Origin of the sequence: Phenylobacterium soli (assembly GCF_003254475.1) — a bacterium.
GTDB lineage: Bacteria > Pseudomonadota > Alphaproteobacteria > Caulobacterales > Caulobacteraceae > Phenylobacterium > Phenylobacterium soli.
The window spans coordinates 1920164-2034405 of sequence record NZ_QFYQ01000001.1 but is presented as its reverse complement, the minus strand read 5'-3'; the positions used below and the strand labels follow the sequence as shown (position 1 = coordinate 2034405).

The window sequence follows — 114242 nt, the reverse complement described above, 5'->3', positions numbered from 1 at the left end:
TCTTGGAGCCGAGCGGACCCATGCAGAACGGCACCACGTACATGGTGCGGCCCTTCATGCAGCCGGCGAAGAGGTTCTTCAGGTCGGCCCGCATCTCGCTCGGGTCGAGCCAGTTGTTGGTGGGGCCGGCGTCTTCCTGCTTCTCGGAGCAGATGAAGGTGCGGCTTTCGACGCGGGCGACGTCGCGGGGGTCGGAGGCGGCGTAGAAGGAGTTCGGGCGCTTTTCGACGTTCAGACGTTTCAGGGTGCCCGCCTGGACCAGCTGTTCGGTCAGGGCGTCCCACTCGGCGTCGGAGCCATCGCACCAATGGACCCGGTCCGGCTGGGTCAGCTCGGCGATCTCGCGAACCCATTGGACGAGTTTCGCGTGTTTCGTCGGCGCAGGCTCAAGCCCCGGAATCGCGCGGTCGGTCATACTGAAATAGCTCCTGGCCCCGGCCGCCCGTATCCCCCGAGGGCGGCCAATTTTGAACGAGTTATTAATTGCAGATCGAGCGGCTGCATACCCGCACCCAGCGGCATCCCCCGCAAGGCAGAGGCCAAAACGCACGATTACGCCTTTGGATCAGCGACTTCCCATCACTTGAAGGCGATTTGGCGTCCCGTTTCTGGACTGTTTGACGCTCGTCACGAAGACCTGGGCCTACCGATTCGCGACAGATGTCTCGATACGGCGCAACACCGGCTCCCAGTCGCCCGCCATCCGCTGGCGGAACAGGCGGGCGGTCGGATACCACGGGCTGTCGTCGCGGCCGCGCAGCCAGCGCCAGTCTGTGTCGCGGGCCGGCAGCAGGATCCAGACGGCCTTGCCAAGCGAGCCGGCCAGGTGCGCCACCGAGGTGTCGACGCAGATGACGAGGTCGAGGCCGGCGACGATGCGGGCGGTGTCCTCGAAGTCGCGCGCCCCGGTCGTCTCGGGCGAAAGGTCACGGCTCAACCGGGCGAGCCGGGCCGCATGGCGCGCCGGCAGCGAGCGGTTGGCGTCGTTGCGGTGAGCGGACGAGCCGCGGGCGACCACGCCGATCCCGCCCCCGGAACCGACTTCCAGCCCCTCGAAACGCGCCGGCGGAGGCAGGCTTTCCAGGGTCGCGGCCGCGCGGAACGGCAGGCTCCCGGCCAGGGTCCAGTAGTCGGCGCGCACCGCCTCCGGGTCGGGATCGGCCCCGACCACCGACACCCCGAGCCGCGCCATCAACCGGTGAAGCTCCGGCGGACAGAAGAAGACGATCTCGGCGCCGGCCGACTTCAGCGGCGCGAACCAGCGGGCCAGCATGATCGCATCGCCAAACCCCTGCTCGTGGAACACCAGCAGACGTCGTCCGGCCAGCGGCTCGCCATGCCATTCGGGAAAGTCGAGATCCGGCTGCGGGACCTTCAGCGCCGGGATCGCCCGGCGCGCCTCCCATAGCGGCCAGCCCTCCGCATAGCGGCCGTCGGCCAGCAGCAGTTCGGCCAGGGCGTAGCGGGTTCCAGGATTGTCCGCGGCGGCCAGGGCTTCGCGAAAGGCGGTCTCCGCTTCCTTGAACCGGCCCATGGCGCCGAGCACCAGGCCAAGGTTGTGGCTCGCCTCGTAGGGCTTGGAGCGCAGCAGCCCGCGATAGCCCTTCTCGGCCCGTGAAAGATCGCCGCGCTGGTGGGCCTCGTAGGCCTGGGCGAAGAGGGATTCGATCGACACGGCGCGAGCGTAGCATGGCCTCCGGGCCGCGCCGCTTGGCGTCGCCGGGCGAATTGGGGCACACGGAGGGCGTGGCCGCGCCCCCGCCCGCACCGAATTCCCCGGACGCCGACGAGGATCCCCTCGTCCAGGCCTACCTGGCGCTGCGGCCCAACCTCATCCGCTTCTTCGCCGCTCGCGCAGGCTCGCAGGCCGCCGCGGAAGACCTGATCCAGGAGCTCTACGTCAAGCTCGCCACCCGGGCGGAGGCGATCGAGGCGGAGAACCCCCAGGCCCTGCTCTACCGCATCGCCCTCAACCTGATGCGCGACCGCGCCCGGGGCGAAGCCCGCGCCGCCGCCCGGGACGCCGAATGGCGCGGCGCCACCCGCACGGCCGTGGCCGGCGAGGACATCTCCGAAGAGGCGCCCGCCGACGAGGCCGCGGCCTCGCGCCAGCGCCTGCGCCAGCTCATCGACGCCGTCGCGGCCCTGCCGCCCCAGATGCAGAAGGCCTTCACCCTGCACAAGCTGGAAGGCCTCAGCCACGCCCAGACCGCCCAGGCCATGGGCCTCTCGGTCAAGTCGGTGGAGAAGCACATCAGCGCCGCCCTCAAACACCTGGCCGCGAAACTTTCCAGATGACCCATTTCCGGTTGAATATGACTGGGGGGCGAGGCCGCGCGGCGGCGTCTTCAGCAATGACGGGCGCGCCGCCGAGCGCGCGTTGGAACCCCTGATGGCGCGCGAGACGCTATACGAAGAAGCGGCCGACTGGCTCGTCCGGCTTCAGAGCGAGGACCTCGACGAGGCCGACCTCCTGGCGTTCGACGCCTGGCTGGCCACAGCGCCGGCCAACGCCGCCGCCTATGACGCGGCGCTGCGCGTCTCCAACGAATACGGCTCCAACGCCCAGGCCGTGCGCAAGGCCCTGGGCGAGCGCCGCGTCCGCCCTGCCCGGCTCCAACAACGCGGCCGCTTCTACGCCGCCGCCGGCGCGGTCGCCGCCGCGGTGGCCGTGGCCGTCGTGGTGGTCCCAGCCATGACCCCGCCGCCCGCGCCGGCCATCTACGCCACCAAGGTCGGCGAGCACCGCACCGTCACCCTGGCCGATGGCTCGCGGATCGATCTCAACGCCCGCACCCGGCTGACCGTCACCCTCGCCCGCGGCGAGCGCCAGGTGGTGATGGACGAGGGCCAAGCGGTGTTCGACGTCGCCCACGATGCGCGCCGCCCGTTCCTGATCGCCGCCGGCGACCGCACCGTCCGGGTGGTCGGCACCCAGTTCGATGTGCGCCGCCGCGACGGCCGCCTCTCCGTCACGGTCACCCGCGGCCTCGTGGAGGTGGCGCCCAATGAGCATGGCGCAGGACAGGCCTTCCGCCTGCATCCGGGTCAGCGCCTTGAGCATGTGGAAGGCGCGCAACAGGCGCAGGTGAGCGCCGCCGCGCCCGATCAGGCGCTGGGCTGGCGCGCCGGCCGCATGGTCTACCGCGACCAGCCGCTGTCGGCCGTCGTCGCCGACCTGAACGCCCAGTTCGCCGTCCCCATTCGGGTGAGCGACGCCGGTCTCGCCGCCACGCCGATCTCAGGCGTGCTGATCTTCGACAACGAGGATGCGGTTGTTCATCGCTTGGCCTTGCTGGTTTCTGCGCACGCGGTACGTTCCGACGGGGGCGTCACCTTGCAGCGCAATGGGACGCCGGGACGCTAATGAAGGTTCACGGCGATCTTCGGACGGGGGCTGCATCTCGGCGGGATGCTCGGCGGCCTGGCGCTCAGCCTGGCCGCGACGGGCGTTGACGCCGCCGAGGCGCGCTACCGCCTCTCGATTCCCCAGAAGCCCTACGCCGACGCCCTGATCGATCTGGGCGTCCAAGCCAACGTCTCGGTGATCGGCACCTCGGCCTGCGGCTCCGGCGGCATGACGGGGCTCGTCGGCATCCTCACCCTCGACGAGGCGCTGGGCCGGCTGCTGGAGGGCGCGCCCTGCGCCTACCGCATCCTCGATCCGCGGACGGTGCGGATCGGTCCGCCGCCGCCGCCGAAGCCCACCGAGCCGCCGCCGCGGCCGCCGACCCTCGTGACCGAGCTCCTCGTCACCGCCACCAAGCGCCCGGCGAGCAGCGCCACCCTGCCGGCTGCGGTCAGCGTCGTCTCGCGCGAGCAGGTCGAGATGACCGGCGCAGCCGATGTCCTGACCCTGACCGGCCAGGTCGCCGGCGTGCTCACCACCAATCTGGGCCCCGGCCGGGACAAGCTGATCCTGCGCGGCCTTTCGGACGGCGCCTTCACGGGCCGCGCCCGCTCGACGGTGGGCACCTACCTCGACGATGCGCCTATCAACTACAACGCCCCCGATCCCGATCTGCAGCTCGTCGACCTCGAGCGCATCGAGGTGATCCGCGGCCCCCAGGGTGCGCTCTATGGCTCCGGCTCGATTTCCGGTGTGTTCCGCATCGTCCCGCGCAAGCCGGACATGAGCGGCTTCGCCTTCGGCGCCGCCGGCCAGGCGGCCTACACCGAGGGCGGCTCCGACAGCTACGAGATCGAAGGCTACGGCAACATCCCGCTCGTCCAGGACCACGCGGCGCTGCGGGTCGTCGGCTACCGGGACCAGCAGGGCGGCTACATCGACAACCGGGCGCTGCGCCTCTCGAACGTCGACCGGACGACGCGCGAGGGCGGCCGCATCGCCCTGCGCCTTCAACCCTCCGACGACTGGCAGCTCGACCTCTCCGGCACCGCCCAGCGGCTGCGGCTAGCCGACACCCAGTACACCACGCCGGACGCTGGCCCGACCGGGCGGGCGACGCGGGTCCGGGAGGGCCACAAGAACGACTTCGCGGTCGGCGCGGCGACCCTTCGGGGCGAACTCGGCTGGGCCACCTTCAGGTCATCGGTCTCCTACATCGAGCACACCTTCTCGAGCCAGTACGACGCCTCGCAGATCCTCGGCGACTTCCTGCGCGCGGATCCCTCCGACATCGGCGTCTACCTCGAACGCACCGGCATCAACATGGTCTCGCAGGACACCGTCCTGCGCTCCTCGCGGGTGGGTCCCGTCACCTGGCTCGTGGGCGTCTACAGCATGGTCTCCATCGAGAAGAGCCCCTCCTCGATCGACGTCCAATCGAACCGGGGGACGCTTCAGCGGGTCTACACCGAGAAGCGGCGCGACCGGCTGAACGAGGGCGCCGTCTATGGAGAGATCACCTACGCCTTCGCTCCGGGCTGGCAGCTCGCCGCCGGCGGGCGGTTGTTCAACACCGATGTGCACACCGAATCCGGCCTGGTGGCCAAGATGCCCGGGGTGTCGCGCAGCCTGCGCAACAAGCGCCACTTCGACGGCTTCCTGCCGAAGGTGTCTCTCCAGCGGGAAATCTCCTCCGGCGTCGTCTACGGCCTGTTCTCGGAGGGTTACCGGCCCGGCGGGTTCAACACCGGCGGCTTCAACTATCCCTTCCTGATCGCCAGCCGCGCCTATTTCGATCCCGACCGGCTGCGCAACTACGAGCTCGGCTTCAAGACCCGCCTCTTCGACCGTCGCCTGTCGCTGAGGAGCGCGGCCTTCTTCGACCGCTGGACCAAGATCCAGACCGACCAGTACCGGCCCTCGGGCCTCGCCTACACGGCCAATGTCGGCAACGCGGACATCAAGGGCCTGGAGACCGAACTGGCCTACGAGTTCGACTTCGGTCTCTCGCTGCAGGCCAACGCCATCTTCGCCTCCTCGCGCGTGCGACAGACCAACCCGGACTTCGCCCAGGCCCTGATCAGCGGCCTGCCCAGCGCGCCGCGGTTCTCGGGCGGGGTCCTGGCCGTCTATCAGCACCCGCTGCCGCACGATCTGAGCCTGAGGCTGGTCGGCGAGACCAACTACATCGGCCGCTCGCAGCTCTCCTTCGACGCCCGCCAGGAGGCCGACATGGGGCAGTACACCAACACCCGGTTCTCGGCCGAGGTGGCGGGCAAGTCGTGGAACGCGACGGTGTTCATCAGCAACCCGTTCGACGTGGCTGGAGACACCTTCGCCTACGGCAATCCGTTCACCTTCGGCACCAAGCGCCAGTCGACGCCGCAGCGTCCGCGGACCATCGGCGTGCGGCTGGCCGCGAATTACTAACGAAAACTGAAAGCTGGACTGGGGGGCGGCCCGCACGGGCGTCGTCTAATGGGTACGGACGAGTTGTCCGCCACGGGAGGACGGTTCGTGGGGGTCAGGATTTCGGCGCTGGTCTGCGTGCAGAACCAGGACGCCGAGCTCGCGGAATGCCTGCGCGGGCTCACATTTTGCGATGAGATCGTGGTGGTCGCCGACCGCTGCGTCGATCGTTCGCTGGAGATCGCGCGCCGGGCCGGCGCGGAGGTGATCACCGGCATCTTCCCGCTCGAGAACCAACGCAAACTGGCGGGCCTGGCGGCCTGCACCGGCGACTGGGTGCTGGAGATCGAAGCCGACGAGCGCATCGATTCCGCCCTCGCCTGGGAGATCCGCGCGACGCTGAAGATGGGCGCCCGCGGCGACTATTTCGAAATTCCGATCCACAACTACCTGGGCGACGGCGCCGTCCGCCAGGGCTGGATCGGCGGCCTCGGCGAGATGAGCGCGGTGCGCCTCTATCGTCCGGGCGCCAAGCAATGGCAGGCCCGCCGAAAGGATGCGGGCCAGGTGGTCTCCGGCCGCTCGGCCGGAGCGCTGAAGGGCGCCATCCGCCGCATGCGGGGCCGCGACGTGGGCGATCTGGTCGAGAGCTTCAACCGCTCCACCGCGCTGCGCGCCGAGGACCTTGCCGACGCCTGTGATCCGGGCCGGCTCGCGCCTGCGGTGGTGGGGGGCTTGGGCGCCTTCTGCAAGAGCTACCTGGTCCGCGCAGGCTGGCGGGAGGGCGGGATCGGACTTCTCCTCGCCCTCCTGGCCGCCGTCTATCCCGTGGCCTCTCACCTCAAGGCGCGCGAGACCCTGAGCGCCCGCCTCCGGGCCATGGCCAAGCCGCAGCCCGCCTACCCTCGCGAAGTGGTGGGCCTCGGCGCCCGCTGAGCCCCCGCCAAGAGCCGCTTTCGGTCGACTTCCAGCCCGTGCGAAGCTAGGAGCCGAACGCGCGCCTGACGCGCACGGCGAGGTTGGGGGATTTTCGGCGTGACCATTCTGGTGACCGGATCGGCGGGCTTCATCGGCTTCCATACGGCCCGGCGCCTGCTGGCGCGGGGCGAGAGCGTGGTCGGGCTCGACAACCTCAACGCCTACTACGATCCGCGGCTGAAAGAGGCCCGCCTGGCGCTGCTGGAGCAGGAGCCCGGCTATCGCCACGCCCGGCTCGACCTCGCCGACCGCGAGAGCGTCGCGCGGCTGTTCGAGGAGGTCAGGCCCACGGGCGTCGTCAATCTCGCCGCCCAGGCCGGGGTCCGCTACAGCCTGGAGAACCCCCACGCCTACGCCGACGCCAATCTCGTCGGGTTCCTGAACATCCTGGAGGGTTGCCGGGCGGTGCAGACCGGGCACCTGGTGTTCGCCTCGACCAGCTCGGCCTACGGCGCCAACGGCAAGCTGCCGTTCAACGTCCACGACAGCGCCACCCACCCGATCACTCTCTACGCGGCAACCAAGATCGCCAACGAGGGCATGGCCCATGCCTACGCCCACCTGTTCGGCTTCCCCTGCACGGGCCTGCGGTTCTTCACCGTCTACGGACCGTGGGGCCGGCCGGACATGTCGCCCATCAAGTTCCTGTCGGCGATCCTCGAGGGCCGGCCGATCGACGTCTACGGCCAGGGCCAGATGCAGCGCGACTTCACCTATGTGGACGACATCGTCGACGGGGTGATCGCCGCCCTCGACCGGCCGCCGGCCGCCGATCCCCACTGGGATGCGGTCCACCCCGATCCGGCCACCAGCGGCGTCGCGCCCTGGCGGGTCTTCAACCTCGGCGCGGGGCGGCCCGTCGACCTGATGCGCTACATCCAGGTCTTCGAGGAGAAGCTCGGGGTAAAGGCCAAGCTGAACATGATGCCCATGCAGCCGGGCGACGTGACCAGCACCGAGGCCGATGTCGCGGCCACCGCTCAGGCGCTCGGCTACGCCCCGAAGGTGAGCATCGAGGAAGGGGTCAGCCGCTTCGTCGACTGGTATCTCGAGTTCTACGGCCGCTGAGGCCGTTGAAGCAGGCCGCGGGCGAAGCCATAGTGGGCGCCATGCGAGAACCGACCAAGGCGGCACAGGGAATGGCCGAGCTCGGCCACAGGGCCGAGCCTCGCAGCAACCCGCTTGTGCAGCAGGCGCCAGGCCCCGAGGCGCCCGATGTCAAGACGCGGGCCGGCTCGCAGCGGGGCATGGCCCTGGCGCTGATCGGCGGGGGCGTGTTCTGGGCCGCGGTCGCCGCCGCCGTCTACGCCCTCACCCGCTAGGACAGGCTGACCACTCCGGGCCCCGGCGGGCTGGCGTAGATCGCCTCCACCAGTGCGTGGCGCCGCTCCAGCGTGGCGCGCTGGTTCACATAGCCCTTGTCGGTGATCTCGCCCGCGTCGATGGACGGCGGCTCGGTCATGACCACGAACCGGCCGATCCGCCGCGAGGAACCGCCCGCGGTGGCGTTGAACGCTTCGAGCCGCTCGTTGAGGAGCGCGGTGAGCTTGCCGATCGGATCGTCGCCCAGGCTCGCGAGCGCAGCCGGCGCTGGCCAGATCAGGGCGCCGGCGAACGGCTTGTCCTGGCCCGTGACGACGATGTCGAGGACATAGGGGCTGCAGGCGGCCACCAGGTCCGGCCGCAGGGTGCCCACCGACACCCAGGTGCCGGTATCGAGCTTGAAGTCCTCGGTGACCCGGCCGTCGAAGACCAGGCCCTGGGTGGGGTCGTCGGGATCCATGAACCGGCAGGCGTCGCCGAGCTTGTAGAAGCCCTCCTCGTCGAAGGCCGCGGCGGTCTTCTCGGGGTCGTTGTGATAGCCGCGCGTGACCGTCGGGCCCTTCACCCGCACCTCGAGCTTGGAGCCGTTGGGCACCAGCTTGAGGGTGATCCCCGGCAGCGGCAGGCCGATCAGGCCGGCGCGCTCCGTCGCCCAGTGGACGACCGTGATCCCTTGGGTCTCGGTGGCGCCGTACATGGTGATCAACGGGATGCGCTGGCCGGTCTCGGCGATGGCGAGCGCCTGCATACGCTCATAGACGTCGTTGGACAGGGTGGCGCCGCCGTAGCCCATGTAGCGCAGGTTCTTGAAGAACGAGCGCCGCAGCTCCGGATCGCGCTCCATCGCCTCGGCGAGCATGCCGAAGGCGATCGGCGCCGAGCCGAACACCATCGGCGAGACGTCGTAGAGGTTCTTGATCGTCGTCTCGAACATGCCGGGCAGCGGCTTGCCTTCGTCGAGGTAGAGCGTGCCCCCGCCCCACAGCGAGCCGTTGAAGCTGATGTTGCCGGCCGAGATGTGGCTCCAGGGCATCCACTCCAGGGACTGCGGGACTACATCGGGATCCGGATCCTCGGCGCGCAGGCCTTCCTGGCCGGCGATGACGCCGGCGAACATGCCGTGCGTCTGCGGCACGCCCTTGGGCATGCCGGTCGAGCCGGAGGTGAACAGGTACTTCGCCGTGGTCTGGTGGCCGACCTTGTCCATGGCCGCCTGGACCGCCGCCGTCGGCGTCGTCGAGGTCAGCTCGGAGAGCGGGATCGTCCCGGCGCCGCCGTCGACCGTGACGAACTCCAGCGCCGGATCGATCGCCTTCAGGGTCTCGAAGGCGCGGGCGAACATCTGGGAGTTCTGGGCGAAGACCACCTTAGGCCGGACGGTGGCGAAGCAGTGCTTGAGCTTGGCGTGGTCCGAGGAAATCAGCGAATAGGCCGGGCTGATCGGGGCGATCGGCACGCCGGCGGTGTAGCAGCCCAGCATCATCAGGGCGTGCTCGACGGAGTTGGCGGAGAGGACCATCACCGCATCCTCGCCGGTCGAACCACGATCGAGGAGCCACTGGGCGATGCCGTCGGCGGCGCGCTTGGCCTCGCCGTAGGTGACGCCCTGCCAGGGCCCGTGGTTCGGGGCGCGCTGCAGGATGTAGGGCCGGTCGGGATGGGCGGCCGCCTTCTCGGTCAACAGGTGGCCGATGGAACGCGGGCTCTCGCCGGGCGGATGGTTGGACCGCACGATGACCACGCCGTCGGGGCGTCGCTCGACGCTGACGTCGGGCGCCTTCTGCGGCAGGGGCTTGAACGCCGGTTGGGTCCTGGTGGACGCCAGATCGTCGGCCGGACTCATGGCCGAACCTCCCTTGTCTAGTTCTTCGGCCCAACCCTGACGAAGACGGCGCGCGCGGGCAACGGCGCCGCCACGTCAAGGATGGCCTCCCGACAAAGAGGCGCCGCCCGGCGAACGCGAGGGTCCGCGAGGCGGCGTGAGGTTGGACGGGCGGGGAGGCTCGCCCATCAAGGGAGTTCGGATCAGAACTGCTTCGTCACCGAGATCCCGTAGGTGCGCGGTTCGGTCAGGAAGATGTTGGTGAACAGGCCCGAGGTGTCGTCCGTCTGGTACTGGTCGGTGACGACGGTCTTGTCCTCGAGGTTCTTCACGAACAGCTGGACGTTCCAGCCGAGCTGCGGGTTGTCGACGACGAACGACAGGTTGGTGTTGGTGTAGGAGTCCAGCCGATCGTTCACCGCGTTAAAGATCCGCGCGAACGACTTGTCTTGATAGTAGAAATCGGCGCGCGGCGTGGCCGTCCAGCCGCCCGGCAACTCCCAGGTGTACTGGGCGCCGACCGAGGCGGTCCAATGCGGCGAATTGGGCAGTTCGTTGCCGCCGATCTTGGCCGGGATGCCGGGCAGCGGGTTCACCGTGACCACCGCCGACAGCGGCGTGCCGGTGGCGAAGGCGCCCTGACAGACCCCGATGTCGGCGCGGCCCGGCACGCCGGTCATGGCGATGGCGGGAATGGCGCCGGCGTTGATCAGGGTTTGCAGGGCCGCGACCTGGGCGGTCGGCGCGATGCAGTTGGAGAAGGTCGAGCCGTTCTTGATGGTGACGTAGTTCGGATCGCTCTGCGTCAGGTTCATCAGGTCGAGGGTCGAGGAGTCGTCCAGCCGCGTGTGCAGATAGCCCAGGTTGGCGTTGAAGCGCAGGTTTTGGACCGGCTCCCAGATGCCCTCCAGCTCCGCGCCCCAGATCTTGGCGTTGACGTTCACGTTGACCGAGGTCCGCTGGATGATCTCCGAGACCTGGTAGCCCTTGTAATTGTAGTGGAAGAGCGTGCCGTTCAGGATCAGACGCCCGCCCATGAGGGTGTTCTTCGCCCCCAGTTCGAAGGCGTCGATGAACTCCGGCTCGTAGTTGTCCGGGAACAGGTGCTGGCCCGCCGACTGCGGCGGGTTGAAGCCGCCGCCTTTGTAGCCCCGCGCGTAGGACAGATAGACCAGCGACTTGTCGGTGAACGACAGGGTCGGCGTCCACTCAAGGTTCAATCGGCCCGTCGGCTCGCGGAAGGTCACCTGCTGGATCGGCAGGGCGAGGAGGCCGACGCCCGGGGTGAACAGCGCCGGCTGGAAGGGCTGCGCCGTTTTCTTGTCGATGGTCCAGCGCAGGCCGGCGGTGAGCTTCAGGTCATCGGTGAGCTTGAAGTAGGCCTCGCCGAAGGCCGCGTAGGACGCGATCTGATAGCGGGTGCGGTTGTCGTAGTAGTTGTGGCCTGAGCCGTCCGGGATCGGGTTCGGGTCGACGTATTCGCAGATGTTGGAGGTCAGGGACCCGGTCAGCGGGCAGCTCGGCGTCGCGGCATTGAAGAAGGCCTCGGACACCGCTGTCAGGGTGTTGCTGGTCACATAGTAGTCGCTGACCGCGTGGAAGCGCAGGTAGCTGGCGCCCAGGCTGAAGTCGAAGCGGCCGCCGAACGAGGACTGCAGGCGCACTTCCAGGGTGTTCTGGTGCCCGACGCCATCGGTAAAGTCGATCGTCCGGAACTGGTTGATCCGGCCCACCTGCGGGTCGTTGAAGAACCCGCCCGGCGAGAGCGGCGTGACGTTGAAGTTCTGGGTCGGCGTCGTGCGGTTATAGTCGGCCTCGCTGAAGCCGTCGTTCTTTGCGTAGCTGCCGGTCACCGTCAGGTCGAGGGCGTCGGTCAGCTTGTAGTCGAAGGTGACGATGCCGATGTCCGACTCGGCGCGGTACATCGGGTCGAAGCCGGACTCGATGTTGCGCAGGTTCGGATCCGACAGCTTGCCGGCGTAGGCGTCGCCGGTGATCAGGCCGGTGAGGATGCCGAGGCCGCCGCCGAGGGTGGCGGCGCTGTTCACCGCCTGCAGCGCGTTGGGCGAGCTGAGGTCGCCGGGCAGGCAGCCCTGGGTCAGGTAGAGCTGGGTCGAGCGGCCCGGAAGGTTGGTCGGCACGCCGCCGACGCTGGTCCGGCCCGGGTCCTTGATGCAGAGCTGCTTGCCGACGCGGCTGCGGTTGTCGTCTTCCTTGAAGTGCTCCCACATCAGGTCGACGGTGAACTTGTCGGAGGGCTTCATCCGCACGCTGAGGCGCGAGGACCAGAGGTCGCGGCCGTCGATGTCGTTGCCGGTGACGAGGTTGTGGCCGTAGCCGTCGCGCTTCAGGTAGGACCCGGCGGCGCGCACCTGAAACCAGTCGGCCAGGGGCACATTGATGTAGCCGTTCGCCTTCCGGGAATTGTAGTTGCCGAGCTCGCCGGTGATGCGGGCGCTGAAGGTGTCGGTCGGCTTGGCGGTGATGATGTTGACCAGGCCGCCGGTGGTGTTGCGGCCGAACTGGGTGCCCTGCGGGCCGCGCAGCACTTCCACCCGCTCCACATCGTAGAAATCGGCGTCGGCGAGGTTGTTGGCGGTCAGCGGCACGTTGTTCTCGTGCACGCCGATGGCCGCGTCGGCGCTGGTGGCCACCAGCTTGGTGCCGATGCCGCGGATCTGGAAGTTGTAGCCGCCGAAGTTGGCCCGCGAGAAGGTCACGTTGGGCACGGCGAGCAGCAGGTCGCGGCCGCCTTCGATGCGCTGCTGTTTGAGGTTCTCGTCAGAGAAGGCCGAGACCGCGATCGGCACGCTCTGGATGCTCTCCTCGCGCCGTTGGGCGGTGACGACCAGCTCCTGGATGGCGTTGGCCGAGGCGGCCTGGGCCGCGGGCCTCTGCTGGGCCATGGCGGGCGCCGCAGCGGCGATGGCCGCGGCGGAAGCTCCAAGCGCCAGGGCGCAACGAAGCGACGTGGAACGCTGCATATCCCTTTTCCTCCCCACCGGCTCGTCGATGCGGCCGGATCCTTGTTTGCGGGTCGTCGGACGCGTCCGCGGGAGGAGGTCCCAGCTACGCGCCGAGCGGGCCCAGGGAGGAAGTATGTTGTGAGGCTTCCAAGCGAGCCTACTCGGGTTTACGTAGCGTCCACTTGAGCGCCCGGCTCCGCTTGGCCGCTAAGCGGATGACGGCGTTCTTTGAAATCTGCGTCGCCCGGTTGCGCGCAGAGTGCTCGGATATGGCTGCGGTTGCGGCGCGGCTCAGCGCGGCGGCTTGCGACCGACCCGCGCATAGGCCTGACGCGGGATGTCGCCGAGCATCAGGTTGCCCGCCGCGCCCATGCCCCGCATCAGGGGCCGGACCGCCGCGCCGGCCAAAGGCCGGTCGGGCAGCTCGAGCTCCGACTTCGCCCAGGACGGCAGGAGGTCGATGGCGGCCTGCGCAGCCATCGGCTGGATAACCCGGCCGAGCAGTCCGAGGGGCGAGTTCGTCGACACGATCTGCAGGAATTCGCCGATGATCGGATGCGGCCGCAGGTTCGGCCGCATGGCCTCGATGCAGGCCTCGACCTCGGCCACCGAAGCGGGCGGGTTGACGGCGCCGAACGCCTCGCCGAGGCGCGCGCCTTCGGCGTAGTAGCGATCCTGGTCGGCCCGGCTGAGCCCGGGCTCCACATGGCGGGCATAGGCGTTCAGGAAGCCATAGCCCGCGGTCAGGTGCACCCAGGTCATGAGCTCAGGGTCGAGCGCGGTGTAGGCCTGGCCCTCCGGCGTCACCCCCGACACCCGCTGGTGCATGCGCGTGACCATCGCCACCCGCGCCTCGGCGGCCTTGGTGGGGCCGTAGGTGGTGATCATCGTCGCCTCGCCGGTCCGCTGCATGCGGCTGAGCGGATCGGTGCGGAAGATCGAATGCTCCCAGACGCCGGTGCGCACGCGCGGCTCGGCGAGTTCCAGGATCACCGCCGCAATGCCGCCGACCGCCAGGGCGATCGGATTGGCGTGGACCCGCCAGGCCATCGAATCCGGGCCGTAGAAGCCGAGGTCGCCCTTGGGCTCGAGATAGTTCACCCGGCCGCCGCTCATCGGCTGGGCAAGGCGACGGGCGGTGCGCGGGGCGGAGACGTCGAGAGTGCTCATGATCCCAGTCTAGACCTGAGGAATATTCGGAAAACTCGGCTTTCCGCCCGCGAGGAGGGCCATAAAGGAACGCCGTCCGTGGGCTCGGGTCCCACGGACGGCGCCAGGTTCCGGTGCGGGGAGGACGCCCGGGGTTTTAGAACTTCACCGTCAGAGAGGCGCCGTAGGTCCTCGGCTGGCCAGGGAAGCGGACCACGACGTTCGCGTTCGAGGAAACGGCGGTCCAATAGTACTTGTCGCCCAGGTTGCGGCCCCACAGCTGGAGCTCCCAACGGTCGTTCTGGGCGTGGATGCCGACGCTGGCGTTCACCAGGCTGTAGGACGGCAGCACGTAGAGCGGCCCGCCGTTCGGGTCGGCGTAGGACTTGCTCTGCCAGCGGTCGTTGATCGCCGCCTGCAGGCCCAGGCCGTTCCCCAGGTCGTGGCTCCAGATCGCCGTCAGGGCGTACTGGTACTTCGGGCTGTAGAGGAACGGATTGCCGTCGTAGCTCTGCGGCTGGCCGGCGGCGTTGATGCCGGTGTAGCCCACAACCTCGGTGTGCAGCACGGTGCCCGACGCGATCAGGGTCAGCTCCGAGACGCGCGCGGTGATGTCGCCGTCGACGCCGTAGGCCTTCGACTTCGGAACGTTCGAGAGCCTGGACAGCGCCGTGTAGATCGGATCGGCGAAGTAGGTCGAGAGCTGCTTGTCCTTGTAGTCGTAGTAGAAGGCGCTCAGGTTCGCCTGGGCCCGGCGCTCGAACAGGGCCGATTTCACGCCCACTTCATAGGCGGTCAGCAGCTCCTGGTGGACCGGGGCGTCCTGGGTCGAGATGTTCGCCGCGTTGATCGGCGTGGCGCCGGCCTTGGCCCCGCGGGAGATCGAGCCGTAGACCAGGGTGCCATCGACCGGCGTCCAGTTCAGGGCCACCCGCCAGGCGACGTTGTTCTCGTCGAGCTTGGAGACCACCGGACCGAAGGTCTTGGTGGCCGGGTCGAAGGTCACGCAGGAGCCCTGGGTGATCGGCGACACCAAGCCATAGGCGCCGAAGAATAGCGCCCGGTTCACGACGTTCACGTTCGGCAGCATGTCGCCGTTGAAGTCGCGCGAGCAGCCGTTGAAGTCCTGCTTGTCCTGGGTGTAGCGGATGCCGGTCGTCAGCTTCACCGCGTCGGTGAGCTTGTAGTCGGCGTTGGCGAAGATGCTCCACGTCGTCGTCCGCAGGCGGCCGATGTCCTCGTAGGTGCGGAACGCCTGGGCCATCTGGGCGGCGGTGTAGCCGCCGGTGTTGAACGGCGAGGCCAGCAGGGTCGAGCCGTAGTAGCGGATCAGACCCACGTTGGCGTTCTGGCCCAGCATGGTGCGGTTCATGTCGAGGATGCGGTCACGCGCGACATAGGCGCCGACCAGCCAGTTGGCCTTGTCGGTCTCGCCCTCGACGTGCAGCTCCTCGGCCACCGACTCGATCTTGCCGACCGCGTGCTGGACGAGCACCTCGTAGGGCGCGCCGCTCCAGTCGAAGAGCGCGTCGCGCTTCAGCTTGTTGTAGCTGGTGAGCGAGACGATCCGCGTGTGGTCGCCGAGATCATAGGCGGCGCGCAGCTTGCCGCCCCAGAAGTCGTCGTTCTCCTGCAGCGGGCCCGACAGGCCGAGGCCCGCGCCCTGGTCCGCCGCACGGGCGGTCGGCGATTCCCAGTCCGCCTGGTGAGCGTTGGTCGGCACGTGGGTGGCGATGTAGTTCACGAGCCCCGGCGCGTTGAACGGGCTCGCCGCCGTGGCCGGGGTGAAGCCCACGCCCTGCGCGGCCAGGGTGTCGGAGGTATTGTTCCAGTAGTTCACCGAGGCGTCGATCGACAGCTTGTCGGTGGGCTGGGCGGCCAGCGCGCCGCGCACGCCGTAGCGATGCAGCTCGCCCTGGCGCTCGCCGCGGGTGTTGGAGACCTGCCAGCCCTTGTCGCTGTCCTCGGTGCGGAACGACAGGCGTCCCTGCACGCGATCGCCGAGCGGGCCGCTCACGTAGCCCTCGAAGTTGTGGGTCTGGTAATTGCCGAGCTCGGCGGTGGCCGAGGCCTGGAAGTCCTTGGTCGGCTTCTTGGTCACGAAGTCGATCAGGCCGGCGGTGGTGTTGCGGCCGTACAGCGTGCCCTGCGGCCCCTTCAGCACTTCCACCCGCTCGAGGTCGAACATCGGGCCGGTGTTCATGAAGGGATAGGCGTAGGCGACTTCGTCGACGTAGGTGCCGACCGTCGAGGTGGCCGACAGGTTGATCGTGTTGAAGCCGATGCCGCGCAGCGTATAGGTCGGCACGCCCTGATAGCTCTGCGACACGGTGAAGCTCGGCGCGAGTGTCGACAGGTCGCGGGTGTCGGTCACGTGCAGTTGCTGGAGCGTGTCGCCGCGCACGGCCTGGATGGACATGCCGACGCTGTTGATCGACTCCTCGCGACGCTGCGCGGTGACGATCAGCTCCTCCAGGGCGGCCGGCGCGGCCTGCGGGGCCGATGCCTTGGTCTGGGCGAGCGCCGGGACCGCCGCCAGCAGGGTCGCCGCCGAGGCCCCCATCGCCAGCGCGATGCGGTTTGAGAACTTGGACTGCATTTCTTATCCCTCCCGCCCGGCTGCATAGGCCGGGGTCGTTCATTGCGAAGCGGCCGGACTCCGGGGCTTCAGGAAGGCGGGAGTATTCTCAGCGTCGGCGAGGCCGGCCTACTCGGTTTCGCTGCCGGAATTTGAGCGCCGAGAACGCAAAAATCCGCGACAACATACTGTCTTTTCGATGAAATTTACGGCCGTCTCAAAAAGCGGCGGACGACGCCCCAAAATCACCGAACAGGGCTCGGATATTGCGACGCTACGGCGCCCTTCAGGGCGCCCGCACGCCGCCCATCTCGTCCGGCGTGGCGTCACGGCCGACGCCCATGCGGAACGTCAGGCGGGCCAGTTCGCGGATCAGCAGGACCCGCTCCTGCTCGGTCGTTTCGCGGAAGGCGATCTCCAGCATCGCGCTGAAAAGCATCTGCGAGATCAGCCAGGCGTCGGCCCGGGGTTCGGGCAGGCTGATCCGGTCGCCCGCGCCCTGGGTGATGCTCTGGCACAGGTGGTCGAGCGTGGCGCGGGCCTCGCGATAGACCGGCAAGCGCAGGACGAAGGGCGTCTCCGTCATCAGCACCTTGAACACGTTCTCGGGCGCACTGAGGGCGGCGATTCCGGCCCGCAGCAGGTGCTCCACCCCCTCGAAGTCGCTCATGCCGGCGGCTTCTTCCACCGCATGCCTCATGCGCTGCACGAGGCGGCGGCAGGAGCTGGCGGTCAGGGCCGCGACGATGGACTCGCGATTGGGGAAGTACTCGTAGAGGGTGCCGATGCTGACGCCGGCGCGCTCGGAGATGCTGTTGGTGGTGAGCGCCTCGTAGGGGCTGCTGGCCAGAAGCTGGGCGCAGGCGTCGACGATCGCCTCGAAGGTCGCCTGGGAGCGCGCCTGCCGCGGCAGCTTGCGCGGCTCCAGGAGGGTGAGCGACGGCTCGATGCGGGCCGCTCCGCGGGCGCCCGCGCGCCCATAGCCGCGGCGGCCCTCGCCGCCGGCGACCGTGCGGGGTTGGCCTACGCCCATTGCTCCCGCTCCGCGCCCGTGGTGGCGGCGGGGGTCGCGGCCGGGAACTGCCGCGCCAGCCGGTCGGACGCCTGCTTCAGGCTCTCGATGGCTTGGTCGACCTCCTGCTTCTGGCTCTCCAGCGCCTCGATGCGACGGCGGAACACGCGCAGCGCCTCGGCGCTCTGCGCCGCCTCGCCCTCCTCGTCGTAGAGGTCGAGGATGTCGCGGATCTCCGCCAGCGACAGGCCGACGCGGCGGCCGCGCATGATCAGGGTGAGCCGGGCGCGGTCCTTGTAGGTGTAGATCCGTGCGGTGTCGCGGCGCGCCGGGAACAGCAGGCCCTGCTCCTCATAGAAGCGCAGGGCGCGGGTCGTGGTGCCGAACTCGCGGCAGAGCTGACCGATGGTGTAGCTGCCGAAGGGGGCGTGACGGATCTTATAGGCCATCGATGCGTCTCCAGTTCAGAGGCCGAGAACCAGCCGGGCCATGATGTCGCGCTGGATCTCGTTCGAGCCGCCGTAGATCGAGGCGGCCCGGTCGTTGAGGTATCGCGCCATGGCCGTGACGCCGGACTGCGGTCCGATCGGCGCGACGTTGGAGCCGGGCGCGCGGGCCGCCGGCTGATCGACGCCGGCGTAGAGGCCGGTCGCCTCCACCGCGAGCTCGTCGATGCGTTGCATGGCCTCGGTGCCCTGGGTCTTCAGCATCGAGGAGGCGGGCCCCGGCTTCTGGCCGGACGCGAGCGCGCTCAGCACGCGCCGCTCGGAGATGTCGATCGCCTGCACGGCGATCTCGGCCTCCGCCATGCGGCGGCGATAGTGACGGTCTTCGATCCCTTCCTCGGCGACCGCCTTGCGCAGCCGCTCCAGCGACACCTGCAGGCCGGGCGCCGAGCCACCGCCCCGCTCGAACTCCAGCAGGTACTTGGCGACCGTCCAGCCCTCGTTCTCGGCGCCGAGGCGGTTGGCCTTGGGCACGCGGACGTCGTCGAAGAAGACCTGGTTCACCTCATGCTCGCCGGCCAGGGTGATGATCGGCTTCACCGAGATCCCCGGCGACTTCATGTCGAGCAGCAGGAAGGTGATGCCCGCCTGCGGCTTGCCGTCGAAGCGGGTGCGCACCAGACAGAACATGCGGTTGGCGTGCTGGGCGTGGGTCGTCCAGATTTTCGATCCCGAGAGCACATAGTCGTCGCCGTCGGAGACCGCGCGCAGTTGCAGCGCCGCCAGGTCCGAGCCAGCGCCCGGCTCCGAATAGCCCTGGCACCAGTAGTCCTCGCCGGAGAGGATGCGCGGCAGGTAGTGGGCCTTCTGCTCCGGCGTGCCGAAGCCGATCAGGCAGGGGCCGATCATCCGCAGGCCCATGGGCGCAAGACCCGGCGCGCCGGCGCGGGTGCACTCGGCGGCGAAGATCGCCCGCTGGATCTCGCTCCAGCCCGTGCCGCCGTATTCCTTCGGCCAGGAGGGGGCCACCCAGCCCTTGGCGTGCAGGATCCGCTGCCAGGGCAGGCTGAACTCGGGATCGCAGAACACGCTGGTCATGCGCCGGCCCGCCTCGCGCAGCTCAGGCGTCAGGGCCTCGTCCAGGAAGGCCCGCACTTCGTCGCGGAACGCGAGATCCTCAGGTGACAGGTCGAGATTCATCGCGCGCCCACCCGCGCATGGGAAATGTCTGACCGGCGCGCCGTGGCCCTGGCCATTTCGTACTCCTCCCCCCTGCGGCTCTGTGGCCACACGCACATCACGCAGGGATACCCGCGTAGCCTCATCAGCTTGCGGACGGGCCGGGCGAGGAACAAGCTATCGGAAGTGATAGGGACGCCGCTGTCGATGACCCCAGGTGAGGTCACATCCGAGTTGATGCAGGACGTCGTCCGGCTTGCCGAGCGCGTGGCCGAGGTGGGCCGCGAGATCGGCCTGCCCTACATCGGCACGAGCCCCGACATCGGCAGCCCCGCCCCCATGTTCGGCCCGGACGGGCGGCCGTTCAACGGCGACCTGTTCCGCTGGCTCGACCCGGATCTGCGCTACTGGGAAGATCGCGGCTTCGCCCTGCGTTCGGCCTTCGTCTACGCCACCCGCTCCTGCGCCGAGCCCTTCTACTTCAAGCACGGCAAGCTGGCCTCCTGGCGGGTCAACCCGACCCTGGACGCCATCAACGCCACCTACCCGATCGACCCGATGGGCGTCGGGACCGCGATCGTCGCCCCGGCCTACCTGCCGGCCGGCGTGATCGGAGCGGTGGTCTGGGCCTCGCCCGACGAGGATGTGCCCGTGGACCGCGTGTTCGCGGAACGGGCGGTGGAGCTGCACGCCCTCACCCTCAAGCTGATGGGCGCCTATGCCGACGCGCGGCTGGGCGCCGGCCCCGCCGAGGCTCCCGTGCGCCTGACCCGGCGCGAGATCCAGTGCCTGCGCTGGGCCGCCGCCGGCAAGACCGACCACGAGGTCGCCGACATCGTCGGCATCTCCATGCCCACGGTGCGCTTCCACATCACCAACGCCTCGCGCAAGCTGCACGTGGTCGGCCGCTCACAGGCGATCCATCGCGCCGCCACTCTCGGCTACATCGGCGCCACGCCCCCCGCCGCACGGGTCTCAGCCTAAATCGCGGCAGGGCTCAAATCGACGCCTGCGCGTTAGACCGTCCGAAGGTCTGGCGCCGCCGCGCCGGCCTGCAAGGGTGAGGCGGAGTCGAGGGCCCGGTGACCTACTGCGTCGGCGTGCTGGTGAAGGATGGTCTGGCCATGCTGGCCGACACGCGCACCAACGCGGGCGTCGACAATGTCTCAACCTATCGCAAGCTCCGCATCTTCGGGAACGACGGCCGGCGGCTGATTGCCGTGGCGTCGGCCGGCAGCCTCTCCACAACCCAGACCGCGATGGAGCGCGCGCGGCTGGGGATCACGGCGCCCGACACCAAGCAGGTCGAGATGCTCGAGGAGGCGACCTCGATCCATCGCGCCGCCTATCTGCTGGGTCAGGCGATCCGCTTCACCCGGGACGAGATGGAGGGGTTGAAGCAGGAGGAGGTCAATATCGACGCCACCCTCCTGGTCGGCGGCAGCGTGGGCGGCGAGCCGACCCGGCTGTTCCTGGTCTACGGCGCCGGCAACTTCATCGAGTGCTGTTCCGACACGCCCTACCTGCAGATCGGCGAGACCAAGTACGGCAGGCCGATCCTGGATCGCGCCCTGACCTACGACACCGAACTGGACGAGGCGGTGAAGATCGCCCTGATCTCCTTCTCATCCACCATGCGCTCGGACCTGGCCGTCGGCCTACCCATCGACGTGGTCACCATGCGAAGCGGCGCCTGCACGGCCGAACTGGTGCACCGGATCGACGACCAGGACGAATACTATCGCGACCTCGACGAGCGCTGGTCCGAGGCGCTGCGGGCGGCGCAGGCTTCGATCCCCAGGCCGCCCTATCGCTGAGCGGCGTCGTCCGGCGCCGGCCCTTCGGGCTTGAAGCCCACCGGCAGGAAACCGTGCAGGAAGCTCTCCACCGCCACGGTGACCGGGCCCGAGATGTCCCGCTTGCCTGCCTCCATCTCCAGGACGCGCTTCTCGCCCTGCTTGTCGCCGCCGGCCAGGCGGAGCGCCCGCGCCATGTCGAGGGGCGTCCAGCCCAGGGCGTCACGCGCCTGTTTGAACTGCGGGCCGTTCCTGATCACCAATGCGCTCCACGTGCGGAAACCGGTTCGGCGGGCGAATAGCCCACCCGACGAGGGGCGGAAAGGCTTCCGGCGTCGCAGGACCGAGATGCTGCTTCATCGTTAGGCCGATCACCGCCACCAGCTTGAGCGCTTTGACGCAAATTTAGTCGGCTCCGGCCGCCGCGCTGCGATCTGCCACTTTTGAGCAAATCGTATGTCGCCGCGCGTGTTGTCCTCACCCCTGAAAACTAGACGCGCCCGCACTTCGGCGGCGGGCGCGCGCCTTGGGAGGGCTCTTGGGAAGCAAGCCGGCGCGAGGGGCGCCCGGCGGCATTTCGGGGTGAGACAAGGGAAATGAGCGAGACGCTCAACGAGAGGCCCAATCTGGGGGATACGCTCGGCGGAGAAGCAGCGGACGATCTTCTGAGCCGCGGGTTTTCGAGACGGCAACTTGGCCGCATCGCCGCGGTGTTCGGGTCCGGCCTGGCGGTTGCGAGCGCCGGACGGGCCGCCTGGGCCTCGGCCGGCGTGCCGGACCCGGCCCCCACCGCCAAGGTGCGCATCGGCGCCAACGAATGCTGGACCGGGCCGCTCGCGCCCGGCGCCGCCGCGGCCGCAGCCATGATCCCGTTCGGCAACCGTTACGCCCCGCACGACGAACGCGGCGACTTCATCAAGGCGGTGATGAGCGTTGAGAAGGTGCCCTACGATCACGTGGCGCCCTGGCCCGGATCGAGCGACCCGCTGTCGCGTTCGGTGGTGACCTTCTGCTCCCCGACCCGCGGGCTGGTGACCGCCGATCCCACCTTCGAGCTCGCCGGCCGCACCGCCGAGTGGCTGAAGGTTCCGGTCAAGCGCGTGCCGCTGAAGGCCGACTTCAGCCACGACGTGAAGGCCATGCTGGCGGCCGATCCCAACGCCGGCCTCTATTACATCTGCACGCCCAACAACCCGACGGGCACGATCACGCCGCTGGCCGACATCGAGTGGCTGGTCGCCAACAAGCCGGCCGGTTCGATCGTGCTGATCGACGAGGCCTACACCCACTTCGCGGGCGTGCCGACCGCCTCCTATCTCGCCGCGGCGGACAAGGACGTCATCGTCATGCGGACCTTCTCGAAGATCTTCGGGATGGCCGGCATGCGCATGGGCTACATCATGGCCAGGCCCGACATCATCGGGAAGATGATGCGCTACGACGGCGGCATGCAGTCGGGCGCCCTGCCCCTGCCCTCCCTCGCCTGCGCCACCGCCAGCCTGACCGCGCTCGACCTCATCGCCGCGCGGCGCAGCGAGATGCAGGAGGCCCGCGGCCTGGCGCTCGAGCACCTCAGGAAGCGCGGCCTGAAGGCGGTTCCGACCGAGGCCAACATGTTCATGGTCGATTGGAAGACCGTGCCGGCCGCCAAGATGCAGCAGGCCTTCCGCACCCAGAGCGTGGAGATCGGCCGCTCCTGGCCGATCTGGCCGACCATCTCCCGCATCACGGTCGGCTCGGCCGAGGAGATGAAGGCGTTCTGCGAGGCCCTCGACAAGGTCTGGACCTAGCGCCGTCCCGGGCGCGGACACCCCGTCCGCGCCCAGCCTCCCGCCGGCGGCTGCCATCCGGCCCGCCGCATCCAGACCCATGACTTCGATGAATGGTGCTTTCGTAATGAGTGGACTTAACCCGATCACGATCGGCCTGCTCGTCGTGATCCTCGCCGCCTCCGCCATCATGAGCGGCCTATCCGGCTTCGGCTTCTCCGCCATCGGCGCGCTCTGCCTCACCCTGCTGCCGCCGCAGCTCGGCGTGCCGCTGCTGATGACCCTCTCCGCCGCCAACCAGGTCATGTCGCTGCGCCAGCTCAAGGCGGACATGAAGCCGATCAGCCAGTGGTGGCCCGAGGGCCCCGCGCCCTACCTGCTCGGCGGCCTGGTCGGCGTTCCGGTCGGCCTCGCCATCCTGCGCTCGCTGCCGACCACCAACCTGATGCTGGTGTTCGGCGGTTTCCTGGTGCTCTACGCCGCCTATTCCCTGCGCCGGCCCGACGCCGAGCCGGTCACGGTGAAGGGCAACTGGCTCGCCTCCTCGCTGGTCGGCATGAGCGGTGGCGTGATCGGCGGCTTCACCGCCTTCCCCGGCGCGCCGGTGGTCGTGTGGAGCGGCCTGCGCCGCCTGCCCAAGCAGGAATCACGGGCCATCGTGCAGCCCTACATCTTCGCCCTGCAGGTGCTGTCCATCGTTCTGCTGGCGCTCCAGCACCCCCAGACCTTCGACAAGAAGTACTGGCTGCTGGTGGCGATCACCGTCCCGGTGGTCCTGCCCTGCACCCTGTTCGGCGTGCGACTCTATCGCTCGCTGTCAGACGTCAACTTCCGGCGCGTGACCTTCATGCTGCTGGGGATCTCCGGCCTCGGCCTGCTGATCAAGGCGGCCGGTGCGATCGGGGCGGCGCACCACCTGTAGGTGAAGAGCGGGCGTCGTATTCGGCGCCCAATGCCCTGTTTTCGATCACGCTCATTCAGTTGATGGTCAATCACCGAATTTTTCAGCTCAGACAAACAATCACGTTGATCGACAACTTTCGACACCCGAACCTTCCATTATAGACCAGCGGGCTACCAGGCACCGCCGGCATACTTAGGCGAGGATGCCTCCAAGAAGGGAACAAAAATCATGACCTGAACAGAAAGACGAAGGGGATAATCGATGGGGGCCTTTTCCAGGCGAGCTCTTCTCGCAGGCATCTCGGGCGCAGCCCTGCTGACCGCAGCCACCGAGGTTCATGCGCAATCCACACCGGCGGCGACTGCGGCGGCCAGCGCCGACGCCGCCCAGGTCGAGGCGGTGATCGTCACCGGCACCCGACTGACCGGCCTGCGCGCGGTGGACAGCCCCGCGCCCGTCCAGGTCCTCGAATCCTCGGCGCTCCAGCGGGTCGGACAGTCCGACCTGATCCAGGCCATCGCCCAGAACATCCCGTCCTTCAACGCCCAGGCGTTCGGCGGCGACACGGCCAATCTGACCCTCTCGGCCCGCCTGCGCGGCCTCAGCCCCAACCACACCCTCGTCCTGATCAACGGCAAGCGTCGGCACGGCACGGCCAACCTCGCCGTCCTCGGCGGGCCCTACCAGGGCGGCGCCTCGGCCGACCTCAACTTCATCCCGCTCTCCGCCGTCGATCACGTCGAAGTCCTGCAGGATGGCGCGGCGGCCCAGTACGGCACCGACGCCATCGCCGGCGTCGTCAACATCATCCTCAAGGACAAGGGCGCGGGCGGCAGCGTCGTGGCCTCTGGAGGCAAGTTCTTCGACGGCGGCGGCGAGACGGCCGACATCTCGGCCAACGTCGGCTTCGCCCCGACCGACAAGGCCTACGTCAACCTGACCTTCGAGAGCCGCTGGCACAGCCACACCTTCCGGGGCGACACCGATCCGCGGACCATCAACACGCCCTACAACACCGCCTCGTCCTCGCGCCTGTCGCGCTACCCGCAGATCACCGGCGCCGAGGACTATCCCTACCTGAACCGCATCGCCGGCGATGCCGAGTACCGGCTGAACATCGGCTCGTTCAACGCCGGCTACCAGCTCGACGAGACGACCGAGATCTACGCCTTCGGCACCTACGGCCAGAAGTTCGCCGCGGCCTATGAGAACTACCGCGTGCCCAACCTGATCGTCGGCAAGGACGGCTCGATCCCCCGCCCGCTCGGCTTCAGCCCGGAGGAATCGATCACCGAAACCGACTACGCCGTCACCGGTGGGATCAAGGGCGAGACCTCCGGCTGGACCTGGGACCTGTCGACGACCTACGGCAAGGACAACGACGCGGTGAACGTCCTCAACTCGCTGAACCGGTCGCTTTACATCGACACCTCGACCGCCACGACGCCGGGCTTCTCGCCGTCCAACTTCCACGCCGGCGACTTCATCGACAGCCAATGGACAACGACCTTCGATGCGGCCCACGATTTCGACGTCGGCCAGTACAAGCCGCTGACGCTCGCCCTCGGCGCCGAGTACCGGCGCGACACCTACGAGATCAAGCCGGGCGACGCCGCCTCCCGCTACAAGGAAGGCTCGCAGTCCTACCCCGGCTTCGCCCTCACCGACGCCGGGAAGCACAGCCGCACCAACTGGGCGATCTACGCCGACGCGGCCCTGCAGCCGATCGAGCCCCTGAAGCTCGATGCGGCGGTGCGCTACGAGCACTTCAGCGACTTCGGCGAGACCACCGTCGCCAAGGGCACCGCCCGCTACGACTTCAGCCCGGCCCTCGCGCTCCGCGGCACGGCCTCCACCGGCTTCCGGGCGCCGACGCTCGCCGAAGAGTACTACTCGGCCACCAACGTCTCGCCGACCTCGGCATTCGTGCAGCTGCCGCCGAACTCCCCGGCCGCCAGGCTCGTGGGCGTCGACGGCCTCAAGGCCGAGAAGTCGACGAACTTCAGCGTCGGCTTCGTCGCCCACCCGTTCTCGGGCCTGACCGCAACCCTGGACGCCTACCAGATCAACGTGAAGGACCGCATCGTCGGCTCCGGCTCGCTGTTCGGTTCGGGCGGCGGGACGAACATCCCGGCCGTGCTGGCGGCCATCCTGGCCAATGGCAACGTCCTCGACCCGACGGTCACCATGACGGGCATCAACATCTTCACCAACGGCCTCGACACCCGCACCCGCGGGGCCGAGCTGGTGGTGACCTATCCGATGGCCCTGCGCGACTTCGGCGAGGTCCAGTGGTCGGCGACGGCCAACTACAACGAGACCAAGGTCACCAAGATCAAGGCCCCGCCCGCCCAGCTGGCCGGCGCCTCGCTGTTCGACAAGAACGCCATCTCGAACATCGAGGACACCTCGCCCAAGTACCGCCTGGTGCTCGGCGGCCTGTGGAGCCTCGGCAAGTTCTCGGTGAACCTGAAGGAGTCGCTCTACGGCCCGGCCTCGAACTGGTCGAGCCGCAACGGCGCCACCTGGTACAAGACCGAGATCAAGGCCGCGGTCATCACCGACCTCGAGGTCGCCTACAAGGTGACCGGCGCGATCAAGATCACCGTCGGCGCCAACAACCTGTTCAACCGATATCCCGACCGCGTGAACGGCCTGCTGCGTGACGAGTACCTGCGGAACAACTCCAACGGCTACGTCACCATGTACCCGAGCTTCTCGCCGTTCGGGATCAACGGCGGCTACTACTACTCGAAGATCAGCCTGGACTTCTGACCGCGGGGGGCGAACCGGGGATCGCGCGGCGACGCGGTCCCCGGAACTGTCCGTCATTTTACCATCATCTCGGCGCAGCAAGATCGCGCCCGCGCCGAACAGTCCCGGAGTAACCATCCCTTGACCCGACATCGCGGCCTCGAGCTGTTGTCAGAATCCGTCGTGACGGAGGCCATTGCGCGCATACCCTTCGACCACTTCGTGATCTGGGACGGCAGCCGCTGCGCCGCCCAGGCTGGCTCCCTGCGCTCCCGCGCGCTCGGCCTGGTGGAGGAGCCCTGGACGCCGATCCAGCTTCGCACTCTCGTCCAGCGCGCGGCGCGCCTCTGCGAGGGCGCGGGTCTCGACCCGGACACGGTGCGCGAGGCGGTGCGGATGCACCAATCGGCGCGGGCGGCGGCCTATTACCTCGTCCGCAAGACGCTGGCCGGCGAATACCTGGCGGTCACCGACATCCCCTGGCCGGTGGGCGCCCGCGGCCCGATCCGCGCGGGCTCTGCCATCATGGATCGGCAGGGGCGCATCATGGTCGAGACACGCCCAGCGACACACCTCGAGGCCCGGTCTCTCGCCCGCGCCTGAACCGCCCGGGGCGCCTCGCTTCAGGGTTGCGCCGGCCTTCCCCGAGGACAACCCTGGGATTCCGGCGCGGCCCGGGCGGCGCAAGCCACTGTTTACCTTGGAAAAACTTCTCGCGTTCACCATTGTGACAATGGAGCGACGCCGATTCGGCTTCGTTCGGGAGGCACAAGATGGGCGCGGCCAGTCCGCAATCCGCCCAGGCGCGGCGCACCGCCGCGGTCCTGGTCGCCGCGAGCGCCCTGGCCGCCTGCGCCACCGGCCCGTCGACCGGGGCCGCGCCGCCTGACGCCCTCTTCAAGGCGCAGGTCGGCGACATCGCCGGTGGCGTGGCGCCCGGACCGCACGCCTACTGGTACGTGCCAAAGACGCCGGTCAGCTACGTGAAGATCGGAGTCGCCGTCTGGCAGCCTGCCGCCCGTCCGCGGGGCCTGCGCGCCTGGATCGCTCGGCATTTCGCACACCGCACGGCGGCGGGGGGCGAGCTGCGGGCCGTCGCGGCCGCCAGCCTCGGCCTGCCGGTGCCGTCCCGTGTCGAGGTCACCAATCTCACCACCGGCGCCGTGATCACAGTTCGCGTCGACGACAAGGCGCCGATGCGCGACGGCGTGATCCGCCTGTCGCAGGACGCCGCCCAGGGGCTCGGCGCCGCGCCGGGCAAGCCGCTGCTCGTGCGGGTGCGCTACATCGCGCCGGTCATGGCCTACGGCGGGCGCGCGCCGCTGCGCCAGGCCATGCGCGGCCCGCTCACGCCGACCGCGCCGCCCCCCGTCATGGCCGCGGCCCGTCCCACGGTTCCGCCGCCCACGATCGTGCGGATAGCCAACGCCCATCCCGTCCCAGCGGCGAGCGTCCTGCCGCGTGACGGCGCGCTCGCCCTGCGGCCTGCTCAGGAGGTTCCGCGCCTGCAGACGGGTTCGATCGTCGTTCAGGCTGGCGCCTTCGCCAGCCTCGCCAACGCGCGGCGCGCCGTGGACCTCCTGAAGGCCGCAGGCGCGGCCACGATCGCACCTCTGCGACGCGGGGCGGTCGTGCTCTACAGGGTCGTGCTGCCCGCCTCCGGCGGCGCCGCCAACGCGGAGCGGCTGCGTCGCCAGGTGGCCGAGATCGGGTTCAAGGACGCCCGCCTGACGAGTTCGCTCTGACGAGTTTCCGTTGACGCCGCTAGTCGGCGTGGACCTCGCGCTCCATGGGCGTCCCGGCCGCCGGTTTCAGCAGCAGGATCAGGGGCGCAAGCAGCACGACGCTGAGGGCAATCCAGCTGAACACGTTGTCGTAGCTGACCATCATCCCCTGGCGGGTGATCTCCCCGTTCAGGACCTGCAGGCCCGACGCGGTGTTCGGGTCCATGAATTTCGGCAGCACGGACGGCAGCACGGGATCGCCGATCGTGACGCGTTCGGCCAGCCGCTGGTGGGCCATGGCCCCGTCGCGGATCAGCATCGCCTGCACCACCGAGATCCCGGCGCTGGACCCCAGACTTCGGGCCATGGTGGCGACGATGGTGCCCTCGGTCCGGTGCCTGGGATCGAGCGTCGCGTAGCCCAGGGTGTTGAGCGGGGCGAACATCAGGCCCGTGCCCATGCCCTGGATGAAGCCGGCGATCATGATCGGCTCGGCGGTCATCGAGAGGTCGAACTGGGCCATGTCCCAGGCCGCCCAGATGTTGAGGAGAACGCCGACGAACAGCACCAGCCGGGCGCCGAACTTCTGCACCAGCCAGGGGATGGCCAGGAACGAGATCAGCGAGCCGACGCCGCGGGTCACGCTGGCGACGCCGCTCTGCATGGCCGAATAGCCGAGCAGGTTCTGCATGAACGAAGGCAACAGCGCCGAGGTCGAGAACAGCAGGGCGCCGACGAAGAAGCCGAAGACGGTGCTGGCGACGAAGTTGCTGTCCTTGGCGAGGTCGCGGTGGAAGAACGGATGCTCCGAGGTCGCGGTCTGGATGACGAACACCCATAGGCCGATGGCCGCGATGATCGCCTCGATCCAGATTTCCTTGGACTGGAACCAGTCCTGGCTGGGGCCCCGGTCGAGCAGGATCTGGAAGCCCAGCACGAACATGACGATGGAGCCGAAGCCCAGGAAGTCGAAGGGCCGCTCCCGCCCGCCCTCGTCGTGCGCCATGAAGGTGTAGATGCCGAGGAAGGCGAGGATGCCGATCGGCAGGTTGATGTAGAAGACCCAGCGCCAGGTGAGGTTCTCGGTGATCCAGCCGCCGAGCGTCGGGCCGATGATCGGCCCGAGGATGACCGCCGCGCTCCAGATGCTCATGACCCGGGGGATCATCCGCTGCGGGTAGATATTGAGCATGGTCGCCTGGGACAGCGGCATCAGCGACGCGCCGGCGATGCCCTGCAGCAGGCGGTAGATCACGATCTCCGGCAGGGACGTGGCGATGCCGCACAGCATCGAGGCGGCGGTGAATCCGCCGACCGAGATCAGCAGCATCCGCTTCAGGCCGATCTTCTGCGACAGCCAGCCGGACAGCGGCGTCATGATCGCCGTGGCGATGATGTAGGAGGTCAGGACCCAGGTTATCTGATCCTGGGCCGCCGAGACGCTGCCCTGGATGTGCGGCAGGGCCACGTTGGCGATGGTCGAATCCAGCGTGTTCATCAGCGTGGCCAGCATCAGGGCCCCGGTGATGGGAATCCGGTTGTCGATATCCTGCTGCGCAGCCAAGCCTGTCGTCCGCCCCTTGCGCCTCCGGCCTTCGTGGAGCCTGCGCTAGTCGCAGACCACGCCCGAGCGGGCGTCCGTGTAGGCTCCCTTGGCATAAGCGATCTCGCCGTTGACGAGAACCGTGTCGATGCCGCAGGCGTCGCGAACGTAGCGCATGCCCTCGCCGGGCATGTCGAACTCGGGCCGCTCCTCGCCGCGAGCGATGCTCGCCGGATCGAAGATCACGATGTCGGCCGCCTGGCCCGGCGCGAGGCGCCCGCGGCCCTTCAGGCCCCAGATGTCGGCCGTTTCGGAGGTGATCTTGCGGACCGCCTCCTCGAGGGTCAGGAAGCCGCCCTTGCGGACGAACTCGGAGAACAGGTAGCCGGTGTCGCCATAGGTGGCGAAGGACGAGATGTGGGCGCCGCCGTCGCTGGCGCCGATGTGCACCAGCGGGTGAGCCAGCATCGGCCCGATCTCGGCGGTGTCCTCGTGCCCCTGGCTGGCGGAGAGGAAGGCCACGTCCAGGCCGTTCTCCAGCGAGATCTTGATCAGCGCCTCGGCCGGACGCTCGCCGCGCTCCTTGGCGATCTCCGAGAGCGTGCGGCCGACGTAGGCCGCCGGCGCGGCGTCGCCGCCGCGCACGACGAGGCCGCCCATCATCCGCTCGCCGCCGTCGGGGCCGAGGTCCTCGACCATCTTGCGGGCGGTCTCCGGATCGCCCAGGGCGGCGAGCCGCTCGGCCACCGGCTGGCGCAGGATCCGCACCCAGCGCGGCAGGCGGGCGAAGAACAGGCTGGGCCGCAGCAGCGAGAAGGAGATGTCGATCGGCCGCGTCTGCATCTGCGGCCAGACGCGCGCGCCGCGGGCGAACTGCTCCTCGACCCGCGCCAGCTGGCGGCGCACGTTCTGCGGCGTGCTCCTGTTGTGGAACACGGGCGAGAAGGTGGTCGGGATGTTGTGCTTCAGCGACAGCTCGGCGAGCTGGTCGATGCGCGCGATGGTGATGTCGACGTCGTAGAACTCCGGCACGCATTGCAGCATGCGGCCGTACTCGCCGAGCACGGAGGCCAGGGCGTCGAGCTCCTCGAACTGGGCGAAGCGGCTCGGCACCGGGCGGCCGTTGGGGTCGATGTCGACGAAGCTGGTCGAGAGGCCCACGGTGCCCGCCTCCAGGCACTGACGCAGGAGGTCCTGCATCTGGCGGATCTCGTCGGCCGTCGCGGCGCGTTCCTGGGCGGCGGGGCCCAGCACCCACAGTCGGATGACGCTGTGGCCGACGAGCGGGGCGACATTGATCGACAGGTGCTTGGCGATGGCGTCACGATAGCCCGCGAAGTCCTCCCAGCTCCACTCGAAGGCCTGGGTGAAGGCCTCCGGCGGCATCTCCTCGATGACCTGGAACATGCCCACCAGCCGCTCGCGGTCCTTGGCCTTCAGCGGGGCCAGCGAGAGCGAGCAGTTGCCCGGGACGACGCAGGTGACGCCGTGCTCGAGCGCCGGCCTGGCCGCCCCGTCCCACAGGAGCTGCACGTCGAAGTGGGTGTGCGGGTCGATGAACCCCGGCGCGACCACCCGGCCGCCCGCGTCGATCTCGGCCCGCGCCGCACCGGTCACGGCGCCCACGGCGGCCACCGCCCCGTCCTTCACCGCCACGTCGCCCCGGTAACCGGGCGCGCCGGTGCCGTCGACCACGAGCCCGTTCCTGATGATCACGTCGTACACGGTCAGTCCTTCCCCACGATGGCCCGCCAGGACTTGCCGGCGAGATCTTCGACCTTCTCGGCCCCGCTAGTCTGCATCAGCTTGAGGCCCGTTTCCTCATCCAGGGTGACCGCGCCCTCGGCCCCGTTGGGGTAGCGAAGGCGCACCACCAGCTCTGCGGAGCCGTCATGGCCGGCGGCGATCTCCGCCCCCACGATGACCGGCTCCCCGCTCACGCCTGCGGCGGCTCGACGAACACCACGTCGGAGCCCAGCAGCAGGCCCGCCGGCTTGCGCATGGCGAAGATGTGCAGGTTCCAGCTGCGGATCTTGTCGCAGGCCTCTTCGAGCCCTTCGTCCGGCAGGGCGCGAGCGGCCAGCTCCTCCAGGGTCTCGTCCGGACCGGGCGTCGTGAACCGGCGTTGCTTCGAAAGCGTCATCGGCGCCTCCCACGGTGATTTCGGCGAAAATGTTTGCGGGCGACCCCACGTCAGTCCAGCCCCATCTGCGGGTCAGACGGCGCTTCCGGGACCCAGGACGCGCACCGACGTCGCAAGTCTCTCCAGAATCGGTGATCGTCCGCGCCTGTTCGTGCGCTAAGGCGCTAAGAAAGGGCGATCTTCATGAAGCGCATCCTCGTGACCGGCGGCGCCGGCTTCATCGGCTCGCATCTGTGCGAACGCCTGCTCGACCAGGGGCACGAGGTGCTGTGCGTCGACAATTTCTACACCGGCACACGGCGCAACGTCGGGCGGCTGCTGGACAACCCCAACTTCGAGCTGATGCGTCACGACGTGACCTTCCCGCTCTTCGTGGAGGTCGACGAGATCTACAACCTCGCCTGCCCGGCCTCGCCGATCCACTACCAGTACGACCCGGTGCAGACGACGAAGACGTCGGTGCACGGCGCGATCAACATGCTGGGCCTGGCCAAGCGCCGGCGCGCCAAGATCTTCCAGGCCTCGACGAGCGAGGTCTATGGCGACCCCACGGTCCACCCGCAGGTCGAAGAGTACTGGGGCAACGTCAACCCGATCGGCTTCCGATCCTGCTACGACGAAGGCAAACGCTGCGCCGAGACCCTGTTCTTCGACTACCACCGCCAGCACAAGCTGCGGATCAAGGTGGCGCGGATCTTCAACACCTACGGCCCGCGGATGCACCCCAACGACGGCCGCGTCGTCTCCAACTTCGTGGTCCAGGCGCTCAAGGGTGAGCCCATCACCCTCTACGGCGACGGCGAACAGACCCGCTCGTTCTGCTACGTGGACGACCTCGTCGAGGGCTTCCTGCGCCTGATGGCCACCGGCGACGACGTCACCGGGCCGATCAACCTCGGCAACCCGGGCGAGTTCACTATCAAGCAGCTGGCCGAGACGGTGATCGAGCTGACCGGCTCGAAATCGAAGATCGAATACCGCCCTCTGCCGCAGGACGATCCGCGCCAGCGCAAGCCGGACATCAGCAAGGCCAAGACGATCCTCGACTGGCAGCCGACCATCCAGCTGCAGGAGGGCGTCGGCCGGACGATCGCCTATTTCGACGAGCTGCTCGCCAGCGGCGAGGCCTAGGCGGAGACCGCGGTCACGATCCGCTCTATCAGCCAGAAGGCCGCCAGTCCGCCGATCGCATAGGCGGGGCCCGTGCGGGCCAGGATCGGCCGCCCCAGCCATTGCCGCCAGGGTGTGCGCGATGCGATCCAGATCAGCGCCAGGACCGCGCCGATGAAGATCAACTGGCCGATCTCGACGCCGACGTTGAACAGGAACAGCGCCTGCGGTGCAGCCTTGGGCGGCAGGCCGATCTGGGCCAGGGCTCCGGCGAACGCCATGCCGTGCAGCAGGCCGAAGACGAAGGCGATCAGCCAGGGCCGGCGGCGCGCCAGGCTGTCCTCGGCGCGGCCGGGGATCAGCTCGCTGGCCACGAAGACGATGGAAAGCGCCACCAGCGCCTCGATCACCGCGCTCGGAAAGGCGATGTAGCCGAGCGCCGCCAGCGCCAGGGTGAGACTGTGGGCGAGGGTGAAGGCCGTGATGGTCTTCACCAGGCGCCAGGACGGCCCGATGAGCAGCAGCAGGCCCAGCACGAACAGCAGGTGGTCGAAGCCGGTCAGGATGTGCTCGACGCCCAGCCGCAGGTAGGCCGGGACGGCCAGGCCCGAGGGCCTGGCGAGCGACAGCTTCATGCTCGGCTCCGACGGCCGCAGCACCGCGTCCACCTGCCGTCCGTCAGACGTCGTGATGCGGACGAGCACGTCCGTGACCGTCTCCGACAGGCCTTCGACGCTGGCGGTCTGGCCATCGAGCGGCGGAGCGGTGGTGACGCGCCAGCTCTTCTCGACGAAGCCCGATGCGGCGGTCTGGCTGGTCGGCGGCCCTTCGAGGGCGCCGCCGGACAGGTGCGGCCTCAGATGGATGACCATCTCGCCCATGGCCGGCTGCTTCCAGGTGACCTCGTAGGCGTGCGGGCCGGTTTCGACGATCTGGAGCAGCGCGGGGCGCACCTCGTGCGCCTGGGCCGCGGCAGCCAGCCCGAGCCAGGCGAGGATGGCGAGCAGCAGCCTCACTGGGCCTCGCCCGCCACGACCACCCGGTAGCGCTTGCGAAGAGACTTGAGGAATGCGGCGTTGTTGGCGGCGCGCCGCTCGGCGATCCAGGCGTCGCGGACGTCGCTCCGGACCGCGTCGAACGCCGCGACATCGGCGCCCTGCCGCCCCTCCACCCGCACCAGATGCACCCCGTACGGCGAGGTGATCGGCCCGATCCAGGTTCCAAGAGGCGCGGCCTGGATCGTCCTGGCGAACTCCGCGCCATAGTCGCGGGTCAGGTCGGCCGGACTGACGTCGGCGTAGCTGAGCGGCAGGAGGAACGGATCACCGGCCGGCGAGCCGCCCCGGCGCAGTTCGGCCAGGGCCTCGGCCGCGGCGGCTTGGGCCTGGGGACCCCGGTCTGCGCTGAAGACCACCTGGCGCATCGCGATGTGAGCCGGGGTCGCATACTGGTTCCTGTGTTGGGCGTAGTAGTCGCGCAGCTGGGCCTCGGCAGGCTCCGGGATCGCGCCGACGTCCTCGCTGGCGAAGGCCATCTTCTGGGCGAGGCGCCGGCGGACGATCATGTCCTCGCGATCGAGCCCCAGCCGCTGCGCCTCGCGCGCCAGCAGTTCTTCGTCCACGCGGTCCTGGAGGATGGCCGCGAGCTCGGTCTTGGTCGGTGGCCGGCCGCTCTGCATCTGCCAGTAGCCGACCAGCTGGTTGAGTTCCTGTTCGCTGATGCGCACCGTCGGCCGCCCGCCCGCCCGCACCGCCGTCAGGAGCAGGAACAGCACGGCGCCGATCAGCAGGAAGTGGACCAGCGGCTCGCGCGCGGCCCGCCGCACGGGGCGGATCAGCGGCGCGGTCCAGCCGCCCTTGGTTTGCGTCTCGGCGATGCTCGCCACGTCAGGCCTTCGGCTCGTACCAGATGGGCGAAGACCAGGCCCGCTCCATGATCGTCGTCGGCAGGGTCGGGTTTGGCGGCGTGCCGTTGCGCAGCGCGTCCCAGGTCGACCAGCGGCAGGACGGGTTCTCGAGCACCCGCACATAGTAGAAGGCGCGCTGCTTCGGATCGAAGGTCGGATCCGTCCACACCGTGCGCAGCTCCACGTCGCCCTTGAAGCGGGTCGGCTCGCAGGTCTTCAGGTCGACGCTGGCGCCGTTGCTGGGGCAGCGGCCGGTCGCCGGGTCCACGCTCAGATGATCTGAGCAGGCGACGTCGAACACCCGCTCCTTGGCGACGCCGTTCTCGATCCAGCCCTTCACCACCTGCGCCCGTTGCAGGAAGCCGCTGTTCGGGTCGCGCACGCCCCAGACCAGGAACCTGGGCGCGCGTCCCTTGGCGGGCAGCAGGTCGCCGCCCATGGGCACCCCGTGGGCATAGGCCTGGGTCACCAGGTCGGGGCGCTTGGCGAGATCGGCTGGGAAGTCGTAGCCGGCGAAGAAGCGGACGCGGATGCGCGGTCCGGAGGTGGCGAAGGTCTCCTTGCGGCGCAGGGCGGCGTAGATCGCCTCCCGCGTGTTCTCCTCGGCCCAGACGCCGGCCAGGCCAGACGCGCCCCAGTCCTGGAAGCGGATGGCGGTGTTCGGGTCGATGCCGTCCCAGCTCTTCGCCCCGCCCGGCGGGATCGACATGCGCTGCTCCGGCGTGAAGTCGACGCGGCCGACCTTGGAGAAGAAGTTCTTCTCCTCCGCCGAGCCCGGCGCGGCGTTGTGGGTGTCGGTCGAGCCGATGAAGCCGAACTTGAACGGGTTGAAGCCCTGCCGGTCCTGGAAGACGAGGCCGTCCTTCAGCGCCTGGCGGACATAGCCGCCCCGGAAGTGTTTCACCTTCATGTCGACGCCGATGTAGCGCTCCATGATCTCGAAGTTGGCCCACTCGTCGTTGGGCGACAGCGAGGGATGGGTCTCGGAGGTGCCCTTGATCTGGCTGATCTCGGCCAGAGGCTCGTTGCGGGTGCGGAGCTCGGCGTAGGTCCGGTCGATCGGCTTGCCGTTCAGGCGCATCGTGTCGAACATCAGCCCGTCGGAGCCGTTCGAATTGTGCGGGATCGCCAGGGCCTCGACGCCCTTTCCGCGCCAGGCGTCCATGGTCCGCCACAGGTTCTCGGGGTCGTTGGACTGCAGGGCGGTGTAGGGCGCGCCCGGCACCTTGGCGGTGCGGAAGATCACGTTGCGGTGGAGGTTCCGGCCGTCCGGCGCAGAGGTGTATTCGTAGCCCACGAAGGTGGTGAAGCGGCCGGGCTCGTAGTTGCGCGCCGCCGCCGTCTGCAGCTCGTTCCAGGCGCGGGAGACGATCCGCGGATCGCTGAACTCCTTGGGCAGAGTCCCCGCGCCGTAGCCGAACACCATCCGGTTGAAGGCGACCTGCATCTGCTTCGGATCGGACGAGAACAGGCCCTGGACGATCGGCAGCTTGGAGATGGGGCTCGCCGGATCGTTCGCCTCCTCCATCGCCCCGATGTACTCGGAGTGGTCGGTGACGGCGACGAAGTCGAGCGGTCCGCCCGCCAGGCGCACCTGGGCGCCCGAGGCGTGGCCGATCGGCTCGCCCTTAGCGAAACGGTAGGCGTCATCGGGCGTGGCCCGGACGTTGAAGATGTAGGCGTCGAACGACAGCTTGGTGTGGACGTGCAGGTCGCCGAAATAGGCGTTCCGCTCCGGGTTCCAGCTCGCCAGATGCTCGGTCGGCAGGGGTGCCGAAGGCTTCGCCGGCTTGGCGACGGGCGGCGCGTCGGTCCCGCGCAAGGTCGCCTTGGGCAGGTCGCTGGCCGCCAGGGCGATGCCGCCCGCGGTGACGGCGACCACCGCCCCGGTCACGATCCAGCGGCGCTTGCGGCCGTCCAGTTGCTGGCCCATCCGGCCCCTCCCGTCCTGCCCGCCGGCCGTGCGGCTGGCGAGACGTTCCTGATCCCCGCACCGGATTGGGGAGGTCGGACCGGGACAAAGCAAGCCGCAGGCTCGCCACGGGGCCGCATATCGGTATAGCTTTCGGCTATGGAGCTTCGCCATCTGGAACAGGTTCTGGCGATCTGCCGCGCCGGCGGATTCAGCGGCGCCGCGCGCGCCCTGCAGGTATCGCAGCCCACCCTGTCCAAGAGCATCGCCCGTCTCGAGGCCAAGCTTTCTGTGAAGCTGTTCGACCGTTCCGGCGGCGCCGCCAAGCCGACCGCCTACGGCCGTTTCATCGCCGAGCGGGCGGAGAGCCTGCTCAACAGTGTCGCCGTGCTAACGCGCGACCTCGAGCATCTGGTTCAGGGCGAGGCCGGACGCCTGCGTATCGGGGTCGGGCCCGTGCCCCGGCTGGTGCTGCTGCCGCAGATCGTGCGGTGCATGGCCGAGCGCTTCCCGCATCTCAACCTCGAGACGGAGCAGGAGATGGCCGCGGCCCTGCTGCGCGGCGTCGAGGAAGGCCGCTACGACGTGGTCTTCCTCACCTTCGAGGCGGCCGAACCCTACGGCGACCTGATCCGGGTGAAGGTGGCCGAGTCCGAGCACATCGCCGTGGCCCGGCCGGGCCATCCGGTGCTCGCGGAGGAGACTCCGCTCGGCCCCCGCCAACTCCTCAGCCATCCGATGGCGGTCTCGCGCCTGGTGCCGAGCTTCCGCCGCTGGGCCGGCGAGCTGAGCGAGGCCGAACAGGCCCACCTGCAGGCCTTCGTCTCCGACGACTTCAATCTCATCAAGCAGCGGGTCATGGACTCCGACCTGCTGACCATGGGGCCGCGCCTGGTGTTCGAGCCCGAGATCGGCCAGGGCCGCCTCATACCGCTGCCGCTCACCTGGCACACCCGCTACGAGTGCTGGATGCTGACGACCGCCGAGCGCTGGCGCCTGCCGGTGGTGAAGGCCGCCGCCGAGGCCGCCAAGCTGAAGGACTAGGCGGCCCGGGCCGCCAGACCCTGCTGGCGCATGCGCCAGACCATCTGGTCGAAGCGGTCCTGGCCGAAGAACGGCTCGCCGCCGAACACCATCATCGGCACGCCCCAATGGCCGGCGGCGCGCTGTTCGAGCTGGTTCTCCTCGACGACGGCGGCGTAGCGGTCCGGATCGGCGTCCACCGCCTCAGCCATCTCAGCGAAGTCGAGGCCGGCGCGCCCGGCGGCGCGGGCGAGGTGGTCGCCCTCGTGCCAGTTCTCCACCTCGCCGCTCCAGATGGTGTGGCTCGCCTCCTTCAGGAACGCCAGGCCCCGCCCGCGTTCGACGGCGGCGACGCCCAGGTGCGTCAGGCGATGGATGTGCGGCTGGGGCACGCGATAGCTGCCATTGGCCTGCTGCACGGGATCGGGCCGTGGCCAGCGGAACGGCAGGCCGAGGAACGCCGCCTCCCGGAACACGTCCTTCATGAAGTAGCTGACCCACAAGGGGTCGCGCGTCTCGAAGAATTCCGGCGTCCGCACGGCCAGCGGATAGACCGGCTTCACATTGCAGACCACGTCGTACTCGGCCTCGAGCGCGATCAGTCTCGGCACGACCATGTAGGAATAAGGCGAGCGGAAGGACCAATAGAGGTCATAGCTCAAGGACATAGTCGGACACCCTCCCCTGCCGCGACGTCTTCCCGCGGGCCACCGTCACCATAAGATGAGCTGACGCCGTAAGAAATCGGGGAGGACATCATGCGTCGCCGGACATTGCTGAAGGCTATGGGCGCGCTCGGCGCGGCTGTCGGACTGGCCTTCGCGCCCGCCGCCCAGGCCCAGTTCGCCGCGGCCGCGCCCCAGGCGCCCGACGGCCTTCGCGTCACCTTCTGCGGCACCTCGGGGCCTCTGCCCGTGCGCGACCGGGCCAAGGCCTGCGTGGCGATCCAGGCGGGGGACAGCCTTTATCTGGTCGATGTCGGACCGGAGGCCACCGAGAACCTGATGATGTGGCGCCTGCCGCTCAACCAGGCCAAGGCGCTCTTCCTGACCCACCTGCATTCCGACCACATCGGCGAGGTGGGCGAGTTCAACCTGCAGAGCTGGGTGGCCGGGCGGCCGGCGCCCCTGCTGCTGGTCGGACCAGCCGGCACGGAGAAGGTGGCCCAGGGCTTCAACCTCGCCTATGCGACCGACCACGGCTTCCGGAAGGCGCATCACGAGCACGGCGCCTTCAAGTTCGACCTCAAGTCCGGCGAGCTTCAGCCGAAGGTCATCCAGATGCCGAAGCCCTCCGCCTCCGGCCTGGCGACGGCCGTGGCCTACAAGGACGGCGACCTCACCGTGACGGCGATCAAGGTGGCGCACGAGCCTGTCGAGCCGGCCTTCGCCTACCGGTTCGACTACAAGGGCCGATCGGTCGTGGTCAGCGGCGACACCCGCAAGTGGCCGCCGCTCGCCGAGGCCGCCAAAGGCGCGGACGTGCTGATCCACGAGGCCCAGAACGCCGACATGACGCGCCAGCTGGCGCAGGGCCTGAAGGCGCTCGGCAATCCGCGGATGAGTTCGCTGATGACCGACACCCTCACCTACCACACCACCCCGGTGGAGGCGGCGGACATCGCCCGGTCTGCGGGGGTGAAGCGCCTGGTGCTGTATCACCTGACCCAGGCCGGCCTGCCCATGTACAACCCCGAGGCCTTCACCCGCGGCATGGACGCCGGCGGCGCGCTCGACTGGCGTCTGGCCAAGGACGGCATGACCATCGATCTGCCCGCCGGCGGCGACGAGATTCGCTTCGGACAGGACTGAGCGCGGGGCCCTCAACGTAAAGACGGCGGGGAGGTCGCCCTCCCCGCCGCTTCTGACGTCTTTACCTGGCGGGCGAGGCCCGCGCCGGAGACGTTTCTTATTTGAACAGCCCCAACAGGATGCTGGTCGACTGGTTGGCGATCGACAGGGCCTGCACGCCGAGCTGTTGCTTGGTCTGCAGGGCCTGCAGGCTCGCGCTTTCCTGAGCCAGGTTGGCGTCGACCAGGTTGCCCACGCCCGTGGTCAAGCTGTCCTGCAGCTTGCCGACCAGGGTCAGCTGGTTGTCCATGGCCTTGGAGTCCACACCGAAGCCCGAGAGGGTCTGGGTGACGGTCTTCATGGCCGTGTCCACCATCGCCAGGTCGGAGCCGGCGTCGGCCGCGCCGGTCGCGCCCGTCCACGCCGCGGCGGTCATGGTGACCCCGTCGGCCGTGAAATAGGTCTGACCCGCGACGACGGCGCCAGCCGTGGTCGTGGTGGCCTTCGCGGTCGAGAACAGCGCATTGAAGCTGATGTCCGCGTGAGCCGAGTTGACGGTGATCTTGCCGTCGGTGCTGCCGAGCGCCTGGACCTGGCCCGTGCCGCCGTCAATCAGGTTGACCCCGTTGAACGTGGCCGAGGCGATGGTGTTGGCGTACGACTGGCCCAGCTTGGCGAACTCCGACGCATACTGAGCGCGCGACGGGTCGTCGATGGTGGCGTCCGAGGCCGCCAGGGCCTTGGAACGCATCTGGGTCAGAAGATCGGTCAGCTGGGCGCCGGCCTGCAGAGTCGTGTCGACCACGGACTTGCCGTTGTTCAGCGAGTTCACCACCGCGTCGAGCGAATTGGCTTGCGCCTTTTCGGTCTGCGCGATGGCCCAGATGGCGCCGTTGTCTTTCGCCGAAGCGATCTTCAGGCCGGTGTTGATCCGGTTCTGAGTGGTCGCCAGGGACATCTGGGTGGACGACAGGTTCTGCAGCGCGATCATCGCCGCAGTGTTGGTGTTGATCGAATTCATCGTCATTTTGCACTGGTCCTTATTTCAAGGCGCCGACGTCATTCTGACGCCGCGGGCGTCATGCCCGTGGGGACGCGGAGCAAGGGCCAGGCCAATCGCGACTGGTTGTTTTCACTCGGGAAAACGAACCATCTGCGCGGGCAGGGCCTTCCCCTGCAACCGTCAGTAGGCAAGCGCTGCAGCGCTGCGCCCGGCAAAAACTTCAGCGCCGGAACGGCTCAGGATCTGGGTGTCGCGCTCAGGACGACCCGGCCGCCGCGCGGGAGGCCGCGGCATCCGCCTCGTCGGCCGGATGCAGAGCGGCGATCGCCGCGTAAAGCTTCTCCACCTCGATCGGCTTCGCGATCAGGCCGTCCATGCCGGCCCGGCGATATTCGGCCATCTGGTGGCTCATGGCGTTGGCGGTCAGGGCCAGGATCGGGGTGCGCGAGCGCCCCTCGGTCGCCTCGCGTCCGCGGATCACGGCCGCCGCCGTCGGCCCGTCCATCTCCGGCATCTGGACGTCCATGAGGATCAGGTCCCAGCGCGCACCGGCCCAGGCCTCGACCGCGGCCCGCCCGTTGCCGACCATCACCGGCTCGACGCCGATCTGGTTGAGCAGCGTCTTCAGCACGAGCTGGTTCATCTGGTTGTCCTCGGCGACGAGGATGCGCAGCGAGGACTCCCCCGCGGCCGGCGCCGGCGCCACCAGCGGCGGCGGCTCGGCGGCCTGCGCGTCGCCCACCCGCGGCAGGTCAAGCACCACCTCGAAGGCCGCCCCGCGGCCCGGCCGCGACTTCACCCCGATCGAGCCGCCCATCATCTCCGCGAGGTCGCGGCAGATCGCCAGGCCAAGGCCCGTGCCGCCGAACCGGCGGGTGGTCGAGGCGTCGGCCTGCTCGAACTTCTGGAACAGGTTGGCGGCCTTCTCCGGCGCGATGCCGATGCCCGTGTCGACGACCCGCAGGGTCAGCAACCCGGCCCGATTGCGGCCGACCTTCACGCGCACGCCGCCGCGCTCGGTGAATTTCAGGGCGTTGGAGATCAGATTGTGCAGGATCTGGCGAACCCGCAGCGGATCTCCGCGATAGACGCCCCGCGCGACCGTCGTCACCCGCAGGTCGAACTCCAGGTCCTTGCTGGCGGCGAGCGCCGCGAAGGTGTCGTGCGCGCCGCGCGCCACCTGGTCGATGTCGAACTCGGTCTCCTCGAGCTCCAGCTTGCCCGCCTCGATCTTGGACAGGTCAAGCAGGTCGTTGAGGATCGCCAGCAGGCTCTCGCCGGATTGGCGGATCACCTCGAGCCGCTCGCGCTGGTGGGACGACAGCTCCTCCATCCCCATGGCCTGGGCCATGCCGAGGACGCCGTTCAGCGGCGTGCGGATCTCGTGGCTCATGGCGGCCAGGAAGGCGCTTTTGGCCTGGTTGGCGGCCTGGGCCTCTGTGGCGGCCAGCGCCAAGGCGGCCTCGGCGTCGCGCCGCTCGGAGACGTCGCGCACGAGGGCGGTGAAGATGGTGCCCTCGGCCGTCGCCAGCCGTGAAAGCCCCACTTCCAGGGGGATCACCCGTCCGTCGCGGGTCAGGCCGAGGACCTCGCTGCGGGCGTTCATCCGCCGGCTCTGCACCGCGCCCTTGGCGAAGCGCTCCACATGTCGACGGTGCCCCGCGCGATGGCGCACCGGGATCAGCCGTTCGAGGGGACGCCCCAGGATCTCGCGCGGCTCATAGCCGAAGATTCCCTCCGCGCCCTTGCTGAACAGCAGCACCCGCAGGCTCTCGTCGGCGACGATCACCCCTTCCGAGGAGATGTTCAGGATGCTGGACAGGATGTCCTGGATCCGCTCGACGAGACCCGCCTTCACGATCTGCGAGCGGCGCTGCAAGGCGCGCGACGCTCTGCGCTGGCGCGCAGCCCGCAGTTTCGGGCCGCTCCTCACCTGAGGCTGGTGCGACGCGCTCACTCCGAAATTCCCCCCGCTCGTGCGCAGCACGCGCGACTGCGGCGCGAACGCCGCCGTCCCAACTCAAGGCGTGACCTGATTTGCAGGCCCCGTGACCCGAACTTCCGGTTGCAGAACGCCGCTTCGCCACGCCCGCCACGCCACCTTGCGGGGCGCGCGATCCCCCTCAGGGGGAAGCAAATTGCGCCTGCGGGGCGAGGCCGCGGAGAGACGCGGCGGATTGTCGCAGATCATGCGCAGTCGGGCAGAGCCGATCGGCGGTCCTCGCCGTAGCTCACCGAGCACTCGCGATCGAGACACTCGGCGGCCAGCGGACAGGCCGAGGGCGATCCGCGCGAGACGCGCGGCGCGGTCTGCTGCACGTCCTTGACCACGCTGAGCAGGCCGAGCGCCGAGGCCGGCGTGAGGACCTCGGGCCGGAAACCGTCCTGCAGCGCCGGCTCGACGCCGAACATCTCCCGGTCGACCGGGAAGAGGCCGCAGCAGAAGGTCCAGTCCGGGAACTGCCGCGACACCACCGCGCGGCTCTCGACCACCTGAAGCGCGCCGTGCCGCGGATCGGCCGAGATGGCGCCGTAGACCTGCTGGACCGCGTGCTTCTCGCCCTCGAGGACCTGCAGGAAGCGGCCCTGGCAGGCGAACAGCACGCCGGTCACGCCCAGGCTCTCGTTCCGCCGGCGGGAGGACTGCAGGATATCCTCGAGCAGGTCCCTCATCCGCACCGACGCTTCCGGGCGAACGGCGGAGTGGTAGATGAGGCGATGCAGCTGGCCCGAGGCGCTGCGCGGCGCGGCGGCGCCGCTGCGGATCGGGATGGCCGGGGCCGCGACGGGCTCCAGCAGCCGGACGCCGACCCCCTCGCCGCTCTCGAATTGTATCCCCATCAGCTGGAAGGCCTCGCTGATCGCATTCAGCGTCCGGCTGTTGGCGTCCACCGGACCGCGGATGCGTTCCAGCCGCTTGATGGTCTCCAGGCTCAGGCCGCTGCGCCGGGCCAGTTCAGCCTGTTCGAGGCGACCGAGAGCCCGAGCCGCGCGTATCTGTTCGCCCGTCAGTGTCAGCGACCTGAACACCATACGACCTCCAGCATATTAAAATACACCTCACGGGTAACTTTGCGGCAGAGACACATACCAAGGTTACTAATATAGACCGACCGACTCTATTCACACCCTCAAAATCGAATCTAATTATTCACTATCCGACATTGGGTGGCTAGTTCTCCCATCGAGCGAACTTAACCAATAATTTTCGCCTCTATGCTCAACTTTACTCGGCTAGAAGTCGAGCGGTTCAAGGGCGCCCACTATCGGTAGAGCGCCTTCCGCTCCGGTTGCGATGGGGGCTTGAGTGGCAGTGGGTGCGGTAGAAGTTGCGGCGGCGGCGCCGACGATCCGCGTGATGGTGGTCGACGATTCCGCGGTGGTTCGGGGCCTGGTTTCGCGTCAGTTGGCCACGGACAGCGCCATCGAAGTCGTCTGCACCGCATCCAACGGCGAGATCGCGCTCCGCGAGATGGAGCGCCACGAGGTCGACATCGTGGTGCTCGACATCGAGATGCCGGTCATGGACGGCCTGACCGCCCTGACCCGCATCCTCAAGAGCCATCCGCACGTAGAGGTCATCATGGCCTCGACGCTCACCCGCCGGAATGCGGAGGTGAGCCTCAAGGCCCTGCAGCTCGGCGCCTCTGACTATGTGGCCAAGCCCGAAACCGGGCTCGCCGGCGCCGCGGAGTTCCAGCGCGAGCTTGTCTCCAAGATCAAGGCGCTCGGCGCGCGCAAGCCGGTCCGCGCCGCGCCGGCTCCGGCCGCGGCGCCCGCCCCGCGCAACCCGCTGGCCGCGTCGTGGCCGCGACCGCCGGCCACGCCCGCCAGCCGGCGCGTGAAGCCGCAGGTCCTGGCGATCGGCGCCTCCACCGGCGGCCCGCCCGCCCTCATCGGCCTCTTCGAAGCGCTGCGTGGCGCGGTCCCGCAGCCGATCCTGCTGACCCAGCACATGCCGGCCACCTTCACCGCCCTTCTCGCCGAACAGCTGTCGCGGGCCGGCGAGCGGCCCTGCGCCGAAGCCAAGGACGGCGAGAGCATAGAACCCGGGCGATGTTACGTGGCGCCCGGAGGCTGGCACATGACCGTCGGCCGCGCCGGCCCGACGCCGGTGATCCGCCTCAATCAGGATCCGCCGGAGAACTTCTGCCGCCCGGCGGTCGACCCCATGCTGCGCAGCATCGCGCGCGTGTACGGCCCGGCGGCCATCGCCGTGATCCTCACCGGCATGGGCGCCGACGGCGCCAAGGGCTGCGAGGCGATCTCGGCCGCCGGCGGCCATTTCATCGCCCAGGACGAAGCCACCAGCGTGGTCTGGGGCATGCCCGGCGCGGCCGCAGCCACCGGCCTCGCCGACGCGATCCTGCCGATCGGCGAGGTCGCCCCCTGGATCCGTCGCCAAGTCGAGGTGGGCGCATGACCGGACCTGATTTCGACTACTTCTGCCAGCTCATCCGGAACCGCTCGGGCCTCGTCCTGACGCCCGAGAAGGCCTACCTCGTCAGCAGCCGCCTGACGCCCGTGGCCCGCGCCGAAGGCCTGAGCGGCGTGCCCGAGCTGCTGGCCAAGCTGCGCGCCAATCCGGTGGACAGCCTGGTGACACGCTGCGTCGAGGCCATGGCCACGCACGAGTCGTTCTTCTTCCGCGACGGCGGCCCCTTCGAGCAGCTGGCGAACCAAGTGCTTCCCGAGCTGATCGAGGCGCGCAAGTCGGTGAAATCGCTGCGCATCCTCTGCGCGGCCTGCTCCAGCGGGCAGGAGCCCTATTCGATCGCCATGCTGCTCCAGGAGATGTCGGCGCGGATGCCCGGCTGGCGCCTGGAGATCCTGGCCACCGACATGTCGGAGGCGATCCTGCGCAAGGCGCGCAGCGGCCTCTACAGCGACTTCGAGGTGCGCCGCGGCCTGACCGAGGAGCGGCTGAAACGCTGGTTCACGCCGGAGGGCGCCTGCTGGCGCGTCTCCCCGACGCTTCAGCAGATCGTCACCTTCCGCTCGCACAACCTGTTGCACGGCTCGGCGGGGCTCGGCGGCTTCGACATCATCTTCTGCCGCAACGTCCTGATCTACTTCGACGTCGACCAGAAGCGGCGGGTGTTGGGCGAGTTGCGCCGCGTGCTCACCGACGACGGCTACCTCTTCCTCGGCAGCGCCGAGACGGTGATCGGGGTGAGCAACGCCTTCGAGCTCTCCCCCGGCGCACGCGGGCTCTATCGCCCGAGCGGCGCCCAGCCGCTCAGCCGCACGGCCTGACCTCCGACACGACGAAAGCCCCGCGGGTCATTCCCGCGGAGCCATCGGGCGCCAGACAGAAAAACGCCCCGCGGATCGCTCCGCGGGGCGTTCGGCTTGTCGGCCGGCAGGGTCCGGCCGCTAAGCCTTAAGCCTTGATCATCGCCTCGATCTCGGCGGCCAGCGCCTCGAGTTGGACGGCCTTGTCGCTGAGCGAATTGGTCGCGCCCAGCATGTCGGCCGCAGCCTGGGAGTTCTGACCCGCCGCGTCGGTGACGCCGGTGATGTTGGAGGACACCTCGCGGGTGCCGGAGGCGGCCTCCTGCACGTTGCGGGTGATCTCTTGCGTCGCAGCGCCCTGCTCCTCCACCGCGCTGGCGATGGCGGCCGAAGCCTCGTTCGCCTGCTCGATGGTGCGCCGGATGCTCTCGATCGCGCCGACCGCCGCCTGGGACGCCTTCTGGATCGATCCGATCTGCTCGGCGATCTGCTTGGTCGCCTTGGCCGTCTGATCGGCGAGGTTCTTCACCTCCGAGGCGACCACCGCGAAGCCCTTGCCGGCCTCACCGGCGCGGGCGGATTCGATGGTCGCGTTCAGCGCCAGAAGCTTGGTCTGCGAGGCGATCTCCTGGATCAGGCCGACCACCTCGCCGACCCGCTCAGCCGAGTCCGCCAGGCCGCGCATGGTGCCGTCGGTGGCCATGGCCTCCTCGACAGCCTGGCGCGAGATGCTGGAGGACTGCTCGACCTGGCGCGTGATCTCCTGGATCGAAGCCGACAGCTCTTCGGCGGCGGAGGCCACCGTCTGGACGTTGGAAGAGGCCTCTTCCGAGGCCGCGGCGACCGCGGCGGCCTGGTTGCTCGTCTCCTCGGCGGAGGCGGCCATGGTGTTGGCCATCCCGCGCATGTCCTCGGCCGATCCGGCGACGTCCTTGCTGAAGTCGTTCACCCGGTCGATGAAGCGTAGCTGGTCGGTGACCACCGTCCAGGTGAGCATGGCGGCGTTGTAGCGGTTCTGGCCATCGCGCAGCGCCTGGACCCGCAGATCGAGAGCCTCGTCGCCGAGCTTGATGATCGCCCGGTGCGGCAGGTTGTTCGGATCCGCCAGCAGCCGGCGCTGGTGGGCCGGGTTCTTGTGGAATACGTCGATGCACTGGCCGAGCAGCTTGTCGGCCGGCACCGGCAAGAGGTGCTGCAGGCCGCGCAGGGTCTCGATCGTGCGCTTGTTGAGATAGTTGATGGTCAGGTCGTTGGGATCGCAGACCATGACGTTGAACGGCGCGGCGTCGACCACGCGGCTCAAGGTCTCGTTCTCCTGCTCGCGCTTCACCTGCTCGGTGATGTCGGTGGCGTACTTCACCACCTTCACCGGCTTGCCGCTGGGATCGAGGATCGGGTTGTAGCTGGCCTGGATCCAGATCTCCTTGCCGCCCTTGCCGACCCGCAGATAGCGCCCGGCGTCGTATTCGCCGCGGCCGAGCTTGTCCCAGAAGGCCCGATACTCGGGGCTCGCCCGGTATTCGGGCTCGACGAACATCGAGTGATGTTTCCCGCGCACTTCCTCGAGCGAGTATCCGAGGGTGTTGAGGAAGTTGGCGTTGGCCTCGATGATCGTGCCGTCGAGGTGGAACTGGATGACCGCCTGGGCCTTGCTGATCGCATCGAGCTGGCCCGCCGCATCGGCCGCCGCCATCTTCTGGGCGGTGATGTCGGAGGCGTACTTCACGACCTTGTACGGCCGGCCCGATCTGTCGAAGATCGGGTTGTAGCTGGCCTGGATCCAGATCTCCTTGCCGCCCTTGCCGATGCGCTTGTACTCGCCGGCGTCGTACTCGCCGCGGCTCAGCCGATCCCAGAACGCCCGGTATTCAGGGCTCGAGCGCTCCGCGGGGTCGACGAACATCGAGTGATGCTGACCGCGGATCTCGTCCAGCGAGTAGCCGAGCGCCCTCAGGAAGTTGTCATTGGCGTCGAGGATGACGCCGTCGGTGCCGAATTCGATCACCGCCTGCGAGCGGCGGATCGCGTCGACCTGCCCCTTGTAATCCTCGAGCTGCGCCGCCAGTTCGTCCGGCGCTTCGGTCTCTTGCTTGCGAACGGCCGCGGATCCCTGTGCCATCCCGCTCCCCTGTGGTTCTCGGTTCAAGACGTCGTCACGCGCGGACTCGGCCAGCGCGCCGACTTCGGCGATGTCGCTCTCGGCGCAACCCAGCTCCCGCAGGGTGTCCGCCAGATGCTTCACGACGATGTCGAAGTGAATGTCGTTGAGCCCCTGCGCCGCATACTTGCGGTGGCTCATCCTCAGGCTGTCGCCCGTGTAGTTGTTCGGCCCGCCCATCAGCATGGTCAGGAAGGCCTTCTGGCTCCGCGCCTGGCGCTTCATGTCGACGCCGTCGAAGAAGGCGTTGATCCGCGGGTCGGCGAGGACCTTCCGGTAGAACAGCTCGACCGCCGCATCCACCGCGGCCTCGCCGCCAAGACGTTCGAATAGACTGGCGCCGGTATCCTGACTCAGCGCCACCGAAGATTTACCGCCCATATACGCCCCCCGAGCGCTGCCCAGACCTATACCTCTTGAGAATTCGAATCGTTTTCGTCACGACGGTAACACCCGCTCCGATTCGTGTATTTCGTTACTTGGGAACACTTCATTTATACTTATGTGTTCTTAATTTGCGCCTCAGGCGTATTCTACACGCCTCGATCGCACCTATTCCACAGCCGGTCGCAACCCCGCTCCGTGCTCTCATCGGTTGAGCACGTCGGCCCGCGCCGACTCCGCGAGAGCGCCGGCCTCGGCGATGTCGGCGTCCGCGGCGCCAAGCTCCTTCAGGGTCGCCGCCAGATGCTCGACCACGGCGTCGAAGTGGCCGTCGTTCAGCCCCTTCAGCCGCTGGTGGCCGGAGCGCAGGTTGGCGCCGGTGTAGCTGTTCGGACCGCCCATCAGCATGGTCAGGAACGCCCGCTGGCTACGCGCCTGGCGCTTCATGTCGACGCCCTGGAAGAAGCTGTTGATGCGCTCGTCGGCCAGGACCTTGCGGTAGAAGAGCTCCACGGCCGCCTCCACCGCCGCCGCGCCGCCGAGCCGCTCGAACAGGCTCTGAGCGACCGGCGCCTCGGCCGCAGCGGCCGGAGCCGCGGCGGTCGGCGACGGCCGCATGGCGGTCGACGGATCGAGGTGCAGCACCTCCTCCACCTTCAGGACGAGCAGAAGCTCGCCTTCGAGGCGGTAGAGCCCGCTGCACAGGCGTCGCCACTCCGGTGAGAGGGTGACCGGCGGCGGCTCGTGCAGGTTGGCCTGCAGCCAGAGCACGTCGCCTACATCGTCCACCAGCAGGGCGTAGAGCTCGCCGTTGCGCTCGACGATCACCGACATGGTGCTCTCGTCCGCGCCGCGCGGCTCGATGCCGAGGCGGCGGCGCATGTCGATGGCGGTGACGATGCGGCCGCGCAGGTTCAGCGAGCCCGCCACCTCGGGCGGGCCGAGCGGCACCCGGTTGATGGCGGTCGGTGCGATGACGTCCTGGACGCTCAGCACAGGCACCCCGAAGGCCTGCTTGCCGATCCGCACTGAGACCAGACCCTCGGCCGCACCGACCGAGGCCATGGCTGGATCCATCGCGACCGTCATGCCGCCCCCCGCATATCGTCCAGAGCGCCCGACACCGCGTCGAGCAGGGTGGTCTTGTCGACGCCGGCCTCACCGGCCGACTGCATCGCCAGCGACAGCAGCGGCGTGCCGTGCCAGCGCGTCGCCTTGCCGAGGGCCTCGGCGAACGCCTTCACCTGCGGCGCGCCGGGGCGCGTGTCGGCCATGATCAGGTGGAACTGCTGCCCGGAGTCGTAGAGGTTCAGGGCAGCGTCGGCGTCGACCGCGACCGTCACCTCATAACCGGCCTGGGCCAGCAGGGGACGGAGCAGCAGCTGCGAGAAGGGACTGGAGTCCACGACCAGCAGCCGCTTGGCGCCCGCCCCCCGCCGCGCCGGCCCCTCCCCCGGGCGCGCCCGAGGCTCCGCGGAGTCCTCGTTCACGGCGCGCCGCCAGTAGAAGCCCACATCGATCAGCTCCGTCGCCTTTCCGGCGATGATCAGGCTGCCCATGGCTCCCTCGCCGCGGGAGTCGAGTTCGGAGCTGACCGCGCTCTCGACGATGTCGACGATCTCCTCGACCAGAAGGCCGACCGCCCGGTCCTCGCGGGCGAACACCAGTAGCGGCCGGCGGCCGCCTTCCCAGACCGCCGCCGGTTGGGCGTCGGCGCCGAGGATCGGCATGAGCTTGCCGCGGTACTGGATGACCGCCCGGCCATCGACCCGTTCGATCTGGTCGGCGGCGACCTCCTCGATGCGCGACACCGACGCCAGCGGCGCGGCCTTGAGCGCGTCGTTGGCGGCCCGGAACACCAGCAGGGCCGCCCGGTCCTGGGCCTCGCCGGCGGCCTGGGCCTCGGCCTCGTCCTGGGTCGCGGTGGCGCCCTGGCCGGCGCCCGCCTCGCTGGACATGCCCTTGGGATCGAGGATCAGGATCACCGAGCCGTCGCCGAGGATCGTGGCGCCGGAGTAGAGCTTGAGGTGGCGCAGCACGGTGGCGACCGGCTTGACCACGATCTCCTCGGTGTCGAACACCCGGTCGACGATCACCCCGAAGGTGAAGGCGCCCACCCGGCAGACCACGATGCAGGTCTCGCCAGAGGGTTCGCCAGACGCTTCCAGCCCGAGCAGCGACTGCAGGGAGACCAGCGGCAGCAGTCTGTCGCGCAGGCGGAGCACCGCGGAACCGTCGATGTACTCGATCGCCCGGCCGGACGCGCCCGACGCGCCCGAGGCGCTGACCAGCTCGACCACCGAGGACTGCGGGATGGCGAAGCGCTCGTCGCAGCATTCGACGATCAGGGCCGAGACGATCGTGAGGGTCAGCGGAATGCGGATCGTGAACCGCGTGCCGCCGCCCTCAACGGAAGAGACGTCGATGGCGCCGCCGATCTTCTCGATGTTGGTGCGCACCACGTCCATCCCGACCCCGCGTCCAGAGACGGAGGTGACCTGCGAGGCCGTCGAGAAGCCGGGTAGGAAGATCAGCGAGCGGGCGTCGGCGTCCGACATCTGCTCGGCCTGGGTCGGCGTCACGAGGCCGGTCGCCAGCGCCTTGGCGCGGATCTTCTCGGCCGACAGGCCGCGGCCGTCGTCGGCCACCTCGATGACGATGGCCCCGCCCTCATGGCGCGCCTGCAGGGTGATGCGTCCGACGTCCGACTTGCCGGCGGCGCGCCGGTCGGCCGGCGTCTCCAGCCCGTGGTCGGCGGCGTTGCGGATCATGTGGGTGAGCGGATCCTTGATCAGCTCGAGCACCTGGCGGTCGAGTTCGGTCTCCTGGCCGTACATGACGAGGTCGATCTTCTTGCCGAGGTCCTGCGCCAGGTCCCGCACCAGGCGCGGCAGCTTGGCCCAGGCGCCGCTGATCGGCTGCATGCGGGTGGTCATCACCCCTTCCTGCAGCTCGCTGGTCACCTGGTTCAGCCGGTTGAGCGGCGCGGCGAACGGGCTCTCGGGCTCGAGCCTCAGGGTCTGAATCAGCTGGTTGCGGATCAGCACCAGTTCGCTGACTACCGTCATCAGGTGCTCGAGCGCGTCGACGCTGACCCGGATGGTCTGGGCGGGGCCCGCCCCGTCACCGCCGCCGGAGGACGCGGCGGCGGCGCGGGGCGTCTCGGTCTCGCCGAGCGGCTTCGCCGCCGGAGCCGGCTGGGCCGCAGGCGGGGCCGGCGGGGGCTCGGCCGCGACCACGGGAGGCGCGGGCGCAGGCGCGGGCGGAGGCGGCGCGACCGCCTCGATGACCGGCGGCGGGGCGACCTCGAGCATGGGCTCCACTTCGGGTTCGGCCTCCGCGGCGGGCAGGGCCAGGTCACGCAGCTCCGTCACGTCGCGGTCGGCGACATCGAGATCGCGCAGGGATGCAGCCATCACGTCGAAGGCATGGGCGAGCTGGCCGGCGTCCAGGGACGTCTCCAGCGTCTCCCCGAGTGCCTTGGCGAAGCCTCCCGTCGCGGCCTGCTTGCGCGCCACCTCGATCAGACCATCGCGGAGCGCGGCCTGCAGGCGGTCGGGATCGGCCGCCGAGAACGCCGTCGCCTCGCCCCCCTCGCCGCGCAACTTGGGCAAGGTCATCTCCGCCGCCGCGTCGAGACTGGCGTCGCCGCCCAGCCGCTCGATGAGGCTGCGGTTGTCGGCAGGGGTCGCCATGGCGGGCGCGGCCGCGGCCGGCGTCTCGACGGGCGCCTCGGGCGCGCCGTCCGCCTCGAGCACCGCCTCCAACCTGGCGATGAGCGCGCTGTCGTCGCCTTCCGGTTCAGCCCCGGATTCGGCCAGGGCGTCGGTGAGGGAGCGGATCAGGTCGACGGTGTCCAGGACGGCCGAGACAGCGGTTGGGGTGACTGGAACCACCCCGTCACGGAAGCCTCCCAGGACGTTCTCCGCCGCGTGGGCGACGGTCTGCAGACGCATCAGCCCTAGGAAGCCGCAGGTGCCTTTGATGGTGTGGATCAGGCGGAAGATGCCGCCCAGCGTCTCCGGGTCATCGGGATGCTGCTCGAACCGCACGAGCTCGCTATCGAGAGCCTCGAGCCCCTCGCGGGTCTCTGCGATGAAATCGCTTACCAGATCGTCCAACGCCCACCCCCGTGGCTCCGCCGGCCTCTCGCCGCGCGAATAAACGGGAGTCGATTTGGTTAACGACGCCTTACCGCCCAGGTTTACGTGCAGAAATACCAGTACCCATTTTGAGTATATTCGCCGCTAGGCGCCGACCGATAGGCATTATGACACCGCCTATATCTCCACACAGATCATTCTATATTCCGCAGGTGCATCTTGTTACACCTGACGTGTCTTTCTGTTCGCGGATACCAATAGGATCATAAGCCCCGAATACATTCATAATTACTCTTTGTTAGCCATTCCGGGAAATTCGTGGAGGCGTTGAATGGCCCCGGGGGTGGGCGAAGAGGCGTAGAGACATGGCCGTCGACAAATCCATGAACGTGCTCGTCGTGGACGACTACAAGACGATGATCCGCATCGTCCGCGGTCTCCTCGAGCAACTCGGGTTCCGAAACATCGATGACGCGACGGATGGTCCGACGGCGCTCGAGAAGATCCAAGCCAAGGACTACGGCCTGATCCTCTCCGATTGGAACATGAGCCCGATGACGGGCTACGAACTGCTCCAGAAGGTGCGCGCCGACGCCCGTACCAAGGACATACCGTTCCTGATGGTCACGGCCGAGGCCAAGACCGAGAACGTCATCGCCGCCCGCAAGGCCGGGGTGAACAACTACATCATCAAGCCCTTCACCCTGGCCGTGCTGAAGCAGAAGCTCAGCGCGGTGCTGGGAGAGCTCTGAGGTGTCGGCCAGCGAAGCCCGCGAGGTCATCGGGCTGATCCGCGCCGACATCGAACAGGCCGCGGACGCCATGCTGGCGGCCGCCGAGATGGGGCTGGGCGACATCAACGCCGCGCGCGAGGGCCAGACTTCGGCTCTGGACCGCGTCGAGCGCACGCTCTGCGCCATCCTCGAGGCCTGCGCCTTCCAGGACCTGGCCGGCCAACGCCTGTCGCGCCTGGAGAGCCTGATCGCCACCACCGAATTCGGGCCGGCGCCCGAGCACGATCCCCTGCTCAACGGCCCGGCCGCGCCCGGCCAGGGCCTGGATCAGGACGCCGCCGACGCCCTGTTCAACGACACCTGAGCCTGACCCCTAAGGAGATGAGCCGCGGCCCATGCTGCATTCGACCTCGCGATTGGACTTGCGGAAAACCAAGGTCCTGCTGGTCGACGACAACCCGCAGTCGCTGGAGCTCATGACTCAGATCCTCCTGGGCTTCCGCGTCGACAAGACGAGCGGGTGTCGGTCGCCAGAGGAGGCGCGTGAGCTGCTGACCTCGGCGATCTTCGACCTGATCATCATCGACGGCGAAATGCCGAACGAGGACGGCATCTCGCTGACGCGCCACATCCGCGGCGAGCCGAACCTGCCGAACTTCACCGCCCCGATCATCGTGGTCAGCGGCCACACGCCGGCCGAGAAGGTGATCCGCGCGCGGGACGCCGGCGCGAACATGATCGTCAAGAAGCCGATCGCCCCGGCCGTCCTGCTCAGCCGCATCGAATGGCTCGCGCGCAACAGCCGCGAGTTCGTCACCACGTCCAACTACTGCGGGCCGGACCGCCGCTTCCAGCACCTGCCCTTGCCCGAGGGTCTGCCGGAGCGCCGCGCCGACACGATCGCGCTCACCGCCAATCCTGAGCGGGCCATGTCACAGGATGACGTGGACGCCCTGTTTGGCTAGGACCCGCCCATGAGCTCCGCCCGTATCTTCACGCCGGAAAACCGGCTCGCGAAGATCCTCGAGACCATCGACGCGCCTACCGCGGCGGAGCTCGTCAACGACGCCGAGTGCCGGGTGGCCCAGCTGTCGGAAGCCATCCACGGCTACGTCGAGGCCAAGCTCCAGGAGATCCTGGTGTTCGCGACACAGAGCGAGGAGGTGCTGTTCGCCGAATGCCAGACGCTCGCCGACGCCGCGATGAACGTGGCCGAGGTGGCCGGCGCGGCGGAGATGGAGGCCATCGGCGAAGTGGCGCGCGGCATCAGCGCCATGGTCGAGGGTTTGACGACCAGCGGCGTCTGGCACTCGGACGCCCTGAAGCTGCACCTCGACGCCCTGGCGCTCGTCAACCAGAACGGCGGCGGCCTGACGGACGAGAACAAGACGATCCTCGCCCGCCTGCGCGGCATGCGCGAAGCCGTCGGCGTCGCCGACTAGACCGCTCAGAAGCTCCGGCTCACCGAGAGGCCGATCGTGCGCGGCCGTTGGGGCGTGGTCTGGGGGACTTTCCGCAGAGAGAAGGGGTTGCCGTAGGCGAAGGTGTCGTCGCGGCTGTCGGCCACGTTCTCGCCGTAGAGTTCAACCCGCAGGTCGCCGGCCGCCAGCGCGAGCCCGAGCCTCAGATCGCCATACCCGCCCATCGCCGGCGCCGTCTGGGCGTCGATCGTCAGGTGCGAGCGGCCGACGTAGGCGTAGCGCGCAGTGGCCTCCAGATAGCCTCGCCCCGCGAGAGGACGGCGGTAGGCGCCCGCCACGCCGAACGCGAGCTTCGGAACCCCCGGCAGGCCCGCATCGCCTCTCGGCGCGAACCCGGGGTCGGGGCGGTTCAGCTCCGGCTCCTGCGCCGTCAGATTGGCGCTGAAGGTCCATTGCCCCCGGGCGTAGGCCGTCTCGAGCTCCGCGCCGCTGCTGCGTCCGTCGCCGATGTTGCCGGTGAACGGCAGGCCTGACGGCAGAAGAAGATCGGCCTGGATGTCGCGCCAGGATGCATGGAAGACCGCAGCGCGCATGCGCCAGTTCGGCGAAGGCTGCCACCGCAGGCCCGCCTCGTAGCTCCACAGCTCGTCCCCGACGTAGCGGCGCAGGGGCTGCGCCGCGCCGGCGCCCGCGCCGAACGCCTGTCCGATCGGGCCGCTGGTGTTGAAGCCGCCGGAGCGATAGCCCTCCGCCGCCTGCACATAGAGGCCGAGGCTGGGCGCGGCGGCATAGGCGGCCACCAGCTTGGGGGCGAAGCCTGAGTCTGAGGTCTTGCCGTCGAAGTCCCTGGAGGCGGTTCCCAGCCTGACGTGCGATCGCGTGCGCACGCTGGAGCTGAACAGCCGTCCGCCGGCCGTCAGGGTCAGTCGCCGGCCGAGCGCGTAGGAAGCCTCGCCGAACAGGGCCGTCTCAAGCAGTCGGTCGCGCCGGGTCTCGTCGTAGCCGATCCCCCCCTTTGCCCCGAACAGCGTCCCGGAAAGATCCTGCTGGCCGAACGCGGCGAAGGCGCCGGCCAGCCACTGCAGCGGCCCTTGTCCGCGCGAGGTCACGCGCGCCTCGTTGACCAGGCCCTTGATGTCGTTGTCGTCGTCGTAGATCGCCGGCGCATCCCCGCCCGGCGCCAGGGCCGCGGGCGCAAGCGAAGCGTCGTAGCGGCTGGCGACGTCGTGCTCGAGGACGCCAGTGGTGACCGTCACATCGGCGAGGCGCGCCGCCCAGCGGAGCGTCAGGTCGGCAGCCAGGAAGTCATTGTCGTGCGGCTCCGGATTCGGGGTCGATCGGGCGAAGGTTCCGAGCCCGGGCTGGGCGTAGTGCGTGTCCGCCGAATTGATCGACTGCTGCACGACGGAAGCCGTCAGGGTGAGGTCCGGCTGCGCCTCCCACAGGGCGGAGGCCCTCAGGCCGTGGCGACGCGTGCGGTCGGCGTCGGTCCGGCCGGCGCCGCGATTGTCCACATAGCCGCCGACCGATTCCCACCAGCCGACCAGGCGGACGGCGCCGCGGCCTTCGGCCAAGGGCTGGTTGACCATGCCCTCGCCGCCGTAGCTCACCCCTCCGTCGCGGGTCGTCTCGGCGAAGCCCGCGACCCTGCCGTCGCGCATCAGCGGGTCGGGCGCGCGGGTGACCACGTGCAGCACGCCGCCGATCGAGCCCGAGCCGTAGAGCGATCCCTGCGGCCCGCGCAGGACCTCCACGCGCGCCACGTCCACCCATTTGAGGTCCGGATCCGGGGCGTTGTAGGTGAGCCTGAGCTCGTCCAGGTAGATGCCGACGGTGGACTGGGTGTGGCCGGTGAGCGGCCCGTCGGAGAGTCCGCGCAGGAGCAGCTTGTCGCGCCCGGGCCCGAGGTTCGTCACCGTCACCCCGGCGGCCACGGCCGGCAGGTCGCCGCTGCCTCGCACCCCGTCCCGCTCCAGGTCGTCGGCTGTGAGCGCCGTCAGGGCGTAGGGCACGCTGCGCAGGTCGACCTCGCGCTTGGTGGCCGTGACGACCAGCTCGGCGAGCGCCGCGGACGGCGGGGCGGGCGGCTCGGCCGGCGGCAGGCGGGGCGCGGGCCTCGGCGCCTGCTCCGCCTCGATCGCGATCGTGCGAGAATCGAGCCGGACTGCCCGGCAGCCGGAATCCCTGAGGATCCGCTCAAGCGCCTGGGTCGCGGTCATCAGCCCGATGGCCGAGGCCCGGCCCGCGCACTGGAGGCTGGCGGGAAAGCCGATCGACAGGCCGCTCTGGCGGGCGAGCGCCAGCAGGGCCGCCTTGCGCGGCTGGAGCGGGATCTGCAGTTGCAGCATGGCCTCGGCGGCCTGAGCCGCACCCGCCGAGGCGACCAGCAGGCCCGCCGATGCGGCCGCCGTCCAGGCGCGCCGCCGCCGTTTCGATACGCCCAGACTCGCCTCCCTCGCTCACCGCCCTCAGGGCTGAGTCGGACGCAAGCCTATCCGATAGACATCGCCGTCACGAACCGCGCTCACCGGCAGGAAGCCGGCCAGACGTCGGACCATGGCGTCTTCGGTGTCGAGGTCGATCACAGCGCTGAGCCGCAGGTTGCGCGCCTCGGGGGCGACGACGATCGGCGCGGCCACATAGCGGTTGAGGTCAGCCGCCACGTCCTCCAGCCGGGCGTCTTCGTAGACCAGCCGGCCCTGGGTCCAGGCGAAGGCCTTGTCGGGATCGACGGCGCCGACGCGGTCGCCCGCCGCGCCTTCCGTGTGCTCCAGCCGCTGGCCGCGGGTCAGCCGCGCGATGGGCGGACCGGCGGCGTCCGCCTGGGCGGCGCGCACCTCGACCACGCCGCGACGGACGCTGACGCTCACCTGGCCGCCGTGCCTCAGGACGTCGAACTCCGTCCCGACCACGCGAATGCGGCGATCGCCAGCCGCGATGATGAACGGTCGCGAGGGATCGTGGGTCACGTCAAAGGCGGCCTCCGCGTCGGCCATTTCGACCCGGCGCTCATGCCGGCCGAGGGCGACGGAGATCTTCGAGCCGCTGTTCAGCCTCACGTGCGTGCCGTCCGCGAGCGTGATCTCCCGGGTGGCGCCCTTCGCCGTCTCGTAGGTGACCGGCGCCGGTCCGCCGAAGTCGCCGACGTTCAGCGCCACGCCGGCGGCGATGGCCAGGGAGGCGGCGATGGCCGCCGGCCAGGCCCAGCGCGGCGGTCCACGGCGCGCGGCCACGCGGGGCTTGAGGGTGACGATCTCGGCCGGCTGGGCCGGCGCGTCGTCCAGTTCGCTCCACAGGGCATCGACCTCGGCGTAGGCCGCGGCGTGCTCGGAGCTCTCGTCCAACCAGGCCTCGAAGGCCTGCCAGTCGGCCTCCTCCGCGGCGTCGGACTGCAGACGCACGTGCCACTCCACCGCCCGTTCGCGGGCGGCGGGGCTGACGGCGCCGAGGTCTGACGTGCGGGTCATGCCGAAAACTGTTGCTCCTCAGACCGTGACGACGCCGAGCAGGCAAACCCGCAAATGAATCGCAGAGTCATGCGCCCACCTTGCCCATCAGGTGCTTGAGCGCTGTCATGATGTACTTCTCGACGGCGCTCCGTGAGACGCCCATCTCGGCCGCCACCTCGCCGTGGGTGAGCCCATCGAACTTGTGGCGCCGGAAGGCGGTTGCCACCGGCTTGGGAAGATCGTCCAGCGCCTTCACAAGTTGTGCGAGCCTCTGGCGAGCGGCCACCGCGTCGTCGGCCGGCGGCTCCTCGGCGACGCCCTCCGGCCCGTCTCCGGCCATCGTGCGACCATAGCCCGCATCGCGCGCGGCCTGGCGGCGCGCCGACTTCATGCGGTCGAGCATCAGGTTCGAGCCGATCCGGTAGAGGTACGCCTCCGGGCTGCGGAGGTCGTCGGGCGCCGGGCCCGAGGTGATCTTCAGATAGAGGTCCTGAACGATGTCCTCGCCCGTCGGGACCGATCCGGTCCGCTTGGCGAAGAACCGGACGAGGTCGGCGCGCTTGCGCATGTAGGCGTCGATCAGCGCCTGCGGATCGGCCATGGCGGTTGCGCGCGGTCCCCGGAAAACGTGAAGGCGAATGTCCGCAGAACCGCGCCGCTCCGCAACTACGGACCTTCCCGCATCCGCCGAAATTTTTGAGGAGCCGCCAAGGCCGCGTCGTCAGCGCATCGGGGGGACGATGTGACGTGGAGGTCCGATTGGGCGAGCCCCTATCCCTGGACGATCTGACGGATGAGACGCCACCCTGGCGCTTCGGCCGACTCGACATTCTCAACGGCGATCGCCCAGGTCGGGCGGGCCTGGAGCGGTTCATCGAGGCCCGCTATCGGCAGGCGTTCGGCGCCCGCCTCGCAGCGCACTACCCCATCCTCGTGGCCGTGAACGGCGCGGACGGCGCGCCCCGGGCGGCGGCCGGCGTGCGCTTCGCCGAGGCCGGACCGCTTTTCCTGGAAAGCTATCTCGACGCGGTCATCGAGCAGGCCGTGGGCGCCCCGCGCACGGCGATCGTCGAGATCGGCTCCCTCGCGTCGGTGAGCGCGCCGGCGACCCTCGACCTGCTGAGCGCCCTGGCGAGCTGGCTTGGCGGCCCCTGCGGGCGGCGGTTCGCGGTGGCCACCCTGCGACCCGACCTCGCCCGTCTGCTCGACCGGGCCGGCTTCGGCCTGCGCCCCATCGCGGCCGCGGATCCCGCTCGCCTCGGCGAGACGGCGCGCTCTTGGGGCGACTACTACCAAGCCGCGCCCCAGGTGTTCGCCGGCGCGATCGGCTCGCCCCCGACGCTGGGCCGTTTGGCCCTGCGCAGGGCGGCGGCCGCAGACGTCCGGGCGGTGACGCCATGAGCAAGGTCCTTGAGGCCCTCGCCCGCCATGCGGCGGAACGGCCGCACGCGACAGCCCTGGTCGGCGAAGGCCGGGCGATCACCTACGCCCAGCTTGAGCGCAAGGTGCGACGCACCGCCGAGTGGCTGGAGGAGCGCCTCTCCGACGCCGCGCCTGGCGCGCCTGTGGCCATCGCCCTCGACAACGGTCCGGCCTGGGTGGTCCTCGACCTGGCTCTGATCCGGCTGGGGCGCCCCAGCCTGCCGCTGCCGCCGTTCTTCACGCCGGACCAGGTCCAGCACGCGCTGCGCGACGCCGGCGCCTGCGCCATCCTCCGGCCTCCGGCCGGCGCCCTCGACCCCGCGGCGGAGATCGCCGGCGCGCCGGTCGCGGCGCGGCGGCTGGGCCTACTCCCACGGCCGCTGCACGCCGGGACCGCGAAGATCACCTACACCTCGGGCTCGACCGGCCGGCCCAAGGGCGTCTGCCTGTCCCAGGCCCAGCTCGAAGCCGTCGCGGCCTCGATCGTCGAGGTCATCGGCGCGCCCTTCGCGGATCGGCACATGGCGGTCCTGCCACTCGGGGTCCTGCTGGAGAACGTCGCCGGCCTCTACCCCGTGCTGCTGGCGGGCGGCTGCTACCAGGCCCTGCCGCTCGCCGAGATCGGCTTCGCCCCCGGCCAACGGCCCGACATCGGCCGCCTGATCGACGTCGTGGAGCGTGACGGCGTCACCAGCCTGATCCTCGTTCCCGAGCTACTGCGCGGCCTCGTGCTCTGGCTCGGCTTCAGCGGGCGGCGCCTGCCGAACCTGCGCCTCGTGGCGGTGGGCGGCGCGAGGGTCTCTTCCAAGCTCATCGCCGGGGCCCGCGCCGTGGGCGTTCCCGCCTACGAGGGTTACGGCCTGAGCGAGTGCGGTTCGGTCGTCGCCCTCAATACCCCCTGGGCCGATCGGACGGGCACGGCCGGCCGCGTCCTGCCGCACCTCGAGGTCCGCCTCGAGGCCGACGGAGAGCTGGTCGCTGGACCGCGGCCCTTCCTGGGCTATGTGGGCGGTCCGCGGCAGGACGGGCCGGTTCACACCGGCGATCTCTGCACGATGGACGCGGACGGCTACGTCTCCGTGGTCGGCCGCAAGTCAAACGTGCTGATCACCTCCTTCGGGCGCAACGTCTCGCCCGAGTGGGTGGAGAGCGAGCTGCTCGCCCAGCCGGAGATCGCCCAGTCCATCGTCTTCGGCGACGGCGCGCCCGAGCTCTGCGCCCTCCTCGTGCCCTCGACGCCGGCGGTGACGCCCGACGACCTCGAGGCGGCCGTGGCCCGCGCCAACGCCGCCCTACCCTCCTACGCCCGGATCGGGCGGTGGCGGCTGCGGCCGCCGCTCGACCCCCTGGCCGACGAGGTGACCGCCAACGGGCGGCCGAGACGCGCGACTCTGCGCGAGACCCACCGCGATTTCATCGAAGCCGAGAGCTGATCCCACCCATGTCGTTCTTCGAAGTCCTGGCGCGCGAGACCGCCGCCGAACGAAACCTGCTGTTCACCGTGCCTCAGATCCTGGACGGGCTGCAGGGCAAGATCTCCCGCGAGACCTACGTGCTCTATCTCGCGCAGGCCTATCACCACGTGAGCCACACCGTGCCTCTGCTCCGGCTCGCCGCGCGCGAGATGGACGACAGCCGGGCCCGTTTCCGGGACGCCCTCCTCGAGTACGTCGAGGAGGAGACCGGCCACGAGCAGTGGATCCTGCGCGACATCGCCAACGCCGGCGGCGACGCCGAGGCGGTGCGCGCCTCCGGGCCGGCGCCGCAGACCGCAGCCATGGTCGCCTACGCCTACGACTATGTGAGCCATGTGAACCCGATGGGGCTCTTCGGGATGATCTTCGTGCTCGAGGGGACGAGCATCGCCCTGGCCACGAGCGGCGCCTCGGCGGTCGCGGAGTCCCTGGGCCTCGGCCCGGAATGTTTCTCCTATCTCACCTCACACGGATCGCTCGACCAGCAGCACATGGCCTTCTTCGCCGAGCTCATGGGCCAGGTGGACGACGCGGCCGACCAGGCGGCGGTCATCGAGGTCGCGAGGAACGTCTTCCGGCTGTTCGCGGACATGTTCCGCGCCATCCCGCACGAACGGAGCATCGCCCATGTCGCCTAAGAGCAGCTCGCCTAAGAACAGGTCGCCCGAAAACATGTCTCTTGAGAGCAAGCGCGTCCTGATCACCGGCGGCTCCGGCGAACTGGGCTCGCGCATCGCCCTGCTGCTCGACGCCGAGGGCGCGAAGGTCACGGTCATGGACCGCCAGCCGCCGCGCAACCTGCCGGTCGATTTTCTGCGCTGCGATCTCGCCTCGGCCGAAGGGTTGGAGGAGGCCGCCCTGCAGCTCGACGACCGCCCGGTCGACATCCTCGTGAACCTCGCCGGGGTGCAGCACTTCGGGCCGGTCGAGAGCCAGACCCCGGCGCATCTGCAGACCACCTACATGGTCAACCTGGTGGCGCCGGTTCGGCTCACCCAGGCGGTGCTGCCGGGGATGCGGGCGCGCGGCTCGGGCCAGATCGTCAATGTCGGCTCGATCTTCGGCTCCATCAACTTCGCCCACTTCGCCACCTACTCGAGCTCCAAGGCGGGCCTGCGCGGCTTCAGCCAGGCGCTCCGCCGCGAGGTGGCCGGCAGCGGGATCGACGTGACCTACATCGCGCCCCGCGCCGTCAAGACCGGCTTCAACAGCCCCAAGGTGCTGGAGTTCGCGGCCCGCACGAAGATGGCCATGGACGATCCGGACAAGATCGCCGGCCGCATCGTCGAGTCCATCGCCGGCCGACGGGGCGACGTCTACCTGGGCTTCCCAGAAGCCGTCTTCGTCCGTCTGAACGCCCTGGCGCCTGGTCTCGTGGACCGCGCCCTGGCCGCGGGCGACCGCGAAGTCGCCAAGCTTTTCGCCTGATATTCCAAGGATCTGTATCGAAATGCGAAAGTACCTGATGCTGGCCGCCGCGGCGGCCGCCTTCCTCGCCTGCGGCGCGGCCGCGGCGAGCGACAACCCCGCCCTGGACGCCAAGGTCGGCGGGCTGGCCCGGACCTGGGACCACCTGAACTACCAGGTCCCGCAGAGCGCCCGCGCCGCCCAGGCTGACGCCCTCGCCCAAGAGGCCGACGCGGTCGCGCGACAGTTCCCCGGCCGCGCCGAACCCCTCGTCTGGAAAGCCATCGCGCTCTCGACCGAGGCGGGCGCGAAGGGCGGCATGGGCGCGCTGGGGCTGGTCAAGTCGGCCAAGGCCACGCTCGAACAGGCTGAGAAGCTCAACCCGAACGCGCTTGGCGACGGCTCGGTCTACACCAGCCTGGGCTCGCTCTATTACCAGGTGCCCGGCTTCCCGATCGGCTTCGGCGACAAGGCCAAGGCCGGCGCCTATCTGCACAAGGCGCTGGCGGTGAACCCGAACGGGCTCGACCCCAACTACTTCCTCGGCGACATGCTGCTGCGCCAGGGCGACTACGCCGGCGCCGAGAAGGCGCTGCAGAAGGCGCTCGCGGCGCCCCCGCGCCCCGGCCGCGAGGTCGCCGACCAGGGCCGCAAGGCCGAGGCCCTGGCCCTGCTCGCCAAGGCCAAGGCCAAGGCCGGCGGCTGAGGCCCAGGTCCTCGCTTTCAGAACGCCAGGAAGGCCAGGGGGATGACCGCGCCGATGGCCAGCAGAGCCCAGGCGAGCTTGCGCTGACGCGACTGGGTCACCGCGATCCAGACGCCCAGCAGCCCGGACAGGGTGAGGCCCACCGCGCTGGCGGCGAAGAACCACTTCACGAGCCGCGTGCCGAGGCTGGGCCCGCGGCGGGCCGCCTGGGCCGCAGGCTGCGCCTGGGGCGCGGCGGTTGCAGTCGGCGCACCCGGCGCGCCCGGCCCAGCCGCCGGTCGCGCAGCGTTGCGCCGCGGCGGCTCGGCGAAGCGCTGGTGGATGTGCACCTGGGCGAGCTTCTCGACGAGCGGCGCGGGCTTGTAGCCGCCGCCGTCCCGGCTCGCCTCGTGGAGGCCGAGCACCTGCACCGCCCCGGTGACCGCGAAGAAGATGATGGCCGGCGCGAACAGGACCGCCAGATAGAGGTGCAGATCGCGCAGCAGACGCGGATTGATCCGGCGCGCTGGCGCGCGGTTGCGTGCGGCTTGAGCCGTGGCGGTCACTCGTGAACTCCTTGGATGGACGCCGGCGGAATCGACTTCCGTGGTGGTCCTTACACGCGCCAGCGTTTCAGAACCGTCGTTGATCTGGATCTGGGCGCGCGATCCCGCTTCCTCGCATTGCGCCCGATCGCCGCCGCGGCGGCAAAACGGCGGTTTCCCCCATGATGAGTAACACAAACCGTCTCGGCTCGGGCCGCGCACCCAGACTGAGTACCCACCCGCATTGAGGCTCTGCTGCAGCGCACATATCTCGGGCTTGCAGCGCAGCGGGGACGGGCCGGGTGCGCTGCGACGATGAACAGGGCCTAACGCCATGACTCATTTCGACCTTTACCGGCCCCACGATGGGCTGGACGACGAGCCGGACGGCCGGCGACTGAACCTGACGCGGCTTGCCACGCTGCTCGGCGCGATGATGCTCGCCGGCTCGTTCTGGTGGTTCCTCGGCCGCATCCTGCTGCGCATCTGACGGCGCTTTCGCCGTCGTCTCCGACATTTCCCAGGTGCTAGTCTGACCGTCGGAGTCGCTTCACGGCGCGGCGGGGGACATGGGCGCGGACGGACACGAGGCGGAGGGCCTGCGGGGGCGGCTGCAGGAGGCGGTCGGCTTCCATCAGCAGTGCGATTTCGCCCGCGCCGAACAGGCCTATGCCGCGATCCTCGTCGACGCGCCGGAGCAGTTCGACGCCCTGCACCTGTCGGGCGTCCTTCTCCTCCAGACGGGCCGCACCGAAGCCGGCGTCGCGCGGATCGCCCAGGCCGTCCGCGCCAAGCCCGAGGTCGCCGCAGCTCACGCCAATCTGGCCATGGGCCTGATGCAGCTCGGGCGATCGTCCGAGGCCTTGGCCGCCCTCGATCGCGCGCTCGCCTTGCAGTCGGATGCGGCCGCCACTCACAACAGCCGAGGCAACGCCCTGGCCGACCTTGGCCGACGTGCCGAAGCCCTTGAGGCCTACGATGAGGCGCTGCGCCTCGATCCCGGGTACGTCGAAGCCCACAGCAACCGCGGCGCGGCCCTGGTGGACCTCGGCCGCCCCGCCGAAGGGCTCGTGAGCCTCGACCAGGCGTTGGCGCTGCGCGCCGACTTCGCCCCGGCCCACAATGCGCGCGGCGCCGCCCTGGCGGCGCTCGGCCGTCCCGCCGAGGCCCTGGCGAGCTTGGAGCGCGCCCTCGCCCTGCAACCCGACCACCTGGAGGCGCAGCGCAACCGCGCCTCCGCCCTGCTGAAGCTGGGCCGTTCCGGCGAGGCCCTCTCCGCCCTCGACGGCGTCCTGGCTCTCGCGCCTGAGACGGCGGAGACCCTCAACGACCGCGGCGCAGCCCTGCGCGCCTTGAAGCGTCCTGAAGAAGCCCTCGCCGCCTTCGACCGCGCCCTCGCCCTGCGGCCCGGACTCGCCGAGGTGCTGGCCAACCGCGCTGCGGCCCTGCGTGACCTGAAGCGTCCCGCGGAGGCCCTGGCGGCTTGCGAGGCGGCGCTGGCGGCGCGGCCGGATTTCGCCGAGGCGCTGCACCATCGCGGCCTGGCGCTCGCCGACCTCAAGAGGCCGCAGGAAGCGCTGGCCAGCTTCGAGCGGGCGCTCACCATCGAGCCCGGCTTCGTCGACGCGCTCAGCAACCGCGGCACGGCCCTCTTCGAACTGAAGCGCTGGCCCGAGGCCTTGGCGAGCTACGACGCCGCCCTGGCGATCGACGAGGCCCACGCCGAGGCTCACAACAACCGCGGCTTCGTCCTCCTCGCCCTCAATCGCGTCGAGGAAGCCCTGGGCGAGTTCGATCGCGCCATCGCGCTCCAGCCCGACTACGCCATGGCGCACATCAACCGGGGCAACGCCCTGCTGGCGCTCGGCCGGTTCGAGGCGTCCCTCGCGAGCTATGACGCCGCGGTGGCGCTCGACGGCCAGGGCGGCTCCGCCCAGTGGAACCGCGGCCTCGTCCTGCTGATGCTCGGACGCTGGCGCGAAGGCTTCGAGCTCTACGAGTGGCGCAAGCGCAAGGACGATCCGATCGCGGTGAACCAGGGGCCGGAGCCTGACTGGACGGGCGCCGAGCCGATCGCCGGCAAGCGGATCCTGGTCCGCTGGGAACAGGGTTTGGGCGACACGATCCAGTTCTGCCGACACGCGATGAAGCTCGCCGAGCGGGGCGCCGAGGTCAGCCTTTCGGTACAGGCGCCGCTGCAACGCCTGCTCCGGCAGCTCGAGCCGGCAGTCCGCATCCTCGGCCCGGACGAGAGCGTGGCGGCCGACTACCGGTGCGCCCTCGTGAGCCTCCCGCTCGCCATGGAGCTGACCGGCCCCGGCGAGCTGGCGGCGCCGTCCTATCTCGTCGCGGATCCTGCCCTGGCGAGCTCATGGGAGGCGCGGCTCGGCGCCCGCAAGCGCCCACGCATCGGCCTCGTCTGGAGCGGCAGCACCGTCCACAAGAACGACCACAACCGATCCCTGAGGCTGGAGCAGCTGACGACCCTGCTCGCGGCCGACGCGGACTGGGTCTGCCTGCAGAAGGAGTTCCGGCCCGGCGACGCCGAGCGCCTCGCGGCCCTGCCGAACCTGCGCCATTTCGCGGGCGAACTCGGCGACTTCGCCGACACCGCGGCCCTGATCGACCGCCTCGACCTGGTCATTTCGGTCGACACCAGCGTGGCGCACCTTGCAGGCGCCCTTGGCAAGCCGGTGTGGATCCTGCTGCCCTTTCCGCCCGACTGGCGGTGGACGGCCGCCGGCGAGACGACCGGGTGGTATCCGAGCGCCCGCCTGTTCCGCCAGCCTGCCGCCGGGGCCTGGGATCCGGTGATCGACGAGGTCTCCCGCGCCCTCGCCCGCACCTTGGCCGAAAGCCCTCTCGCCCGCTCATGACGCCCGCCAAGATCGCCGAGACGCTGGAACGGGCCATGACGCTCCACCGCCAGGGCGACCTGGACGCCGCGGACAAGCTCTACAAGCGCATCCTGCTCACGCGGCCTGGCCATGCCGACGCCCTGCATCTTTCCGGCGTGGTGGCGCTGCAGACCGGGCGCGCGGAGCGTGGCGTGCAGCTGATCCGCAAGGCGGCGGCGATCCAGCCCGGGCACGCGCCGACCCACAGCAACCTGGCCGGCGGCCTGCGCCAGCTCGGCGAACTGGAGGCGGCCCTGGCGGCCTGCGACCGGGCCCTCGCGCTCCAGCCGGACTTCCTCGACGCCTTGACCAAGCGCGCCGAGATCCTCCGCGACCTTGGCCGCGGCCCCGAGGCGCTGGAAGCCGCCCGCGGCCTGGTCGAGCGCCTGCCGGAAGAGGCGGCCGCCCACGGCCTGCTCGGCAGCGTCCTGATGGACCTCGGCCGCGCCGCAGAGGCCCTGCCCGCGATCGACCGCGCACTCGCCCTGGCGCCGGACGACGCAGCCCTGCTCAACGAACGGGGGAACGCCCTGGCCGCGCTTCGCCGCGCCCGCGAGGCCCTGGCCGCCTATGATCGCGTCATCGCCCTCGAACCGGGGCTGGCTCAGGTCCACAACAACCGCGGCAACGCTCTCGTCCTTTTGAACCGGCCCGGCGAAGCCCTGCCGGCCTACGCCCGCGCCGCCGAGCTCGCGCCGGCGGACCCTCAGCCGCTCCTCAACAGGGCGGCCGCGCTCGCCTTGCTGGACCGCCGAGAGGAGGCGCTGACGAGCTTCGAGCGCGCCGAGGCCCTGGCGCCGGGCGACCCCACCGTGCTCTGGAACAAGAGCCTGCTCCTCCTCCAGCTCGGCCGCCTCGTCGACGGCTTCGCGCTCTACGAGGCCCGCAAGCGCACGCGCGAGCCCGCCGGCTCGGCGTTCGCCGACCGGCCGGCCTGGCTCGGTGACGGCGACATCGCCGGCAAGACGCTGCTGCTGCATGCCGAGCAGGGCCTCGGCGACACCCTCCAGTTCTGCCGCTATACCCCGCTCGCCCGGGCGCGCGGGGCCAAGGTCGTGCTGCGCGTCCAGCCGCCGCTGAAGCGGCTCCTGCAAGGCCTCGACCCGGCGATCGCCGTGATCGGCGAGGACGAGGCGGTCCCCGACTTCGACATCCATTGTCCGCTGCTCAGCCTGCCGCTGGCGTTCGGCACGGACCTGACCTCGATCCCCGCCGACATTCCCTACCTGACCCCAGAGCCGCAGCTCGTGGCGGCCTGGCGCGATCGGCTGGGACCAGGCGCCCGACGCATCGGCCTCGCCTGGCGCGGCGCGCCCGGGCACAGGAACGACCACAATCGCTCCCTGTCGCTCGAGGCCCTGGCGCCCCTGTTCGCGCTGTCAGGCGAATGGATCAGCCTGCAGCGGGACCTCACGCCGGAAGAGGCTGATCGGCTGGCGTCGCTAGGCGTGCGCGCAATGGGCGACGAGCTCGCCGACTTCGCCGACACCGCGGCGCTGGTCGCCAGCCTCGACCTCGTGATCAGCGTCGACACCAGCCTGGCCCACCTGGCCGGAGCGCTCGGCGCGCCGGTGTGGGTGTTTCTGCCGGCCAATCCCGATTGGCGCTGGCTGTTCGGGCGCGCGGACAGCCCCTGGTATCCCTCGGCCCGTCTGTTCCGGCAGCGGAGCCTCGGGGACTGGACGGTTCCCATGGCGGAGGTCGCCCAAGCGCTCGCACAGGACACGATTGCGTCAACTTGACGCGCCGTCACCCTGCCACGCTTGATATCGCGGCTCTCGGACCGCACCTGTCGAACCCAGGCAAGTCTAGCCAGCGTGAACGAACGCCGGCCAAGGGAGGATGCATGATCGCAGCCCGGCGACAGGTTCTGTTCGGTTTCGGCGCTATCGCCACGGCCGCCGCCATTCCATCCGTCCTCCAGAGCGAGGTCATGAAGCGCGCTCCGCTGGTCGCGCCCGACGCAACGCTTCCGGCCGCGCCCGCCGTGCTGCGCGGCGCGATGGCCGATGCGCGCAAGCTCGTGCTGCACAACCTGCACACCGGCGACACCTTCAACGAGGTCTATTTCGAGAAGGGCGGCTATGTGCCGGACGCCCTCGCCGAGGCCCAGCGCGTGCTGCGCGACTGGCGCAATGGCGAGGAGCACTTCATGGACCCGAAGCTGTTCGACGCCCTGCACGGCATCTCGCAGAAGCTCGAGACCAGCCAGCCCTTCCAGATCATCTCCGGCTACCGCTCGCCGAAGACCAACGCCATGCTCCACGAGCGCAGCGCCGGCGTGGCCAGCCACAGCCAGCACATGCAGGGCAAGGCCTCGGACATCCGCGTCCAGGGCGTCGAGCTCTCGAACGTCCACAAGGCCGCCCTCGCCCAGAGGGCCGGCGGCGTCGGCCTCTACCCCGTGTCGGATTTCGTGCACGTCGACGTGGCTCGCGTCCGCACCTGGACGGGCTCGTAGGACAGGCTCCTAGCGAGGGTTCCTCAGGCGGCGCTCGGCTGCGGCGCGCCCTCGCCCAGCACCCGCGGATCGCGCTCCAGGCTCGAAGTGTCGAAGCCGTGGAACAGCGACAGGAAGCGGAACGGATGCTCCTGGTAGCTCGGGTACATGACGTTGTTGATGTCCGAGCGAGTGTCGAAGTAGCCGATCCGCGCCCCCGGCGCATTGGCCTGAAGGTTGTGGCGGCCGAGAGTCAGGGCGACCTGGTCGATCCAGCGCGTCACCTCCGCCCCTGAGAGGCGGTTCTCCAGATAGCCGGCCACCGCGTCGATGAAGGTGCGGGCGTTCGCCGTCGGATTGGCCATCAGCAGGTTGGCCGTGATCCGCGAGCCGGGATTGAAGGTCAGCTCGTTCTCGTTGAGCACCACGTCCTCGTGGGCGTGGGCGGCGAGCAGGTCGGCCACGCCGCGCTGCAGGAGAAGGTCGATATCGGAGACAAACACCGGCCGCTGCAGCCTGTCGAGCAGGGCTCCCAGCCGCAGGAAGCGCACCGACTGCAGGTGGGCCACGGGCTTCTCGGTCCAGACCTTCGGCGGTGCGTCGTAGATCTTCACCGTCGCTTCGGCCGGATCGAAGTCGCAGGCCATGAACACCAGCCGCTCGTCATCGACCCCGACCTTGGCGGCGATGCGATCGAGCGCGCCCTGGCCGCCGATCACATGGATGACGGTCAGGTACGGCGCGTCGGCATAGCGCCGCACGGACAGCGCATACCAACGGGCGTAGAGGTCCACATAGGCCTCGTCCGCCGCAGCGAAGAACACGCACTCCGCGCCGAGCTTGTCGGCGCGCGCCTTCAGGGATTTCCAGTCCAGCCTCTCGCCCGACGCCGACATCATCTCGACCTTGCCGGCGGGGCGCTTCGCCGGCGGCTTGAGGGCGAGATCCATGTCGAGCGCATCCATCAGCACCCGGTAATGGCACTCCCAGGCGGCGAGTTCGCCGGGCTCGGTCTGCACTTCGAGCGCCCTCGCCGCGGCCAGGAGTTGGTCGAGCTGTTGGCGGGAGCGGGGCGTCAGCGGCCGGCAGAGGATCAGGCCGGCGGCGTCGTGCAGGTCGCGCAGGCGCAGAAGGGCGTGGCTCTCCGGCGCGGGCGACAGCGCCAGGGTGAAGCGATGCTCGATCTCGGAGGCGAGGTCGCCCGCCGCATGGGCGTGGTCCGCGGCCAGCGTGCGCGCCTCGCGATCCAGCGGCTCGAGCGCCACGATGGCCTCGGCGTAGCGACGCGCCGGCTCGGCGCGGCCGAGCGTCTGGTTGCAGGCCATGGCGGTGCGCAGCATGGCGAGGTTCTGCGGCAGCAACTCGGCCAGGGCCGCAGCATAGCGCTCGGCCTCGGCCACCTCGTTGCGCGACAGGTGGGCGTTGAAGCGGTGGATGCCCGCCTCGGCCTGCGCCTGGATCGCGGTCAGCAGCTCCTGGGTCACGCCGCGCGCCTTGAGCGCGTTCAGCTGCGCCATCGCATCGAGGTTCCGGCCCGTCTCGGCCAGCATTTCGACGAGGAGCAGCCGCAGGTCGGTGCGGCCCGGATGCAGGGTGGCGATATGCTCCAGGATCGGCAGGGCGTGGCCGACGCGGCCCTCCTGGCGCAGCAAGACGGCGACGCCGAGCAGTTGCGCAAGCTGGGCGTCGGCCTGGGCCGGTGTCATGGGCGGCGGAAGCTGGCTCATGAGGCGCGCGGTCTCCGGGAGCGGGCCTTGGCTGCGTCATTGGCGGCGGCTTCGCCGGTCCACAGGCGTCCGTCCGGCTGCAGCGGCCGCACCAGGTGCCGGCGCGCCAGGGCCGCGCGGTAGAGCTCGGCGTAGTCGGCTCGCAGCATCAGGTCCTCGGCCTCGTGGTCGATGTCGAGGCCGGCGGCCATGTAGGCCGCAAGGTTGGTCAGGTCGGGCGCGGGCAGGCGCCCCGACTGATGGTCGGCGACCATCTGGCCGTAGAGGCCCTCCAGCCGGGTGACCAGCTTCTCCATATTGAAGAGGTCGCAACTGTCGCGGCCCCGTTGCAGGCGGGCGCGCAGCTCCGCCAGGCGCGGACGGTCGCTGGCCAGCGCCATGGCGAGGGCGATGTAGTCCTCCTCGTTCTCGACCACGAGCTCGGGCAGGCCGGCGGCCCGCACCAGGCTGCCGCAGACCCGGCTCGCGAAGGCGCGGCCCGAGATGGTGATCATCGGCACGCCCATCCACAGGGCGTCCGAGGCCGTGGTGTGGGCCCCGTACGGCGAGGTGTCGAGGAACAGGTCGGCGAGCGGATAGCGGGCCAGGTGGTAGGCGTTGGCGAGCTTCGGCGCGAAGACGAGGCGCGCGCGTTCGACGCCGTTCGCCTCCGCGAAGGCCCAGAGACGCTCGTGCGTCTCCGGCGTGCTGGCCAGGAGCCAGAGCACGCTTCCCGGAACCGCCTTGAGGATCTTCAGCCAGCGCTCGAAGGTGAAGCGGCTGATCTTCTGCGAGCCGTTGAAGCAGCAGAACACGAAGGCGTCTTCTGGCAGGCCCGCGTTGGCGCGGGTGGGCCGGGTCGGGTCGACCACTCGCTTGCGGTCGTTGGGCTGGTAGCAGGGCAGCCGCACCACCTCTTCCGAGTAGTAGGCCTCCGAGCCGGGCGGCGTGATCCAGTCGTCGCCGATGATGTAGTGATGGTAGGGCGAACCCATGGTGCCGGGGAAACCCAGCCAGTTCACCTGGATGGGCGCCGGACGGCGGGCGAAGATCGCCGTGCGGGAATCCCGCGTGTGCCCGTTGACGTCGACCAGGATGTCGATCTCGTCCTCGGCGATCAGCTTTGCCGCCGCCGCGTCGTCCAGCTCGCGGATGTCCCGCCAGTGCTCGATCGTCGGCTTCAGGCGCGCCTGCAGGCCGGTCGGATCCGGGATCCCGCAGTAGTAGGCGAAGACCTCGATCTTCTCGCGGTCATGCAGGGCGAACACCTCGGCCATGAGGTAGCCCACCGCATGGTCGCGCAGGTCGGAGGAGACATAGCCGACGCGCAGCCGGCGGCCCTTGAGGTCCACGGGCGCGTGCCGCCGGTCGGCCGCCTCCCCCGGTTCCTCGCGGATGGAGGTCTCGACGTAGTGGGCCGCGGCGGCGAGCTGCAGCAGCGGGTCATCGGTGTAGACGGCCATGGACAAGGGGTGCATCGCCCCCACCATCTCGCGCCGCGACAGGCTCTCGCGCGGGGCGGCGACCGGCCATTTGCACTGCGCCATGCGCACGGCGACGTACTGCTCGATCACCTCCCGCTGGTGCGGATTGATGTCGAGGGACTCGGCCATGGCCTCCTCGGCCGCGGCCGGATTCTGCTGCTCCCCCTGCACCCGAGCGATCTGCTTGAGGGCGGCGAGCTTGTACTGGACCGCCTGGCCGGTGATCGGCGCGAGGCGCGCGAGGACGGCGTTCCACTGTTCCAGGCCTGCGGCCGCCGCGCCCGACTTTTCGAGGACGCCGCCGAGATTGATGTAGCCCGGCAGGAAGTCGGGGTTGACCGCCAGCGCGGCCTCGAGGAGCTGGCGCGCGGTCGCGACGTCGCCCGTCTGGCTCGCCAGGACCGCGCCGTTGAACTGGGCGACGAAGCGCTGCGGATGCTCGCCGTTGGCGTTCAGCCACATGCGGTAGAGCTGGATCGCCTGGGCCGCCTGGCCGCTGTCGGCAAGCCGTCCCGCGGCGCCGATCAGCTCCGGCAGGCCAATGTCGCCCCCACTGCTGACCTTCTGGAGCGTTGCGACGAGAAGGTCTTGGTTCACAAGGCGGCCCAGCTCGATCCGAAGCGCGGCGACTCCCCCCGGAGGCGTCGCGGCCAAGGTGGGGCCATCATGGTGAGCCAATGGTTAACGCGCGCCGGCGCATGGCCTCGGGGGATCGCGGCAAAGAAAAGCGCCAGGCGGTGACCGCCTGGCGCTTCAGGATGGAGACTTGTCCGTCCGTTAGGACAGGTAGGCCGCGATCTGGGTCGAGTCCATGGCCTGGACCTGTGTCTGGGTGAACGCCGCCCTCAGGCCGGTGGTCATCGCCGCGATGTTGGTCGAGGTGAGGCTCTGCACCTGGGTCGTCGACAGGCCCGGGATCTGGCTCGCCTTCAGCTCGCCGACGTCCGTAGTGGTGAGGGCCGCGATGACCGTCGAGGTCAGGCCGCCGAGCTGGCTCGCCGTGAGCTGGCCCACCTGGGTGGCGGACAGTTCGTGGAAGTCGGCGGCCGAGAGCCCCGCGATCTGGGTCTTCGAGAAGGACTGCAGCTGGGTCGCGCCCAGAGCCTGCACCTGGGTCTGGCTGAGCGCCGAGACCGCGGCGGAGGTCAGGCTCGAGAGCTGAGTGCCCGCCAGGTAGCCGATCTGCGTCGAGCTGAGCTCGCCGATGTCGCCGGCCGTCAGGCTCTGCACCTGCGTGCTGGTCAGGGCCTTCAGAGCGGTCGAGCCGAGCTGGCTCACCTGGGTCGAGGTCAGGGCGGAGAAGTTGGCCGCCGACAGCGCCCCGATCTGGCTCGCCGTGAAGGCGGCGAGCTGGGTCTGATCGAACTGGCCGACCCGCGTGGTGTCGAAGCTCTTCACCTGCGTCGTCGTCAGGCCCTTCAGCTGCGTGCCGTTGAGCAGCGCGATCTGGGTGCCGGACAGGTTGGCGAGACTGGCGGTCTGCAGGGCGCCGAGCTGGGTGGCCGTCAGGCCTTGCAGCTGGGTGTCCGTCAGGGCCGCCGTCTCGGTGGCGTCGAGCGTCCCCACCTGGGTCGCGGTCAGGCCCTTGATCTGGGTGCCGTCCAGCTTCGAGAACTGGGTGGGCGTCAGGGCCTGCAGCTTGGTGGTCGAGAGGCCGCCGAGCTGGGTCGAGCTCAGGCCGCCGATCTGCGTCGCGTTGAGCAGGGCGACGTTGGTCGAGGTCAGCCCGTTCAGCTGGGCGGCGCTCAGCTGGCCGACCTGGGTCGCCGACAGCTCGCCGAGGAAGGTCGAAGAGATCGCGCCCAGCTGGGTCAGGGTCAGGGCCTTGATGGCCGTGGAGCCGAGGCCGTTCACCTGGGTCTGGTTGAGGACCGACAGATTGGCCGCCGCTAGCGCCGCTATCTGGGTGCCGCCCAGCGCGCCGAGCTGGGTGTCGGCCAGTTCGCCGACGTCGGTGGTCGACAGGCCACCGATCTGGGTGGCGGTCAGCGCCTTCACCTGGCTGGTGTTCAGGGCGGCCACCTGGGTCGAGCTGAGGGCCGAGAAGGCCGCAGCCGAGAGGGCGCCGATCTGGGCAGGCTTCAGGGCCTGGAGCTGGGTCGCGGAGAATTCACCCACGTCGGTGGTGGAGAGGCCGGCGATCTGGGTGGCGGTCAGGCCGCCGAGCGCCGTCGCGCCGAGCTTGGCGACCTGGGTGCCGTTGAGCGCCGAGAGGTCCGTGACGCTCAGCGAGGCCAGCTGGGCCGCCGAGAGCGCGCCGACCTGGGTGTCGGCCAGTTCGCCGATGTCGGTGGTCGACAGGCCGCGCAGCTGAGCGCCCGTCAGGCCGGCGATCTGGGTGGTGCTGATCGCCGCCACCTGGGTGGAGGTGAGGGCCGAGAAGGCCGTCGCCGTCAGAGAGCCGAGCTGGGTGCCCGTCAGGGCCGCGATCTGGGTGTCGGCGAACTCACCGACGTCCGCGGTCGTCAGGTTCTTCAGCTGGGTCGCGGTGAAGCCCTTGACCTGGGTCGCGTCGAACGAGGCGATGTGGGTCTGGTCGAGGCTCGAGACCGCGGTCCAGGACAGCTGGCCCACCTGGGTGGCCGTCAGCTGGTTGAGCTGGGTCGTCGTGAACTGGCCGACGCCGGTGGTCGTCAGGCCGCCGAGCTGGGTGCTGGTGAGCGACTTGACGTGGGTGGCGTCGAGCGCCGCGAACTGGGTCGCCGTCAGCTGGCCCACCTGGGTGGCCGACAGGGCGCCAAGCTGGGTCGCGGTCAGGTTGTTCAGCGCCGTGGCGTCCAGCTCGTTGAGGTCGGCCTGGCCGAGCGACTTGAGCTGGGTGGTGGTCACGCCATGCAGTTGGGTCGGCGTGAAGGCGTTCACCTCGGTGGCGGTCAGCGACCCCACGTTGGTGTTCGAAAGCTTGCCGATCTGGGTGGCGTTGAGCTGGCCGATCTGAGTCACCGAGAAGGAGTTCAGATTGGCCAGGCCCGAGATCTGGGTCGCGGTGAGCGCGCCGATGTGGGTCTGATCGAGCGCCTGGAACTGGGTCGCCGTGAGCTGGCCGAGCTGCGTCGCAGAGAGCGCGCCGAGCTGGGTCGAGGTCAGGTTGTTCAGCGCCGTGGCGTCGAGTTCGTTCAGGTCCGCCTGGCTGAGCGAGGCCAGCTGCGTGTTGGTGATGGCGTGCAGCTGCGTCGCCGTGAAGCCGTTCACCTCGGTGGCGGTCAGCGAGCCGAGATTGGTGTTCGACAGCTTTGAGATCTGGGTCGCCGAGAGCTGGCCGATCTGGGTCGCCGAGAACGAGTTCAGGTTCGCAAGGCCCGAGATCTGCGTCGCGTTGAGGGCGCCGATGTGGGTCTGATCGAGCGACTGGAACTGGGTCGCGGTGAGCTGGCCGAGCTGCGTCGCCGAGAGGGCGCCGAGCTGCGTCGAGGTCAGGTTGTTCAGCGCCGTGGCGTCGAGCTCATTGAGGTCCGCCTGGCTCAGCGACTTGAGCTGGGTGGTGGTCACCCCGTGAAGTTGGGTCGGCGTGAAGGCGTTCACCTCGGTGGCGGTCAGCGACCCCACGTTGGTGTTCGACAGCTTGCCGATCTGAGTGGCCGACAGCTGGCCGATCTGGGTCGCCGAGAAGGAGTTCAGGTTGGCGAGACCCGAGATCTGCGTCGCCGTCAGCGCGCCGATGTGGGTCTGATCCAGCGCCTGGAACTGGGTCGCCGTGAGCTGGCCGAGCTGCGTCGCAGAGAGCGCGCCGAGCTGGGTCGAGGTCAGGTTGTTCAGCGCCGTGGCGTCGAGCTCATTCAGGTCCGCCTGGCTGAGCGAGGCCAGCTGCGTGTTGGTGATGGCGTGCAGCTGCGTCGCCGTGAAGCCGTTCACCTCGGTGGCGGTCAGCGAGCCGAGATTGGTGTTCGACAGCTTGCCGATCTGGGTCGCCGAGAGCTGGCCGATCTGGGTCGCAGAGAACGACGTCAGGTTCGACAGCCCCGAGATCTGGGTCGCCGTGAGCGCGCCGATGTGGGTCTGATCGAGCGACTGGAACTGCGTGGCCGTGAGCTGGCCGAGTTGGGTCGCCGAGAGGGCGCCGACCTGAGTGGACGTCAGGTTGTTCAGCGCCGTGGCGTCGAGCTCGTTGAGATCCGCCTGGCTCAGCGACTTGAGCTGGGTGGCGGTGATCGCCCGCACCTGCGTCGCATTGAAGGCGTTGACCTCGGTGGCCGTCAGCGAACCCAGGTTGGTGTTCGACAGCTTGCCGATCTGGGTCGCGTTGAGCTGACCAATCTGCGTCGCCGAGAACGAGTTCAGGTTGGCCAGGCCCGAGATCTGGGTTCCGGTGAGGGCGCCGATGTGGGTCTGGTCGAGCGCCTGGAATTGGGTCGCCGTGAGCTGGCCGAGCTGCGTCGCCGACAGGGCGCCGAGCTGCGTCGAGGTCAGGTTGTTCAGCGCAGTGGCGTCCAGCTCGTTGAGGTCAGCCTGGCTGAGCGAGGCGAGCTGGGTGTTGGTGAGGCCGTGAATCTGGGTCGCGTTGAGCGCGTTGACCTCGGTGGCGGTCAGCGACCCGAGGTTGGCGTTCGAGAGCTTGCCGAGCTGGGTCGCTGAGAGCTGGCCGATCTGGGTCGCCGAGAACGAGGTCAGGTTGGCCAGGCCCGAGATCTGCGTCGCCGTCAGCGCGCCGATGTGGGTCTGATCCAGCGCCTGGAACTGGGTCGCCGTGAGCTGGCCGAGCTGCGTCGAGGACAGCGCCCCGACTTGGCTGGCCGTCAGGTTGTTCAGCGCCGTGGCGTCGAGCTCGTTGAGGTCGGCCTGACCCAGCGACTTGAGCTGGGTCGTGGTGATCGCCCGCTGTTGCGTCGCGTTGAAGGCGTTGACCTCAGTGGCCGTGAGCGAGCCCAGGTTGGTGTTCGACAGCTTGCCGATCTGGGTCGCGTTCAGCTGCCCGATCTGGGTGGCCGAGAACGACGTCAGGTTCGCCAGGCCCGAGATCTGGGTCGTGGTCAGCGCGCCGATGTGCGTCTGGTCGAACGCCTGGAACTGGGTGGCCGTGAGCTGGCCGAGCTGGGTGACCGACAGCGAGCCGAGCTGGGTGGCGGTCAGGTTGTTCAGCGCCGTGGCGTCCAGCTCGTTGAGGTCCGCCTGGCTGAGCGACTTGAGCTGCGTGGTCGTGATGCCGCGCACCTGGGTCGCGTTGAAGGCGTTCACCTCGGTCGCGCTGAGGGCGCTCAGGTTGGTCGACGACAACGCGCCGATCTGGCCGGCCGACAGCTGGCCCACCTGGGTCTGAGTGAATTCGAGGAAGTCGGCGTTCGAAAGGCCGGCGATCTGCGAGGCGGTAAGGCCGCCGATCTGGGTCTGGCTGAGGGTGCCGACCTGGGTGGCGGTCAGGGCCGACAGCTTGGTCGCGTTCAGCGCCGCGAGCTGAGAGCTGGTGACGCCCGCGATCTGGGTGGTGTTGATCGCCGACAGCTGGGTCGTGGCCAGGCCCGAGAACTGCGCGGATGACAGCTGGCCGAGCTGCGTCGAGGAGAACTCGCCGATGTCGGTGGTCGACAGGCCCGCAAGGTCGGTCGTGCTGAGGCCCTTGACCTGCGTCGAGGTGAGCGCGCCGATCTGGGTGGCGTTCAGCGAGGAGAAGTTGGCGGCCGAGATGCCGCCGAGCTGAACCACGCTCAGGGTCTTGATGTGGGTCGCGTCGAAGCCGGCGAGCTGGGTGGTGGTGAAGGCGCCGACCTGGGCCGCCGAGAGCGCGGTCAGCTGAGTGGTGTCGAAGACCAGGGCGTTGTTGAAGGCCGCGATCTGGGTCGCGGTCAGGCCCTTGGCGTTGACCGAGGTGATGCCCTGGATCTGGGTCGCGTCGAGGACGGCGATGTCGGTGACGTTGATGGCGCCGAGCTGGGTCGCGCTGAGCGATGCGATATCCGTCTGCGTCAGCGACTGGATCGTCGTAACCGACAGGGCGGCGATTTGAGCCGTCGAGAGAGCCGAGATCGACATCGAACCATCCTGGTTTTTACGAGCGATATTCTGTCGCCCGTTGGATAAACCGTACGCACACTCGCCGAAGCGTTCCGGATGGTTGGTACCGACGCCAGCTTTCTAAATGGTTACTCGGTTGCAGTCGGGGCCCGTTCTTGGGGCCAGGTTGCATTGACCTCGCCTTGATTTGGCGGGGCAGCCTGTCTGGGCGCGCACGGCGCGCTATTCCCTGTCAGTTGACCGAAGCTGTCGTGACTGCGGGGTGACGCCACCCGCGGGCGTGCGCCCACTCGTGCGCCTTGAGGGCTTCGCGCTCGGCGCGGCTCGGCCAGGCCTGAGCGTCCGGCAGCACCACCTCGTCCAGGGCCGGGATGTAGCAGGCTTGGTAGTAGCCGCGCTTCGGCGCCCCAAGGAAGCGAGCGCAGTATCGTTGCAGCGCGAAGGGATCGTCGAAATCGCGCTCCCGCGTGTGGCCTGAGAGCGTCGGCCCGGACGCGAACTGCGGCGGCGGCGGCTCGACCGCCCGCACCAGACTGAGGGCCTGGGCCGGCGCGGCGCCGGTCAACCAGGCCGCGGCCAGGCAAGCGGCCGCCGGAACATGTACGCGCAAGAACCCTTGTCACCCGTCCGTTGAGGAGGGTGCAGGAACTCATGCGTTCAGGGGCCGGTTCGAGCTTGGCCAGGCGGCCGCCGCCCAGATCACGGGCCTTTGTTTTACTTAAGCTTCCCGGCCTCAGCGGCCTTCGAAGCGCGGCGGACGCTTCTCCAGGAACGAGGTCATGCCCTCGCGGAAGTCCTGGGTGCGGGCCAGTTGCAGGAACTGCAGGAAGACGTGGTGGACGTGATCGTTGAACGTCTCCTCCTGGCCCATGCGCATCAGCCGCTTGGCCGACTGCACCGCCAGCGGCGCGTTGGCGGCGATCTCGGCGGCGAGCGCCCGGGCCCGGCTCATCAGCTCTGCGTCTGGAACGACCTCGTTGGCGAGCCCCATCTCCAGGCTCTCCTGGGCCGACAGGGTGCGGCCCGTGAAGATCAGCTCGGCCGCCTTGGACCAGCCCAGCATGCGCGGCAGGTACCAGGTGCCGCCGCTCTCCGGCACGACCCCGCGCTTCACGAAGGCGGCCGCCAGCTTGGAGCTCTCGCCCATGATGCGGATGTCGCAGCCCAGCGCCGTATCCATGCCATAGCCCGCGGCCGCGCCGTTGATGGCGCAGATCGTCGGCTTGTCCATGGCGAACAGCACCGTGGGCGGGGTGTTGCGCAGGTCGAGGTTCACCGAGACCGAGTTGGACATGGCCGCCGAGCCGATGCCGGAGCCCTTGGTGGCGTCCACCAGATCGAGGCCGGCGCAGAAGGCGCGGCCCGTGCCCGTCAGGACGACCACCCGCACCTCGGGATCGGCGTTGGCCTTGAGCAGCAGCTCGGTCAGCAGGTTCAGCATCGGGCCCGAGATGGTGTTCATCCGGTCGGGCCGGTTCAGGGTGATGACGGCGATCCCGTCAGCCGCTTCGTAGAGCACGTCCTCCGCCTGGGCGGCGCTCGGCTTGTTCAGGGTCTCGCTCATGTGGGCCATCCGCTTACATTGTCAGGCAAGAGCTAAGCCCCCCGCCGCCACGGCAGGCAAGCGGATTGCGGCGCCTCGGATCGCATTGCATAAATCGCCCGGGTAGAATAACGCCAACCCATGACCGACGTGGCCCAGCGCCCCTGCACCGCCTTCGAAGGCGATCGCCAGATCGCGGCGGGGCCGCTGGGGCAGGTCGCGCTTGCAGTGAAGGCGCGCCAAGACGCGCAGGCTGGCCCACTGCTTGTCTTCGATGACGTGACCGGTCGCGTGCTCGACCTGGACCTCAGGGGCGACGAGGCGGCGATCCGTTCGCGCCTGCCCGCGTTGGCCTCCCTCTTCGGCGCCCTAGGCGAGACGGACGATCCCCCGACCCCGGCGGGGCCGCGGGGCCGCGGCCGACCCAAGCTCGGCGTGGTCGCCCGCGAGGTCACGCTGCTGCCGCGGCATTGGGCGTGGCTGGCGGCGCAGCCGGGCGGCGCCTCCGTGGCGCTGCGCAAGTTGGTCGACCAGGCGCGCCGCGAGAGCGCGGGCGATGATCTGCGGCGGCAGAGCGCGGAGGCGGCCTATCGCGTGATGGCGGCCCTGGCCGGCGACAGGCCCGCCTTCGAGGAAGCCTCCCGGGCCCTCTTCGCGCGCGACGCCGGACGGCTGGACGAGGCCATGCGCGATTGGCCGCGCGACCTGGCGCGCTACGTCGCTAGCCTGGCGTTCCGCGGCGAAGGCTGAGGCCGCGCGCCGCCGGGAACGGGCCCGAAGCGCCGTTCGATATCCCTCTGCAGCGCCCGCGCCGCCATCAGGTGCCCGCGGAAAAGCGTGTCCATGGCCCAGCCGATGACGGGAACCTCGGTCATGGCGCTGTTGGCCGTCAGATAGAGCCCCATGCGGATCAGCGTGCCGCCCGAGGCGCCCGCGCCGATGGCCTCATAGATGAGGATCCCGCCCGCGCCGACGCTGTAGAGGAGGTTCGCACCGGGAACCCAGGCCAGCACCCCGTCGAGCCCGATGCCCCACGGGCCGATACGGATCAGGTCGTCCGACAGTCTTCGGATGCGCTCGGCGATGCGCCAGGCGCGCTCGGCGCGTTCGGGGGTGACCACCATGAAATGACAACGCGCCGGCGCTTGAGGGGCTCCGCCAATCCGGTTCCCGACACTCTTGATTACTCATTTTGGGAATTTCCAAGCCGCACCGTGGCGCTTCAAATGGTGACGCTGGAGATTAGATTTCCCCCAATCTGAGTACCATGCGACATGACGACAACTTATTACTTGAGCGCGGTCAAAATTATATCTCGCGCCTCGGAATAACAGGCGCACCATGACCATCCGCTCTTATCCCACCAAGATCACCGCGCGTCCCCTTGCCGCGAAGATCTTCACTTGCGTCGTTCTTACGGCTGCCGCAGCGCCTGCGGTCGCCCTGGCCAAGGCCACGCCGCTCGTGACCACCCTGCCGCCCACCGAGACCGCCACCGCGCGCGCCGTGGAGGCGCCGCCCCTGCGCTACACCGAGGGTCCGACTCTCACCGGCAAAACCTGGATGCTGGAATTGCCCGACGCGCGGCAGGTCGACCAGCTTTGCACCCAGACCCTCGGCCCGACCTGGCCGCGGGGCGGCTATTGGATGGGCTGTTACGACGGCCGCCTCGACGTGGTCATCGTGCCGGCCAAGGGCGCCTGGCCGTCCGAGGTGGAGCGCAAGGCGCTGATGGTCCACGAGTGGGCCCACGCGCGTGGCTGGAAACATGAGGCCGACGGCCGGTTCGGCCGACCGTTCGCCGCCCTCGCCCGCTGAGGCCATACCGCACCTACTTTGACGGCGCGCAATGTCGCCGGCGCAGAGCTGGACCATGGACCGGGCATGGACCGGCGCCTACAGCTCCGAAGTTCGCCGTCGCGCGTTCGACGGTTCCTGAGGGCGCTCGGCTCCATCCTGGCGACCTGGTCGGCTATCGGCGCCGGCGCTATCAGCCTCGTGCTTCTCAATCCCCAGCCGCTCGAGCCGCCGCCGCCCGTGCCGCGGGTGCGCGCGGTCGAGCCGCCGCCGCAGGAGTTCGCCGCCGGCCCGACGCTCACCGGCCACACCTACGAGCTCGATCTCGATGACGTTTTCAAGGTGAGCTACCTGTGCACCCTCGCGCTTGGTCCCACCTGGCCGCCGGGCGGCTACTGGATGGGCTGTTACGACGCCCGTATGGACGCCGTGATCGTGCCCGCGAAGGGCGCGTGGCCCTCGGAGACGGAGCGGCGAGCCCTGGTGGCGCACGAGTGGGCCCACGCCCGCGGCTGGCGACACGTCAACGACGGGAAGTTCGGACGGCCGCCGCCCGGCACCCAGTACGCCCAGGAGCCGCGGGTGCCGGTGCTGCCTAGCCCCACAGCGACGGTGACGGCGGCTCGATGAGCGAGCCCAGGATCGACAGCCCCGGCTCGCGGTCCCTGGCCAGCAGCAACGGCCCGTCGAGATCGGCGACCTCCGCGCCCTTGGCGAGAATCAGGGCCGGCGCGATCGCGAGTGAGGTCGCCACCATGGAGCCGACCATCAGACCCAGCCCCCTCGCCCGGGCCTCGGTCGCCAGGGCTAGCGCCTCGGTCAGGCCGCCTGCCTTGTCGAGCTTGACGTTCACCACCGCATAGCGGCGCGCACAGGCCGCGAGTTCGGCGCGGGTATGGAGGCTCTCGTCGGCGCACAGCGGGACCGGGCTTTCGAAGCCCTCCAGGGCCGCGTCCTCGGCGGCCGGCAGCGGCTGCTCCAGGAGCTTGACCTCGAGCCGCGCCAGCTCGCCGGTGACCGGCGCGAGATCGCCGGCCCTCAGCCCCTCGTTGGCGTCGACGATCAGGCGGGTGCGTGGGGCGGCGTGGCGGACCGCCTCCACGGCCGCCAGGTCGTCGGCCGAGCCGATCTTGAGCTTCAGCATCGGACGCCGGGCGTTGAGACGCGCCGCCTCAGCCATCGCCTCCGGGGGCCCAAGACTGATGGTCAGGGCGGTCTTCACCGGGTCGAGGCGCGAGCGGCCGATCAGCTCCCAGGCGCGCCGCCCGGCGCGCTTCGCTTCGAGGTCCCAGAGCGCACAGTCGATGGCGTTGCGCGCTGCGCCGGGCGTCAGCGTCGACTGCAAGGCCGCGCGGTCGAGCCCTTCGGCGACAGGACCGGCGAGGCTCTGGACCTGGGCGACGACGCCCTCGACCGTCTCGCCGTAACGCGCGTAGGGCACGGCCTCGCCGCGACCGCGATGGGGGCCGTCCTCGATCTCCACGACGACGACCTCGGCCTCGGTCTTGGCGCCGCGGGAGATCACGAAAGCCTGGGCGAGCGGCCAGCGCTCGGACCGGACACTGAGCCGAGGGGCCACGCGCCGGGTCCTAGACCGCGTCCCCCGCAGCCGTGTCGAGCAGCAGGTAGAGCCGGCCGCCGCTTTCGGCGAGCATGCCGGCCAGCAGGAAACCCTCCGGATCGCGGACCGCGGCGTCCTGGATCAGCGTCTGGTAGCGACGGATGTAGGTCAGGGCCTGGCGCTTCACCCCCGCGTCGGTCGAGAGCCTGCGGCTGATGCGCCGCGTAGCAGCCGGCGCGAGGCGCTTGACCACCTGGCGCGCGCCGTCCCCATCACCGGTCTGCACGGCCGCGGCGATCTCATCGATCCGCGCCTTCGGGAGCAGCTTGTCGGGCTCGACGCCCATGCGCTCCAGCTCCGCCCCGAGCTGATCCTGAAGGCGTTCGCCTTCGGCCTCGGCGCCGTCGATGGAAGCCAGCAGGTCCTTCCAGGTCCAGGCCTCGCCGCCTTCGCCCTCTTCCGCCTCGTCGTCAGAGGCAGGCTTGGCTGCGGGCGGCCCGCCGGCGGCCTCGAACACGGCCGAGAACTCGGCGTCGGTGGCGGTGGGCGTCAGCTTCAGCCGCGGGCGCAGGCCGATCTGGTCCGCCAAGTCCGCGCCGGACGGCTCCGCCGCAGCGGCGGGGGCCGCGAGTTCGTCCAGCTCCAGGGCGTCGTCCGCCACAGGCTCGGGCGCCGGCGAAGACGGAGGCGCGGTCCTCGCCTTGACCTGGGCCGAGATCCGGCCGCTGGCGGCGCGCGGCGCCGGCTGCGTGGGCGTTGGCGCCACGATCGGAGCGACCGCGATCGGCGCCGCCGCCGTCGCGGTGCCCATCAGGCGCACGGCCTCGCTGAGCATCTCGAAGTTGCGCCGCACCCGCTCCTGGAAGGCGACGTCGATGGCCTGCGCCTCCTCGGCGGTGCGGTGCGCAGCGGCCATCAGCTCGTCCATTCCGTGCAGCACCGCGGAGCGGACCTCCTCGGACTGCGCCTTGGCGCTGGCCGGCAGGCGCTGGGCCCGAGCCTCGATCTCGCCCAGCATCCCGGCGAGCTCGTCGAGGGAGGCGCGCGCCGCGGCCGCGCCTTCGTCGAGTTTCCGAGCCGTGGCCGCGCCCGCCTCTTCCACCATCTTCGAAGACTGCTCGACGAGGGCCTTGGCCTCCTCCAAGCGCTTCTCGAAAACCTGGTTGGCCTTCTGACCGGCGGCGAAGGCGGCTTCCGAGAGCTGCTCGACCTGCTCCTTGGCCGTGGCCGCGTGGGCCGCGGCCGCCTGCCGGGTCTCCTCGGCGGCGGCGTGCAGGGCCTCGATCGCCGCGCGGGTCTGAGCCTCCAACTGGCGGCGCTGCTCGGCGGCGGCGTCGGACACCGCCTCGAGGGACTGCAGCGTCGACTGGCCGAACTCCTCGCGCTCGGCGCGGGCGGTCTCGGCCAGGTCGCGGAACTGCGCGGCAGCCTCCGCCATCAGCCCCTTCAGGGCCTCGCCGCCCTTGGCCGCCCGGTCGCTCATCTCGACCGCCGACAGCCGCGCCTGGCTGATGAATTCCGCGAGGCGCGCCGCGTGGGCTTCGGCTTCGGCCGTGAAGGACTCGTTGTCGGCCCGAAGCGCCGAGGCGAGGGTCGTCAGCGCCGCGCGCTGCTCGGAGAGTCCGATTTCCACCGCCTTGACCTGCTCGGAGACGCCGACGCCGGCGGTCTCCAGGCGGGCGATGTGGCGGGTCAGGTCCTCGCCGGCCGTACGGGCGGCGTCGCTCGCCTCGCCCGCCGCGGCGGCGAGGTCCGCGGCCCGGGCGGACAGCTGCGCCTCGGCTTCGCGCAGTTGGGTGTCGGCCAGCTCGGCGGCGTCCGAGACCATCTTGGCCTGCTGGCCGATGGCGTCGGTGACGCGGGTCGCCTGGGCGTCCAGCGTCATCGCCAGCTCGCTCATCTCGACGCGCTCGCGGCCGAGTTCTCCGGCGAGATCCTTGGCGGTGCGCACCGAATGGGAGGTGGTCTCGGCGAGGCGTTCGGCCTCGAGAGCCAGGGCGTCGCGAAGGGCGAGCAGGGTCTCGCGGGCTTCGTCGGCCGCGCCGCCGGCCCGCAGGATCTCGTCCCGGACGCCCTGCACGACATGGCCCGCCTGCGCCGCGGCGGTCAACGCCGGCGCCAGCATCTCGTCGGCCATCGCCTTGGCGCGCCTGGCCTCGTAGGCGAGCTTCTGCGCCTGGCGGATCATGTAGGCTCCGCCCCAGACCAGGATCGCGGGCCCGATCGAGAGCAGGCTGAAGACGGCCAAGGCGAAGGCGTCGTTGTTCAGCGGGGCCACGGCGTGGCGGTAGCCCACGGCGAAGGCGAGCGGCGCAAATCCCCACATCACCGAGACCGCCAGGGCGGTCAGGTAGATCGGCCACGGCGAGGGCGGCGCGAATTCCACCGCCTCGAGCGCATCCGGCGGTTCGGGACGGCGGGCGGGCACACGCGGCTCGGCCGCGGCGAGCTTGGCGTTCATCTGGGGTGGTTGCAGCGGCGCGGCCGGTTCGGGGATCGCGACCGGCTCGGCCGTCGCGGCCGAAGGCGTTTCGCCCGAAGACATCTCGGCTGGCGTCAGCCCCTCGTCGTTCGAGGCTCCGAAATCCATCGGCGGGCGACGGCTGTTGCTTCTCATGCGCGCACTTCCGAGACGGGCGCGTCGAGACCTTGAAGAGCCCCGCCCCCGCGCCAGCTTCCGGAAGCCACCTTACGACAGATCAGTGGCGCGAACAGCCGCCATGCGCACGCCTGGCGCGCGGTTGCGTCTCAGCAGCCGGAGGAAGGCCCTAGACCTTGGCGTCGACGGCGGGACGCACCCGCCGGATCGGACAGTCAGCGATCTTCTGCGGCGCCGGGGCGGCCGCATGGCTCCGGGCCACGACGCGCTCGGCGCCTACCGTCGGCTTTTCGACCGGCAGGGGCTCGAGGGTCAGGCCGAAATGGGAAAAGGCGGCCGCGGAGGAATGCACCACCACGGATGCGACGATACCCGTCAATGTCGCCATCGCCGCCCCCCTCAGCCAGCTCGAATCCGTCGAGCGACGTTATACGACACACCTCCGGTTGCGGCGATGGGTCGCTCCATGAAATTTCAGCAATGTTCGACCGGCGGGGCTTCAGCCCTTGGGCCGCGGCGCCTGCGCAGGCTTCGGCCCGGTCTGCGGCGGCTTGGCCGCGGGCGCAGTGGACGGCGCCTTGGGAGGCGCGCTGCGGGGCGGCGGCTCGGAGTCCCGCTTGCCCGGTTCGATGTAGATGGAATCCTTGCGCGAGCAGGCGGCCATCGCCGCCAGCGCCAATCCGACCATCAAGAGGATCCGCCCCCGCATCCTCGTCCTCCCTAATGCACGGCCGCCGGCCGCCCCTTGGCCGCGGTGGGCGTTCGCCACGTCCGCGGATCGAGGAAGCCCAGGAAATGAGCCGGCCCGATCACCGGGATCGGGGCCGCGTCCGTCTCGGCCATCATCTCCCGACGCAGCGACGCCATGCGGGTCCAGTGCTGCTTGGGTCGATAGTGGTGCTCGGCGTGGTAGCCGTTGTTCATGAACACGAGATTGTAGATCGGCTCGTAGGTCGAAACCCCCGTCGCTCTGGGCTCGTCCGGATCTGCGCCGAGGTGTTCGTAATAGGCGATCAGGAAGGAGAGCGACTGGCCGAGGTAATAGAACGGCGCGAGCACCAGGATGAACTCCCAGCGGATCGCCAGCAGCGCCGCATAGACGGCGATCATCACCCAGAACTCCTCCAGGGCGCGCCTTGCCTCGGCTGGCCGTTTGGCGCGGATCTGGCGGGCGACCTCGAAGGGGCCGTCGTCGCGCCAGAACCCCATGAACACGTAGGACAGCATCGGCTCGGCCTTCCCGTCCCGGCCGTGCCTGTAGATCGAGATCGGGTCCCGGGTTTCCCCCGCGGCGTCCGGCCGGTCGGAGTTGCCCGCGTGGTGCCGCATATGGACGTAGGCGTACATCGTCTGCGGCACGCCGTTCTCGAGCGTCAGGGCGAAGGCGGTGATCCGGTTCGCCAGCTTCGAGGTGAAGAACGGGTTGTGGATGAAGTTGTGGCTGATGGAGTCCTGGTTCCAGCCGATCGCGAAGGCGTAGAGCCCCGCCCCCGCCAGCCGCGCCGCCCAGGACAGCTGCGGCCAGGCCAGGAAGAAGACCACCAGGGCGGCGAGGTGCGCATAGACGAGCGCCGCCGGGATCGCGTCCCACGCCGTGTAGCGGAAGATCCGCCCGCCGGCTCGTCTCCGCTGGCCCGTCATGCCGCGAACGCCATGCAGACGTTGAGGCCGCCGAACGCGAAGGCGTTGACCAGGGCGTGACGCGCCGTGATCGGCCGCGCCTGGCCGGTGACCAGGGCGACGGCGCATTCGGGATCGGCCTCGCTGAAGTTCTGGATCGGCGGGGCAAAGCCGGCCTTGAGCGCCTGGAGCGCGATGACGGCCTGCAGGGCGGCCGACCCGCCAATCAGGTGCCCATGGGCGCTCTTGGTGGCGATGACCGGGTGACGGCCGGCGTCTTCACCGAAGACGGCCAGGATGGAGGCCGCCTCGTTCTTGTCGTTGAGCGGCGTGCCGGTGCCGTGCGCCGAGATCAGCACTTCCTCGGCGTTCGCGAGGCCGCCGTTGGCCACCGCCTGGCGCATCGCCCCGCTGGTGCCCTCTAGCGAGGGCTGGGTGATGTGGAAGGCGTCCGAGGTCATGCCCGCGCCGAGGAACTCGCCGAGGATCTCGGCCCCGCGCGCCTCGGCGTGCGCGTAGTCCTCGAGGATCAGGACCGCCCCGCCGTCGGCCATGACCATGCCGTCGCGGTCCTTCGAGAAGGGCCGGCAGGTCTCGCCGGCCAGGGCCTGGATGGCCATCCAGCCGGACATGCAGCCCGGCGTCGCGATCGCCTCGGAGCCGCCGACGATCGCAACGTCGGCGAGACCGGTCTGGATGAGCCCCGCGCCCTGCACCAGGGCGTGCGCCGAGGAGGCGCAGGCCGAGGAGACGGCGAACACCGGCCCGTGGACGCCGAACTGCATCGCCACCGCGCTCACCGCCCCCGAGACCATGATCTTCGGCACGGTCGCCGGATGCATGCGCTGGGTCTTGAGGCCGAAGTAGCGCTCGTAGCTCTTCTCCAGGGTCTCCTGTCCGCCCTGCCCGTGGCCGAGCACGATGGCCGTTCGCTGGGCAAGGGCCGGATGGTCGACGAGGCCGGCCTGGTCGAGGGCCTCGCCGGCGGCGCAGAGCGCCAGATGGGCGAAGCGGTCGAGGGTGGCCGACACCTTGCGGCCATGGCGCGCCTCGAAGCCGGCAGAGAAACCGTCGGCGGTCAGGGCCGCCGGCAAGGTCACCGGGTCCGGCCCGTACTGGCCGCCATCGAACAGGGTGGGCGCGATGCCCGAACGGCCTTCGCGCGCCGCCTCCCAGTTGCCGTGGGCGCCGACGCCCAGGGCCGAGACCGCGCCCAGGCCGGTGATGGCGATGCGGCGGGTCATCAGGCGGTGGCCTCGGCGTTGATGCGGCCAAGCAGGAAGTCGACCATCTCCCCGAGGGTCGACATCTGGGGCATGTCGCCTTCCTCGATCACCACGCCGTACTTCTCCTCGAGCTCGAAGAGCATGGAGATCAGGTCGAGCGAAGAGATGCCGAGGTCTTCCAGCGTGGCTTCGCGGACCAGCTTGGAGCGGTCGATGATGGCTTCCTGGGCGATGAGGTCGAGGAGCTCGGTTTCGGTGGCTTTCATTGGGAACGTCCTGCGGTCCCGGAGGACCAGTGGTAGGTGAGGCCGAGGGAAGTGGTGAAGATGTTGCGGCTGTCGAAGATCGGGCTCGGACGCAGCTGACCGACGATGCGGTCGGCCGAAAGCGCCAGCACCACGCGGACCTTGGGCGTGATCTGACGGGCCGCATCGAGCTCGCCTCCGACGGTCACGAAGTCCTCGTCGAGAAAACGCGGCAGGCCGAAGCGGGTCGCGGCGTGCGGGCGCAGGCCGAAGTATTCCTGGGTGAAATTGGCATCCGCCCACGACAGCCGCGCCTGACCGCCGAGCATCAGCTTCGGCGTCACCGGGGCGCCGGTCGAGAAGGAGAGGTCGCCCGACCAGCCGTCGTAGCCGCCCACCGCATGGCGTAGGCGCGCTTCGGCGACGCCGATCGGCGTGCGCCCCTCGACGAAGCCGCCGAGCTCGACGACGTCGCTCATCCGGAAGGCGCCCCGCGGCAGGGCGTCGTTGAACGACTGCCGGTACTCCGCGAGCGGTCCGGCGGAGACCGGCCCCCAGTTGAACGCGCGGAACTTGACCCCGTCGTCGAAGCTGATCGTCAGCCGGTCGCCATAGCTCGCCTCGACCACCGGCACGGCGTCGACGCGGTAGTGGTTCGATCCGATATGGTCGGGCCTGACGCGCGCCGCGCCGCCCCAATCCACCGTCCAGTCGCGGGAGGAACCCGAGCCTTCGGCCGCAGCGGGCCCCGCGACGAGGAGCGCGAGCGGCAGGCCGACGAGGAGGACGAGGCGCCTCATTCCGCCGCCTCCCCTTCGCCCAGCAGCCAGACGCCGGCGAGGATCGCCGCGCCGCCCACGATCTCGGCGAGGGTCACTGGCTCGCCGAGGACGGTCCAGCCCATGCCGATGACCAGCACGTAGCCGAGCGCTGTCATCGGGAAGGCGGCGCTGAGCGACAGGTTGGAGAGCACCACCATCCAGGCCGCGAAGGTGACGATCTCGCAGCCGATCCAGGTCTGCACCCAGGGCGAGCGGATCGCCGCCGCCAGCCAGCTGAGACCGAGCGGCACGCCCTGCATGGCGTGGGCCGTGCGGACCGCCAGGTACTGGTTGATCAGGCCCATGACGGGCATGGCCAGCCAGACGAGGGGCCGGGCGGCGCGGGCGCGGTGCAGGGCTGCGCTGGTCATGCGGCGCCCCTCTGCGGCGCGGGATCGTCGGCGAGCAGCGGCGCGGCCCATTGCAGGGCCCGGTTCACCAGCGGCCGGCGGTGACGGAAGTACATGTCGGCGCCGATCAGGCGGCTGCCCAGCCGGAGCTTGTTCTCGTAGGCCGCCTGGCCGCTCTGATAACGCTTGAGGCCGCGCTCCAGGCACAGCCGGACGTTCGTGAACCAGCTCACGAAGTAGAGGTTGAGCGCCGGCCCACGGGCGCTCTCCATGCAGAAGAATTTGTCGAGCAGGGTCTCGCCGTCCTGGAGCAGCAGGTTGAAGCCGATCAGCTCGTCCCCCGCCCAGTAGAGGACGCACAGGGCCCGCTCGCCCATCCGCGCGAGGACGCCCGCGAAATAGGCCGCGGTGAGGTCCTCGAACTGCAGGTCCGAACGCTCGCGGGTCTGGCGGTAGAGGTCGAGGATTCGCGGCTCGAGACCGGCAAGGTCGCTCACCACCTCGATGCGAAGCCGGTCGAGGACCTTCAGCTTGCGCCGCATGTCCTTGCGGGTGGCGTGGCTGAGCCGGGCCAGATAGCCGTCGAGGTCGGCGAAATCGATCGGCAGGACCGCGGTGGGCATGCCCGGCGTCTGCTGGTAGCCGATCGCTCGCGCGGCGCTCGCCCAGGCCTCGCGCTGCCCCTCCGGCGCGTCCTTGACGGCCAGCAGCCAGCAACCCGCCTGGGCCGCGGCCGTCTCGAAGCCCTCGAGCAGGACCCGCAGGAGTTCAGAGCGACGCTCCGCCGGAACGTCGGGTGCGAAGCCGAGCCCCGCGTCTTCCGTGCAGGGCGAGCCGAGGCAGGCCATGCGGACCGTGAAGGCCCGCGGAGCGATCCTGCGCGTCGCAGCCACCAGTCGGCGGCCAAGGTCGGTGAGCGTCGTGTCGAGCGAATAGTCGGTGAAGAAGCCCGGCGCGGCGGCGAGCACGCGCCCGCCCTCTTCCGCCACCGCGTAGCGCCAGTCGAAGCCGTCGAGCCCTGCGGCCTCGACCGCGGCCAGGTAATCGTAGCCCTCCAGCGCGCCGGGGAAGCAGGCGTCCCAGGCTTCGCGGCCGATCTCATCGACGGAGCGGACCACGCGCGCTTCAGGCATTCGCCGCCTCCGAAACGCGCGGCCGGACTGCGGCGCGCGGCGCGCCGAAGAAGTCGGCGGTGAGGTCGCCCACAAGGTCCCTTTGCCGGTCGACGTGGATCATGTGGTAGCAGTCGTCGAGCAGGTGCAGTTCGACCCGGCTACCGCCCAGCGTCTCCTGAAGGCGGTAGGCATTGCGCGGGTGACTCATGTCGTCGTCCTGCGCGTGCAGGATGAGGACGGGCTGGCGGATCTGCGGGCCCACCCGGTCGAGATGCGCGGCCAGGCGGTGCATCTCCGCCATGGCGCCCAGCGGCACGCGATCGAGCGCGCCCGGGATCACCGCCCCCTGGGCGGCGGTCATGCCGTCGCGCAGCCGCTCGTCCTTGAGGCCGAAGGGATAGGGCTCGACGAAGCTCATGCGCCGCACCAGCGGCAGGCCTGCGAACGGCTCGGCGAACGGCGCGATCGCCGAGTACCAGTGCTTCATGTTCCAGCCGTCGTAGCGGTAGGTCATCGAATAGACCGCTACGCCAGCGACCGACGGCTCCTCGGCGGCGAGCGCCAGGCCGAGCGCGCCGCCGACGCAGATTCCCGCGATGGCGACCTCGTCGTGGTCGCGCTTGAGGGTATGGTAGGCTTCCCGCACCGAACCCAGCCAGTCCGTCCAGCGCGTCCGGAGCAGGGTGGCCTCGTCGACGCCGTGGCCGGCGAGCAGGGGCGCGGCCACCGAGAAGCCGCGCTTGTGAAGGCGCTTGGCCAGGAACTTCATCTCACCCGGCGCGCCGGTCATCCCGTGCACGCACAGCACCGCCTTGCCCTGGCCGCCGTCGAGCCGGAACGTGAGGTCGCGGGTGGGCAGCTTGAACCGGCTCATGCGCCCGACACCCCGACCAGCAGGACGCCCGCAAAGATCAGGGCGGCGCCGGCCATCTGGCGCCGGCTCATCCGCTCGCGCAGCAGGACGAGCCCCGCGAGCGGCACTGTCGCGTAGGTGAGGGTCATGACCGGATAGGCCATGGACAGCGGGCTCTTCTGCAGCACCAGCACCCAGGCGATGCTCTCGACGATCCAGAGGAGGATGCCCGTCCAGATCAGCGGCTGGGTGAGAATGGCGCGCACGAATCCCGGCCGGCTCTCGGCCCGGCCGTTGCCGACCTTGAAGCTGAGCTGCTGGACCGTCTCGGCCGCGATGCAGAAACCGAGCAGACCCAGCGCCGCCGGAACGAGCTTCTCGGCGGTCATCGGCGAAGCTCCGTGAAGACCTCGAGCAGCCGCAGGTTCACCGCCTCGTTGAGCCGGTCGGCCTCGTCCGGACGTGGCCGCGACCAGGGCTGGTCGAGCATCGCCTCGCCCCGCTTCATCAGGCCGCCGAGCCCCAGGCCATAGTCTGGCTTGGACCAGTCGCCGACCACGTCTGCGCCGACGATGCGCCGCCCGCGCGAGACGCTGCGCACCGCAGCCGCCACGAACTCCAGGCTGGCGCGGCCCTGGTCCCAGTTGGTGACGGCGTCCTCCGCCCGGAGCACGTCCTTGTCGAGGGTCACATAGACGGAGCGCGTGGCGATCGCTGCGTCCAGCCGGTCGAGGAAGGCGGCCTCGCCGAGGGACTCGATGGTCGGCCAGGATCGGCCTTCCAGCGTCACCTCCGCGCGCCCGTCCGGCGCCGTCCAGGCGAAGACGTCGAGCTTGTTCTCCCAGATGAGTTCGAGGTCGCCCTCGTGCGCCTTCCTGCGCCCGATGTCGGGACTGCAGACGCCGACCGTCACGACACGGTCCACGCCGTCCATCCGCGCCGCCTGCCCCACCCACGAGCCGCAGTGCAGGCCCTGGGCGAAGCGCACCCAGTCCGGGTGATTGTCGAAGTGCAGCACGGTGACCGGCTCGCCGGCCATGGCCACGGCGCGCTCCAGGAGCAGCGGCGTGACGTGATGGAAATCGCCCGAGCCGGCGAACACGACCTCGGCCTCGCCGCGGGCCGGGAGCCCGTCCAGGATCCGCCCCCTCAGCTCGCCCAGCGTCCCGCGACGGGTCCACAGCCGCAGCGCAGGCCCGAGATCGCGGGCGCTCATGACACGTCCGCCACGCGCCAGTACGGCCCGCTCCAGGCTGCCCTGCCGCGCGAGGCTGTCGTCGAGCTGTAGGATCGCCGGACGCATCGGATCAGCCGGCGCAGCGCCTCAGGAGCTGGTCGATCAGGCGGATGCCGAGGTCGATCTCGTCCTTGGTGATGTGCAGCGACGGCGCGAGGGTGATGACGTTCTTGTAGTAGCCGCCGACGTCGAGGATCAGGCCGCACGACTTGCCGTTGCCGGCGTCGAGATCGCCCTTCATGCCTTCCTCGGCCATCTGGTCGAGCAGGGCTTTGTTGGGCGTCCAGCCGTCCGCCTCGCAGATCTCGGCGCGGAGGGCGAGGCCCAGGCCATCGACGTCGCCGATCTGCGGCCAGCGCTTCTGGAGGTCCTTGAGGCCGTCCAGGAAGTAGGCGCCCTTCTCGGCGACGGAGCGCTCGTAGTCGTCCTCAGCGAGCATCCGCATCACCTCTAGCCCCACCGAGGTGCCCATCGGGTTGGAGTTGAAGGTCGAGTGGGTGGAGCCCGGCGGGAAGAGGGTCGGGTTGATCAGCTCTTCCTTGGCCCAGAGGCCGGAGAGCGGGTTGAGGCCGTTGGTCAGGGCCTTGCCGAAGACCAGCACGTCCGGCTCGACGCCGAAGTGCTCGATGGACCAGAGCTTGCCGGTCCGGAAGAAGCCCATCTGGATCTCGTCGACCACGAGCAGGATGCCGTAGCGGTCGAGCACCTTCTTCAGCTCGATGAAGAAGTTCTTCGGGGGGACGACGTAGCCGCCGGTGCCCTGGATCGGCTCCACGTAGAAGGCGGCGAACTCCGCCTGGCCGGTCTTGGTGTCGAGGACGCCGTTGTACTCGGTCTCGAACAGCCGCTCGAACTTCTGGACGCAGTAGGAGCCGTACTCCTCCTTGCTCATGCCCTTGGGGCCGCGGAAGTGGTAGGGGAACTCGATGAACTGGGCCCGCTCGCCGAAGTGGCCGTAGCGGCGGCGGTAGCGGTAGGACGAGGTGATCGCCGAGGCGCCGAGCGTCCGGCCGTGATAGCCGCCCTCGAAGGCGAACATCAGGCTCTTCCCGCTGGTGGCGTTGCGCACGATCTTGAGGCTGTCCTCGACCGCCTGCGCGCCGCCGACGTTGAAGTGCACGCGCCCCTTATTGCCGAACTTCTTCTGGGCGTCCTGGGCAATCATAGCCGCGAGCTCGACCTTCTCGCGGTGCAGGTACTGCGACGCGACCTGCGGCAGGGTGTCGAGCTGACGGGCCGCCACGGCGTTCAGGCGCGGGTTGCGGTATCCGAAGTTGACCGCCGAGTACCACATCTGCAGGTCGAGGAACTCGCGGCCCTCGGCGTCGTACATGTACGAGCCTTCGCAGCCGGTGAAGAACTTGGGATCCGGCAGGTAGTGCACCGTGTCCCCGTAGGAGCAGTACTCGGTCTCCAGGCGGCGCAGCTCGGCCTCATCGAGGGCCGGGATGGCGTCATACATGCGGATACTCCTTAGAGCGCAGTCGCGCGCCGCGCCGCGAGAAGCGGCGCCAGCATCGCGGTGATGTCGTGGAAGGTTTCGTAGACGTGGTGCGGCTGGCCGCGGCCGGCGGCGTAGTCGGCCAGCTTGTCCTTGGCGAAGAGGAGGTCGGCGCGTTGCGAGACGCAGAAGTCGGAACGGCCGTCGCCGACGTAGACCAGGGTGTCGGAGGGCGCGGCGCGCAGGGCGGCCGCCTCGCACTTGCAGACCCCGGAGCCGGCGGCGCAGCCCTCGCGGCGGTGCGGCTGCTCGAGGCGGCGAGCCCCCGCCTCGCCCGCCAGTTCGTTGGAGACGATGGGCAGGTCGCCCAGGCCGTGGCGGCCGAGGATCCGCCGAATGAAATGGTCGACGCCGTCGCTGATGATGGTCAGGGGCAGGTCGTGGTCGGCGCACCAGGCGGCGAAGGCGCAGAAGCCCGGGTCGAGCTCGATCTCGTCGAGCACCGCGTCCAGCTCCGCGTCCGAGCCGCCGATCAAGGCCACCTGGCCGCGCATGCAGGCCGCCGCATCGATGCGCCCGGCGACCCAGTCGCCTTCCAGCTGCTCCCATTCCGGCGCAGCCAGCCGGCTCAGGACGCGATCCGTCGTGTCGACGACCGAGATCGTCCCGTCGAAATCACAGAACACATGCATTGAACGACGCCGTCCTCTCCCCCGAGGACGGGCCTTAGATGCTCAAGCTGATGCCAAACTGATGGGATCCGCCCAAAAACTAGGCGGCTTCCACTTTCCGCGCCGGCAGGTCGACGACCACCCACAACCCGGGATCGCCGTCCTCGCGATCGCGCAACTCCAGGCGCCCAGCGAGCAGGCGCACGGCCTCGTTGACGATCGACAGACCCAGGCCCGACCCGTTCGCCGCCGCGCCGGGGCCGCGGTAGAAACGCTCCAGGACGCGGGCACGCTCGGCGGGCGGGATGCCGGGGCCGCGATCGGCGACGCTCAGGCGCAGACGCCCCTCGCCGCGGGACAGGACCACCGCCACCTCCGAGCCTTCCGGCGCATGGTTGATCGCATTCTCGATCAGGTTGGCGGCGATCAGCCGCATGAGCACCGCATCGCCGCCGGGGAACGCCCCCTCGCCGTCGAACGACAGCTCGACCTGCCGGCGCGCGGCCAGGGGCGCGAGATCGGCGATCGCCGCCACTGTCTCGTCCCGCAGGTCGCCGGAGCCGGCCGCCGAGCCCTGCGCCCCCAGTCTCGCGAGCGTCAGCAGGCCGTCGGTCATGGCCGCGGCCCGGTCGACGCTCTCGACCAGTTGCTGCGTCATCAGCTGGCGCTCGGCGGGATCGGCCTCACTGGCGATCAGCTGGGCCTGGAGCTTCACGGCGGCCAGCGGCGTGCGCAGCTGATGGGCGGCGTCGTCGACGAACCGGCGCTCGTTCTGGACCGCGCGGTCGATGCGTTCGAACAGGCGATTGATGGAGCGGACCAGAGGATGGAGGTCCCGCGGCCAGGCGTCGAGCGACAGGGGCGAGAGGTCGCGCATGGTGCGGCGGCCGATCTCGGCGATGAGGGTGCGCAGCGCGCGAAGGCCGTCGCTCAGGGAGAGCCAGATCAGGACCCCGGCGGTTGGCACGAGCAGCAGCAGGGGCACGGCAAGGCCGAGCGCGATCCCCTGCACCAGCACGAGGCGGATGTCGGACCGCTCGCCGATCTGCACGGTCACCTTCTTGGCCGGGACGTGCAGGGTGTAAACGCGCCAGCGGTCCTGAGGTCCGTCGATCTCCCCGAAGCCGTTTTCCGCCGGCGGCGCAGTGACCGGCGGCCCGGTGTCGGAGCGCATCACGAGCTTTGCGCCGCGCCAGATGCGGAACATCCGCCAGTCCGCGTAATTGTCGAAGGCCTGGCGATCCTCGGGACTGAGCAGGGCGGCGTCGTCCACCTCCAGTTCGGACAGGGCGCCCGGCGAGGGCGCCTCCTTAAGCTCCTCCGACATCAGGGCGCGCAGCACGTTGGCGCCGATGATCAGCTGGCCGTCATAGATCTCGTTGATCCGCCGCTGGGCGGTGAGGAAGGCGAGAAGCCCGACTACCGTCACGATGACCAGCAGCAGCACGCCCACCCGACCGAACAGCGCCGCGAGGAGCGAGGTGGGACGTTGGAGGGGGCGGCGGCTCATGCGCCCTTCGGGATCGTGTAGCCGAGACCGCGGGCGGTCACGATGAGGCCGCTGCCGAGCTTGCGGCGCAGGCCATAGACTGCGGTCTCGATGGTGTTGCTCTCCACCTCGGTGGTGTCGTCGTAGAGCGCGCCCTCGAGCTCCTCTTTCGAGACGAACTGGCCCATCCGGCGCATCAGCGCGGCGAGCACCTTGAACTCCTTGGCCGTGACCTGAACGGCGGCCCCCTGAAGCGTGACGGTGCGCGCGGCGAGATCGACACGAACGCCGTGGGCCTGCAGCGCGTCGCTGGTGCGCTGCTCTCTGCGCCGGATGTGGGCGCGGATGCGGGCCAGCAGTTCCTCGAGGTCGAACGGCTTCACCACATAATCGTCGGCCCCGGCGTCCAGCCCCTCCACCTTCTGCTCCGGCCGGTCTCGCGCGGTGACGATGATCACCGGTGTGGCGTCGCGCCGGCTGCGCAAGGCCTTCAGGGCGTCCAGCCCGCTGGCGTTGGGCAGGCCCAGGTCCAGCAGGACGAGCGCATAGCTCTGGACCCGCGTGGCGGCCATCGCCTCGTCGCCGGTCACCACCAGGTCGACGGTGTAGCCCGCCCCCTGGAGCGCCCGCTTGAGGCCCCGACCGAGCATCGGATCGTCTTCGGCGATGAGCAGCCGCATGGGCCTAGCTAGAGCCTCGCGCGCCGCCACAGCAAGGCCGAAAGGCAGCAAAGGAAAAGGCGCCCCGCAGATGCGGAGCGCCTTCGCCGTGATCAGCAGATCCTAGAAGAAGCGATACTGCAGCTCGATGCCGTAGGTCCTCGGCGGGGTGATCGGATAGGTGCTCGCGACACCCTCGACCACCGGCACCCGAGCGCCGCCGGTCGCACCCGTCTGACCCAGGGTGTAGCCCTGGATGAAGCCGGCGCGGCGGTTGGCGTCCGCGCCGCCTTCGTAACCGACGTCGTTGAAGATGTTCTTCACGAAGGCGATCACGGTGTACCGGTTGTCCCGGTCCTTCCAGCTCAGGCGCGCATCCCACTGATCGTAGGAGGGCGACTGGTAGTACGACCTGTTGAAGATCGAGCCGTACTGCTTGTCCCGCCAGACGTAGTTCAGCGAGCCGATCAACGAGCCGGCGTTCATCTCGACGGTGTAGTTCACGTTGACCGCGAGCTTGTTCTTCGGCGCGTTCGGCAGGTTGTTGCCGGACAGGTCCTGGCCACGCTGAGTGTAGCCGGTGAAGACGTCACAGCTCGACGGCGCGCCCACCGGGTTGGTCGTGCAGGCCGCCAGCGGCGTAATCGGCTTCGCCCCCGGCGCGAGCGCCGTCGGATCGGCCTTGTCGACGACGCCCAGCGCCTTGGTCACGTGGGCGTCCAGGTAGGAGTAGTTGAACAGGATCTGCAGGTGGTCGATCGGTTGCCAGATCGACTCCAGCTCGATGCCCTGAGAAACGGCCTCCGGGATGTTGTAGAAGATGGAGTTGGCCTGAGCCACGCCGCCCGAGGTCTCGGCGATGGTGATCGGGATCTGCGCGTTCTTGTACTTGTAGTAGAAGGCCGCGATGTTGGCCTGGAAGGTCCGGCCGAAGTCCTTCTTCAAGCCGATCTCGAACGCGTCGGCATGCTCCGGGTTGGTGTTCGGCGAGGCCCCGATCGTGGTGTCGATACCGATCCGGAAGCCACCGGCCTTGTAGCCGCGCGAGTAGCGGGCGTAGGCCATGGTGCCGGGCTCGGGATCCCACTGGATGCCGGCGGTGCCGGTCGTCGACGACCACTTGTTGTCGTAGTGGCGCGTCGCGAAGCCGTTCGCCGGATCGACCGTGGTGGTCGAGGAGACGCCGGGCGGCAGGCTTCCGGCGGTGCCGTAGCTGACGACGCCGGCGCCCCGCTGGGTCAGGTCGATGTAGAAGTTCTGGCCAAGCAGCTCGGGCGAAACACCGCAGGCCTGGACGTCGTAGCAGAGCAGCCGCAGCGATTCCTGACCGAACTTGTGGTCCTCGGTGTAGCGCAGGCCGAGGGTGGTCTTGAACTGCGGCGCGAACTTCCAGTCGATCTGGCCGAACACCGCTTTGGAGGTGATCTCCAGGTGCGGCCGGTCGTCGTAGATCCGGTTGTTGCCCGGCAAGGCGGGGCACAGACCGCCGGTGTTGGTGCACACGGCGTTGCTCAGGTTGAGCCCGAGCCCCTGCGCATCCACCAGCGTGGTATAGACCGGCTGGTTGTAGTCTTCGTCGTAGTAGTAGAGACCGCCGATCCACTGCAGCGGACCATCGTCAGTCGAAGCGATGTTCAGCTCGTGGCTGTACCAGTTTTCCTGCTCCTGGTAGTTGAACGCATACCTCGGCCGCACCGTCGGACCAGCGCCCGGAATGACCGTGGTCGTGGTCGTCCCCGGAATGGCGCCCGGCGGGAGGACCCGCGGCAGGGTGTAGGAGAGGATCGGCGCCTGGTCGACCGGCGTCGGGCCCGTCAGGAAGTAGTGGTAGTGGGTGCCGCCGCCCACGTATTTCACATCGAACTTGTCGAAGTGGTAGGTGAACTCGCTGGCGAAGATCATCGTGCCCGTGAGCTTCACCTGATAGGGCACGTCGCTGGTGAACTTGTGGGCGCCGTCGAGCGCGCCGTTGTGGCACGCCTGCGCCAGGGTCATCCCGGCCGGGACCTGGATGTTGGTGACGCCGGTGCCCGTCCGGCAGGCGTAGCCGGCCGTCGGCACGAGGCCCGCGGTGACCGCCTCGTAGGTCGGAAACTGGAACGGGGTCCAGCTGTTGCGCGAACCCGGTCCGCCGCCGTCGTTGTGCCAGTCCTGCCAGGCCAGCTTCATCCAGCCGTCGAGGTGGTCGTTGAATTTGAACTTCAGCTGACCTTCGACGTACTTCGTGTCGATGATGTTGCCTTCGTCCGGCATGCCCGGAACGGTGTTCTTGAACCACCCTTCCGTCTGCTTGGTCCAGTTGGCGCCGAAGCGGAACTGCACCCCCGGAATGAGGGTCGGCCCCGAGACCGCACCCTCCAGGACGCTCATGTTGTAGTTCTGGTACTGGGCGCGGGCCTCGGCGTACCAGTCCTCGGTCGGGCGCTTCGAGATGATGTTGATGGCGCCGCCGATCGAGTTGCGGCCGTAGAGGGTGCCCTGCGGCCCCCGCAGCACCTCGATCCGGTCGACGAAGAGCGGCGTCTTGCCCGCTTCCGTCGTCGACGAGGTGTAGATCCCGTCGGAGTACTGGGCCACCGAGCCTTCGGCGGCGTGGACGTTGGTGTTGCGCCCGACGCCGCGCAGCGTGTTGCGGTCGTTCTGGGCGTTGTATTCCAGGCCAGGCGTGAAGTTCGTCAGATCGGTGATCGTGTTGACGCCGAGCAGGTCCCGCTTCTCCGACGTGAAGGCGGAAATCGCCACCGGCACGTCCTGCAGACTCTGTTCACGCTTTTCGGCCGTGACGACCAGCTCCTCGATCACGTTGCTCTGCGAACGCGTCTGCGCGTGGGCGGTGGCGCCCATGAACGCAGCCGCGACGGCGCCGGACGCCAAAAGGTGTCCCTTCCAATTCATTAGGTCTGCCTCCCCAGACTAATACGAGCGCTTTTTGTTTTTACGCTTCGGAATGGAAGCTGAGGCACGAGCACACGCTGCGTCAACAGTGATTTATCAGTGATAACTTACGCATCGATCAGAAGTTGTGCTGATCTATTCTGAATACCCGATATTCAATTTCCGTGCAGTTTGTCGGGTATGCCTTTCCGCCTCTGAAATGAAGCAGACTTTTGAATTCTTGGTACGCCCGTTCTGACGCGCATTACACCCAGTGATTGTCATCGATCTCGATGATGTCGGGGCGCGCTCGGCGAGCGCCGCGCGGCCGCTGAGCGCTCGCGCCATGCGATCGTGGGAACCGTTCTTTGAGCCGGAGGATTGCGCGCCTGGGCGCGGCGCTTCGCCGCGGTCGGCCGGCCGAGCGTAAGGTTAAGCTGAAACCAACGGGTCCGCCGGCGTCTTGGCGGACGAGGAAGCGAATGACCGCCGCGCAACCCTCATTCGACACGGTCAGCCTAGTCACGCTGCTGACCATCCCCTGCATCCTCGACGCCTCGATGGTCGGGCGTGAGGATCGCGACTTCATGGACGCGCTCATCCTGCTCGCCGTGGTGCAGGCCAACGTGGCGCCGCTGATCCGCGATCGGGACCTGCAGCGGGCCTACGGCGGCGCCGACGAGCCCCCGCCCGACGAGCTGAGGCGGCCCGTCAGCATCAACGCCATCGCCCACTCGCTGCGCCTGCCCTACGAGACGACGCGCCGGCGGATCATGAGGCTCGCCCGCGAGGGCGCCTGCGACATCGGCGAGAGCGGGGTGATCGTGCCCACCCGCGAGCTGGCCTCGCCGCGGCATGTCATGGCGCTGATGGCCATCTGGCAGCAGATCCACGCCCTTTACCTGCGGTTGCGCGACTTGGGGCTGATGGACGAGATGATCGCCCCGGCCGATCGGGTCCGGTGGGACGCCGCCGCCGGCGAACCGCCTGTGCGCGCCGTCATCCGCATCGCCTCGGACTTCATGCTGCGGCTGATCGACAACACCACGGCGCAGTTCGGGGGCCTTGTGGCCGGGGTGATCTGGTTCGCCATCCTGCGGGCCAACACCGAGCACCTGTCCACCGAGTCCCGCCCCGGCCTCGCCGACGACGGCAGGCGCCGGCCGGTGCGCATCGCCGAGATCGCCGGGCGCCTGTCGGCGCCGCAGGAGACGGTGCGCCGCTACGCGGCCGAGCTGGCGGCCCAGGATCTCTGCGAACGCGGGGCCAAGGGCTTCGTGGTGCCGGCCGAGGTGCTGGCGCGGCCGGAGTCCATGAAGATCCTGACCGAGAACTTCAGCGACCTGCAGCGCATGTTCTCCGGCTTCGCGCAGCTGGGCGTGCTTGCCGAGTGGGACCGCCAATCGCCTCCCCTGCAAGGCGTCGCCTGACGCCCCGTCAGGGCCCACGAGGGCCGGGTGCGGCGGACCGACGCAACCTCGGACCTAAACCCCAAATTGAGTATGACGCGCCTTCAACCTCGCGCCCCCTTGGCCTTATCCACAGCTCATTCGGCGGCCGAATAACGGCGACCAGAGAGCCCGCCCACGGGCCACCCGCTTCGGCCGAATTGCAGACTTGGAGCGCGTGTTTCGATGACTGGCACCTCGCATAAGGATTTCATCTCCAGCCTCTCGACGCCGATGGGCGGTGACGAGGCCGGCGCCGGTCCGCATCCCGTCGATCGCCATGTGGGCCTTCACATCCGCATGCGCCGCAAGGCGCTCGGCATCAGCCAGGAGCGCCTGGCCGAAGCCCTCGGCCTGACCTTCCAGCAGGTTCAGAAGTACGAGCGCGGCGCCAACCGCGTGTCCGCTTCCAAGCTCTGGGAGATCGCCCGCGCCCTGAAGACCAACGTGGCCTACTTCTACGAAGGCCTCGAGGACGAGGCCAACGACGCCGCCCGCGGATTCATGGGCGCCAACGCCCAGGAATTCCTGCTGACGCCGGAAGGCATGGAGCTGGCCGCCACCTTCCCGAAGGTCCGTCGCCCGGGCCTGCGCCGCAAGGTGCTCGATCTCGTGCGCGCCATGGCCGAGATGGAAGCCGACGAGCGCGACCAAGCCCCGCTGTCACTCCTGAAGTAGGGTTCTTCAAGGCGGCCTGGGTCGAACCTAGGCCGCCATCTGCTCCTTGAAGCTGGCGCCCTCGTGGGCCAGCAGCCAGCGCTTGCGGGGAAGGCCCCCGCCATAGCCGGTCAGCGACCCGTCGGCCCCGATCACCCGGTGGCAGGGCACGACCAGGCTGATCGGATTGGCTCCGTTGGCCAGGCCGACCGCACGCACCGCCGTCGGCCTGCCGATCCGTTCGGCGAGCTGGGCGTAGCTCAGGGTCTCGCCGCGCGGGATCGTGCAGAGCGTCTCCCACACCTTCAGCTGGAACGGCGTCCCCGACGCCACCCACGCCACCCCGTCCAGGGCTGAAGCGTCGCCGGCGAAGTAGGCAAGCAACGCCTGGCGCACCGGCCCGGCGCAGCGCCCCTCGGCCAGGGGCGTCTTCGGATAGTGGCGGCCGATCCAGGCCAGCATCCTGGCCTCGTAGTCGCGCCAGTTGAACGCCCGCAGGCGCCCGGCCTCGTCGGTCACCACCAGCGCCTCGCCGATCGGAGTGGCGAGACGTTCGAGCGTCAGTCGCTCAGGCCGCATGTCGGTCATGGGTCTTGGTCCTCTTGGTTTCGGGTTCGGCGGCGTCGGCCGCCCACAGGTGTTGCGCCGCATAGGCCCGCCAGGGGCGCCAGGCCTGGCTGCGGGCCAGCAGGGCGTCCGGCGTGGGGCGTGTCCCGTCGGGGGCGGCCATGGCCCGCAGGAGGCCGATGTCGGCATGGGGGAAGGCGTCCGGTTCGCGGAGCTCGCGCAGGGCGATGTACTGCGCGGTCCACTCGCCGACGCCCGGCAAGGATGAGAGCGCCTGGATCGCGCTCTCGAGGTCCGCGCGCGGCGTGAAGATCGCCGGATCGGCCGCCACGGTGCTGGCCAGCGCCTCCAGCGCGGCGCCGCGCGCCCGCGGCATGCCGAGCGCCGCGATGTCCTGCCCGACCAAGCGCTCCGGCGTCGGGAAGACGCGCGTCAGGCCGAGCTTGGCCGCCGCGGCGTCCTCGATCGGCTCGCCATAGGTCGCCACCAGCTTGGCCGCGAGATTGCGCGCCGCCGTGACCGTGATCTGCTGGCCGAGGATGGCGCGCACCGCCATCTCGAAGCCGTCCCAGGCGCCCGGCGCCCTGAGGCCCGGTCGCGCCGCGACCAGCGGCGCCAGGGCCTCGTCCTGCGACAGGTGCGCGCCGATCCGGTGCGGATCCGCCGTGAGGTCGAAGACCCGGCGGACGCGGGCGATCACCGCCGGCAGGGCCTTCAGCTTCGGGAAGCGGATCTCCGCCACCAGGAAGTCGCCCTCGCCCGGGGCGACCACGACAAGGCCTGTGGCGCCCTCTACGGACAGAGTCCGCGCATAGCGCCGGGCGCTCACCGTCTCGACGCCGGGGATCGCCCGCGCCGTCAGGAAGCCGATGATCGCGTCCCAGTCGTAGGGCGCGCGGTAGGGCAGCTTCACGGTCACGCCCGCGGTCTCGGCGCTCGCCTCTCCCGCCAGTCGGCGCAGCGCGCCCGGCGGCCGTCCGAAGAGTTGCTGGAAGGTCTCGTTGAAGCGCCGCACGCTGCCGAAGCCGGAGGCGAGCGCCACCTCGGCCATCGGCAGGCGGGTCTCCTGGATGAGCTGCTTGGCGAGCAGCACCCGCCGCGTCTGGGCGACGGTGATCGGGGCTGCGCCGAGGTGCTGGCGGAACAGGCGGCGCAGCTGGCGCTCGCCCACGCCGAGTCGGGCGGCGAGCGCGTCGACGTCGCCGCCGTCCAGCGCCCCGCCCTCGATTAGCGCCAGGGCCCGCGAGACGGTGTTGGAGGTCCCGCGCCAGGCTCCGAGGTCCGGCGAGGCTTCCGGCCGGCAGCGCAGGCAGGGCCGGTAGCCCGCCTCCTGCGCCGCCGCCGCGCTCGGATAGAAGGTCATGTTCTCCGCCTTGGGCGTACGCGCCGGGCAGATCGGGCGACAGTAGATGCCGGTAGTCTTCACGGCCCCGAAGACGCGGCCGTCGAAACGGGCGTCCCGGGTCTGGAAGGCGCGGCGGCAGGCTTCGAAATCCATGTCCATGGCGCGAAGGTGCGCCTCACTCCGCGAGAAGTCTCGCGGTTTTCGGACACAGATGGTGGGCGATTGGCGGCTTTCGGACTACGATCACACCGCCGCCGCGAGGCGCTTGTCCCGCGCGATCGAGGCCGAGGCGGCCAGGTGGGTCAGCACGGTGCCCAGCACCATCGGCACGAGCGCGGCGAAGCCCACGGCCAGCGAATGGTCGCCATAGGCCGGCTTGGCCATGTCGCTGATCCGGCCGACGAACACCGGCCCGCCGCCCAGCCCAACGAGGTTCAGCACGAAGAGCAGGGTCGCGCCGGAGATCGTCCGCCGGGCCGGCGGGACGGCGTTCTGGACCACGGCCAGGGCTGGCGCGAGGTACATGTTGTTCAGCAGGGCCGGCACGGCGATGAAGGCGAGCGTCAGCTGCCAGGTCGGCGCCCACAGGATCAGCAGCCAGAACGGGATCGTCACGGTGAAGGCGACCGCCGGGATCCAGGCGTACCAGCGCCGGTCCATGTGGCCGAGGCGGTCGGCGAGCCAGCCGGCCAGGAAGGTGCCGATCAGCCCGGTGATCCCGAGCACCAGGCTGTAGTAGGCGGCGACCTCGGTGAGGGACATGCCCTTCACGCGGATCAGGAACGGCGGATTCCAGGCGAGGCCGGCGTAGCCTACGAAGGCGGAGAGCCCGCTCGAGACCGCGACCAGCACCAGGGTGCGATTGGCGAAGTAGGCGCCGACGGCGCTGAGCAGCGGCGGTGGCGGTTCGTGCGCCGCCTGCCCGTCGGCGACGGGATCGAGCCCGCCGCGCTTCGGCTCACGCACCACCAGGAACAGGATCAGGGCCATCAGCAGGCCCGGCGCGCCGACCCAGTAGAAGGCCATGCGCCAGCCGTAGTTGGCGGCGATCCAGCCGCCGATGGCCGAGCCCAGCATCGAGCCCATCGGCACGCCGAGGGAATAGATGGCGAGGCCCGTACCGCGCTCCTTGGCCGGGAAGTAGTCGGAGATCAGGGAATAGGACGGCGGCGAGCCGCCGGCCTCGCCGACGCCGACGCCCATGCGCATGATCGCCAGCTGCACGAAGTTGGTCGCCGCCCCACAGCCCATGGTGAAGAGGCTCCAGAGGCCGCAGGCCGCCGACATGATCCAGATGCGCTTGATGCGGTCGGCCAGCCAGCCCACCGGGATGCCGCAGAAGGTGTAGAAGGCGGCGAAGGCGATGCCCCCCAGCATGCCGAGCTGGGTGTCGGTGAGGTTCAGGTCCTTGCGGATCGGCTCGGCGAGGATCGAGAGAATCTGACGATCCAGGAAGTTGAGCGTGTAGACGACCGCCAGGATCCAGACGACCAGATATCGGTAGCCGGGCCGTGACGTCTCACCGGTCATCGCCGCTGCGGCCATCCGGTTTCCCCCCTTGTTGTTGTCGGACGCGCCCGCTTTTCGCGGTTTCGAAAGGTCCGCAGGTTTCCCTATGCGTCATGTTGCACGCCGCCTTCGTCCCCGCCAAGCGGGGATCGCCACGAACCCTCACGTCGCATGAAGATTTCCTGGGGGTCCCGCGGGTTGCCCGAGCCCCGGCGCTTCTCTAAGTCAGCCGCGGGCCGAACGTGCGTCGATCATCCGATGCGCGGAACATTGTCGTAAGTATTGTAAGGTCCTTACCCATGGACGCTCGCGTCGGGCCCAAGTCCGCACTCCAGGAAGGCGCGCTCTCGCCGCACATGCTCACGCACCTGCAACGCCTCGAGGCCGAGAGCATCCACATCATGCGCGAGGTGGTCGCCGAGTGCGAACGCCCGGTGATGCTCTATTCCATCGGCAAGGACTCGGCCGTGATGCTGCATCTGGCGGCCAAGGCCTTCTTTCCGTCCAAGCCGCCGTTCCCGCTCCTCCACGTGGACACCACCTGGAAGTTCAAGGCCATGTACGAGATGCGCGAGCGCATGGCCCGCGAACTCGGCTTCGAGCTTCTCGTGCACAAGAACCCCGAGGCGCTCGAGAAGAACATCAACCCGTTCGACCACGGCTCGGCGCTGCACACCGACATGTGGAAAACCGAGGGCCTGAAGCAGGCGCTCGATAAGTACGGCTTCGACGCGGCCTTCGGTGGCGCGCGCCGCGACGAGGAGAAGTCCCGCGCCAAGGAGCGCATCTTCTCGTTCCGCTCGGCCCAGCACCGCTGGGATCCCAAGAACCAGCGCCCCGAACTCTGGCGGCTCTACAACACGCGCAAGAACCCCGGCGAAAGCATCCGGGTGTTCCCGATCTCGAATTGGACCGAGCTCGACATCTGGCAATACATCTACCTTGAGAACATCCCGATCGTGCCGCTCTACTTCGCCGGCGAACGGCCGGTGGTCGAGCGCGGCGGCACGTTGATCATGGTCGATGACGAGCGCATGCCCCTGCATGCGGGCGAGACGCCGATGATGAAGTCGGTGCGCTTCCGCACCCTCGGTTGCTATCCGCTGACAGGCGCCATCGAGAGCACGGCCGCTACCCTGCCCGAGATCATCCAGGAGATGCTGCTCACCACCACCTCGGAGCGTCAGGGCCGGATGATCGATCACGACCAGGCCGCCTCGATGGAGAAGAAGAAGCAGGAGGGCTACTTCTGATGGCCCACCAGAGCGCCCTCATCGCCGAGGATATCGAGGCCTATCTGAAGGCCCACGAGGTCAAGAGCCTGCTGCGCTTCCTGACCTGCGGCTCCGTGGACGACGGCAAGTCGACCCTGATCGGCCGCCTGCTCTACGATTCCAAGATGATCTTCGAGGACCAGTTGGCGGCCCTCGAGGCCGACTCCAAGAAGGTCGGCACGCAAGGCGGCGAGATCGACTTCGCCCTCCTGGTCGATGGCCTCGCCGCCGAGCGCGAGCAGGGCATCACGATCGACGTGGCCTACCGGTTCTTCTCCACCGACAAGCGCAAATTCATCGTCGCCGACACGCCCGGGCACGAGCAGTACACGCGCAACATGGTGACCGGCGCCTCGACGGCCGACGCCGCGGTGATCCTGATCGACGCGCGCAAGGGTGTGCTCACCCAGACCCGGCGCCACTCCTACCTCGTCAGCCTCTTGGGCATCCGCCACGTGGTGCTGGCGATCAACAAGATGGACCTGGTGGGCTACGACCAGGCGGTGTTCGACCAGATCGTCGCCGACTACACGGCCTTCGCCGAGCAGATCGGCCTGACCCGCTTCACGGCCATCCCGATGTCGGCCCTCAAGGGCGACAACATCACGGAGAGCTCGGAACAGATCGCCTGGTATTCGGGCCCGCCGCTGATGCGCTGGCTGGAAGAGATTCCGGTCGAGGACGACCTTCGCGAGAAGCCGTTCCGGATGCCCGTCCAGTGGGTCAACCGGCCGAACCTCGACTTCCGCGGCTTCTCCGGCCAGATCGCCTCCGGCGTCGTCCGCCCCGGCGACAAGGTGAAGGCCCTGCCGTCCGGCCGCGAGAGCACCGTCGAGCGCATCGTCACCTTCCGCGGCGACCTGCCCGAGGCGGTCGCCGGCCAGTCGGTGACCATCACCCTGGCAGACGAGATCGACGTCAGCCGCGGCGACGTGCTCGCCGAGGCCAAGGCGCCGCCGCCGGTTGCCGACCAGTTCGAGGCGACCCTCGTCTGGTTCGACGACGAGGCCATGCTGCCCGGGCGACCCTACCTGATGAAGCTCGGCACGCGGACCGTCTCGGCCCAGGTCACCGAGCCCAAGTACAAGGTCAATGTGAACACGCTGGAGCACCTGGCCGCCAAGCGTCTGGAGCTCAACGAGATCGGCGTGGTGAACCTCTCCACCGACGCCCCCCTCGCCTTCGATCCCTATGCGGAGAACAAGGACCTCGGCGGCTTCATCCTCATCGACCGGATCTCCAACCGGACGGTGGGCGCGGGCCTTCTCAACTTCGCCCTGCGTCGCAGCCAGAACATCCACTGGCAGGCGCTCGACGTGGACAAGCAGGCGCGGGCCGCCGCCAAGGGGCAGAAGGCGCGCGTCGTCTGGTTCACCGGCCTGTCCGGCGCCGGCAAGTCGACCATCGCCAACCTGGTGGAGAAGCGCCTCCACGCCGAGGGCCGCCACACCTATCTGCTCGACGGCGACAACGTGCGCCACGGCCTCAACAAGGACCTCGGCTTCACCGAGGAAGACCGGGTCGAGAACATCCGCCGTGTCGCGGAGGTGTCGAAACTGATGGTCGACGCCGGCCTGATCGTGCTGGTCTCGTTCATCTCGCCGTTCCGCGCCGAGCGCCGCATGGCGCGCGAGCTGCTGGCGGAGGGCGAGTTCGTCGAGGTGTTCGTCGACACCCCGATCGCGGAAGCCGAGCGCCGCGACGTGAAGGGCCTCTATGCCAAGGCGCGCGCCGGCCAGCTCAAGAACTTCACCGGCGTGGATTCCCCCTACGAGGCTCCGGAGAACGCGGAGATCCGCATCGATACCACCGCCACCGATCCCGAGACGGCCGCCGAGGAGATCGTCGCCTGGCTGGAACGCGGATTTGATCCGGGGATCTAAGTTCTGCGGCGGAACCCTCTGCGGCGACGCCTGTTAATCGGAGCGCTCGGAAATCCGAGCAAGCCCTCGAGTCTCGAGCCCGGCGGTCATCCCGCCGGGCTCTTTTCGTTCAGAACTCCAGGACGATCTTGCCGAAGTGCGAGCCGGCGGCCATCGCCTCGAACGCCGCCTTGGCCTCGGTCCACGCGAAGACCTTGTCGACCACCGGCTGGATCTTGTGCAGCTCGATGGCCTGGCACATCGCCTCGAACGCCTCGCGCGAGCCGACCGACAGGCCCTGCAGCTTGGCCGAGTTGCCGATCAGGGCGGCCGGGTTGAACGGATTGCCCGCCCCTGCGACGACGCCGATGATGGCGATGTGGCCGCCGATGCGGATCGCCCGCATCGACTGCTCGATGGTGCCGCCGCCGCCGACCTCCAGGATGATATCGGCCCCGACGCCGCCGGTCGCGGCGCGCACGCCCTTCGACCATTCGGGATCGGACTTGTAGTTCAGCCCGACGTCAGCCCCGAGCTCGGCGGCGCGCTTGAGCTTGTCGTCCGACGAGGAGGTGATGATCGTCTTCAGGCCGGCCGCATGGGCGAACTGCAGGCCGAAGATGGAGACCCCGCCCGTGCCCTGCAGAACCGCCGTGTCGCCGGGCTTCAGACGCGCGTCCTCGAAGAGGCCGCGCCAGGCCGTGAGCGCCGCGCAGGGCAGGCAGGCCACCTGCTGGTCGGTGAGGAAGTCGGGGACCTTCGATAGGCCTTCCTGGCTGAAGACGCCCAGCTCCCGGCCGGCGCCCGGAATCGGGAAGCCGAGGGCGGTGGAGATCTTCTCCAGGGTCGGCGGGCCCGAGATCCACCCCTGGAAGAACAGCGTCGCCACCCGGTCGCCGACCTTGAACCGGGTCACGCCGGGACCGATCGCCTCGACGACCCCGCAGCCGTCCGAGAACGGGATCACCGCGCCGCTGGCGCTGGGCGCGCGGCCGTAGATGCCGTTGACCATCAGGAAGTCGCGGTAGTTCAGGGACACCGCGCGCATGCGCACCAGCACCTCGCCAGGCCCTGGCGTGGGATCGGGAAGATCCACCACCTCCAGCCGGTCCAGCCCCCAGGGTTCGGTCACCTGCAGAGAACGCATTCGTCTTTCCTCCCAACGCGGCGCCATCTAGGCCCGCCGGAGGAAGCCGCGGCAAGACTGTCCTCGCGTTAGCTCCGCGCAGCCGGCAGGACGGGCCGCTCGCCCCACTGATCCGGGTCGTGGCCATAGACCATCACGGTGGCCGCCTCGCGCAGCGCCAGCAGCGCATCGAGCGAGCGGTTCATCGCCTCGGCGTCCGAGTAGTCCGGGAAGGACCGTGTCTCCGCGACGCGGCAGTTGTAGCAGGCGTCGGCCACCAGGATATGGTCGCCCTGGGCGCTACGCACGCGCAGCGACTGGTGTCCTGGCGTGTGGCCATAGCTCGGGAGGCAGACCGCCGAGCCGTCGCCGAACAGGTCGTGCTCGCCGTCGACGAGCCGCACCGCATGACCCAGGTCGAAGAACCGTTTGCGCAGCCCGTAGTGGCCCGCCGTCTCGCGATCGAAACCCGCTTCCCACTCGCGTCGCTGGATCACCACCTCGGCGTTCGGGAACTCCCGCAGCCCGCCGACATGGTCGAAGTGCAGGTGCGAGACCACGACCTGGCGCACGCGCGCCGGATCGATGTCGAGGCGCTCCAGATGCCGCGTCGCGGTCTCCTCGGGCGTAAGGCTCGCGTCGATGTCGGTGGCCCGCAGCGCCTGGCGATAGCTGTCGTCGTAGTCGACCATGCCGGCCGGCAGGCCGCAGTCGAAGAGCGCGACGCCGTCCGGGTGCTCGAGCACATAGAAGGGAACCGGCACCGAGACCGGCCCCGTTCCGGCCATGCCCATGCCTTCGGCGCTGCCGTGGAACTGGCCGCAGACGCAGCCGAACAGGCGAAGGGTCATGGACGCCTCCCTAAGGGTCGAGCCGGCGCATGCCGTAGAGCCGCAGCGCCCCGATGAAGCCTGCCGCCGACATGGCGCTCATCAGAAGATAGCCGTGCGCGCCGTAGCGGTCGAACAGCCAGCCGGAGCCCATGGTCGCCACGCCGGAGATCACCCCGCCAGAGAGGGCCGAGTTGATCGCCTGGGCCGCCGAGGCGTTGCGCGGCGTCGACAGCCGTTCGACGAGTTGCAGCGAAGCGAGGAACGTCGCGGCGTAGGAGAGCGTGTGCAGGGTCTGCAGCGGGAAGACCACCCAGAGCGGCGGCGAGAAGGCCAGCACGCTCCAGCGGACCACGGCCGCCGCGCCTCCGAGCGCCAGCAGGTTCCGCGCCCCCATCCGCCGCCGCCACGGCTCCATGAACCACATGAAGAGGATCTCGGTGGTCACCCCCGTCGCCCAGAGCATGCCCGTGAGGCTCTCGGGAATGCCCTGATGCTTCCAGACGAGCGTCGAGAAGCCGTAGTAAAAGGCGTGCGCCGACTGGATCAGGCCCGCCGACAGCACGGCCGTCATGAACACCGGATCGGCGAGCAGCTCCTTCAGCCCGCCCATGCGGTCGGAGAGGTGCGGCGCGTGCCCGGCCTCGTGCACCTCGTCGGGCGGCAGCAGGAGCCGCGCGCAGAGGCTGGCGAGCCCCGCGGCGGCCACCATCCAGACCAGCACCAGCTCCGGCGAGCCCCAGGTCAGGATCGCGCCCATTCCGACATTGCCGACGATGAAGCAGGCCGAGCCGATGCCGCGCGGCCATCCGTAGTTGAAGCCGTCGCGCGCCGCCCGCTTCAGCACCAGCACGTCCGTCAGCGGGCTCATGGTGGTGAACATCGAGGAGGCGGCGAACCAGACCACCGCCCACCAGGCGAAGCCGAACGGCGCGGCCATGGCCACGTAGAGGGCGGTCACCGCCACGCCGAGCACGATCAGCGCCGTGCGGCGAAGGCGGAAGCTGTCGGCCCAGACCGCCAGCAAGGGCGCGGTGAAGGCGCGCGCCAGCATCGGCAGGGAGAGGATCAGCCCGATCTTCGCCCCGGAGAGGCCATGGTGGGCGAACCACACGGGCAGGTAGGGCGAGGAGACGCCCGTCCCGATGTAGAGGGCGCCGTAATAGAGGCCGAGGCGCACGGGCAGCGACATGACCGGCGCATATCAGGAGTCGCCGCCCAGGACTCGCCGGGCGTTGCCGCAGGGCTCCGGGAGCGTAATGTCTGATCGGCGATAAGGGAGAGGCGGATGCAAGGCGCCAACAGCCGCGACCGGCAGCTTCGCGAACGCGCCGAGGCGGTGATCCCCGGCGGGATGTACGGGCATCAGGCCGTCGGCCTCCTGCCCGATGACTATCCGCAGTTCTTCGAGAAGGGCGAAGGCGCCTACATCTGGGATGTCGACGGGCGCCGCTACCTCGACTTCATGTGCGCCTACGGCCCGAACCTGTTCGGCTACGCCAATCCGCAGATCGACGCCGCCTACGTCCGCCAGCTCGGCCTCGGGGACACCCTCACCGGCCCGACCGCGCTGATGGTGGAGCTGGCCGAAGCCATGGTCGGCATGGTCAGCCACGCCAGCTGGGCCATGTTCTGCAAGAACGGCACGGACGCCACCTCGATGGCGCTCACCGTCGCCCGCGCCCATACTCGGCGGAAGAGCGTCATCCGCGCCAAAGGGGCCTATCATGGGGCTGCGGCCTGGTGCACGCCGCGGCCGGCCGGGGTCATCGAGAGCGATCGCGCGCACCAGCTCTTCTGCGATTACAACGACGTGGCCTCGCTGGAGGCGGCCGCGGCCCAGGCCGGCGATGATCTGGCCTGCATCTTCGCCGCCCCTTTCAAGCACGACGCCTTCATCGATCAGGCCGAGCCCGACCTCGCCTATGCCCGCAAGGCGCGCGAGATCTGCGACCGGACCGGCGCGCTACTGATCGTCGACGACGTGCGCGCCGGCCTGCGCCTCGCCCGCGACTGCTCCTGGTCGAAGATCGGGGTCCAGCCCGACCTCTCCACCTGGGGCAAATGCATCGCCAACGGCCACCCGATCTCGGCCCTGATGGGCTCCGAGGTCGCTCGCAAGGCGGCCGCCTCGATCTATGTGACCGGCTCCTTCTGGTACCAAGCGGCCCCCATGGCCGCCGCGCTGGAGACCCTGCGCCTGGTGCGGGAGACGGATTACCTGGAGCGCATCACCGCACTCGGTCAGCGGCTGCGAGACGGTCTCGCCGAGCGCGCGCAGGCGGCGGGCCTTGCCATGCGCCAGACCGGGCCCGTGACCATGCGGCTCTTCCTGTTCGACGACGACCCGGACCTCAGGAAGGGGTTCTGCTTCGCCTCCGCCCTGCTGGAGCGCGGCGTCTACACCCATCCCTGGCACAACATGTTTCTTTGCGCGGCCATGGCCGAGGCCGACATCGACCTCGCCCTCGACTCGGCCGAAGCCGCCTTCGGCGTGCTGAGCCGCGGGGCGGCAAGCCTGGCGCCCGTCGAGAAGCTCGCCTTCCTCTCCGCCGGAGCCCGCTGATGGACGACTACGCCGACTACGATGGCCTGGGCCTGGCCGAGCTCGTCCGCCGCAAGGCGGTCAGTCCCGCCGAACTGGTGGAGGGCGCCATCGCCCGGATCGAGCGCCACAATCCGACGCTCAACGCGGTGGTCTACAAGGGCTTCGACGATGCGCGCCGCGAGGCGGCCGGCGAGCTGCCGGACGGGCCGTTCAGGGGCGTGCCCTTCCTGATCAAGGACCTGGCCATGCCGGTGGCCGGATGGCCCCGCACCTCCGGTTCGCGATTCGCCAAGGACGTGGTCGACCAGGAAGACGGCGGCCTCACCCGACGCTACCGGGCTGCCGGCGTCGTCGCCCTGGGCAAGACCAACACGCCCGAGTTCGGCATCACGGGGACCACCGAGAGCGCCCTCCTCGGCCCGTGCCGCAATCCCTGGAACCCGGAGCATATCGCCGGGGGATCGTCCGGCGGCTCGGCCGCCGCGGTGGCCGCCGGGCTCGTGCCCCTCGCCCACGCCTCCGACGGATTGGGCTCGATCCGGATCCCCGCCGCCTGCTGTGGCCTCGTCGGCCTCAAGGTGACGCGGGACCGCAATCCCAACCTGCCCGACGGCTACGACTATGCCCTGGGCAACGTGGTCGACCATGTGGTCACCCGCACCGTCCGCGATTCCGCGGCGATGCTGGACGCCACCGGCTATCCGGCGCCCGGCTCGCCCTATCCGCCGCCGCCCAAGGCGCGGCCGTATCTGGAAGAGGTTTCCGCCTCGCCGGGCCGGCTGCGCATCGCCTGGTCCTCCGAGACGCCCTCGGGCCGCCCGATCAGCCCAGAGGTCCAGGCCGCGCTGGAGGCCACGGCCGAGCTGCTGCGCCGCCTGGGACACGAGGTCATCGAG

98 protein-coding genes (2 of these 98 running past the window's edge) are annotated in these 114242 nt (G+C 69.5%); 40 read left to right on the top strand and 58 right to left on the bottom strand.

What is annotated here, in order from left to right:
* On the bottom strand, nt 1–415 hold the 5' portion of the coding sequence (locus tag DJ017_RS10080; RefSeq protein ID WP_111528598.1) for a phosphoenolpyruvate carboxykinase (GTP). It extends 1436 nt beyond the left edge of the window; only the first 415 of its 1851 coding nucleotides appear in the window; its start codon is at nt 413–415; its stop codon lies off the left edge, out of view.
* A gap of 228 nt (nt 416–643) precedes the next feature.
* Nucleotides 644–1675: a hypothetical protein gene (locus DJ017_RS10075; protein ID WP_111528597.1), complete on the bottom strand. Its 1032-nt coding sequence runs from the start codon at nt 1673–1675 to the stop codon at nt 644–646.
* Between the two features lie 71 nt (nt 1676–1746).
* Here DJ017_RS10075 and DJ017_RS10070 point away from each other — a divergent pair, with 71 nt between their 5' ends.
* The 6 genes from DJ017_RS10070 to DJ017_RS10045 all read left to right on the top strand — a co-directional run bounded on the left by DJ017_RS10070 (nt 1747) and on the right by DJ017_RS10045 (nt 8058).
* Nucleotides 1747–2298, top strand: a complete 552-nt coding sequence (locus DJ017_RS10070; protein WP_227000095.1) for an RNA polymerase sigma factor — start codon at nt 1747–1749, stop codon at nt 2296–2298.
* Between the two features lie 94 nt (nt 2299–2392).
* A complete protein-coding gene (locus DJ017_RS10065) occupies nt 2393–3367 on the top strand; it encodes a FecR family protein (RefSeq protein ID WP_111528595.1) in 975 nt (324 codons plus the stop codon).
* A 45-nt stretch (nt 3368–3412) separates the two neighbouring features.
* Nucleotides 3413–5779, top strand: a complete 2367-nt coding sequence (locus tag DJ017_RS10060) for a TonB-dependent receptor (protein WP_111528594.1) — start codon at nt 3413–3415, stop codon at nt 5777–5779.
* 87 nt (nt 5780–5866) lie between these two features.
* The gene (locus tag DJ017_RS10055) at nt 5867–6694 is read left to right on the top strand and encodes a glycosyltransferase family protein (RefSeq protein ID WP_111528593.1); all 828 of its coding nucleotides are present in this window, start codon (nt 5867–5869) and stop codon (nt 6692–6694) included.
* A gap of 99 nt (nt 6695–6793) precedes the next feature.
* Entirely contained in the window at nt 6794–7804 is a 1011-nt protein-coding gene (locus tag DJ017_RS10050) for an NAD-dependent epimerase (RefSeq protein WP_111528592.1), read from the top strand.
* A gap of 41 nt (nt 7805–7845) precedes the next feature.
* Nucleotides 7846–8058, top strand: a complete 213-nt coding sequence (locus DJ017_RS10045) for a hypothetical protein (RefSeq protein WP_133255432.1) — start codon at nt 7846–7848, stop codon at nt 8056–8058.
* Here the strand turns inward: DJ017_RS10045 and DJ017_RS10040 are convergent.
* The 7 genes from DJ017_RS10040 to DJ017_RS10010 all read right to left on the bottom strand — a co-directional run bounded on the left by DJ017_RS10040 (nt 8055) and on the right by DJ017_RS10010 (nt 19232).
* Nucleotides 8055–9902 (bottom strand): AMP-binding protein, encoded by a 1848-nt coding sequence (locus DJ017_RS10040; protein ID WP_111528590.1) that lies wholly within the window; start codon nt 9900–9902, stop codon nt 8055–8057. The two genes, DJ017_RS10045 and DJ017_RS10040, sit on opposite strands and share 4 nt — an antisense overlap.
* A 182-nt stretch (nt 9903–10084) precedes the next feature.
* Nucleotides 10085–12865, bottom strand: coding sequence for a TonB-dependent receptor (locus DJ017_RS10035; protein ID WP_111528589.1), 2781 nt, complete (start codon nt 12863–12865; stop codon nt 10085–10087).
* A 273-nt stretch (nt 12866–13138) separates the two neighbouring features.
* On the bottom strand, nt 13139–14017 hold the full coding sequence (locus DJ017_RS10030) for an oxygenase MpaB family protein (RefSeq protein WP_227000094.1): 879 nt from the start codon (nt 14015–14017) through the stop codon (nt 13139–13141).
* 136 nt (nt 14018–14153) lie between these two features.
* Nucleotides 14154–16595: a TonB-dependent receptor gene (locus DJ017_RS10025; RefSeq protein ID WP_111528588.1), complete on the bottom strand. Its 2442-nt coding sequence runs from the start codon at nt 16593–16595 to the stop codon at nt 14154–14156.
* A gap of 265 nt (nt 16596–16860) precedes the next feature.
* Nucleotides 16861–17607: a TetR/AcrR family transcriptional regulator gene (locus DJ017_RS10020; RefSeq protein ID WP_111528587.1), complete on the bottom strand. Its 747-nt coding sequence runs from the start codon at nt 17605–17607 to the stop codon at nt 16861–16863.
* On the bottom strand, nt 17598–18035 hold the full coding sequence (locus DJ017_RS10015) for a MerR family transcriptional regulator (RefSeq protein ID WP_111528586.1): 438 nt from the start codon (nt 18033–18035) through the stop codon (nt 17598–17600). The genes DJ017_RS10020 and DJ017_RS10015 overlap by 10 nt, the downstream gene beginning before the upstream one ends.
* 15 nt (nt 18036–18050) lie before the next feature.
* The gene (locus DJ017_RS10010; protein WP_111528585.1) at nt 18051–19232 is read right to left on the bottom strand and encodes an acyl-CoA dehydrogenase family protein; all 1182 of its coding nucleotides are present in this window, start codon (nt 19230–19232) and stop codon (nt 18051–18053) included.
* A gap of 216 nt (nt 19233–19448) precedes the next feature.
* On the opposite strand from DJ017_RS10010, the gene DJ017_RS10005 reads away from it, so the two are divergent.
* Together DJ017_RS10005 and DJ017_RS10000 are read left to right on the top strand one after the other, a co-directional pair.
* Nucleotides 19449–20195, top strand: a complete 747-nt coding sequence (locus DJ017_RS10005) for a helix-turn-helix transcriptional regulator (RefSeq protein WP_227000093.1) — start codon at nt 19449–19451, stop codon at nt 20193–20195.
* Nucleotides 20196–20293: 98 nt separating this feature from the next.
* Nucleotides 20294–21028: a peptidase gene (locus DJ017_RS10000; protein WP_111528583.1), complete on the top strand. Its 735-nt coding sequence runs from the start codon at nt 20294–20296 to the stop codon at nt 21026–21028.
* On the opposite strand, the gene DJ017_RS09995 is transcribed toward DJ017_RS10000, so the two are convergent.
* The gene (locus DJ017_RS09995) at nt 21019–21267 is read right to left on the bottom strand and encodes a helix-turn-helix domain-containing protein (protein ID WP_133255431.1); all 249 of its coding nucleotides are present in this window, start codon (nt 21265–21267) and stop codon (nt 21019–21021) included. The genes DJ017_RS10000 and DJ017_RS09995 overlap by 10 nt on opposite strands.
* A 336-nt stretch (nt 21268–21603) precedes the next feature.
* Here DJ017_RS09995 and DJ017_RS09990 point away from each other — a divergent pair, with 336 nt between their 5' ends.
* From DJ017_RS09990 to DJ017_RS09970, 5 genes are all read left to right on the top strand, one after another.
* Nucleotides 21604–22797 carry a pyridoxal phosphate-dependent aminotransferase gene (locus tag DJ017_RS09990; RefSeq protein ID WP_111528581.1) on the top strand — a complete coding sequence of 398 codons (1194 nt, stop codon included), beginning with the start codon at nt 21604–21606 and terminating at the stop codon, nt 22795–22797.
* Between the two features lie 106 nt (nt 22798–22903).
* Nucleotides 22904–23698 (top strand): sulfite exporter TauE/SafE family protein, encoded by a 795-nt coding sequence (locus DJ017_RS09985; RefSeq protein ID WP_165830591.1) that lies wholly within the window; start codon nt 22904–22906, stop codon nt 23696–23698.
* Nucleotides 23699–23941: 243 nt separating this feature from the next.
* Nucleotides 23942–26455: a TonB-dependent receptor plug domain-containing protein gene (locus DJ017_RS09980; protein WP_111528579.1), complete on the top strand. Its 2514-nt coding sequence runs from the start codon at nt 23942–23944 to the stop codon at nt 26453–26455.
* 162 nt (nt 26456–26617) lie between these two features.
* Entirely contained in the window at nt 26618–27037 is a 420-nt protein-coding gene (locus DJ017_RS09975; protein WP_111528578.1) for a hypothetical protein, read from the top strand.
* A 170-nt stretch (nt 27038–27207) separates the two neighbouring features.
* Nucleotides 27208–28179 (top strand): SPOR domain-containing protein, encoded by a 972-nt coding sequence (locus tag DJ017_RS09970; protein WP_133255430.1) that lies wholly within the window; start codon nt 27208–27210, stop codon nt 28177–28179.
* Nucleotides 28180–28198: 19 nt separating this feature from the next.
* On the opposite strand, the gene DJ017_RS09965 is transcribed toward DJ017_RS09970, so the two are convergent.
* The 4 genes from DJ017_RS09965 to DJ017_RS09950 are packed head-to-tail and all read right to left on the bottom strand — an operon-like array spanning nt 28199 to nt 31844.
* The gene (locus DJ017_RS09965; protein ID WP_227000092.1) at nt 28199–29722 is read right to left on the bottom strand and encodes a DHA2 family efflux MFS transporter permease subunit; all 1524 of its coding nucleotides are present in this window, start codon (nt 29720–29722) and stop codon (nt 28199–28201) included.
* A 45-nt stretch (nt 29723–29767) separates the two neighbouring features.
* Nucleotides 29768–31426: an N-acyl-D-amino-acid deacylase family protein gene (locus DJ017_RS09960; protein ID WP_111528576.1), complete on the bottom strand. Its 1659-nt coding sequence runs from the start codon at nt 31424–31426 to the stop codon at nt 29768–29770.
* Nucleotides 31427–31428: 2 nt separating this feature from the next.
* The gene (locus tag DJ017_RS09955) at nt 31429–31641 is read right to left on the bottom strand and encodes a hypothetical protein (RefSeq protein WP_111528575.1); all 213 of its coding nucleotides are present in this window, start codon (nt 31639–31641) and stop codon (nt 31429–31431) included.
* Nucleotides 31638–31844 carry a hypothetical protein gene (locus DJ017_RS09950; protein ID WP_111528574.1) on the bottom strand — a complete coding sequence of 69 codons (207 nt, stop codon included), beginning with the start codon at nt 31842–31844 and terminating at the stop codon, nt 31638–31640. Before DJ017_RS09950 ends, DJ017_RS09955 begins: the two co-directional genes overlap by 4 nt.
* Before the next feature lie 177 nt (nt 31845–32021).
* Between DJ017_RS09950 and DJ017_RS09945 the strand changes: the two genes are divergently transcribed.
* Nucleotides 32022–32975, top strand: coding sequence for a UDP-glucuronic acid decarboxylase family protein (locus tag DJ017_RS09945; protein WP_111528573.1), 954 nt, complete (start codon nt 32022–32024; stop codon nt 32973–32975).
* On the opposite strand, the gene DJ017_RS09940 is transcribed toward DJ017_RS09945, so the two are convergent.
* The 3 genes from DJ017_RS09940 to DJ017_RS09930 are packed head-to-tail and all read right to left on the bottom strand — an operon-like array spanning nt 32972 to nt 36793.
* Complete coding sequence (locus DJ017_RS09940; RefSeq protein ID WP_111528572.1) at nt 32972–33970, bottom strand: HupE/UreJ family protein; 999 nt, start codon at nt 33968–33970, stop codon at nt 32972–32974. The genes DJ017_RS09945 and DJ017_RS09940 overlap by 4 nt on opposite strands.
* Nucleotides 33967–34839 carry a peptidyl-prolyl cis-trans isomerase gene (locus tag DJ017_RS09935; protein ID WP_111528571.1) on the bottom strand — a complete coding sequence of 291 codons (873 nt, stop codon included), beginning with the start codon at nt 34837–34839 and terminating at the stop codon, nt 33967–33969. The genes DJ017_RS09940 and DJ017_RS09935 overlap by 4 nt, the downstream gene beginning before the upstream one ends.
* Nucleotide 34840: 1 nt before the next feature.
* On the bottom strand, nt 34841–36793 hold the full coding sequence (locus DJ017_RS09930; protein ID WP_165830590.1) for a DUF3604 domain-containing protein: 1953 nt from the start codon (nt 36791–36793) through the stop codon (nt 34841–34843).
* Nucleotides 36794–36931: 138 nt separating this feature from the next.
* Between DJ017_RS09930 and DJ017_RS09925 the strand changes: the two genes are divergently transcribed.
* Entirely contained in the window at nt 36932–37816 is an 885-nt protein-coding gene (locus DJ017_RS09925; RefSeq protein WP_111528569.1) for a LysR family transcriptional regulator, read from the top strand.
* Here DJ017_RS09925 and DJ017_RS09920 read toward each other — a convergent pair.
* Complete coding sequence (locus DJ017_RS09920; protein WP_111528568.1) at nt 37813–38463, bottom strand: 2-hydroxychromene-2-carboxylate isomerase; 651 nt, start codon at nt 38461–38463, stop codon at nt 37813–37815. The two genes, DJ017_RS09925 and DJ017_RS09920, sit on opposite strands and share 4 nt — an antisense overlap.
* Before the next feature lie 90 nt (nt 38464–38553).
* Here DJ017_RS09920 and DJ017_RS09915 point away from each other — a divergent pair, with 90 nt between their 5' ends.
* A complete protein-coding gene (locus DJ017_RS09915; RefSeq protein ID WP_111528567.1) occupies nt 38554–39606 on the top strand; it encodes an MBL fold metallo-hydrolase in 1053 nt (350 codons plus the stop codon).
* Nucleotides 39607–39703: 97 nt separating this feature from the next.
* On the opposite strand, the gene DJ017_RS09910 is transcribed toward DJ017_RS09915, so the two are convergent.
* The 3 genes from DJ017_RS09910 to DJ017_RS20350 form a co-directional block, all read right to left on the bottom strand.
* Nucleotides 39704–40612: a flagellin N-terminal helical domain-containing protein gene (locus DJ017_RS09910; protein WP_111528566.1), complete on the bottom strand. Its 909-nt coding sequence runs from the start codon at nt 40610–40612 to the stop codon at nt 39704–39706.
* A gap of 232 nt (nt 40613–40844) precedes the next feature.
* Entirely contained in the window at nt 40845–42467 is a 1623-nt protein-coding gene (locus DJ017_RS09905) for an ATP-binding protein (protein WP_227000091.1), read from the bottom strand.
* A gap of 308 nt (nt 42468–42775) precedes the next feature.
* Complete coding sequence (locus DJ017_RS20350; RefSeq protein WP_193539996.1) at nt 42776–43618, bottom strand: BLUF domain-containing protein; 843 nt, start codon at nt 43616–43618, stop codon at nt 42776–42778.
* 328 nt (nt 43619–43946) lie between these two features.
* Between DJ017_RS20350 and DJ017_RS09895 the strand changes: the two genes are divergently transcribed.
* Both DJ017_RS09895 and DJ017_RS09890 read left to right on the top strand, forming a co-directional pair.
* Nucleotides 43947–45011, top strand: a complete 1065-nt coding sequence (locus tag DJ017_RS09895; protein ID WP_111528564.1) for a protein-glutamate methylesterase/protein-glutamine glutaminase — start codon at nt 43947–43949, stop codon at nt 45009–45011.
* Nucleotides 45008–45844: a CheR family methyltransferase gene (locus DJ017_RS09890; protein ID WP_111528563.1), complete on the top strand. Its 837-nt coding sequence runs from the start codon at nt 45008–45010 to the stop codon at nt 45842–45844. Before DJ017_RS09895 ends, DJ017_RS09890 begins: the two co-directional genes overlap by 4 nt.
* 127 nt (nt 45845–45971) lie before the next feature.
* On the opposite strand, the gene DJ017_RS20625 is transcribed toward DJ017_RS09890, so the two are convergent.
* From DJ017_RS20625 to DJ017_RS09870, 3 genes are all read right to left on the bottom strand, one after another.
* Nucleotides 45972–48362, bottom strand: a complete 2391-nt coding sequence (locus DJ017_RS20625) for a PAS domain S-box protein (protein ID WP_111528562.1) — start codon at nt 48360–48362, stop codon at nt 45972–45974.
* Nucleotides 48363–48569: 207 nt separating this feature from the next.
* Nucleotides 48570–49454: a chemotaxis protein CheW gene (locus DJ017_RS20800; protein WP_227000090.1), complete on the bottom strand. Its 885-nt coding sequence runs from the start codon at nt 49452–49454 to the stop codon at nt 48570–48572.
* Nucleotides 49451–52486, bottom strand: coding sequence for a hybrid sensor histidine kinase/response regulator (locus tag DJ017_RS09870; protein ID WP_111528561.1), 3036 nt, complete (start codon nt 52484–52486; stop codon nt 49451–49453). Before DJ017_RS09870 ends, DJ017_RS20800 begins: the two co-directional genes overlap by 4 nt.
* Nucleotides 52487–52833: 347 nt before the next feature.
* On the opposite strand from DJ017_RS09870, the gene DJ017_RS09865 reads away from it, so the two are divergent.
* The 4 genes from DJ017_RS09865 to DJ017_RS09850 are packed head-to-tail and all read left to right on the top strand — an operon-like array spanning nt 52834 to nt 54644.
* Nucleotides 52834–53220, top strand: a complete 387-nt coding sequence (locus tag DJ017_RS09865; RefSeq protein WP_111528560.1) for a response regulator — start codon at nt 52834–52836, stop codon at nt 53218–53220.
* Nucleotide 53221: 1 nt separating this feature from the next.
* Nucleotides 53222–53566, top strand: a complete 345-nt coding sequence (locus DJ017_RS09860; RefSeq protein ID WP_111528559.1) for a hypothetical protein — start codon at nt 53222–53224, stop codon at nt 53564–53566.
* 52 nt (nt 53567–53618) lie between these two features.
* A complete protein-coding gene (locus DJ017_RS09855) occupies nt 53619–54167 on the top strand; it encodes a response regulator (protein WP_227000089.1) in 549 nt (182 codons plus the stop codon).
* A gap of 9 nt (nt 54168–54176) precedes the next feature.
* A complete protein-coding gene (locus DJ017_RS09850) occupies nt 54177–54644 on the top strand; it encodes a hypothetical protein (RefSeq protein WP_111528557.1) in 468 nt (155 codons plus the stop codon).
* A 5-nt stretch (nt 54645–54649) separates the two neighbouring features.
* Here DJ017_RS09850 and DJ017_RS09845 read toward each other — a convergent pair whose 3' ends face one another.
* The 3 genes from DJ017_RS09845 to DJ017_RS09830 form a co-directional block, all read right to left on the bottom strand.
* Nucleotides 54650–56971: a TonB-dependent receptor gene (locus tag DJ017_RS09845; protein ID WP_111528556.1), complete on the bottom strand. Its 2322-nt coding sequence runs from the start codon at nt 56969–56971 to the stop codon at nt 54650–54652.
* Nucleotides 56972–57091: 120 nt separating this feature from the next.
* Complete coding sequence (locus tag DJ017_RS09840) at nt 57092–58090, bottom strand: FecR family protein (protein WP_111528555.1); 999 nt, start codon at nt 58088–58090, stop codon at nt 57092–57094.
* A 67-nt stretch (nt 58091–58157) separates the two neighbouring features.
* On the bottom strand, nt 58158–58673 hold the full coding sequence (locus tag DJ017_RS09830; RefSeq protein ID WP_111528554.1) for an RNA polymerase sigma factor: 516 nt from the start codon (nt 58671–58673) through the stop codon (nt 58158–58160).
* 158 nt (nt 58674–58831) lie between these two features.
* Here DJ017_RS09830 and DJ017_RS09825 point away from each other — a divergent pair, with 158 nt between their 5' ends.
* From DJ017_RS09825 to DJ017_RS09805, 5 genes are read left to right on the top strand one after another with little or no spacing between them, the layout of a single operon-like run.
* On the top strand, nt 58832–59473 hold the full coding sequence (locus tag DJ017_RS09825) for a thermostable hemolysin (RefSeq protein WP_165830588.1): 642 nt from the start codon (nt 58832–58834) through the stop codon (nt 59471–59473).
* Nucleotides 59470–60927, top strand: a complete 1458-nt coding sequence (locus DJ017_RS09820) for an AMP-binding protein (RefSeq protein WP_111528552.1) — start codon at nt 59470–59472, stop codon at nt 60925–60927. The genes DJ017_RS09825 and DJ017_RS09820 overlap by 4 nt, the downstream gene beginning before the upstream one ends.
* A gap of 8 nt (nt 60928–60935) precedes the next feature.
* Entirely contained in the window at nt 60936–61607 is a 672-nt protein-coding gene (locus tag DJ017_RS09815; RefSeq protein WP_111528551.1) for a TenA family transcriptional regulator, read from the top strand.
* Between the two features lie 34 nt (nt 61608–61641).
* Nucleotides 61642–62397, top strand: coding sequence for an SDR family NAD(P)-dependent oxidoreductase (locus DJ017_RS09810; RefSeq protein ID WP_111528550.1), 756 nt, complete (start codon nt 61642–61644; stop codon nt 62395–62397).
* A 22-nt stretch (nt 62398–62419) separates the two neighbouring features.
* The gene (locus tag DJ017_RS09805; RefSeq protein ID WP_111528549.1) at nt 62420–63082 is read left to right on the top strand and encodes a tetratricopeptide repeat protein; all 663 of its coding nucleotides are present in this window, start codon (nt 62420–62422) and stop codon (nt 63080–63082) included.
* Between the two features lie 17 nt (nt 63083–63099).
* On the opposite strand, the gene DJ017_RS09800 is transcribed toward DJ017_RS09805, so the two are convergent.
* Nucleotides 63100–63627, bottom strand: coding sequence for a hypothetical protein (locus DJ017_RS09800; protein ID WP_111528548.1), 528 nt, complete (start codon nt 63625–63627; stop codon nt 63100–63102).
* A gap of 313 nt (nt 63628–63940) precedes the next feature.
* On the opposite strand from DJ017_RS09800, the gene DJ017_RS20330 reads away from it, so the two are divergent.
* From DJ017_RS20330 to DJ017_RS09785, 4 genes are all read left to right on the top strand, one after another.
* Complete coding sequence (locus tag DJ017_RS20330; RefSeq protein ID WP_165830587.1) at nt 63941–64096, top strand: hypothetical protein; 156 nt, start codon at nt 63941–63943, stop codon at nt 64094–64096.
* Nucleotides 64097–64175: 79 nt separating this feature from the next.
* Nucleotides 64176–66482, top strand: coding sequence for a tetratricopeptide repeat protein (locus tag DJ017_RS09795; protein ID WP_111528547.1), 2307 nt, complete (start codon nt 64176–64178; stop codon nt 66480–66482).
* Entirely contained in the window at nt 66479–68245 is a 1767-nt protein-coding gene (locus DJ017_RS09790; protein WP_111528546.1) for a tetratricopeptide repeat protein, read from the top strand. Before DJ017_RS09795 ends, DJ017_RS09790 begins: the two co-directional genes overlap by 4 nt.
* 104 nt (nt 68246–68349) lie before the next feature.
* Nucleotides 68350–68964, top strand: coding sequence for a DUF882 domain-containing protein (locus DJ017_RS09785; protein WP_111528545.1), 615 nt, complete (start codon nt 68350–68352; stop codon nt 68962–68964).
* Nucleotides 68965–68987: 23 nt separating this feature from the next.
* On the opposite strand, the gene DJ017_RS09780 is transcribed toward DJ017_RS09785, so the two are convergent.
* The 5 genes from DJ017_RS09780 to DJ017_RS09760 all read right to left on the bottom strand — a co-directional run bounded on the left by DJ017_RS09780 (nt 68988) and on the right by DJ017_RS09760 (nt 79643).
* On the bottom strand, nt 68988–70670 hold the full coding sequence (locus tag DJ017_RS09780) for a tetratricopeptide repeat protein (RefSeq protein ID WP_111528544.1): 1683 nt from the start codon (nt 70668–70670) through the stop codon (nt 68988–68990).
* Complete coding sequence (locus DJ017_RS09775; protein WP_111528543.1) at nt 70667–72730, bottom strand: O-linked N-acetylglucosamine transferase, SPINDLY family protein; 2064 nt, start codon at nt 72728–72730, stop codon at nt 70667–70669. Before DJ017_RS09775 ends, DJ017_RS09780 begins: the two co-directional genes overlap by 4 nt.
* 180 nt (nt 72731–72910) lie before the next feature.
* Nucleotides 72911–78097 (bottom strand): beta strand repeat-containing protein, encoded by a 5187-nt coding sequence (locus DJ017_RS09770; protein ID WP_111528542.1) that lies wholly within the window; start codon nt 78095–78097, stop codon nt 72911–72913.
* A 214-nt stretch (nt 78098–78311) separates the two neighbouring features.
* Entirely contained in the window at nt 78312–78689 is a 378-nt protein-coding gene (locus DJ017_RS09765) for a hypothetical protein (protein WP_133255429.1), read from the bottom strand.
* Between the two features lie 123 nt (nt 78690–78812).
* The gene (locus DJ017_RS09760; protein ID WP_111530040.1) at nt 78813–79643 is read right to left on the bottom strand and encodes an enoyl-CoA hydratase/isomerase family protein; all 831 of its coding nucleotides are present in this window, start codon (nt 79641–79643) and stop codon (nt 78813–78815) included.
* Between the two features lie 120 nt (nt 79644–79763).
* Between DJ017_RS09760 and DJ017_RS09755 the strand changes: the two genes are divergently transcribed.
* The gene (locus DJ017_RS09755) at nt 79764–80372 is read left to right on the top strand and encodes a DUF2239 family protein (RefSeq protein ID WP_111528540.1); all 609 of its coding nucleotides are present in this window, start codon (nt 79764–79766) and stop codon (nt 80370–80372) included.
* On the opposite strand, the gene DJ017_RS09750 is transcribed toward DJ017_RS09755, so the two are convergent.
* The gene (locus DJ017_RS09750; RefSeq protein ID WP_111528539.1) at nt 80336–80746 is read right to left on the bottom strand and encodes a DUF4112 domain-containing protein; all 411 of its coding nucleotides are present in this window, start codon (nt 80744–80746) and stop codon (nt 80336–80338) included. The two genes, DJ017_RS09755 and DJ017_RS09750, sit on opposite strands and share 37 nt — an antisense overlap.
* 217 nt (nt 80747–80963) lie before the next feature.
* Between DJ017_RS09750 and DJ017_RS09745 the strand changes: the two genes are divergently transcribed.
* Together DJ017_RS09745 and DJ017_RS09740 are read left to right on the top strand one after the other, a co-directional pair.
* Nucleotides 80964–81440, top strand: coding sequence for a hypothetical protein (locus DJ017_RS09745; RefSeq protein ID WP_111528538.1), 477 nt, complete (start codon nt 80964–80966; stop codon nt 81438–81440).
* Between the two features lie 66 nt (nt 81441–81506).
* A complete protein-coding gene (locus DJ017_RS09740; protein ID WP_111528537.1) occupies nt 81507–82049 on the top strand; it encodes a hypothetical protein in 543 nt (180 codons plus the stop codon).
* On the opposite strand, the gene dgcA is transcribed toward DJ017_RS09740, so the two are convergent.
* The 18 genes from dgcA to DJ017_RS09650 all read right to left on the bottom strand — a co-directional run bounded on the left by dgcA (nt 82015) and on the right by DJ017_RS09650 (nt 100201).
* Nucleotides 82015–82998, bottom strand: coding sequence for an N-acetyl-D-Glu racemase DgcA (gene dgcA, locus DJ017_RS09735; protein WP_111528536.1), 984 nt, complete (start codon nt 82996–82998; stop codon nt 82015–82017). The genes DJ017_RS09740 and dgcA overlap by 35 nt on opposite strands.
* Before the next feature lie 10 nt (nt 82999–83008).
* Nucleotides 83009–85597, bottom strand: a complete 2589-nt coding sequence (locus DJ017_RS09730) for a polar localization protein TipN (RefSeq protein WP_133255427.1) — start codon at nt 85595–85597, stop codon at nt 83009–83011.
* 151 nt (nt 85598–85748) lie between these two features.
* Nucleotides 85749–85967 (bottom strand): hypothetical protein, encoded by a 219-nt coding sequence (locus DJ017_RS09725; protein ID WP_133255426.1) that lies wholly within the window; start codon nt 85965–85967, stop codon nt 85749–85751.
* A gap of 111 nt (nt 85968–86078) precedes the next feature.
* Nucleotides 86079–86288 (bottom strand): hypothetical protein, encoded by a 210-nt coding sequence (locus tag DJ017_RS09720; RefSeq protein WP_133255425.1) that lies wholly within the window; start codon nt 86286–86288, stop codon nt 86079–86081.
* 11 nt (nt 86289–86299) lie between these two features.
* Nucleotides 86300–87220 (bottom strand): fatty acid desaturase family protein, encoded by a 921-nt coding sequence (locus DJ017_RS09715; RefSeq protein WP_165830586.1) that lies wholly within the window; start codon nt 87218–87220, stop codon nt 86300–86302.
* Nucleotides 87217–88443: a beta-ketoacyl-[acyl-carrier-protein] synthase family protein gene (locus DJ017_RS09710; RefSeq protein ID WP_111528531.1), complete on the bottom strand. Its 1227-nt coding sequence runs from the start codon at nt 88441–88443 to the stop codon at nt 87217–87219. Before DJ017_RS09710 ends, DJ017_RS09715 begins: the two co-directional genes overlap by 4 nt.
* Nucleotides 88443–88691, bottom strand: a complete 249-nt coding sequence (locus DJ017_RS09705) for an acyl carrier protein (protein WP_111528530.1) — start codon at nt 88689–88691, stop codon at nt 88443–88445. The genes DJ017_RS09710 and DJ017_RS09705 overlap by 1 nt, the downstream gene beginning before the upstream one ends.
* Nucleotides 88688–89470 (bottom strand): MipA/OmpV family protein, encoded by a 783-nt coding sequence (locus tag DJ017_RS09700; protein WP_111528529.1) that lies wholly within the window; start codon nt 89468–89470, stop codon nt 88688–88690. The genes DJ017_RS09705 and DJ017_RS09700 overlap by 4 nt, the downstream gene beginning before the upstream one ends.
* Nucleotides 89467–89862 (bottom strand): DMT family transporter, encoded by a 396-nt coding sequence (locus DJ017_RS09695; RefSeq protein ID WP_111528528.1) that lies wholly within the window; start codon nt 89860–89862, stop codon nt 89467–89469. The genes DJ017_RS09700 and DJ017_RS09695 overlap by 4 nt, the downstream gene beginning before the upstream one ends.
* Nucleotides 89859–90974, bottom strand: a complete 1116-nt coding sequence (locus DJ017_RS09690) for a GNAT family N-acetyltransferase (RefSeq protein WP_111528527.1) — start codon at nt 90972–90974, stop codon at nt 89859–89861. Before DJ017_RS09690 ends, DJ017_RS09695 begins: the two co-directional genes overlap by 4 nt.
* Complete coding sequence (locus DJ017_RS09685) at nt 90967–91830, bottom strand: alpha/beta hydrolase (protein ID WP_111528526.1); 864 nt, start codon at nt 91828–91830, stop codon at nt 90967–90969. The genes DJ017_RS09690 and DJ017_RS09685 overlap by 8 nt, the downstream gene beginning before the upstream one ends.
* Nucleotides 91827–92198 carry a DMT family transporter gene (locus DJ017_RS09680; protein ID WP_111528525.1) on the bottom strand — a complete coding sequence of 124 codons (372 nt, stop codon included), beginning with the start codon at nt 92196–92198 and terminating at the stop codon, nt 91827–91829. The genes DJ017_RS09685 and DJ017_RS09680 overlap by 4 nt, the downstream gene beginning before the upstream one ends.
* The gene (locus tag DJ017_RS09675) at nt 92195–93112 is read right to left on the bottom strand and encodes an arginase family protein (RefSeq protein ID WP_111528524.1); all 918 of its coding nucleotides are present in this window, start codon (nt 93110–93112) and stop codon (nt 92195–92197) included. Before DJ017_RS09675 ends, DJ017_RS09680 begins: the two co-directional genes overlap by 4 nt.
* A 4-nt stretch (nt 93113–93116) precedes the next feature.
* A complete protein-coding gene (locus DJ017_RS09670) occupies nt 93117–94508 on the bottom strand; it encodes an aspartate aminotransferase family protein (protein WP_111528523.1) in 1392 nt (463 codons plus the stop codon).
* 11 nt (nt 94509–94519) lie between these two features.
* On the bottom strand, nt 94520–95179 hold the full coding sequence (locus tag DJ017_RS09665) for an MtnX-like HAD-IB family phosphatase (RefSeq protein WP_111528522.1): 660 nt from the start codon (nt 95177–95179) through the stop codon (nt 94520–94522).
* A gap of 79 nt (nt 95180–95258) precedes the next feature.
* Nucleotides 95259–96668, bottom strand: coding sequence for an ATP-binding protein (locus DJ017_RS09660; protein WP_111528521.1), 1410 nt, complete (start codon nt 96666–96668; stop codon nt 95259–95261).
* Nucleotides 96665–97327, bottom strand: a complete 663-nt coding sequence (locus tag DJ017_RS09655) for a response regulator transcription factor (protein ID WP_111528520.1) — start codon at nt 97325–97327, stop codon at nt 96665–96667. Before DJ017_RS09655 ends, DJ017_RS09660 begins: the two co-directional genes overlap by 4 nt.
* Nucleotides 97328–97429: 102 nt before the next feature.
* Nucleotides 97430–100201 (bottom strand): TonB-dependent receptor, encoded by a 2772-nt coding sequence (locus tag DJ017_RS09650; RefSeq protein WP_111528519.1) that lies wholly within the window; start codon nt 100199–100201, stop codon nt 97430–97432.
* A 461-nt stretch (nt 100202–100662) separates the two neighbouring features.
* Between DJ017_RS09650 and DJ017_RS09645 the strand changes: the two genes are divergently transcribed.
* Both DJ017_RS09645 and DJ017_RS09640 read left to right on the top strand, forming a co-directional pair.
* Nucleotides 100663–101610, top strand: coding sequence for a hypothetical protein (locus DJ017_RS09645; RefSeq protein WP_111528518.1), 948 nt, complete (start codon nt 100663–100665; stop codon nt 101608–101610).
* Nucleotides 101611–101862: 252 nt separating this feature from the next.
* On the top strand, nt 101863–102306 hold the full coding sequence (locus DJ017_RS09640; protein WP_111530039.1) for a helix-turn-helix domain-containing protein: 444 nt from the start codon (nt 101863–101865) through the stop codon (nt 102304–102306).
* Between the two features lie 27 nt (nt 102307–102333).
* On the opposite strand, the gene DJ017_RS09635 is transcribed toward DJ017_RS09640, so the two are convergent.
* The 3 genes from DJ017_RS09635 to DJ017_RS09625 all read right to left on the bottom strand — a co-directional run bounded on the left by DJ017_RS09635 (nt 102334) and on the right by DJ017_RS09625 (nt 105742).
* The gene (locus tag DJ017_RS09635) at nt 102334–102864 is read right to left on the bottom strand and encodes a methylated-DNA--[protein]-cysteine S-methyltransferase (protein WP_111530038.1); all 531 of its coding nucleotides are present in this window, start codon (nt 102862–102864) and stop codon (nt 102334–102336) included.
* Nucleotides 102854–104356 (bottom strand): AlkA N-terminal domain-containing protein, encoded by a 1503-nt coding sequence (locus DJ017_RS09630; protein ID WP_111528517.1) that lies wholly within the window; start codon nt 104354–104356, stop codon nt 102854–102856. The genes DJ017_RS09635 and DJ017_RS09630 overlap by 11 nt, the downstream gene beginning before the upstream one ends.
* Nucleotides 104357–104440: 84 nt before the next feature.
* Nucleotides 104441–105742 (bottom strand): spinster family MFS transporter, encoded by a 1302-nt coding sequence (locus DJ017_RS09625; protein ID WP_111528516.1) that lies wholly within the window; start codon nt 105740–105742, stop codon nt 104441–104443.
* A 263-nt stretch (nt 105743–106005) separates the two neighbouring features.
* Between DJ017_RS09625 and cysD the strand changes: the two genes are divergently transcribed.
* Entirely contained in the window at nt 106006–106959 is a 954-nt protein-coding gene (cysD, locus tag DJ017_RS09620; protein ID WP_111528515.1) for a sulfate adenylyltransferase subunit CysD, read from the top strand.
* Nucleotides 106959–108863, top strand: a complete 1905-nt coding sequence (gene cysN / locus DJ017_RS09615) for a sulfate adenylyltransferase subunit CysN (RefSeq protein WP_111528514.1) — start codon at nt 106959–106961, stop codon at nt 108861–108863. The genes cysD and cysN overlap by 1 nt, the downstream gene beginning before the upstream one ends.
* A 109-nt stretch (nt 108864–108972) precedes the next feature.
* On the opposite strand, the gene DJ017_RS09610 is transcribed toward cysN, so the two are convergent.
* From DJ017_RS09610 to DJ017_RS09600, 3 genes are all read right to left on the bottom strand, one after another.
* Nucleotides 108973–109989 (bottom strand): zinc-dependent alcohol dehydrogenase family protein, encoded by a 1017-nt coding sequence (locus DJ017_RS09610; RefSeq protein WP_111528513.1) that lies wholly within the window; start codon nt 109987–109989, stop codon nt 108973–108975.
* A gap of 68 nt (nt 109990–110057) precedes the next feature.
* Nucleotides 110058–110819 (bottom strand): N-acyl homoserine lactonase family protein, encoded by a 762-nt coding sequence (locus DJ017_RS09605; RefSeq protein WP_111528512.1) that lies wholly within the window; start codon nt 110817–110819, stop codon nt 110058–110060.
* Nucleotides 110820–110829: 10 nt separating this feature from the next.
* A complete protein-coding gene (locus tag DJ017_RS09600) occupies nt 110830–111990 on the bottom strand; it encodes an MFS transporter (RefSeq protein ID WP_111528511.1) in 1161 nt (386 codons plus the stop codon).
* Between the two features lie 96 nt (nt 111991–112086).
* On the opposite strand from DJ017_RS09600, the gene DJ017_RS09595 reads away from it, so the two are divergent.
* Both DJ017_RS09595 and DJ017_RS09590 read left to right on the top strand, forming a co-directional pair.
* A complete protein-coding gene (locus DJ017_RS09595; RefSeq protein WP_111528510.1) occupies nt 112087–113364 on the top strand; it encodes an aminotransferase class III-fold pyridoxal phosphate-dependent enzyme in 1278 nt (425 codons plus the stop codon).
* Nucleotides 113364–114242, top strand: partial view of an amidase gene (locus DJ017_RS09590; RefSeq protein WP_111528509.1) — the 5' portion only. Its footprint extends 546 nt past the window's final position; 879 of the gene's 1425 nt are visible here — the first part of the coding sequence; it begins with the start codon at nt 113364–113366; its stop codon lies off the right edge, out of view. The genes DJ017_RS09595 and DJ017_RS09590 overlap by 1 nt, the downstream gene beginning before the upstream one ends.

What these genes read in the sequence shown, in the direction of transcription:
- DJ017_RS10065 (WP_111528595.1), top strand. Translation starts at nt 2,393, where the DNA reads ATGGCGCGCGAGACGCTATACGAAGAAGCGGCCGACTGGCTCGTCCGG.
- DJ017_RS10060 (WP_111528594.1), top strand. Translation starts at nt 3,413, where the DNA reads ATGCTCGGCGGCCTGGCGCTCAGCCTGGCCGCGACGGGCGTTGACGCC.
- DJ017_RS10045 (WP_133255432.1), top strand. Translation starts at nt 7,846, where the DNA reads ATGCGAGAACCGACCAAGGCGGCACAGGGAATGGCCGAGCTCGGCCAC.
- DJ017_RS10040 (WP_111528590.1), bottom strand. Translation starts at nt 9,902, where the DNA reads ATGAGTCCGGCCGACGATCTGGCGTCCACCAGGACCCAACCGGCGTTC.
- DJ017_RS10035 (WP_111528589.1), bottom strand. Translation starts at nt 12,865, where the DNA reads ATGCAGCGTTCCACGTCGCTTCGTTGCGCCCTGGCGCTTGGAGCTTCC.
- DJ017_RS10030 (WP_227000094.1), bottom strand. Translation starts at nt 14,017, where the DNA reads ATGAGCACTCTCGACGTCTCCGCCCCGCGCACCGCCCGTCGCCTTGCC.
- DJ017_RS10025 (WP_111528588.1), bottom strand. Translation starts at nt 16,595, where the DNA reads ATGCAGTCCAAGTTCTCAAACCGCATCGCGCTGGCGATGGGGGCCTCG.
- DJ017_RS10020 (WP_111528587.1), bottom strand. Translation starts at nt 17,607, where the DNA reads ATGGGCGTAGGCCAACCCCGCACGGTCGCCGGCGGCGAGGGCCGCCGC.
- DJ017_RS10015 (WP_111528586.1), bottom strand. Translation starts at nt 18,035, where the DNA reads ATGGCCTATAAGATCCGTCACGCCCCCTTCGGCAGCTACACCATCGGT.
- DJ017_RS10010 (WP_111528585.1), bottom strand. Translation starts at nt 19,232, where the DNA reads ATGAATCTCGACCTGTCACCTGAGGATCTCGCGTTCCGCGACGAAGTG.
- DJ017_RS10005 (WP_227000093.1), top strand. Translation starts at nt 19,449, where the DNA reads ATGCAGGACGTCGTCCGGCTTGCCGAGCGCGTGGCCGAGGTGGGCCGC.
- DJ017_RS09990 (WP_111528581.1), top strand. Translation starts at nt 21,604, where the DNA reads ATGAGCGAGACGCTCAACGAGAGGCCCAATCTGGGGGATACGCTCGGC.
- DJ017_RS09985 (WP_165830591.1), top strand. Translation starts at nt 22,904, where the DNA reads ATGAGTGGACTTAACCCGATCACGATCGGCCTGCTCGTCGTGATCCTC.
- DJ017_RS09980 (WP_111528579.1), top strand. Translation starts at nt 23,942, where the DNA reads ATGGGGGCCTTTTCCAGGCGAGCTCTTCTCGCAGGCATCTCGGGCGCA.
- DJ017_RS09970 (WP_133255430.1), top strand. Translation starts at nt 27,208, where the DNA reads ATGGGCGCGGCCAGTCCGCAATCCGCCCAGGCGCGGCGCACCGCCGCG.
- DJ017_RS09950 (WP_111528574.1), bottom strand. Translation starts at nt 31,844, where the DNA reads ATGACGCTTTCGAAGCAACGCCGGTTCACGACGCCCGGTCCGGACGAG.
- DJ017_RS09930 (WP_165830590.1), bottom strand. Translation starts at nt 36,793, where the DNA reads ATGGGCCAGCAACTGGACGGCCGCAAGCGCCGCTGGATCGTGACCGGG.
- DJ017_RS09925 (WP_111528569.1), top strand. Translation starts at nt 36,932, where the DNA reads ATGGAGCTTCGCCATCTGGAACAGGTTCTGGCGATCTGCCGCGCCGGC.
- DJ017_RS09920 (WP_111528568.1), bottom strand. Translation starts at nt 38,463, where the DNA reads ATGTCCTTGAGCTATGACCTCTATTGGTCCTTCCGCTCGCCTTATTCC.
- DJ017_RS09915 (WP_111528567.1), top strand. Translation starts at nt 38,554, where the DNA reads ATGCGTCGCCGGACATTGCTGAAGGCTATGGGCGCGCTCGGCGCGGCT.
- DJ017_RS09910 (WP_111528566.1), bottom strand. Translation starts at nt 40,612, where the DNA reads ATGACGATGAATTCGATCAACACCAACACTGCGGCGATGATCGCGCTG.
- DJ017_RS09895 (WP_111528564.1), top strand. Translation starts at nt 43,947, where the DNA reads ATGGTGGTCGACGATTCCGCGGTGGTTCGGGGCCTGGTTTCGCGTCAG.
- DJ017_RS09890 (WP_111528563.1), top strand. Translation starts at nt 45,008, where the DNA reads ATGACCGGACCTGATTTCGACTACTTCTGCCAGCTCATCCGGAACCGC.
- DJ017_RS20625 (WP_111528562.1), bottom strand. Translation starts at nt 48,362, where the DNA reads ATGGGCGGTAAATCTTCGGTGGCGCTGAGTCAGGATACCGGCGCCAGT.
- DJ017_RS20800 (WP_227000090.1), bottom strand. Translation starts at nt 49,454, where the DNA reads ATGACGGTCGCGATGGATCCAGCCATGGCCTCGGTCGGTGCGGCCGAG.
- DJ017_RS09865 (WP_111528560.1), top strand. Translation starts at nt 52,834, where the DNA reads ATGGCCGTCGACAAATCCATGAACGTGCTCGTCGTGGACGACTACAAG.
- DJ017_RS09850 (WP_111528557.1), top strand. Translation starts at nt 54,177, where the DNA reads ATGAGCTCCGCCCGTATCTTCACGCCGGAAAACCGGCTCGCGAAGATC.
- DJ017_RS09845 (WP_111528556.1), bottom strand. Translation starts at nt 56,971, where the DNA reads ATGCTGCAACTGCAGATCCCGCTCCAGCCGCGCAAGGCGGCCCTGCTG.
- DJ017_RS09840 (WP_111528555.1), bottom strand. Translation starts at nt 58,090, where the DNA reads ATGACCCGCACGTCAGACCTCGGCGCCGTCAGCCCCGCCGCCCGCGAA.
- DJ017_RS09830 (WP_111528554.1), bottom strand. Translation starts at nt 58,673, where the DNA reads ATGGCCGATCCGCAGGCGCTGATCGACGCCTACATGCGCAAGCGCGCC.
- DJ017_RS09820 (WP_111528552.1), top strand. Translation starts at nt 59,470, where the DNA reads ATGAGCAAGGTCCTTGAGGCCCTCGCCCGCCATGCGGCGGAACGGCCG.
- DJ017_RS09815 (WP_111528551.1), top strand. Translation starts at nt 60,936, where the DNA reads ATGTCGTTCTTCGAAGTCCTGGCGCGCGAGACCGCCGCCGAACGAAAC.
- DJ017_RS09810 (WP_111528550.1), top strand. Translation starts at nt 61,642, where the DNA reads ATGTCTCTTGAGAGCAAGCGCGTCCTGATCACCGGCGGCTCCGGCGAA.
- DJ017_RS09805 (WP_111528549.1), top strand. Translation starts at nt 62,420, where the DNA reads ATGCGAAAGTACCTGATGCTGGCCGCCGCGGCGGCCGCCTTCCTCGCC.
- DJ017_RS20330 (WP_165830587.1), top strand. Translation starts at nt 63,941, where the DNA reads ATGACTCATTTCGACCTTTACCGGCCCCACGATGGGCTGGACGACGAG.
- DJ017_RS09795 (WP_111528547.1), top strand. Translation starts at nt 64,176, where the DNA reads ATGGGCGCGGACGGACACGAGGCGGAGGGCCTGCGGGGGCGGCTGCAG.
- DJ017_RS09790 (WP_111528546.1), top strand. Translation starts at nt 66,479, where the DNA reads ATGACGCCCGCCAAGATCGCCGAGACGCTGGAACGGGCCATGACGCTC.
- DJ017_RS09785 (WP_111528545.1), top strand. Translation starts at nt 68,350, where the DNA reads ATGATCGCAGCCCGGCGACAGGTTCTGTTCGGTTTCGGCGCTATCGCC.
- DJ017_RS09780 (WP_111528544.1), bottom strand. Translation starts at nt 70,670, where the DNA reads ATGAGCCAGCTTCCGCCGCCCATGACACCGGCCCAGGCCGACGCCCAG.
- DJ017_RS09770 (WP_111528542.1), bottom strand. Translation starts at nt 78,097, where the DNA reads ATGTCGATCTCGGCTCTCTCGACGGCTCAAATCGCCGCCCTGTCGGTT.
- DJ017_RS09760 (WP_111530040.1), bottom strand. Translation starts at nt 79,643, where the DNA reads ATGAGCGAGACCCTGAACAAGCCGAGCGCCGCCCAGGCGGAGGACGTG.
- DJ017_RS09755 (WP_111528540.1), top strand. Translation starts at nt 79,764, where the DNA reads ATGACCGACGTGGCCCAGCGCCCCTGCACCGCCTTCGAAGGCGATCGC.
- DJ017_RS09750 (WP_111528539.1), bottom strand. Translation starts at nt 80,746, where the DNA reads ATGGTGGTCACCCCCGAACGCGCCGAGCGCGCCTGGCGCATCGCCGAG.
- DJ017_RS09745 (WP_111528538.1), top strand. Translation starts at nt 80,964, where the DNA reads ATGACCATCCGCTCTTATCCCACCAAGATCACCGCGCGTCCCCTTGCC.
- DJ017_RS09740 (WP_111528537.1), top strand. Translation starts at nt 81,507, where the DNA reads ATGGACCGGCGCCTACAGCTCCGAAGTTCGCCGTCGCGCGTTCGACGG.
- DJ017_RS09730 (WP_133255427.1), bottom strand. Translation starts at nt 85,597, where the DNA reads ATGAGAAGCAACAGCCGTCGCCCGCCGATGGATTTCGGAGCCTCGAAC.
- DJ017_RS09725 (WP_133255426.1), bottom strand. Translation starts at nt 85,967, where the DNA reads ATGGCGACATTGACGGGTATCGTCGCATCCGTGGTGGTGCATTCCTCC.
- DJ017_RS09720 (WP_133255425.1), bottom strand. Translation starts at nt 86,288, where the DNA reads ATGCGGGGGCGGATCCTCTTGATGGTCGGATTGGCGCTGGCGGCGATG.
- DJ017_RS09715 (WP_165830586.1), bottom strand. Translation starts at nt 87,220, where the DNA reads ATGACGGGCCAGCGGAGACGAGCCGGCGGGCGGATCTTCCGCTACACG.
- DJ017_RS09710 (WP_111528531.1), bottom strand. Translation starts at nt 88,443, where the DNA reads ATGACCCGCCGCATCGCCATCACCGGCCTGGGCGCGGTCTCGGCCCTG.
- DJ017_RS09705 (WP_111528530.1), bottom strand. Translation starts at nt 88,691, where the DNA reads ATGAAAGCCACCGAAACCGAGCTCCTCGACCTCATCGCCCAGGAAGCC.
- DJ017_RS09700 (WP_111528529.1), bottom strand. Translation starts at nt 89,470, where the DNA reads ATGAGGCGCCTCGTCCTCCTCGTCGGCCTGCCGCTCGCGCTCCTCGTC.
- DJ017_RS09695 (WP_111528528.1), bottom strand. Translation starts at nt 89,862, where the DNA reads ATGACCAGCGCAGCCCTGCACCGCGCCCGCGCCGCCCGGCCCCTCGTC.
- DJ017_RS09690 (WP_111528527.1), bottom strand. Translation starts at nt 90,974, where the DNA reads ATGCCTGAAGCGCGCGTGGTCCGCTCCGTCGATGAGATCGGCCGCGAA.
- DJ017_RS09685 (WP_111528526.1), bottom strand. Translation starts at nt 91,830, where the DNA reads ATGAGCCGGTTCAAGCTGCCCACCCGCGACCTCACGTTCCGGCTCGAC.
- DJ017_RS09680 (WP_111528525.1), bottom strand. Translation starts at nt 92,198, where the DNA reads ATGACCGCCGAGAAGCTCGTTCCGGCGGCGCTGGGTCTGCTCGGTTTC.
- DJ017_RS09675 (WP_111528524.1), bottom strand. Translation starts at nt 93,112, where the DNA reads ATGCGTCCGGCGATCCTACAGCTCGACGACAGCCTCGCGCGGCAGGGC.
- DJ017_RS09670 (WP_111528523.1), bottom strand. Translation starts at nt 94,508, where the DNA reads ATGTATGACGCCATCCCGGCCCTCGATGAGGCCGAGCTGCGCCGCCTG.
- DJ017_RS09665 (WP_111528522.1), bottom strand. Translation starts at nt 95,179, where the DNA reads ATGCATGTGTTCTGTGATTTCGACGGGACGATCTCGGTCGTCGACACG.
- DJ017_RS09660 (WP_111528521.1), bottom strand. Translation starts at nt 96,668, where the DNA reads ATGAGCCGCCGCCCCCTCCAACGTCCCACCTCGCTCCTCGCGGCGCTG.
- DJ017_RS09655 (WP_111528520.1), bottom strand. Translation starts at nt 97,327, where the DNA reads ATGCGGCTGCTCATCGCCGAAGACGATCCGATGCTCGGTCGGGGCCTC.
- DJ017_RS09650 (WP_111528519.1), bottom strand. Translation starts at nt 100,201, where the DNA reads ATGAATTGGAAGGGACACCTTTTGGCGTCCGGCGCCGTCGCGGCTGCG.
- DJ017_RS09645 (WP_111528518.1), top strand. Translation starts at nt 100,663, where the DNA reads ATGACCGCCGCGCAACCCTCATTCGACACGGTCAGCCTAGTCACGCTG.
- DJ017_RS09640 (WP_111530039.1), top strand. Translation starts at nt 101,863, where the DNA reads ATGGGCGGTGACGAGGCCGGCGCCGGTCCGCATCCCGTCGATCGCCAT.
- DJ017_RS09635 (WP_111530038.1), bottom strand. Translation starts at nt 102,864, where the DNA reads ATGCGGCCTGAGCGACTGACGCTCGAACGTCTCGCCACTCCGATCGGC.
- DJ017_RS09630 (WP_111528517.1), bottom strand. Translation starts at nt 104,356, where the DNA reads ATGGACATGGATTTCGAAGCCTGCCGCCGCGCCTTCCAGACCCGGGAC.
- DJ017_RS09625 (WP_111528516.1), bottom strand. Translation starts at nt 105,742, where the DNA reads ATGGCCGCAGCGGCGATGACCGGTGAGACGTCACGGCCCGGCTACCGA.
- cysD (WP_111528515.1), top strand. Translation starts at nt 106,006, where the DNA reads ATGGACGCTCGCGTCGGGCCCAAGTCCGCACTCCAGGAAGGCGCGCTC.
- cysN (WP_111528514.1), top strand. Translation starts at nt 106,959, where the DNA reads ATGGCCCACCAGAGCGCCCTCATCGCCGAGGATATCGAGGCCTATCTG.
- DJ017_RS09610 (WP_111528513.1), bottom strand. Translation starts at nt 109,989, where the DNA reads ATGCGTTCTCTGCAGGTGACCGAACCCTGGGGGCTGGACCGGCTGGAG.
- DJ017_RS09605 (WP_111528512.1), bottom strand. Translation starts at nt 110,819, where the DNA reads ATGACCCTTCGCCTGTTCGGCTGCGTCTGCGGCCAGTTCCACGGCAGC.
- DJ017_RS09600 (WP_111528511.1), bottom strand. Translation starts at nt 111,990, where the DNA reads ATGTCGCTGCCCGTGCGCCTCGGCCTCTATTACGGCGCCCTCTACATC.
- DJ017_RS09595 (WP_111528510.1), top strand. Translation starts at nt 112,087, where the DNA reads ATGCAAGGCGCCAACAGCCGCGACCGGCAGCTTCGCGAACGCGCCGAG.